The organism is Neobacillus niacini (genome assembly GCF_046591715.1).
Taxonomy (GTDB): domain Bacteria; phylum Bacillota; class Bacilli; order Bacillales; family Cytobacillaceae; genus Neobacillus; species Neobacillus niacini_L.
Genome location: NZ_JAWVNQ010000013.1, coordinates 1 through 87586 on the forward strand (window position 1 = coordinate 1; position 87586 = coordinate 87586).

The window sequence follows — 87586 nt, forward strand, 5'->3', positions numbered from 1 at the left end:
TTCTATCGAAAGCTCTGCTACATAACCATATCCCCCGACCCGCCACGCTGCCAAAGATAGTACCGAAACATCTAAATTTGAAACTCAGCTTTTTCCCTAATCTGCAAAAATTCAATTACCTCGTTATCAGGGCCTTCAAAGAAAACAGTTTCCCAGCCGTTATTAAGCTTATATGGACCTTCTAATGCTGAAATACCATTTTCGGTAAAACTCCCGATTATCTCCTGCACATTGTCAACCTGTAAACAGATGTGTACACCTTGTGAAACAGCCTCGTGCCCGCCTGAAATGAGTTCAATTCTGAAATCATCTTTTACCAAAAAAGCAATTGTTTCTTTGTTGAATTGCAATCGCTCTTCTACATTGAGCCCCAGATACTTTTGATAGAAAGCGGTTGAAGCCTCCAAGTCTTTTACTTCAACCGCGAAATGGTGAAAGCGCATTGTTATTTCCCCTTTATAAAATTAAATTCATATCCCCAAATTCGTGCCACAAGTATTGCTGATCAATCGCTTCTTCATAGGCACTCCATAATAAATCCTGTGGAACGAATGCCGTCAGCATATCCAGATGACTTGCTTTAGGTTCGTGGAAACCTGTAATAATTCCATCAACCATCCTCAGCGGGAAGTTTTGATCTATATAAAGATTGGTCACACCATGTAACTCGCCAGTGACTCCTGCACTCTCTAGTGCCCTCACCACTGTTGTCCCAACTGCAATAACCCTGCCGCCAGCTGCCTTTGTATTGTGTATCTTTTCAATCGTTTTTTCTGATAGATGATATTCTTCGAAATTATCAGCTGGAGATGGTTCATAATCATCATCTAATAGATAGCTTAGTCCGGTATGAAGCTGAATAAAATCAAGCTCTATTCCCTTCTTCTGCAGGTTGAATAACAGCTCCCAGCTAAAGGCTCTTCCGGCAGAGGGCATTTCAACAGAGCCGGGATGGCTGGCAAACACAGTTTGATAATAATCCAGCCCCCATTCGTTCTCGATATATTCATATCGGACCGGTTCCCCGATTGCATAAATGCTATTAAAAAGGTCGGTTCCTTTTTTAGAGAAAAGGATTGTTTTTAATGGCGACTTTTCTTTCATATCGATAACAACAGCTGTGAGGTCTTGTGTAAAATGGAGGATGTCGCCTACATGCACCTCATCAGTCACAATTAACACATCCCAAATCTCTTCATCACGGCGTCTTGCCAGGCGAATTTCAACTTCTGAATGAATCATTACTGTATTTCTAAACAATCCCGCTTTTAGAATAGCGGGTACCGTTCTACTGTTGTTCATCACCACCAGGTCACCCGGCTTAAGATAATCAGCGAGCCTGAAAAATCGGTCATGGCTGACATGGCCCGTTTTCTTATCCAGCACCATCATTTTCACATGATCTCTTCTCAACCCTCGTCTTTCAGGTGGATGAGAAGCATTTAACTCTGAAGGTAAATAGAAATCAAAGGCTGTTGCTGCCATTATAATCCCTCCCCTGTAAACTCTTGTGCCTCAAACCGCTGTCCTGTAGTTCCCACTGACTTATCGGAAGCTAAATACACGAACACATTGACGACGTCTTCAGGCTTCGCTAATGGATAATCACAGTCTGGAACAGCTAATTGGTGCATTTCTGTATCCATTTCCCCTGGGTCGACCATGTTTACCCGGACGTTTGTTTCGCTAAGCTCATCTGCCCAGGTTTCCGTTAACCCTTCAACTGCAAATTTAGAAATTCCATATGCCCCCCAGCCAGCATATCCAACATGGCCCGCTTCAGAAGTAACATTGATGATCGAGCCTTGATTGCGCTGCAGCATTCCTGGTATAACCCTTCTCGTTACGAGGAATGGCGAAATGGAGTTTACCCGGAGGACTTCTGCAAAATCTTCTTCTGGATAGTCAAGCAACAGCGGCATTGGACTTGGTCCGAGAATCGAAGCGTTGTTTATGAGAACATCAATTTGACCAAATGCTTCCTCTGTCATCGCGACAAACCGCTCTACATCTCGAGTTAGTGAAATATCTGCTGTCACTGCGAGAACCTCAGCTCCCAATGCTTCAGCTTCACTTTTCACTTTTTCTAACCCTTTTGATGACCTGGCACAAATAGCAAGTCGTGCCCCTTCCTTCGCAAAGCGAAGTGTTAATGCTCTTCCTAAACCTTTTGATGCACCTGTAATCATAACCACTTTATTTTTCATTATTTATCGCTCCTTTAAGTGTTTAACTTGATGTCTTTAGCTTAAAGGATTTTGGAAATTCCTCCCTCAGAAAAAAGCTTGAACTTTATCTACAACTTTAGGATGAGAAAATTAGTTTCATGGAGCCCGAATTCTTCTTGGGCATACAAAAATGAGCCTCATGAAGCATTCATGAAGCCCAATTTCTTTCTGGACATATGAAAATGAGCCTCATGAGGCATTCATGAAGCCCATTTTCTTTCTGGGCATACGAAAATGAGCCTCATGAGGCATTCATGAAGCCCAATTTCTTTCTGGACATGCAAAAATGAGCCTTATGAGGCATTCATGAAGCCCAATTTCTTTCTGCACATACGAAAATGAGCCTCATAAGGCATTCATGAAGCCCAATTTCTTTCTGGACATGCAAAAATGAGCCTCATGAGGCATTCATGAAGCCCAATTTCTTGCTGGACATGCGAAACTGAGCCTCATGAAGCTCCTATGAAGCCCAAATTCTTTCCGGGCATACGAAAATGAGCCTCATGAGGCACCCATGAAGCCCAAATCCTTTCAAAAAATACAAAAATGGACCACATGATTCCTTCATGAGGTCCAAAATATCTTAGGTAACACGAAAATGGTCTTCATGACCACTCGCGCATTCAGTCATATCAACTATTCTTGCTTCGAATAAGGTTTAAAGGTCTCTAATACCTCTACATACCGGTCTTTTGTTTTAATCGGAATTCCTTGAATAAGCTCTTCTTGTTTTCTGCTCTCAAGTTTTTTGATATCTATCTGAAAAAAGGATTGAATGATTCGTGATCGGTCTGGACGGCCATTAAAAATCGTTAACACACCATCATCGGTAATACCAAAATAACCATTTGCTTTTAGCAGTGGTGAAATATCATCCATTTGCTTACGAAAAACCATGGTGGTTTCATCCATCTCCACTAACTGCCATTGGTCATATTTGGCCCAAAAGTTTTCTATGGACCAGTAGGAATCAAGGATTACTTCCTCACTTATTTCTCCATCAAGATAGACTCTTTCCAGAATAATGGTCAATGCTTGAGGTTCCGATATTTCCTGATCTTGATGGTTTGTCATTTTCACGGCAGAGCCAGTTAACATCATTCCTGGCAGCTTTCCGATGGACATGAAGAGCACAACCGCAACAAAGGCTAAACCAAGCCGATACTGTGTAATCCAATTGAACCTCATGCATAATCACCTCTTATTAGTAGAGATCTAATTCTTTTTCACTACTAGTTTAGCCTTTTTTTGCCTTTTTATCCTTTTTCCAAAAAATCAAAAAGAGACAAAGCCATTTTTTGGCTTTGCCTCAAGTAATTATTTACGGCTATTAGGTTCTAACCGCTGAGAATCATTGTTTCTGTTCCCATCACGACCAAGTGCGCCATCATCAATAATAACTTGAACTGGTCTGCCGTTGGCCATAGGCTTAACAGCATCTCGGATAGCTCTTTTTGTTTCTTCAGCTCGCTTGTTATTATTTAATTTAACGGAAACCATTACAGAATTACCATAAAGAACGGAGCGGATTTCCCTAACATTTTCAATGTCAGAAACCTTGCTTTTAATTCTTTCTGTTATACGGTCCTGATTTTCGGGTTTCGTTGTCTTCATTCCCGTATTTCCAGCTCTCTGATTCAAATGACCATGATAATTCACATCACTGGTACTAAATTGATTATCTCGTTGGAAGAAATTATGGTCATGGTTTGCGAGCGGTTTTGTCGGGTTAGGCGGATTTCCGTTTTCATCAGTATTTCGTAACTGCTTTCTCTTCTCTTCATTATTTGCTTGGTTTTCAATTCCAAGATTATGATCCATGAATTCAGTGAAAGGACCATCATTATCCCCAGGCATTCCATTGGAACCATTTTTATGATTTTCATCTGAATAGTATCCTACTGGCTGCCCCATATTTTTGTTGTCTTTATCCATTGCAGCACGGTCATCATTTGCACAGCCTGACAGCCCAACAGCTAGCAGGGCGGACAGAGGAATCATCCACTGTTTCACGTTCAAACGAAAAACCCCCTCTACGATGCGTGAGCATAGAGAATATGCTCATGGTTAGCTTGTGAATTTAGAGGGGGTTTCATTCTGCCATAATCGACCATAACTCTATTTTGCCAGCTTTTTTAAAGTATCAATAAATTTTTTACGTGAGTAGTACTGACCAACACTTAAATTCATCATTTGATTATACTTATGCTGGTCTCGATAAGAGCCTTCCCTGATGAGCCGATTCCATTCACGGAAAATATCTGCAGGGAAAGCAAGTGCGTACAGAAATGCTTTCTCGTTCAACAAGCTTTGAAATTGCGGATAAAGAGAAAGCCGTTCAAAAGACCAATCCAGGCTGGGCAGAATTCGGTTCGCGTATTGTAAATAATCAAGTAAAGCCGGGCCAATACTAATTAAATCAAAATCAATAAGGTGTAAAGAACCTTTTGAATCACGTAAGAAATTATGGTGGGCTACATCTCCATGAAGAATACAAAAAGGTTCATTGATAAACAGGCTGCGGTCCTTTTCCATCCCGCTTAGTGACCAATTTGCCCAATCAAGCATATCAGCTAAAATCTGTTCATTAATAAAGTATTTTATTGTGGATAGATTGGAAGCAAAAGCTGCGCCCCGATCTTTCCATTTTTCAATAATAATTCCTTTAGGGATTATCGTTCGATAACGTGATTCGAAGGATGATGTCACCTTATGGAATTGCTCTAGTAGTTCAAGCCCCTCCTGCCGGTTTTTTTGAGATTGAAATGAAAACGGCGTTTTATTGGGTGAAATGTATTCCATACACCCAAAGTAAGTTCCCTCAAAAAATAAGGGATCCTTGATTTCGGGATGGACGAACAAATAAGTTTTTTCAAAACCTTCGCTTCTTAGCGTCGAGGTAAAAGCCTCTTGGAGCCGTAGGCGTTTATTTGTATGAAAACCTTTTAACATATAGGTATTTTTTTCTGTTTTTATTAAAATTACACTTTTTCGATATGGCACCATTTCTATGATTGACTCTTTAAATTGGGAGCGTAAATAAGAGAGGAGACGAATGAAATAATCATCGTCTCCTTTTTGTTTAAAAGTCATACTCATTGCTTTCATCTTCGTATCGCATCATTCCATCCATAGGTCCCATTCCATAAGGATTCATGTACGGAGGCTGCGCTACATTTGTCGGTCCAGTATATGGTGCACTGTATATTGGAGGTGTCGGCGGAACAAATTGCTGCTGCGGCATTGGAAGTGGTTTTGGTCCACCACATCCGCAATCACCGCCTGCCCCCATCGGTAATCCCCCTTGAGCGGGAAATTGCTGCTGCATTGCTGGCATTTGACCGCCGGCAAAAGGCATGCCCATATCTGGTGATTCAAAATCTTGAGCTCCCATTACTTGTGGTGCCGGCCCCATTTGCGGGTAACCGTAAGGCATTTGTCCATATGGTGCTCCCATTCCTGGCTGGCCGAAATCTGGTCCCATTGGGCCTCCCATTCCTGGCTGGCCGAAGCCTTGACCCATCGGTCCTCCCATTCCTGGCTGGCCGAAGCCTTGACCCATCGGTCCTCCCATTCCTGGCTGGCCGAATCCTGGTCCCATCGGTCCTCCCATTCCTGGCTGGCCGAAACCTGGTCCCATCGGTCCTCCCATTCCTGGCTGGCCGAAGCCTTGACCCATCGGTCCTCCCATTCCTGGCTGGCCGAAGCCTTGACCCATCGGTCCTCCCATTCCTGGCATCCCTTGTGTTTGAGGGTCAAACCAGCCTTGACCTGCAGCTGCTTGTGAACCTACTGGGATATCGGAACTTTCATCAAATGAAGGCATTTGATCATCTGCTGGGAATTGATCGAATCCTCCCATCATTTGATCACCCATCGGCATTTGGTCCATTCCAGGCATCTGGCTTCCCATCGGCATTTGACCGCCCATTGGCATCTGGCCGCCCATTGGCATTTGGCCGCCCATCGGCATCTGGCCGCCCATTGGCATTTGACCGCCCATCGGCATCTGGCCGCCCATCGGCATTTGACCGCCCATTGGCATTTGACCGCCCATCGGCATTTGGCCGCCCATCGGCATTTGGCCGCCCATTGGCATTTGACCGCCCATCGGCATTTGACCGCCCATCGGCATTTGACCGCCCATTGGGTTTGTCATTGGTAATTGCGGCATAAAGGATGAAGATTCATCATCATATCCATGCGGCATAAATTGTGCACCCATAACACCTGGCATTGGTCCTGCTTGATGAGGCATCATATGATGCATATGGTGCATTGCTGCTCCTTGAACTTGCGGAAATGGTATGAATCCTGCTGGCGGACAAGGCGGCGGCGGGCACCATTTTGGCGGCGGCGGACAATATCCAGACCCAGGCAGAATTGGTGTCATTGGTTCACAGAAATCTTGCGGCATTTGCTGCTGCACAGGAAGCTGATTTTCCATTGGAGCTTCTTGTACAGGCATAACTGGCATTTCTTTTGCCGGTTCTTTTATTTCAGGGAGTATGTTCGCTGGTTTTGGCGGTAATACAGGCTGTTTTACCTCCATATTGGTCATGTTATTCATATAATAGTTGTTAATATCGATTTCTGGGATGATTTGCAGGGGCATTTTTGGAGTATATGGTGTTTTTGGTGTTTCGATAATTGGCGTTTTGACTGGTGTTTTAACTGGTGTTTTCACTGGTGTTTTAACTGGTGCTTCTTTAATTGGAATTTCTTTTACAGGTTTTTCTTTAGCTGGTACTGGAACAGGTACTGGCACTGGTACTACTTTCATTGGAGCTTCTTTTTTCGGAGCCTCTTTAATAGGTGCTTCCTTTATTGGAACCTCCTTTTTTGGAGCGGTTTTAATCGGCATTTCTTTTGGTTTCTCTTTGGTAATCGGTTGCTCAGCAATCGGCATTTCTTTTTTGGCGCCTAAGTTGATTGTGGCCCCCGGCTTTGTTCCCATAGGCGCTTCTTTTTTAATATTTCCACCTGTTGTTGGGACTTTTATTTTCATACCGGGCATAATCATATCAGGGTTGCTGAGCTGTGAATTCATCTTTTTCAGCTCTTCAAAATTCACGCCGTACTTCTTGGCGATTTTCCAAAGAGTATCCCCTTTCTGTACGATATGGATCTTCACTCTGATTTCCCTCCTATGCATAAGTCCATATATTCTATGTGATGATAGGCAAAGTGCTAACATTCTTCAGAAAAACTTATGCTTTTTTTCGCAAGAATATGAATCAACCTCTCAAAAATAAAAATAGATGCAATTTGCGAAAATTGCATCTACCTTATCATTATGCGTTTTGTAACATCCGTTCAAGTGCTAGTTTCGCATTTTCCGCGATTTCAGAACTAACCTTAATAATATTATTTGTATCTTCTAATGTATCCAAACTCCAAACTAAATGGTGCAGATCAATTCGGTTCATCGTTAGGCAAGGACACATCTGCGGGTTTAATGACATAATCTTTTTATCTGGGTGATTTTTTATTAACCGATTAACGAGATTCATCTCGGTCCCAATTGCCCACTCAGAACCCGGCTCTGCTTTTTCAATCGCATTGATAATATAGCTTGTGGAGCCTGCCAGGTCAGAAATTTCAACGACCTCACGGCGGCACTCAGGATGCACAATGATCTTCATGTCAGGGTATTTGCTGCGTGTATCATGGACATTCCCAACCGTAAAATTCTCATGAACAGAGCAGTGACCTTTCCAAAGGATGACTTTTATTTTAGAAGTATCACCTTCATATTCAAGTGAATGCGTAATCGGATTCCAAACAGCCATCTCATCTAAGCCAACACCTAAATCTGCAGCTGTATTCCGGCCCAAATGCTGATCTGGTAAAAATAAAATTCGTTCCTTTTGGGTGAACGCCCACTTCACCATTGTCTCTGCATTTGAAGAGGTAACGCACGCACCGCCATTGGCACCCACAAATGATTTAATGGCAGCGGTAGAATTAACATATGTTAATGGAAGAATAGTATCACCAAAGAGCCCCTGGAGGATTTCCCAAGCTTTTTCGGTCTGATCAAAGTCTGCCATATCTGCCATCGAGCAGCCTGCCCGCATATCTGGGAGAATCACCTTTTGATTATCATTTGTTAGAATATCTGCCGTTTCTGCCATAAAATGCACGCCGCAGAAAACTATATATTCAGCGTCTTTATTGTCAGCTGATAACTGAGCAAGCTGCAGGGAATCACCTGTTGCATCCGCAAACTGAACCACTTCATCCTTCTGATAATGATGTCCAGGAATAAACAGTTTAGAGCCTAATTTGTTTTTTACTTCAATTACTCTAGCTTCTAACTCTTCCTTCGACATCTGCTTATATTTTTCAGGAATCATTTTATTCTTTTGCATGGCCGCTAAAATACTCATCTTTGTTCCTCCCCTTTGCTCCAAAGAACTTTAACGCTGATATCAAGTGCTTTATATGAATGTGTTAAGAATCCAAGTGAAATATAGTCAACCCCTGTATCACGATAGCCAGCTAAATTGGACAATTGAATGCCCCCTGATGCTTCCGTTACGAATCCTGATGGAACTAATTTAATCAGTTCTTTAATTTCCTCAGGAGTCCGATTATCAAACATAATCACATCGGCACCAGCACTGACCGCTTCTTTCACTTGTTCTTCTGTTTCAACTTCGACTTCTACCTTCACCATGTGTCCTGCCTTTGCACGCACTGTTTCAACTGCATGTGTAATGGATCCCGCAAATGAAATATGGTTATCCTTAATCATAATTCCGTCGTAGAGGCCGAAGCGGTGGTTGTAGCCTCCTCCTTTGGTGACGGCATACTTTTCCAGCATCCTTAAACCTGGTGTCGTTTTACGGGTGTCACAAATTTTGGTATGGCCACTGTCAAGTGTTGAAACAGCTTCCCGGGTGAGCGTGGCAATTCCACTCATTCTTTGGATTAAGTTAAGAACCACTCTTTCCCCTTTCAGCAGATCAGATATTTTTCCGGAGGCTGTTGCAAGCTTTTGCCCGTATTCAATGTTCTGGCCATCCTTTACAAAAACCTTAGTTTTAATATCGTTATTTAAAAGTTTAAATCCTGTTTTGATAATTTCTTCTCCGCAGAATACTCCATTATCCTTTGAAAGAAAAACAATTTCCCCTTCAGTTTCATCAGCAAAAATTAAATCAGATGTAATATCCTGTTCCCCAATATCTTCAATAAAAAATTGCTCAAGTAGCGAGCGCAGTTTCAATGTATTCATGGTTACTCTCCATTTCATGGGTATTTTTATGAGTAATGGTCTTGTTTAACCAAAAATGATTATCTTCCGCCGGGAAATCGCTTCGATAATGACCGCCACGGCTCTCTGAGCGCTCCAAAGCAGCATCTGTGATTAACTTTGCGGTAATCAGCATGAAGATCTTTGTCAACTCTTCAGCAGAATAAGCATCAAGATTCCGAATTTGCTTGACATTAAAACTATCTAACCAAGCTTTTTGTTTTTGAAGAGTAACAGCATCCCGGACGATGCCGACACGCTCCATCATATAATCCTGTATTTGCTGGAAGTCTGGCAGGATTTCCTTTACTTTTGGAATAAAAGGAGCAGTGTGTACATTCCCATGGATTTCTATATTTGCTGCCTCATTTAGCCATTTGGAAAGCTTTTCTCCCATATATAAACCTTCTAATAAAGAATTACTTGCAAGTCGATTAGCTCCGTGCAAACCTGTGCATGCGGCTTCGCCAATCGCATACAATCCATTTATTGAAGTTCGTCCAACTAAATCTGTTTTAACGCCGCCCATTAAAAAATGACTGCCGGGTGCCACTGGAATTCTTCCCTCAGATACCTGAAGTCCATTTTCCTCGCAAATCGATGTAATCGAAGGAAAACGTTCCGTAAAGTTTTCTATATTACTAATATCTAAATATACCTTGAAGCCATTTTTAAGATATTCATAGATTTTCTGCGATACAATATGCCTCGGTGCAAGGTCTTTTAGGTGATGCACACCTTCCATAATCGGCGTACCATCATCGGTAACGAGGATGGCTCCTTCACCGCGAACGGCTTCTGAAATTAACCCCTTTGTTTCGCCATTTAGGTATAAAAGGGTCGGATGGAATTGAATGAATTCCATATCAGCAACCTCAGCTCCAGCGCGATAGGCCATCGCGATTCCGTCTCCTGTAACGGTTGGGGCATTTGATGTATAGGTGAACAATTGGCCGCAGCCGCCTGTTGCGAGAATTGTATGCGAGCTAGAGTAATGCTTAATTTTTCCGTCTGGATCCTTGGCTTTAACACCAATGCAGGTTTGATTTGAATCCAGAAGTAATTCATAAGCAAACACGTTTTCCTCAATGGTGACATTTCCTTTCAGAGTGCTGTTAAGGAACTCAACCATATTTTTACCTGTCGCGTCACCGCCGCCATGAACAATGCGCTTTTCGCTGTGCGCTCCCTCCATTCCTAAAAGCAATTCCCCATTTTGATTCTTATCAAAAACAGAACCTTGCTCAGAAATGAACTTAATCAACCCAGGTGCAGCATGAATAATTTGTTCGACAGCTTCTTGATTATTGTGGTATCTTCCCGCTTCAAGTGTATCAGCAATATGCTTATCAGGATGGTCACCGTCACCAATCGCCGCAGCAATACCGCCTTGAGCCAGATAAGAATTAGCACTTCTAACTTTTCCCTTTGTGAGTATCCTCACATTTAATTCCTTATTTAAAAGCGAGGCTAACTGCAGCGCAGCAATCCCACTTCCTAAAATTAAAACATCATCATTTGTCATCACAATGCCTCCTGGATTAACAGGGTCTTGACATCTATATTTACATAGAATTAAACTAAATACAAGAAATATTTTTATAGAGTGTTCTGCTATAGTGCTCTTATAGTGCGCTTGGTGGTTGGAAAATAAGCGGAGTTTTTCCGGCTATTTTGGGAAATACCCTTATTTCCCTGAAAACAAGCGGAGTTTTTCCGCTTATTGTATCCAAATCCTTTGATTTTGGCTTATTTTAAGCAGTTAACCGGAATTTCTCCGCTTATATCTGCTTCGTAAGCTTACTCTAGATACAATAGCCGGAAAATCTCCGCCTATTAATTCTCAAGGCTAAACGAAAATCAACAACAGAGCCTAAAAGCGCCTGCCTATCGGCAACAGACACAGCAAGGTGGCACATGAAGCTAGACAGTTATCTAAAATAAAATACTAGTATAGGAGATTACTATGATATATTTTGATTTCGCCGCTACCACTCCGTTAGATCCTGAAGCTGCAGAGGTGTTTGTACAGGCTTCAACTGAGTTTTTTGGAAATTCCAGCTCTCTCCATGATATCGGCGGGCAGTCGCAGGACCTACTAGAGAATTGCCGTGAAGAGCTTGCAAATCTTTTAGGCATTAATAAAAATGGACTGTACTTTACAAGTGGCGGGTCAGAGGGGAACTTTTTAGGGATTGAAGCGCTTCTATCATCACCGAAGAAGCCTGGAAATCATATCATTGCCGGGCTGGCTGAGCACTCTTCTATCCATGGTGTTCTCAACCGGTTAGATGGATACAGAATTACCTTTCTACCCCTTAATTCTTCTGGTCTCATTGATGTAAAGGAATTAGAGGAGAGCATTACTCCTGAAACTGTGTTGGTAACCATACAGCATGTTAATTCGGAGATTGGTACCATTCAACACATCGAAGATATCACACGAATTTGCCGGCACAATGACATCCATTTTCACAGCGATTTTGTTCAATCTTTTGGTAAAATACATTTGAGAAATATTGCTCAGCTTGTCAGCAGTTTTTCATTTTCTGGTCATAAAATTTATGGTCCCAAAGGGGTTGGCGGTGTTTATGTAGACCCTTCCATTTCCTGGAGACCGTTTTTCCCTGGTGGATCCCATGAAAGAGGCTTTAGACCAGGAACCTTGAATGTCCCGGGGATTGCCGCGATGACGGCAGCTGCTCAAAAAATACAAGGGGAATTGGATAAAAATCATGCTAGATATTCAGAGCTTCGCGCTGCTTTTTTTAAGTCGGTCGAGCCTATTAAGGAATTTGTCCAAATCCATCAGGCAGATTCTAGTTCCCAGTTACCTTCAATCATTGGTTTACGGATTTCCGGGATTGAGGGACAATGGATGATGTTAGAGTGTAATCGTTATGGTTTCGCCATTTCAACAGGAAGTGCCTGTCAAATTGGCATGCAGTCCCCAGCAAAAGTGACACAAGCTTTAGGATTGAACCCACAAGAGGCAAAGGAATTTATCCGAATTTCTTTCGGAAATTCAACCAAGAGGGAAAATGTCGTAAAGCTTGGGGAAACTATTGTAGATATCGTTACGAAATTTAAGTTATAGAAATTATGCTAGAATAGAGAAGCAGGATTTTCGAGGAGGTTATTATGGCTGAGCAAAAGAAAATATTAGGCGATGAAAGGAGAGCTTTCATTTTACAGCTGCTTAAGGACAGCCCCGTGCCGCTGACAGGAAGTGAGTTAGCTACGCGGACAAATGTAAGCAGACAGGTAATTGTCGGGGATATCACGCTTTTAAAAGCAAAGGACGAGCCGATTATCGCAACAAGCCAAGGCTATCTGTATTTTAAGCAAAACACAGGCGTCCCAACATTCGAACGGACCATCGCCTGCAGACATTTACCAGAAGACACAATGACAGAACTAAATTTGCTTGTTGACCATGGAGTCTTAGTGAAGGATGTCAAAATTGAACATGCTGTCTACGGAGATTTAACAGCATCAATTATGGTATCTAATCGCCAAGAGGTTAAACAGTTTATGGAGAATATACAAACAACTAAGGCATCATTGTTATCAGAGTTAACTGGAGGCATCCATCTCCATACCATCGCTGCGTCCAATGTGCAGACACTGGACAAAGCGGAAGCTGCTTTGAAGGATGCTGGCTTTTTAATTGAATATTAATTGAGTATCCCTCCTGTGCAGAAAATTTGCATAGGGGGGCTTTTTTGATTACCAATCTTGGGTGGGCTATTGTTACCGAAGAGCTTGGATACTCGGGATTTCGGGCACGGTCATGGCTCCATTGTGACCGAAAAGCTTGGACACCCGGGATTTCGGGCACAATCATGGCTCCATTGTGACCAAAAGGCTCGGGCACCCGGGATTTCGGGCACAATCATGGCTCCTTTGTGACCAATCAGCTAGGGCACCCGGGATTTCGGGTACAATCATGGCTCCATTGTGACCGAGGAGCTAGGGCACCCGGGATTTCGGGTACAATCATGGCTCCTTTGTGACCGAGGAGCTAGGGCACCCGGGATTTCGGGTACAATCATGGCTCCATTGTGACCGAAATGCCCGGGCACCCGGGATTTCGGGCACAATTACAGCTCCATTGTGACCGAGGAGCTCCGACACCCGGGATTTCGGGCACAATTACAGCTCCATTGTGACCGAGGAGCTCCGACACCCGGGAGTTCGGGCACAATCATGGTTCCATTGTGACCGAGGAGCTTGTGCACCCGGGAGTTCGGGCACAATCACGGCTCCATTGTGACCAATAAGCTCGGACACCCGGGATTTCGGGCACAATCACCTCCCCATTCTGCCCCAAACTATAAAACACCCAAGATTTCGGTAACAATTAATCCCCCCCATCGCAGGCGAATCCCTACCAACTAGCACACACGAAAAAAAAGTACCGGATCGCCCCCGGTACTTTTTCGCTTATTTTACCATTTTAGAAGGATAACTCCCCAGCAATGTAACGCCGCACCCCAACGCTTCGAGCTCGGCCATTGCGCCTGGAATCAGGACCTCATCCAGCTTCATTTCCAAATCAATAATGAAAAAATAATTGCCGATTCCTGTTTTCATCGGTCTTGATTCAATTTTTGACAAGTTTATTTTCCGCCAAGCGAAGGCAGAAAGGACCATATGCAGTGTTCCAGCTTTGTCGGTTGGCAGTGTAACCATCAAGGTTGTTTTATAATGTGATGAGCCGCTCAGACCCTCAAAATCCAGCCCCTTTTCTGATAAAACGAAAAAGCGGGTATGGTTATGATCAAAATCGTGAATATCATGTTGGACTATGGTTAAGCCGTATTCTTCAGCAGCCAATTCATTGGCAATAGCGGCCACATTCATTTCAGGATGGTCCATGATCATCTTAGCTGCTGCGGCAGTGGAACTGACACTTTCAAATGGAATCCCATGTAACTTCGTATGTAAAAATTTATGGCATTGGGCAATCGCATGAGAGTGACTGTACACCTTCTGAACATTCTGCCAATTTTCGGCATTATTAGGGTGAACCATCAAATACTGCTTAATCGGAATCGTAATTTCACCAACAATTGGTAAATGAACCACGTGGGTAAGGTAATCTAATGTGATATTTACTGTTCCTTCAAGAGTATTTTCAACGGGAACAACCGCCAGTTCTACCTTTTCACTGACAACCGCATCCATAGATTCTGGAATCGTCCGATACGGTTCAAGTTCAAATCCAGGAAACACTTTTTTCACTGCTAATTCAGTGAATGTTGCTTTTGGTCCTAAAAAACCAATTTTCATGATTTCACACACTCCCTAACAAAAAATCTCTCTCTGCTGTAAAATGAGCCATTAGGCGCCTGTTCCAAGGACTTCTACTTTTTCAACAAATTCCAGCTTTCGTAATTCAGAGAGCAGCTCGTCAATATCTGTAGAAATATCGGTGGTATTCAACGAAAGTGTAACGTTTGCTCTTCCTTGCAGCGGGATCGTTTGATGAATCGTCAACACATTGCAGCCAGAAGCAGCCACTACACCAAGAAGCTTGGACAATGTTCCTGATCGATCTTCGAGATGGAAAAAGAGTGTTACTAAACGTTCCTTTACCACTGTTGAAAATGGAAATACAGTATCCCTGTATTTATAATAGGCACTTCTGCTTAAGTCTACTTGCTGAACAGCATCCCATATCGATTCTGCCTTCCCTCTCTCAAGCATTTCTTTTACATCAAGTGTTTTTTTCATAGCTTCAGGCAAGACGTCTTCTCTTATTAAATAAAATTTCTTATCAAATTTTTCATTTTTCATCTCTATACCCCACCTGACCGAAAAGCGTAAGCGCCCATACCAGGGCGCTTCAGCTAAAAATCCCCCAAAAACATTAATTACCTATTCGATAAATTCAAATTCAAATTCTAATAATTTAACTGTATCCCCATCTTTGGCGCCTTTTTTCCTTAAAGCTTCGTCTACCCCTAGACCACGAAGCTGTCTTGCAAAACGGCGAATCGATTCTTCTGTTTGGAAATTGGTCATCTTGAACAGTTTTTCAACCTTTTCCCCTGAGATCACAAATGATCCATCTGGTTCTCTCGTTATATAGAAGGCATCTGGGTCCGCCTCATGCTTATAAAGAACTCGATTAATACCTGTTTCTTCTTCTTCATGATCAAGAGGAAATTCAGGTGTTTGTTCGACTTTGTCTGCAATCGCAAATAACAGCTCTCTCAAGCCTTTTCTTGAAAGTGCAGAAATCGGGAAAATTGGGAAGTCCTCTTCAAGCCGCTCTTTAAACTTTTGCAAATTTTCTTCCGCTTCCGGCATGTCCATTTTATTGGCTACAATAATCTGAGGACGCTCTGTTAAGCGAAGATTGTATTCTTCTAGTTCCTTATTGATGGTTAGATAATCCTCATAAGGATCACGGCCTTCCATCGCTGACATATCAATAACATGAACAATTACTCGAGTTCGTTCAATATGACGTAAAAATTGATGGCCAAGTCCGACACCTTCACTCGCACCTTCAATCAGACCTGGAAGATCTGCCATAACAAAACTTCTATTATCCTCAGTTTCAACCATCCCTAGGTTAGGAACAATCGTTGTAAAATGATACGCAGCAATCTTTGGTTTGGCTGATGAAACAACAGAAAGTAAAGTTGATTTCCCTACACTTGGGAAGCCGACTAATCCAACGTCTGCAAGCAGCTTTAATTCAAGAACGACATCTCGCTCCTGCCCTGGTTCACCATTCTCAGCAAGCTCTGGTGCAGGATTTGTAGGAGTCGCGAAACGAGAATTTCCTCTGCCGCCACGTCCGCCTTTAGCAATCACGGCACGCTGGCCATTTTCTACAAGGTCGGCAATGACTTCTTTTGTTTCTGCATCCATAACAACTGTTCCTGGCGGTACCTTAACAATCATATCTTTAGCATTTTTTCCATGCTGATTTTTAGACATGCCATGCTCACCACGAGGGGCTTTCCAATGGCGTTGATAACGGAAATCCATTAGTGTACGCAAGCCTTCATTTACTTCAAAAACGACGTCGGCACCTTTACCGCCGTCTCCACCGGCAGGTCCTCCGTTTGGAACATATTTTTCACGGCGAAACGCGACCATTCCATTACCGCCGTCTCCGCCTTTTACGTATATCTTCGTTTGATCAACAAACATGTGAATCCTCCTGATTTGACTGATGGCGAACTTAAAATGCCGTTATACCTTTGGCATAAAGAACTCTAACTCAAGTTCGCTTTCTGATAATTCCTTTACCATCACATCCAGTTCAGATGTTGATAGGAATTGTTCAATCAGTTCTTTTTTTATTATTATTCCGCTAAAATCAAAAAAGAAACGAACTCCATCTGATTGCGGTTGAATTGTTATTGATAAATGATTTTCTTGAAAGGCTTCAATTGCCTGATCTAAGCAAATAAAAAAGGATTTTGTCCAATTTGAAAGAAGGTCATCATTAATCTCTACTGCTTCTAAATCGTTTAGAACCTCATATTCGAGCAGAAATACATGCTTTTCCCAATTTGATTTCAAAAGCAAGGAGGCAAATTTCGGCAAACGAAAATTCGACAGCTTCGATTCATGCTGTGCTTCAATTACAATTTCATTTATATATGCTTTTGCCCGGTCAATTCTATTTAAGTCCAAGTTGCCTTTGATTAACTGCAGCCTATTCAGCCAATCATGCCGTGAGTGCCGAAGCACTTCAACAATATCCCATTCTTTGTCCATAATCGCACTCCTAGCAGGGTCTCTAAAAACTATTTGATGTTAGTATATCAAAAAAGTTCACATGAGTAAGCACTTTTCGAGTGAATGTTTTCCATTTGAGGTATTATGAGGCGATTCATAGGAGGTCAAATTGGAGTTTGTTACTGGATATTATTTCCTAATGAATGAAAAAAGAAAACTCTAACCAATCAGGTTAGAGTTTTCATAGAAAGCTTACGCTTCTTGAGCTGTTGGATATACGCTCACTTTTTTACGGTCACGACCTAAACGTTCGAATTTCACAACGCCGTCGATTTTCGCAAATAGAGTGTCGTCACCGCCACGGCCTACGTTTTCACCTGGGTAAATCTTTGTACCGCGTTGACGGTAAAGGATTGAACCACCAGTTACGAATTGACCATCTGCACGCTTAGCACCAAGGCGCTTCGCGATAGAGTCACGTCCGTTCTTTGTAGAACCTACTCCCTTTTTAGATGCAAACAACTGAAGATCTAATTTTAATAACATGTATTCCACCTCCTACTTTTTGAAGGTAATTTTTATGTGCTTTCCGTATTCTTCTTCAATACTTTGTAATGATATAATCATACCTTCTAGAAGAAGCTGCACTTTCTCATTTATGTCTTCCGGAAGTTTATCTGGAACAACACAGCGGAGAAAGCCGTCTCCCTGTTCAATCTCAGGTGTGACACCCGTTAAGGCGTGCACAGCGTTGATTGCGCCGATGGCAACTGCGGATGCGCCTGCACAGACGATATCCTGTCCCCGATCAGCGAAAAATGCATGACCACTTATTATAAAAGAATGAATGAATTCGGATTCAATACGATTAATCGTAATATTAATCATCGATTGCTCAACACCTTACGCGTTGATTGCTTCAATCACAACTTTAGTGTATGGCTGACGATGACCTTGCTTTTTACGGTTGTTTTTCTTCGCTTTGTATTTGAAAACGATGATCTTCTTAGCGCGACCTTGTTTTTCAACTTTAGCTGTAACAGTAGCTCCAGCAACGACTGGGCTTCCTACTTTTACATTTTCACCGCCAACGAAAAGAACCTTATCAAATGTAACTGTTTCGCCTGCTTCTGCGTTAAGCTTCTCGATGTAGATAGCTTGACCAGCTTCTACTTTGATTTGCTTACCACCAGTTTCGATAATTGCGTACATAACTGCACCTCCTTATAAACTCAGACTCGCCATATACAGGCGCAAATGCAAAAGCATCCAACTTAATACCTGTCATGTGCGGTTGTAGCACGGGTGCTACAAACATAACATCGATAATTCTAACATGGTATAGGCAAAAGTGTCAATAAGGTTCTCCAGCTTTTTGCGCTATTTCGTCATGATTCCCAAAATGTTTGATCATATAGTAATGAGCTGCAATTGATTGAATCGAAAAATATACTTTAAATTTCAGCCATTCTTCCAACATTTCCAGATGCGGAGCAATTTCATCTTTTACTGCTTGTGTGGTTTCAACTAATACGGCTTCATAATCTGAATTCCGGTGTTCCAGTAATTCCCGTTCTAAGCGGAATGCTATCGTCTCTGCACTTAATATTCTGCCTGTCCCCTCGCATACCGGACATTTTTCCTGAAGGGCTTCTGAAAGTGAGACCTTTGTTTTCTTCCTTGTTAGCTGAAGGACTCCAAGTGCTGTGAAACCGATGATTTTGGTTCTTGTTTTGTCCTTTTTGAATTCTTTTTCTATTGTATCCTGGATATAACGCCTGTCCTTTTCATTTTTCATGTCGATGAAGTCAATAAGGACAATCCCGCCAATATCACGGAGCTTAAGCTGGCGAGCAATTTCAACAGCTGCTAAGGTATTGGTTTTTACCACCGTATCCTGATAATCATGCTTGCCAGAGAACTTTCCTGTATTAACATCGATGATCGTTAGTGCTTCTGTTTCATCAAAGATCAAATAGGCTCCGTTGTCGAGCCAAACCTCTCGTTTAAGGGCCTTGTCAATTTCATGATCGATTCGATGGTGTGAGAATATGTTTTCTTTCCCATTATAATAGGTAACTGTTAAGTTTGGATTTTTTGATTGAATTACTTTCTTTAAGGAAAGATCATCAATAATTATTTCACCAGAGGTCATTTCATTCACTGAATCAAAAACCATTTGTGTAAATGTATCCTTTTGAAAAAGTATTCCAGGTTTTTTAAGCGATGAAACTTTGTCCAGCAGCTCAGTATACTGTCTTCGTAAGCTGCTAAGTTCATTCTCCATTTCCTCTTTAGAAGCTCTGGCACTTGATGTTCGAAAAATGACTCCTTCATCTTCACTTTTTAGTTTCATGCCTAATTTACGAAGGTTTTCCTTTTCATCCATTATTTTTTTGGAAACTGCGACATAGCGGCCTTGGGGCATGTAAGTAAGGTTGTCCCCCATTATTTCGATAATCCCGGTCACTCTTGCCCCTTTTGTACCGGCTGCATCCTTATCGACTTGAACAATTAACCTTTGCCCTTGGTGAACAAAAGAGGTTACACTTTTCTTCTCCTTATCGATACTTCGCTCTGGCGATAGTATATAAGAAGCGAGGACATCTCTATGTAAATAAGCATTTTTCTCTTCTCCGATATCAATAAAAGCAGCATTCATTCCCGGAAGGACTTTGGTTACAGTCCCATAATAAATATTACCGACCAAAGATCGCTGCTCTGGCCGGTCAAATATAATCTCTTCAACTGTATTCTCGCGGACAATAGCAAATCTCTTTTCTCTTGAAACTGCGTTAACAATTAATTTTTCCAATCAGACTTCCTCACTTTTTTTACTAATTGTTTTTATTATACCCTTTTAGTAAGAAAAGAGAAGGTCGCTGATTTTATCCGTTAATCGTTTTTCCGTAAAATAAGCATGCAGCAGTTCGTTTTCATCCAACATGCCTTTTTCTTTGCCATCACTTTCAACAATGATCGGGTGCTTGCAGCCCCGCTGGAATTTTTCCAATACGTCGATCAGCAGGTCCTGTTCGTTTGCCTGGATGGGTTTTAAAGCTTGCAGATCACTCTTTTTACCATAATAGCGCTCGAGTAAAAACCTCATAAAAATGTAACGGCGCTGTTTCCACTCGTGATAGAGCGAGAATAATAAAAAGCCTACAATAATCCAGACATTAATTTGCTGTGGTGCAGCGAGGAACGTTATAACCGAAAAGATTCCTACACTGAAAAAAGAAATGATTAATGTTAACCGGTGGGCTATGGGAAATGATTTTTTTAAGGAAAGGAGCATGAATATCAGTTTCCCGCCATCGAGCGGCCAAACCGGAAACATATTGAAGATAAAAATCATGATATTGAAATTTAAGAATAGTAGAAACATTTCCTGCGAAACCAAATCAAAGGAAAAAAGTCCGTACGCCAGCGCTACCATCCAAATGTGCTGAATAGGGCCGGCAAGGACAACAATTGCTTCTTCCTTTAAAGGCCGGTTCCCGTGTTCCTCCATTTCAGCCACCCCTCCAAAGGGGAGGAGGGTGATTTTTTTGATTCTCCATGAAAAAAAAGAAGCTGCAGCAGCATGCCCCATTTCATGAACAAAAATGATGGCGATTAACAGGCAGAGCTCGCGGAAATGTGCTGTAGCAATTGATATCGCGATGACAATCCATAACAAAGGATGGATATATACGTGTTGTAATAAATGTATGACTTTATTCAAAGCGAATCACCTGTATCGGATCGATGAAATCATCGCCCTTCTTGATGGAAAAATAATAGGTGCCCTTTGTTTTATCTTCTCCAGCTGATTCCGAGGCAGTACCAACAACAGTTTCTGTTTCAATAAATTCATATAAGCTGACCTTAATTTCATCGAGATTACCGTAGGTGGACTGTGTCTGATCTGCGTGCTGGATGATAACGGTTTTCCCCGTATCTTCCTTTACACCCGCAAACATAACATTCCCTTCTTTCATTGCTTCAACGGCAGCACCTTTTGATGTTTCAATCATGATGCCCTGTCCATTTTTTTCAAAGTTTTCGAGGACTTTTCCTGAGAAAACTGGTATATCCTGGTCTTTCTCCACTACGTTTTTCCCTTCTTCTTTTCCTTCCTCCGAAAAAGGCAATAGTGCTAATGGTTTACCAAATTGATCTTCATACCATTTTGATACTGTTGCAAATTTAAAATCCTGCTCCATTGTTTTCATTACAAATTCCTTTGCTGGAGCAAAGGTGGCACTGTTTTCACGGAACATAATCGCAATTACAAGAAATAATAGTGCAGATGCCAAGATTTTGAAGATGAATACTTCTTTTTTAAATAGTGGATGAATGACGTCATCCTTGCCTGGGTCGTAAGAAGAATAATTGTTAAAACCATATTTTTCATCGTCCCCTGGCCAGTTTATTTCTCTTTCAGTACCAATTCCCGATGACCCCTTCTCTTTTTTTCTCTTTGCGATTCGTCGCCGTATTTCTTCAGGAGTAGACCGCATTTTTCCCACCAACCTTTAGACAGCTTTTTGTACAAGTTTATGAGGTTGTCTCACAGAGTATGACTCTTGTTCGTTTTTTTAGGTTGGGGACTAAGAACCAAACTATCAAAATCCGCTTACACAAATGAATTTTCCTATTAAAACACCCAGTAACCTGAAAATGTGCATTTGCCATTATATGAAACTTCCATGTTATTAGTGGATAAGCCACACCTTTTTTGTCCTTCTCCATATAATGGCTGTAAGTTACTTAATTAATCGAGGTGAATTAGATTGTCTACAAGTCAAAACCATAACACCTTTCGTGGTGATGTTTACGATTTAATTGAGTTAGAGCAATTATTAAAGGGTCCTCACACTATTCTTTTTGAGGGGAAGAGTCCATATCAGGACGTGCTGTTGCTAGAAACGAAGAATATACGTTTATATTGGAATAATCAACTGGTTTGGAATAGCATGGACGAACGGATTTATTACGAGGCTCTTGTTCATCCGGCCATGTTCCTGTCAGATAATCATGAACGTGTATTGATTATCGGTGATGAATGCGGACTGGCATTGCGCGAAGTTCTCAAATATCGTGATGTCTGCCATGTTGGTGTAGTACCCCTGTCTGCTGAAACCCTTTTAGCTGCCCAGAAAACACCTGAAATTTCTAAACTTAACGGAGGGTCTCTATTAGATAACCGAGTTCAAATCATCCGAAGCAGCATACATGACTTCTATATAACAGAACAAGAATCATTTGATGTGATCATCGTTAATCTTCCACGACCAGACACAAAAGAAATAAGCAAAATGTATACGAAGGAACTTTATAGAAAATTATCCAAACTCCTGACACATGACGGTATATTAGTTTCACAGTCTGCTTCGCCTGAAGATACTCCGTCAGCCTTCTGGTGTATTGATAAAACAATGCAAAGCGCTTCGCTTCATACTCTTAACTATCATGCTAATGTTCCTTGGTTTGGAGATTGCGGATTTCATCTTGCCGGGAAAAATCAGCTAATTTGGGATGAAGGGAAAAAATGTGATGTCAAAAACCGTTCACTTCCGAAAAATCTAAAATCATGGTTTACTTTTTCGCAGCAGGTAAAGTCCTTCAGAAAACAAGCTGTTGTCAACTCATTGAGTTCCTTACGCCTATCTGCTCTCCTTCCAAATAAAGTCCAGGACCAGGAACTTCATCATCTCCTCTCCAATTCCCACACAGTCCTATACAAAGGCAGTACTAAGGGAGATTCTGTATTGGTGCTAGAGACCAAAGATGTGCGACTGTATTTAGACAAGCAGCTTCAGTTTAGTTCTTTAGATGAACAAATCTATCATGAGGCTCTGGTTCACCCGGCCCTTTCCATTGCTCCAAAAAGGGATCGTGTGCTAATTGCCGGCGGCGGGGATGGATTCGCCATTCGTGAAGTTCTTAAATACCCTGATGTAAAGCATATTGACCTAGTAGATCTCGATCCATTAATGATCCACATAGCCCGTAATATATCTAAAGTATCTTCCTTAAACGGAAGAGCACTGCATGATAAGAGAGTAGCTGTTCATCAAAAAGATATTCAGGTTTTTCAAAAAGAACAAAATGAACCTTATGATGTCATTATTGTGGACTTGCCAGATCCAGGAGATGAGATATTGAGCCGATTGTATACGGTAGAGTTTTTCAAGCAATTATCCAATCTGCTAACAGAAGATGGCATTCTAGTCTGTCAATCACATTCACCAGAGTATGCACCGTTTGTTTACTGGAGCATCGGATTATCCCTTAAAGGAACTGGCATGAATATCAGGAGTTACCATGCAGATGTTCCTTCGTTCGGGGATTGGGGATTTCATCTGGCATCAAAGAAAAAGCTGCATTTGCAAAACAAAAAAGTAAAGGTAGACCATCAAACTTTGCCAGAAGACCTATCCAGCTTATTTGCCTTTTCATCTAAGTATCGGTCAGTTCGGGAAAATTCACATATGAATACTTTGTCAAACCTTAAATTACACGAAATTTATAAACAGGAACTGCGCAGGTAAGGTCAAAAAAACTCTACTCTTATTGACCTGTTCAACGAGTAGAGCCCCTTTTCTTACGAATTCTAAAAAACATGGACAACCGTACAATTTATTATCCCATAAATCCCATACCATAAAAGAAAACGGAGGGGAATGATGAGACTTTGTCAAAAGAAGGAAAGCATATTATCATTGACGCTTTTGAGTGCAATTCTACTCATTTAAATGACATCAAATTCCTAGAAGAAATGTGTATCAAAGCCGCTCTTGATGCAGATATGGAGATTTTATACTCTTACTTCCACCAATTTCAGCCACAAGGCGTAACGGGGGTACTGGTTTTATCTACTTCTCATCTATCTATTCATACCTGGCCGGAAGAAAGGTATGTGTCATTAGATTTTTATACATGCGGCACTCTTGAACTGACACCTCAGGTAGAATTTCTAATAAAAGAATTGTCTTCAAAGCATGCAAAGGTCTACTCCATTTCTCGAGGTGTATCATATCCTCAAACCATTAACTGTGAAGAATTAGGCATTTGATATTGTCTATTTACCAAGGTGAAAAATATGAGAACCAAAAACGTGAAGCCATTTACCTATGGGTCTTTATATAAACAAGACACCCCTGATGATACAATTATTCCACTTCGGACTGGGAACCATATAGATTTTACCATAGCAGGGCCTTACCAAAATACTAGACCAGATATCGCAGCGAATTCCATTACCGTTTACAAGTCAGGTGTCTATCAAATTACAGCAGATGTTTCTGTTATTTTGGAAGAAGACCAATCGGCGGTGTTCAACATAAATCGTCTGCCTGATGGTTCCGACCCATTAATAGGTTCTGTCTTTGACGCAAAAGGGATCAGCACCGTCACGGGAATAAATATTCAAGCTTACTTGTATGCTGGAGATTCGATTGGAATATTTGTAGCTGATGTGTTTGCTCCAAGAGGAATACCCCGATATAATCGAGCTGCACTCACTGTTCAATTACTTGAAAATTAATTGCAGAAAATAAATAATAAGCCTGTCCACTTTGAAAGTGAACAGGCTAAATTTTTATCTTACACCAAAGAACTTCTTAATTTTTCCAAATACGCTTTTATTCGCTTCTTCTAGCGGCTGCAAAGGAATAGATTCCCCTAGAATACGTCTTGCGATATTTCGGTAAGCGATAGACGCTTTACTATTAGGATTCAAGGCAATTGGTTCGCCGTGGTTGGAGGCTTTGATGACTTCCTCATCATCTGCAACGATTCCGATTAGCTCGATGGATAAATGTGTAGTGATTTCATCTACATCGAGCATATCGCCGCTTTTCATCATATGATTGCGAATTCGGTTAATCACCAATTTCGGTGATTCCACGGTTTTTGACTTCTCAAGCAGACCAATAATTCTGTCGGCATCACGGACAGCTGATACTTCAGGAGTAGTGACAACGATTGCACGATCTGCCCCGGCAATCGCGTTTTGGAAGCCTTGTTCTATTCCGGCAGGACAATCGATAACAATATAGTCATAATCTTGCTTTAGTTCAGTAATTAATTTATGCATCTGTTCTGGCTTAACCGCCGATTTATCAACAGTTTGCGCTGCAGGCAGCAAATACAATAAATCTTCGAATCTCTTATCTTTAACGAGTGCCTGATGGATTTTACATCTACCTTCTACTACATCTACAAGATCATAGATAATTCGATTTTCGAGCCCCATTACGACATCTAAATTTCGAAGGCCAATATCTGTATCTACTAAACAAACTTTTTTTCCTTGAAGGGCCAAAGCTGTACCTATATTAGCAGAAGTCGTGGTTTTTCCAACGCCGCCCTTACCGGATGTAATTACTATTGCCTCTCCCACATTAATGTCCCCCTTCTAATCGCGTTAAATTAGGCCTTAAATTTATTAAAACTTGCAATCTATCTACGATGATTTGATGGTTATCGTCGATGTACGCACATTCCATTTCACGTTTTTCATTGTTTTGAGCTTTATCAGGTGCACGATTTAGACAATCACTAATCCTCAGCTGTGATGGCTGCATGCTAGAAGCGGCAATAACCGCTTGATGATTACCAAACACACCTGCGTGGGCGATCCCTTTTAATGAACCCATGATAAAAATATTGCCGCCTGCTATCACGGTTCCGCCAGGATTCACATCGCCAATCAGCAGCAGGTCCCCAGGAACCTCCAATACTTGTCCAGACCGAATAATACGAGCAACGGTAACGACTTCGTTTTCCGCTTTCAGCTTATCTACTTCTGCTCGGGTGACGACATTTGATTCAATTTTATCAACCACTAAATTCTTTTTCTGACGGATCAGCTCTTTTATTTCTTCTAGCTGAGTGTCAGTCAAATACCTGTTGCCGACATCGACTTTAACAGGTGTTAATTGACTCTCAGCCTGAGTTCTTTGATTTTCTGATAGTTTTTCATCGAGCTCTTTTTTCAGCTCATAATAGGAACAGCTATCATCAAGATGAAGGACAATTCCATCCTTCGTACCTTTTATCGTAACGTTTTGCCGCTTTTTCATGGAGAAAACTCACCTCAAATATTAAGAAACACATCGTGCCAGATAATTAGACACGTTTTCTAGTCAAAGACACACATCTATTATACAATTCGACACGCCTTCTGTATTCTCCTTTTTTTAAAAAGAAAGACAAAAATCATTCGTCTCGCAAGCTATCCGCGAAACGTTCAAAATGACGTTTTAGCGGGTAGGCGGCAATCAAGAGGAAGATTGCATTTAGAATGAGGGAAGGGTAAAAACGCATCTTAATAAAGCTCATAAATTCAAGAGTGGTGATATGGATTAAAAAGTCCATTTCATACACTCCTAATTCAAGCAAGGCAATCCCCACGATCGAAGCTAGGAACGCGACAAAAATATTGGTCTGCAGCACATGCATAATCTTTGAAATAAGGTACGTAATAAAAGGAAAAAGAAAGAAATAAATACCAACAATCTCAATCCAGACAATATCAAACAACAATCCAAATATGGCCGCATAAATGATTCCATATTTTCTACCTGCATAAATGGCCAAAAATAATATCCCTGCGAATAGAAAATGCGGAGCCAAAATGTAGTTATGTCCGAAGATCTCTGGCGGAATGTATTGGACAAAAATGCTCTCTAATAAAAAAAGGAAGAGAAACAAAAGAGGAAGTAGGAATTTCTTCACAGGTCCTCCTCCTTCCCTTCGCTTTCGCCCATATCTGCTTCATTAGGCTGAGCCATTGTCCGTGTAATCACGATAATATTTTCTAAATCATAAAAATCCGCGCCTGGTTCGACTAAGGCTGTTTGATTCAATCCATATTGGTCTGGCTTCACATCAATGACTTTCCCAATTTGTAAGCCCTGAGGAAAGACTCCGCCTAAACCGGAGGTGATGACATTCTGCCCTTTTTTAATTTCCACCCCTGAAGGGATCGCTTTGATTAACAATGCTTTTTTCTCTTTATCGTAGCCTTCAACCAATCCAAAGACATTTGTCTCGCCTTGAACGATTGCCGAAATCCGATTTTTTGGATCCATTGCACTGAGCAATTGGACGGTGGAACTAAATTGATTGACGGTTTTTACCTTCCCAATCAGACCATGGGAAGTGACAACGGCCATATTTTTCTTAATTCCATTTGTTTTACCTTTATTGATAATAATCATTTCATGCCAACGATCAGGGTTTCTACCGATTACGGTTGCCTGTAATGGTTTAAAATCTCTCAGGGTTTCTTCTTCACCGAGAATATCACGCAGCTCGTTATTGTCCTTTTCAAGCTCATGAACCTGTGCTTCAAGGCTAACAAGTTTCTCCAGCCGTGACTTTAATTCTTTATTCTCTTCATATGTATTTTGCAAGTCCTGGAGATTTTCAAAGAAACCTGCCACTAGATGAGCAGGCTTTGAAACCAGGGATTGAACAAGGCCGGCAGTATCCTTTAAGAACTGCTCCGGCCAGGATAGTTTACTTCTCTCCCTTAACGAAAACCCAATCAATGCCACGAGAACAATAATGCTTACCAGCAAAACGATCAGTCGTTTATTCAAAAAGAACTGTGGCATGATTATACACCTCTATTTTTATGTCTGTATTTAAAAACGTGTATGTTGGATTCCACTCCAGGCACTTCGCGGACCTTAGGGCGGTTCGGGGAGCCTCCTCGGCGCTTTAGCGCCTGTGGGGTCTCCCCTGTCCCGTCCTCCCGCAGGAGTCTTCGTGCCTTCCGTTCCACCAACAATAAGTTTTTAACACAATCTTTATTATTATTACCTTGATTCTTTTGCTTTGTTTTTGAATAGTTGAATATGGTCTAGTGCTTTTCCTGTACCGATAGCTACACAATCTAATGGATTTTCGGCAATAAGTACAGGCATGTTAGTTTCTTCACTAATTACCTTGTCCAGGTTTCTTAACAGTGCTCCTCCGCCTGTTAAGACAATGCCTCGGTCCATAATATCGGCAGCAAGTTCTGGCGGTGTTTTTTCTAAAGTATTTTTAACAGCCTCAACAATCGCATAAACTGTATCCTTTAAAGCAACACCAATTTCCTGTGCAGTGATCTCGATTGTTTTTGGTAATCCTGTTAATAAATCACGTCCGCGGATTTCCATATTTTCAATTCCCTCAGGATCGCCAGCAGAACCAACTTCCATCTTAATGGCTTCCGCCGTACGTTCCCCAATCATGAGGTTATAATGTTTACGGATATAAGTAACGATCGCATCGTCCATTTCATCCCCAGCCACACGAATTGATTGGCTCGTAACGATACCGCCTAATGAAATAATCGCAACTTCTGTTGTTCCTCCGCCAATATCGACGACCATACTTCCCGTTGGCTCCCATACAGGCAAGTTTGCACCAATTGCAGCAGCAAACGGCTCTTCAATGGTATAGGCGTCTTTTGCACCTGCTTGACGTGTTGCATCAATGACAGCACGTTCCTCAACCGCTGTGATCCCTGATGGTACACAAACCATGACATATGGCTTACCAGAGAGAATGCTCTTGCTTTTAATGGCTAGACGGATATGGTGTTTCATCATCGCTGCAGTTGTTTCAAAGTCTGCTATGACACCATCCTTCATCGGTCGCATTGCGACAACATTTCCTGGTGTACGGCCAATCATGTTCTTTGCATCATTACCAACCGCCACAATCGACTTCGTGTCTGTCTGCATCGCCACAACAGACGGCTCTCTTAATACAATTCCTTTACCTTTTACATAAACGAGGGTATTTGCGGTCCCCAAGTCAATCCCAAGGTCTCTTGTCCCAATTCCAAACATAGTTGTATCTCCCTTTCTGATACGAAAATAGCTAAAGGTAAGTGAAAATACCTTCTAATCATGTATTTTTCTAGTAAAATTTATATAGTTAACACGTAAGATGTCCTAAAAAATCATAAACATTATTATATCCCAACGACAAAAAAAATCATAGTATTATAAATATCCTTTTTCCTTGAGAGAGACAAATTTATTTTCGCCAATGATCAAATGATCCAAAAGCTCGATGCCTATGAGTTTCCCGCACTCCACCAGCCTTTTTGTCACATCTATATCTTCCCTGCTTGGGTCTGGAGATCCTGAAGGATGATTATGAATGGCTATTATCGAAGCAGCGGATCGCTTTAATGCTTCACGGTATACCTCACGTGGATGTACTATGGAGGCATTTAAGCTCCCAATAAATATAGTTTGCTTATGAAGCACTTGATTTTTTGTATTTAAGTAAAGGCAAACAAAGTGCTCTTGTGTGAGAAAGCGCATGTCATTCATCACATAGTTGGCACCATCTTCAGGTGAGCGTATCACATAGCGATCTGTATAATTTAAGTTGGCAATCCTTCTGCCAATTTCAACGGCAGCGAGGATTTGTATCGCTTTTGCTTGACCGATACCCTTAATTTCTGTCATTTCTTCTAAGGTTGCTGCTTTTAACAGCCGTAACCCTTCAAAGTTTGTAAGCAGTCTGTTGGATAACTGCAGGACACTTTCATCCTTTGTACCCGTTCTAAGCAAGATCGCAATGAGTTCATGGTTGGATAAACTTTCAGGACCATTCTGAATAAATCGTTCTCTCGGTCTTTCATCTTGAGGGAAATCACGGATCATTAATGAATTGGTTGACATTCTCTTTCCTCCCTTTAAGTAGGGAGTTAATGAACTACAGTGTTGTCACGACAACTGGTAGCCTAGCCTTTTTAATTCACGATAGGTCTTTGAGACAGGCAGGCCGACAACCGCATAATAGTCTCCATTAATTTTTTTGACAAGCATGCTTCCCAGTTGCTGAATACCATATGCACCTGCTTTATCAAGCGGTTCACCACTTTGTACATAGAAATTGATTTCCTCGTCAGTTAACTCCCAAAACCAAACTTCTGTTCTTTCATAAAAACGTACTGTTCCATTTGGAGACAAAATGGATACACCAGTGTAAACATCATGCCTTTTTCCAGAGAGCATTGTTAACATTTTTTTTGCTTCTCTTTCGTCAGTCGGCTTTCCTAACACCTGTCCGTCAAGAACGACAATCGTGTCGGAACCAATAACAAAAGCATTTGGATTTTCATTGAATATAACCTGTGCTTTTCGCTCGGCAAGATCCATTACTACATCCTCAGGAGAAAGCGTTGGATCAAAGCTTTCATCTACTTCACTGCTAGAGATTGTGAATGTTAATCGGAGGTTTTCTAGAAGTTCTTTTCGCCGTGGAGAAGAAGAGGCTAAAATGAGGTTCTGCATACAATCACCTTACCTTTTGCATCAATTAGGGAGATACATGTTAATCCTATCAGAGTTTATAGAAGCAAACAATTTTTATATTACTAAAGTTCGAAGAAATTTGTCAGATTATACAATTTATATCTATAAATCGTTGGGTTCAGAATATTTAGTTTTAAGCAGAAAAAGCCTGTCTGAATTAGACAGGCTTACTTTATAAGGATAATTTCCCGGAAAATATCAGCTTTTGTCGACTATAGTGAATAATAACTACTTAAAAAGTTTAATAAATGCTGCTGTGCCTCGATCAAACTGTCTACATTCTTTTTGTCTTGAAAGGCTTTGACTTTTTCAAGCGCACTGGATAATTCACTGTTTAGATTCTTTACCTTTTCATTTTTTAGGTCTGCTGATTGTTTCAATTGACCTTCTACACCACTGACTTCTTTACCAGCTTCTGCTGATATACTGCCAGAAACAATAGCATTTGAAGTGACTTTAGAGAGCTTTTGATAGATAGCTGGGGCAGATTCTAAAAAAACCTTTTCACTTTCACTAATGTCTGAAACTGTTTTTTCAGCAACTGGGATTTGTTTTGGAAGGACATCATCGAAGCCATTAGCTTCATAATGACTTTCCATTTGTTTGGCTGTTTCAATGGAGTCTGCGACACCCAAAAACATAAATTCTCTTTTATCCATGGTCAGTGTTTGAGCAGGAGCACCTTTACCTTTTGCCTCGTTTGCTGCTTGTGATGCTGCATCTTTGGATGAGAATGCACCGCCTTGAACAATAAATGCAGTTTGTGCACCTAGAACAATTGAGCTGCTCTTGCCTCCGGCTGCTTCTGCCCCTTTATTCGATCCATTATTTTGGACTATAGATTCCGTTACGGCTGGTTTACTATTTTCAGAAATAACTAGCTTAAGCATTAGGACCCCAAAGCTTGTCCCAATCAAGATAGCAAAAGCCGCAGTTACCAAAATGGATTTGAATACGCCGCCATTCTTCTTCATTGAAAAAGTTGAGAGAGAAAAAGACTTCTGTTTCCCACCTTTTTTCGGTTTCTGGCTGCTGATAACTTTATATTCCTTGATGTCTTGATCTGAGGATTCAGGGATAATCCAATCAAAGCTTTCATCAATCGATTCCTTGGCGGCGGCAGTTTCTAGGTATCCTTCCTGGCCGCTTTGATCCTCATTGATGGTTATCACTTTAGTAAAAGAATCTTTGCTAGATTCTTGTTCCTTCTTAATAGGTTCTTCTGAGAAAGTTTGGGTTTCTCCATTTAGTTTTATTTTGATGGTATTGCCAGTATTCGGCTTGTCCACGAACTTGTACTCCTTCCTCTACCAATAGCAATTTCTACCATCCTATCATAAAGACAAAAAAAAATAACAAGACTTTTGTCGTCTTGTTATACAATGCTTTCGCCAAATTTTTTATTCGGTTGGCTCTGGGTTTGGTTTGATCAAGTCTACTGAAAGTTCGTCAAACGGTATGGGATCCACCACTCCATCCTTGGTACAAAGGTTACGAGTCTCCCCATAAAAACAAACACCAGTTATTTTTTTATCAGTAATTCTGATATAAGTCTTATCATCTTCAGGAATAAAATTACCTGTATAAGGATCTCTGATTTTGTCTAGATAATTTAACTGAAGCAATTTCTCATAGGATATATCCGCATATGGGATACCTTGTATTTCTTCGTCCTTCAAAAGTAGGTGGGCTGCATTCTTTAAAGTAATCGCATTTCCGACAAAAGCTTGATCTTTTGTCATGGCTATTACTTTAGTCATTGAGATAATACCAACCGCAGAGATAATACCTAATATGACAATAACTGCAAGCAATTCTACCAGGCTATACCCTTGTTGATCTTTTTGCAGGGATTTCACTATCTTCATGATATCTAAGTTAATTTCCATCAGCAAAGGTACTCAATGGATTTTTCTTATTTGCTGGTGCAGGTGCATCAATTTTTGGCAGATCAGCAAGTAAGTCTTCAAGCGTCGGCAGGTAATAAGCAGACACTGAAAGACTATAGGTTAATTTCTGATTATCCGTACCTTGACTTAAGCTGGTTACCTCTTGGCCGCCAGAATAGCTGATGTTTTCAACAACTACAATCCTGTTTAACGATTCAAGCGTGCTGATAAACTTTTCCAAATGTTCATAGCTTGGGGATTCTACACTTAAACTCATGGTAATCTTTTTTACCCCACTTACAGCTGGAGCAGCAGGTTGTTGGTTGGCAGCTTCTGCGCTAGCTGTCTCTGTAGTTTCAGTTGTACCCTCTTGAGTTTCAGCAGCCCCCTCTTGTGGTGTTTCGGCACTAGCAGTTGCAACGTCAGCACCGACAGAAAAGCCTATTGAACTAATATTACTATTCGATACGTTTTCAGCTCGTTCTAAATCTAGGATGACCTGCTCTTGAAGCGGTGTGACAGGAACCCTTTTTTGGAGTTCTCTTGTATCCTCTACTACCTTGGCCGTATCATCCATTCTCTTTTGCGTAATGGTTTCTAATAATTGCTGCTCTGATTTAAGTGACTGCTCTTTAACTTCTAGGTCCGACTTTAAAGGTTTAAGCAATAGGAATTGAGCAATGACAAAAGTTAAGACAATTAAAAGAGTGCCAATCAACAAAGTAAGCTTTTCATTTTTTGAAAGTCGAAGCTTCATGATGGTGTCACTCCTTCCTCATTGCCTTTATCTTGACCTTTGTTCAAAATTTCCTTGATCACTTCTTTGTTAAAAGTAATTCCGAATTGTCCAATATATCTTGGTACATACTTATTAGTTGGTATGGTAACAGTACTTTTCGATTCGCTATTTGAGTCATTTGAATCGGGTTTAGTTGAAATGATAATATTATTAGGGTTGTTTGGATCCTGAGAAACAACTAGATTATTAGCTGTAGCAGTCTGTGAAGTTGTTTCATCGGTCCCCACATTCACCTGTTGAGTACTTAAAGAACTAAGACTCACTTCGTCAATCCATTCTGATTCATTTAAAGTATCTAAGAAGTAGGCTGCCTCCCTGCCACTATCAAATTGCACAGAAATTGAAACAGTACCTGCCTCAGTATAGCTAAAACTTTGAATAAAGCCTCGCTCAGGTAATAAGGATGTAAGATACTGCATCACCGGTACTGTTTGAATAGGATATGACTTGGCCCATTCCACCGCATTTTTCAGCACAGTAACAGACATGTTAGATTCACTCTGCTGTGCATTAGTCTGTTCCGCTTCTACAATTTTTTTGGTTGTTTCAATTTGATTTTCGAGGTTTGCAATATCTGTCTTGGCTGACTGGATTTGCAAGAGGTAATAGCCTCCAACCATTAAAAAAATAGCCGAAAAAATTGATATGATAACAATAAGTCCCTTTTTTCCACGTTCCTTTTGGGGCAGCAGGTTAATATCTACTAACATTATTGCACCTCTTTTAAAGCAAGACCTAAGGATAGTAATAAATTTGATGGTAAGTTTTCTGTTTTACCTTTTATTTCAGTCTCAAGTGTAATTCTTTCGACAGGAACTTCCATTCTATCAATCATTTCTGCATGAATGGCACTTACCATTGGGTGGTCACCGTCTAATAAATACTTGGTAATATCTCTTTTTTCATTACTAAGTGTATAGCGGTAAAAATCGTGCAGTTTATTAATCTCTTTAAAAATTTCTTCAAACTGGATAACCAGTTCTTCCGAATCGCCTTTATATTTGCAATCGATCATGCCAAAATCCTGTCTAATTTCCCAATCCTCGATATTAAACGGCAAGGAGAAATGTCGCATGACAAGTGGTACAGTATCTTCAAAAATGCATAAATTGACACCGGTTAAATCAAATTGAACTGTAAATACGACCTCACTATCACTAGCGCGTTCTAACTGCTCATATAGACGGTACAATGATAACGGTGAAATATCAGCTGCAATCGGATTGAGTTTTAGGCTTGAAAATAATTCAGCATACTCCATCACAACCGGTTCTGGAGCTGCAAATAATAATAGGTCTTTTGTTTTACCATTACTTCCAAGTTGATAATAATCAAATACCGGTTCCTCAAATGGTAAATGTATACTAGATCCAAGTTCCAGATAGAGATATCCTTTGATTTCGTCTTCCTGAATATCTGCTGGAATGGAGACTTTTCGAATAATCACAAGTGAGTCTGGGACGATGAAGCGGATTGAACGTCTTTTAATTTTCCACTCCTCGATGCATTCCTCAAGAATGTTAGAGAGTGCCTCAAAATCAACAATTTTACCGTCCACAATAATGCCTGGAAGTAAAAAGCGTTCGCTCCATCTTTGTGCAGCAGGGGGATTCGATTGTTTTAATTCAATAAAACGAATCGAGTGGTCATTAATGACGAAATTTATTATTCTGTTTTTTGAAGAAAAAAGGGAAAATGCCATGTCTAAAACCCCTTACTTAAAATCCTTGATTAAGAAACTGTAAGTATAAATCAATCAAATCCGATCCCCAATAATAAGCCGTCAATGTCCCGGCTGCAATGAATGGACCGAACGGTATCGGCTGCTTTCTTTTGACAATTTTGAAAATAAGAGCAAACCCGCCGATCACGGCTCCAAATAATGTTGATAAGAAAAAAGATAGCAAGACTAGTTTAAAGCCAAGTACAAATCCTAATAAGGCATAAAGTTTTACGTCGCCCATGCCCATGCCGCCCTTACTAATGAGGGCAATGACCAAAAGGAGAGTGAAACCTGTAACAGCACCCAGCAGGCTGTCCCACCAAGGGGATAAGGGCCAAAAAATCCGTTCCAATAAAAAAATCCCTGCAAACCAGATTAAAATCTTATCAGGGATGATCATATAGTGAATATCTGAAACGATGATTATCATAAACATCGAAATGAGCGATAGTGCAACTACTAATTCTCCGGACCATCCGATAACAAGTGGTGCTGTTGCAAACAGGATACCTGTCAGCAACTCAAAAATAGGATATATAGGAGAAATCCGCGACTGACAGCCGCGGCATTTCCCTTTTTGTATCAAATATGAAAATAGTGGTATTAGTTCATATGGTTTTAATTGGTGCCCACATTTAGGACATGCTGATCGTGGAGCAACAATGGACCTTTTTAATGGAACTCTAAGTCCTACTACATTAAAGAAAGACCCAAAAACTAACCCTAAAGTGATTAAGTAAGTAGAAATCATTCTATCTTACATTATCACGGTTCAATAAATCCTCACCAACAGGACCACCGCCGGAAGCCCTTACTCCCCTAGAAGACTTAGTACTATATAGTTCGACTTCATAAGAAAGAGTATTATTTGTATTCGTAATTATTACATACGAATCGGTATTTGTAGTTGGGGCCGCACTAGCTGTTGCCGCAGATGCAGATGCCCTTTTATAGGTGTTACGAGCTCCATCAGGATCTTTAATTTCTTCTAGATATCCCTTTTCTTCTAGGTATTCCAAATTAATAACAATTTTTTGACTAGGAAGTGGTTGTAGAGACCTATCAGCTGTAATAGCCATTTTTGCAGAATTAATCATTTGTTGGGCATTTGCAACGTGTGCATCTTTCTTTGAATTGTCAATTAACCCCATAATCGATGGAATAGCAATTGCAGCAATAATCGCTAAGATAACAATTACAGCTAATAATTCAATCAAAGTTAAACCGCGTTGATCTTTCATTTTGTTTTTTAACTTTTGAAACATGTTTCCCTCTCCTTTATGGTTCTATGAACCTAGTAATATTGTCTCTTGTATTATACATTAATTTACAAACATGTAAAAGAGAAATTAATGGTATTTTGTCACATAAACGCAAAAAAACTAATATTTTTGTAATCTACTGGTTAATTTGTTGGAATTGCTCGAACATGCTGAACTGAGGCACCATTATTGACGCTACAATAGTCCCGACTAATGCAGCTAAAAAGACAATCATCAAAGGTTCGATTAATGATTTTAATTGATCTGTACCTGTATCAACTTCTTTTTCATAGAACTCAGCAATTTTCGACAACATTGAATCTAATGCTCCAGTATCTTCCCCAATACTAATCATTTGTGTGACTAGTGGAGGAAATGCCCAATGGTCTTTCATTGGTTCTGCCATGGATCGGCCTTTTTCAAGATTTGATCTAGATTCTTTAATTACTTTTGCAAGTACTTCATTTTCTACTACTTTCTCAACAATGGCCATCGCTTGAAGAATAGGTACTGAACTAGAAAATAATGAACTCAGTGTCCTCATCATTCGGGCTAGAGCAGCCTTTTTAAGAAGATTACCAAATACCGGCATTTTTAATAAAAAATAATCCATATAGTATTTAGTTTTTTTATTCTTATTTAAGAATGAAATTAGTGCTACTAAACCAATTATTAAAATCATTATTAACCACCAGGATGATTGAACAAACTCACTTGCAGCTAAAACAACCTTAGTGATGGTTGGCAACTCCCCTCCAAGGTCATCAAACATAGTCACAAAAGTGGGAACAACAGCGATAAGTAAGAAAATTACCACAGCTATCGCTAAGATCCCAACAACAATTGGATAGGTTAGAGCTGATTTTATTTTTTGAATTGTATAGTGCTGTTTTTCAAAATGTTCTGCTAAGCGTTCAAGCGTCTCGTCCATATTCCCGCTGACTTCTCCGGCCTTGACCATATTAATAAACATTGGATTAAAGATCTTCTTATGCTTTGACACAGCTTCAGAATAGGGAATACCTTCACGTAAATCTTGCTCGGCTAACAACAATGCCTTTTTTAATGCCTTACTCTCAGTTTGTGCCGCCAGTATACCCGTTGCATCAACAATGGTAACACCAGCTTTGAGTAAGGTGGCAAATTGTCTTAGATATATAACAAAATCCTGTAGCTTAACAGGGTTACCTAAGGAAATCTCCATTGTCATTAACGTCTCCGGAACTTCCGTTATATCAACAACCCTTACTCCGTCTTCCTTTAGTTTAACCATTGCTTCCCGTCTTGTTGCTGCAGTAATCGTCCCTTGACGCTTCCCTCGTCGATCTCGACCTGAATATTTATACCTAGTCATCACTCATCATCTTTTCTTGTAGGTATTTTATAGCAGATTCTTTTTGGATAAGATTTCGATCAATTAAATCCCTAATACTCATTTCAAGCGTGTGCATTCCATGGGCACGGGATGTTTGCATAGTACTTTGGATTTGATGTATTTTTTCACTTCTAATCAAGTTTGCGATAGCTGGTGTGTTCACCATTATCTCCGTTGCTGCTTTACGCCCCTTTTTATCTGAAGTTGGGAATAAACGTTGTGAAATTACCCCAACTAAAACGGAAGCCAACTGAACCCGTATTTGCGGCTGCTGGGCAGGCGGAAATACGTCAATAATCCTGTTTATCGTTGCCGGTGCACTAGAGGTATGAAGCGTTCCGAGAACAAGGTGACCTGTTTCTGCAGCGGTTATCGCAATACCAATTGTTTCTAGGTCTCGCATCTCACCCACCAAGATAATGTCCGGGTCCTGACGAAGTGCTCCCTTTAAGCCGTTCGCATAGGACTTCGTATCAAATCCAACTTCCCGCTGATCAATGATTGAATTTCCATGCTTATGAAGGTATTCAATTGGATCTTCAAGAGTTACGATATGTTTCCGCATCGTTCTATTGACATAGTCTATCATGGAAGCCAGCGTAGTAGATTTACCACTTCCTGTTGGACCTGTTACTAGAATAAGTCCCTGCGGTTTTTCAACAAGTTTCGCAACGATATCAGGTAAATCCAAATCTTCAATCGTCGGTGTTTTCGAAGCTACTACCCTCAAGGCCAGTGAAACACTTTTCCGCTGATGATACGCATTGACACGGAAACGGGAAACACCTGGAATCCCATATGAATAATCCAGTTCTCCCTTTTCCTTAAAGGTATCCCACATTTCCTCTGGGATTGTTAACCTCGCCATTTCTTCTGTATCATCAGGAAGTAATATTTCCTTACCGTAACGTCTTAGGTCGCCATTAATACGCAAAATGGGAGGTACCCCAACCGTTAAATGAATATCGGACGCTTTAAATTCGAGAGCCGCCCTTAGTATATTATCAATTTTCTCTCTCATATTTTTACTCCTACTCCAAAATAGCTACACGTAATACTTCTTCAGTTGTAGTAAGACCTTGCTTTACTTTTAAAAGACCGTCGTCTATCAAAAAGATCGTTTTATTTTTATTTGCATGATCCTTTAACTTATGGAAAGAATCATCATTCATAATTACCCTGCGCATATCATCATTGAGCACCAGCACTTCGTGGAGTGCAATTCTTCCTTTATAGCCGGTCATATTACATGAGGAACAGCCTTTTCCACGAGAAATTTTATCAATCTTCATTCCCCGTCTTGCAAAAATCTCAACTTCCCGTTTCGTTGGTTCCTGCACTTCAACACAGTCACGACAAACCTTCCGAACTAGACGCTGCGCTACGATACCACTTAATGAGGAGGCCAGCAAAAATGGTTCAACCCCCATGTCGATTAGTCTAGTAATTGTTCCTAGGGAATCATTTGTGTGTAATGTGCTTAAAACTAAATGCCCAGTCAACGATGCACGGACTGCAATTTCAGCCGTTTCTTTATCCCGTATTTCTCCGACCATAATGATGTTAGGATCTTGTCGAAGAATGGAACGAAGTCCGGCGGCAAACGTCATTCCAACATTGGTGTTTACCTGTATTTGATTGATTCCTTCCATCTGATACTCTACAGGATCCTCAATCGTTATAATGTTGACTTGTTCACTGTTAAGCTTATTTAAGGCTGCATACAGTGTTGAGGATTTACCTGAACCAGTCGGACCAGTAATAAGAACAATTCCGGTTGGCTGTTCAATCATCTCGGAAAAACGTTTGAGGTTTAGTGCATTAAAGCCAATTTTATTCAAATCATTTAAGGCTGCACCCATATCTAATATCCGCATTACGATTTTTTCACCGTATACAGTAGGCAGAGTTGAAATTCTTAGGTCGATAGGATGAAACTCAAGATTTAATTTAATCCTTCCATCCTGAGGAATTCGATGCTCTGTAATATCAAGATTCGCCATTATTTTAATTCTAGCTGTAAGTACACTTAGCATATGGCGTGGTAAAACACGGTCTACCCTTAAGACACCATCCACACGATAGCGGACCACTACCTTAGTTTCCTGTGGGTCGATATGAATATCACTAGCCTTTTGAACAACTGCATTCGTAAGAATTTGATTAACAAGTCTTACAATCGGTGAATCCTGGTTCGTGACATCATTATCTTCTCCACGGTCACCTGGTGTTAGCTCATCAAACAGTTCTTCTAAATCATCATCTGAGTTGTAATATTTGTTAATCGCCCTGATGATATCATCTTTTGTACCAATAACTGTTTCAATATGGAAACCCGTAGAAAGCCGCAGGTCATCAATCACAATAAAGTCCATCGGGTCTACCATGGCTACATAAAGCTTATTACCTTCTTTTTTCAATGGTACTATCAAATTTCTTCGAGCCGTTTCCTTTGATATTAACGAAAAAAGATTGGCGTCAAAAGGATAGTTATATAAATTAACATGCGGTATACCCAGTTGAAACTCTAATACCTCCGCTAACTGCTGGTCTGTAATATAGCCTCTTTGTAAAAGCACGTCACCAATTTTCTGATTAGGTGCTTTTTCTTCTAAGGCAGTTTGTAATTGTGCAGCGGTAATTAAGCCCTCTTCTATTAATAAGTCACCAAGACGTTTTCGAGTTTGTTTCATTCTATATCACATCTTACATTATTTTTCTGCTTCATTCTTTTTCCCCCAAAGGTCATCATTTTTGGAATCCTGTTTGTCTGTGTCTGATGCTGACGGCGTTTGAGTTCCATTTGAATCTGTAGTTCCATTACTAGTTGTCCCTCCAGTTGTGTTTGTGCCTTGTTGTGTACCAGAGAGTCCGATAATTTCAACACGATATACAGGAGGATAATAGTCTTCCGATATTAATTCACTAGTTAACAGCTGGCTGCCTTGGTAAATATTGCGATAAACTTTAACAATCTTCCCATCTGCTCCCACTGATTCTACCTTTGTTTGTCCTGGAAGAACGAGCGGACTGTATTGGACAATTGTTTTCGGTTTTAATACTTGTTCATCTTTTTTGCTAATCTCATATTTGTAAAGAAACTTGTCACCCTTCAAAATAACTTTAAGATCACCATTTGCTAATTCAAGTTGCAGGGTATACGGTACTTTATTTGGATTTTCTATCACCAAATCAATACCTTTAGCAGCGTTAACCATTGCTTCGAATCCTAATACAGCATATTGTGGTAAAGCCTTACTGATATTTCTTTCACTTATTTTAAGGTTTGTAGGCAGAACTGCTTGGTAAATACCTGTTGCAACGATATTTAGTGCAGATGATGTTTCAATCTTCTGTTGTTTCGCAAATTCAAGGAATGAGAAGGTAGATTCTTCTGCAATAGTAATCTGAGGATTATTATTTATCACATTGGCTAGTTCTGCAGAAACATTTTCTAAATCCACAATGACCTCGCTAATTACATTTTCACTGCCTTTAACAAGTAAGTAATCTTTATTTAGATGAAATGAGAATGTGCCGTCTTCAAATTGAGCTATTGTATTTGTTAAATTCTCGGTCAGCTTCGTCAGCTCAAGTTGTTTACTATCGATTTCAGGAAAAAGAGTATTAATTTGTTCCTCAACCTGTAACAGGTCGATGCTTATGCTCGCCGTATTTTTCTGACCATCCTTTATGTTTAATACTGTTTGTGTAGCATCAAAATAAAATAAATTCATGTCAAATGGTACAATTTTCTCACTGTATTGAAGTTCAATTTTCGCGTTTTTCACCCATTCAACTTGTCTTTCTTCTAGAAGTGCAATGGCCTCGTTTTCTGTCTTCCCTGAAAGGTTTACTGAACCAACAGCAGTACCTTCAGAGAACAACCCATCATTATTTCCTATTTTTCCAAATGCTTGTGTACCAAAGTGGGAAAAACTAAAAATAAATGCTGTACTCAAGAAAAGAACTGTAAATAATTTTATTAATGGTTGATACTTACTCATATATACCCACCCTTTTGCACTTGGTCTATTTCTGCAATTCTAATATTTTTTCTTTAGGTTCCTTTATTTCTTCTAGATCTGCTGCGACTTCTTTTTCAGCCATTAACAATTCCAACTCTAGTTCGTCAAAAGCAGGAATGTCATTATCTTGTTTTTCATTGAACTCTAATGGTTCAAGTTCCTCGAGTTCATCGAGCCAGCCATCTTTCTCAGACTCTAGATCTTTATCCGAATCTTCTAGAAGCATATTTTCAATTTCAGAAAGATATCCATCACCAACAAGTTGATCATTTTCAACTTCTTCAATTGGATCCAAGCTATCATCTCGAAATTGTAGAAAGTCTATTTCTTCATTGGAATCTTCATGGTTATTATCTTTTGAGAGTGTTAAAGAAGGTTTAACAGGTAAGCTATCCTCAAGATAAGTTGGGTCTACTCTATTCGCTAAAGAGTTAGGATGAGGAGCCAATTCAATTTCTGATATATCTAGCATTTCTAATTCAACACTATTCTCTTTATGATTATTTGTGGAGAACAAATCTTGTTCATCCAAATCGTCCAATGGTAATGCTACTTCTCTATTAATAACTGTTCCTAAACGGGAGTTCATAAAGTATGCAGCAAAAAGGGAAAGTACTAACAAAAGCAAAAAGGTTACTTCCAACGGGACAATTGACCTTGTCATAAGTCCCCCTAGTGCCAGAATAAACCCTGTAACTGTTACAAGTGCCTTCCCTTTAAAGGTATAACCCAATGGCAGAAACGAAATCACTAACATAGAAACTAACATAGCCCCAAAGGCCCATAATATAAACTGCATCACTTCATTCCCCTTCTAAATTAGGTAACTGCTATAAAATTACAATTTAGTCCAAAAACTATACTTTTTTGTTGATTTTTTCTATAATTAGACAAAAATCGTCTACTAAATATTGTATAATACTTTTAAATAGATTAAAAGACGCTGGAAAACATTTATAGGTCATAAATACTGAAATTTGTTATTTTTTGTCTAATGTATCTGTTAAAATGTAACTAGTAAACTAGTAAATCATATTAAATTTCTTTATAGGTGGAATTGACTAAATGAAATTAATTAATAATGAAAAAGGGGTAACTCTTATTGAGGTTATCATCTCAATCGCTATACTATCCATTTTACTTATATCTTTTATGAATTTTTTTCCTCAAATGGGGTTAATGAACAGGCAAAACGAAGATAAGACCCAAGCCATAAATACTGCAAAGAATTTACTTGTTGATTGGCAGGAATCTATTAAAGTAAAGGGCTTTCTTACTAAAAATAACCAAGGATCAGGTTTTACTCCAAATAATATTGGAGACAAGGAATATTACACGCATTTCGATCCTAATCCAAGTGGTTCTGATTATATTTTTAAAACTACTAAGGATAACTATGATGTAAACATTACCATCAGTAAAAATCCAAGAAAAAATTCGAATGCATATAGTGTTCATTTAATTATTGTTCAATTATTGAATGATAAAGGAAATACCGTATCAGAAACTTATGGATATATCAGAAGATAGGAGATGATGATTTGAAATTTGATGAACGCGGTTTAACACTTGTGGAAGTTTTAGTTACCCTTGTCATCCTCTCCTTTATCGGTGTTACCATCTGGAGTGTCTTTTTCCAAGGTTATAACTTTTCACAAAAAGCAATCTCGAAAAATTCATTAATTCAAGAAGCGAATATTGTTATTAGCCAACTGACAAAGATTCATCAAACTGCTAAAGAATACGAGTTAGTAAACTCAAGTGATCAATGTAAAATAACAGCTAAAGTTACGAAACAAGATGATTCAGAGTATACAGAGGAGTATAGCAGCAATCCTAATGTTTGCATTTATTATAATTTAACAAATGGTATTGGTAATCCAATAGATCCACATTTAAATGATGCACTCTTAGAAATAACTGCTTATGATAAAAATGATTCTACAAATAAAGTAACAATCGAAACAAAACTCTATCGATATAAAGGGGATGCCAATTATGGTGGTTAAGAATGAACAGGGGTACGCATTAATTACTGTTTTACTAATCATTACAATTTTTACAGTTGTATCTCTTTCCTACATTGGTCTTGCATCTGGCAGTATAAAACAAAATGAAGTGGTGGAGAAGAAATCACAGTCTGTATCTATAGCGGAAATGGGAGTAACCTATTATCAAACTGCGATTCAGGGTATTTTTGAAACTATATTAGCGGATAGGGGTTTAACACCAACAAGTAATTTTACACCTGCTAATATTACAACCATTGCATCCCAAATTGAAACTAGATTTCTCTCTGAATTTCCTAAGGAATCAGAATTTCCTGACACCTCAGCATTTAATCCAATTGCCGGAGATTTTTCAACATCTCCGATTTCAATTACTAATCTAGACTTTTCTACTACACCCAATGTTGTTGAGGAAAAGATAACAATTAATTTTAAGCTTAAGGGTACGGAAAGTGGAAAAGATACCGTCTTAGAGGGGGAAATGGGTATTGACCTTAACCCTCTTTCACCTTCATTTAATAGTATTACACCGAATTGCAGTTCTCTTCCACCGGGAATAACCCATTGTGAGGAAGTTCAAAATGGTGGAACTCCAACTTCGTATAACAATATGTCAAATGTTAAAATTATTTCAAAAGGTCCTCTTGTATTTCCTAATACAAGTAATAATATGACGAATATACAAATACTCGGCAGTGAAGTTCATTTCCAAAGTAATGTGCAAATGATAACTAATTCAACAATAGAATCATTAGGTGATATGACTGTTGACGGTCAATTGACAGGTCCAAACGGTGGAAATCCTTATATTAACCTTGATTTATTTGTTGGAGGAAATCTGTATATTGATGGAAAGTTTGAATTACAAAGTACTAAGGCACAAAAAGTATATGTTAGAGATGGTGTAACTGTCACGAATAAAATGTCAATTGGCTCAAATTATTCTGTTTGTATAAAGGGAGATTTAGATGTTTCTAACAGTTTAGAAAATTTCGGTAATCTATATATTCAAGGCAATTTAAGAGTTCCAAAATCAAATGCTTTCACGAATACAGGAGTTCGATATATTACAGGCTCAGTAATTTATGATGATGGAACTAGAGCTAATTTAAATCATACATTACCTGCTAATAGTGATACAATATGTGGTAATACCTTTGACGAGCCAACTATTGAAACAGTAGTAGATAATGTAAACTACAAATAAGAATCTATTTTACCATAACCTAATAATATCAAAAGGGGACCCAAGTTTTTTAGCTAACTTGGGTCCCCTTTAATTTGTCTTATTTAATGTATTTAATTTCTAACATGAGGAATACTCTGCAACCCTATTCCTTCCTGCTCTCTTAGCCCCAACATAAAGCGCTCTATCCGCATGCCGCACCAACGCCAACGGCTCTTCCGCATCCTCAGGTGCAGTAGCAACCCCAATAGAAGCTGTAATCTTCACTTGATGCTGCTTAAGGTCTAATGATTGCTGGATGGTAAATGGCCAGTTGGCAATTGCTTGTCGAATCATTTCGGCCATTTGAAAGGCTTCTTCCTTCTTGGCCTCAGGCAGGAGAACAACGAATTCCTCTCCGCCGTACCTTGCAACTGTTCCACGTGAACCTATAAGGTTACATAAGCGCGATGCCAGCTCGCAAAGAATTTCGTTCCCGCTTTGGTGTCCGTATGTGTCATTGACTGATTTAAAATGATCAATGTCAAGGATTATTAAGGATAAAACCTTACGTTCAAATTGAAATAATTTATTAAATTCCTCTGTTAATATTTTTTCAAAGTATCGATAATTATATAATTTTGTTAGTGCACAGCGTTCGCTTTGTGTCTTTGTTAATTCATAATGCTTGGCATTATCAATGGCTACGGCAAAGTAGGAACAAAGAATATCGACAATCATCAATTGGGATTTTTCGTATGCTCTTTTTTGCTTAGAAGCGAGTACTAATACCCCAATCACCTTTTTATTCCTTACAATTGGAACGGCTAATAAACTTTCAGCCTCCTCAGGAATATGCCCTTCCGTATACTTGATCCATTCTTTTTTGGAATGATATAAGCAGCTTTTTTGTTTTTTCCAAACATAACCGCTTATACCCACATTTTGCTTAATCCTAAACATTTCACTGTTTGCCCCTGAACCATCATTAATTCTACGGATTACTTGAAGCTCATCCTCGCTTACAACTTCAGAAATATAAGCATAGTCCACCGGGAGCATTTCACTCAACTTTTGGATAAAAAGGTCAATGACACCATTCACCTCAAGCCGTTCTGCCATTTGATGACCGATTTCAGCTGCATTTTGTAAATATTCGTTAATTTTTTCAGTGGTGTAATAAAGCTTGAAAATGATTGACAAACTTGCAAATGGAACGGCCACTAATAACAAGGCTAACAACCCTTGTTGGTTATAAAACATATATAGTACAAAGCCTAGTGGCAAGGTTAGAAATGTAGTAATGGTTTCAACCATGAAATCCTTTCCAAAGTAGGATTCCTTACTCTTATAAATAACATATAAATAAAAGGAAATAATAACCTGATTTAAAAGGTAATTCACTACTGCATATACAGCTGCTAGCCAGATAGAGTTAGGGTCATTGATTAAGCTGGGGCCTGTTTCTCCCCCTAGTGAATAGTAAACGACACCGCTTACTAAGGAAACTAGGAAAAACATGACCAAATTCAGTGGTATGCGGAAATATTGTTCCTTTTGAAGCCGCAGTCTTAGTAATAACACGATCACAGCAACCTGGGCAAATACCATTTCAACAAATAATCCAAAGCTTAAAAATGTTGCAAGGGAGACCCATTGAATTAAGAAGATTGGAGTATTATTGATCACCATTGGCATAAAGGCTACCACTGAAGTTAATATCAAAAATGCTAATAAATCAAACCATTGCCCTGTTATGTGAGGAGGGAAAGTTTGATAGGTAAACCACATTCCTGCTGGAACCAACAATAACCAAACAAGAAAGATTGCTTTTTTTGTCTTTGGTTGAACTGCCAATTAACTCCCCTCCCCACTCGCATTATTTTGAAATCAAGATGTCTTTAATTCTATCAAAAATACGTTTACTTGTCATAGTGATATTGTATTGTTTTTCAAAAATTCACATAAGTAAGGTTTAGCCTCAGAGATGAAATACAAAGAGCCTGTAACGACTAGCACGTTTTCTGGCTTCAAATTTTGGATACAATTGGCAAGATGCTTATCCCAATTCCCGCCGATCCTTTTATATTTCGAATGACTTAGTGAATATAAATCACTGGCTTCTGCCGCACGTGGAAAATCAAATGATACAAAAGAGATTTCATCTGCAACACTATCCAACTGAGCAATCATTTGGTCTAGCTTTTTATCCTTTAATGCTGCAAATACAATATGAATAGAATAGTTAGAATAGCGATTTGAAAGTTCATTAACAAGTGCAGAAATTCCCTCGTCATTATGTGCGCCGTCAATGATCACTAGTGGTTGATGTGATAAGATTTCAAACCTTCCTGGCCAATAGGCTTTTTTTAAGCCTGATCTTATGGCGTCCTCCGAGATTGTGAATTCTTCGTGTTCATTGATAGACTGAACAGCCATAACTGCTAATGTAGCATTTTCTGTTTGATGTTTGCCAATCATGCTGATTTCCAATTGTTCTATTAATTGATTGCCGGATTTTATTGAAAATAACTCACCACTTGCTTGTGGACTGTGCGAGGAAATAGAGAACTCCTGATTCAACTTGTAGAGTGCTGCATGATTTTTTCCAGCCTGTTCTTCTATTACTTTAAGAGCATTTTTGTTTTTCACAGCAGTGAAAACAGGAGTACCTTCTTTAATAATCCCTGCTTTTTCAAATGCAATTTCCTCATAGGAATGTCCTAAAATATTGGTATGATCCAGCCCAATGTTCGTTATGATTGAAGCGATTGGTTGAATAATATTCGTGGAATCAAACCTTCCACCCAAACCCACTTCATATAGGACAATATCTACCTGATTTACATTGGCAAAATAATAAAAAGACATCGCTGTGATGACTTCAAACTCGGTTGGACCGCCTAGCTCTGTGTTTTCTAGTTCATCCGCAAGCGGACGGATAACATTGGTTAACTCAAGGATTTCTTCGTCAGTGATTGGCTTTCCATTAACAGAAATCCGCTCATTGAATTGTTCGATATATGGTGAGGTAAACGTACCAACGGAATAGCCTGCAGCTTCGAGAATACAGCGCAGATATGTCACTGTTGATCCTTTACCATTTGTACCGCCTATATGGACAGTTTTCATTTTCCGTTCGGGATGGCCTAGTTTCTCCATCATCCATTCCATTCGCGAAAGACCTGGTTTGATCCCAAGCCTTAGTCTTCCGTGAATCCAGTCAAGGGCTTCGCTATAAGTTGTAAACATCCATGACACCCCTATTGAATATTCTAAAAGAAGACGAATCCTAAAACAGGACTCGTCTTAATGTACTTATTATAAACCTTTTAATTCATTTAAACGAGCCTCTATTAGCGCTCTCTTTTCACGATAATCTTTTTCTTTGGCACGTTCTTCGGCAACAACGCTTTCTGGTGCCTTTTTCATAAAGCCTTCATTGCTAAGTTTCTTTTCAACTCTTTCCACTTCTTTTGTAAACTTATCGTATTCCTTTTGAAGTCGGGCTATTTCCTCTTCAATATTAATCAATCCTTCTAGAGGAAGAATGATTTCCAACCCTGAAATCACAGCTGTCATTGCCTTTTCTGGAGTTTCAAGATTGATTCCCATTTGTAGTTCTTCTGGATTACAGAATTTTTCAATATAGGCAGAATTCTTTTCGATCGCTGCAAGAATGGAATCATCCTTCGCCTTTACAAGCATTTTTATCTTCTTACTCATTGGTGTATTAACTTCAGCACGAATGTTTCGTACAGAACGAATCATTTCCATTAGCATCTTCATTTCTTGAGACGCTTGCTCATCAGAATATGCTGGGTTTACCTCTGGCCACTTTGCGGTTGTAATCGATTCTCCGCTGTGTGGAAGGTTCTGCCAGATTTCCTCGGTAATGAATGGCATGAATGGATGTAACAAGCGCATTGTCTGGTCAAGAACATGTGCTAGAATCGAACGAGTCGTTTTCTTTGCCGCTTCATTCTCACCATATAATGGAAGCTTTGCCATTTCAATATACCAATCACAGAAATCATCCCAGATAAAGTTGTATAATGCACGGCCCGCTTCTCCGAATTCATAACGCTCAGAAAGCTTTGTTACGGTTTCAATGGTTTCGTTTAATTGAGTTAGAATCCATTTATCTGCAACAGATTTCTCACCGCTAAAATCAATTTCCTCATAAGTCATGCCATCCATATTCATTAATGCAAAACGAGAGGCATTCCAAATTTTATTAGCAAAGTTCCAAGTTGATTCAACTTTCTCAAAGCTGAAGCGTAAATCCTGGCCAGGAGAGCTTCCAGTTGAAAGGAAGTAACGTAAGGAATCGGCACCATATTTTGCGATAACATCCATTGGATCCACACCGTTTCCAAGGGATTTACTCATTTTTCGGCCTTGTTCATCGCGAACTAAACCGTGGATGAGAACATCTTTAAATGGTCGTTCTCCTGTAAATTCTAAGCTTTGGAATATCATCCGAGATACCCAGAAGAAGATAATGTCATAACCAGTTACAAGTACATCAGTTGGGAAGAATCGTTTGAAATCCTCTGCTTCAACATTTGGCCAACCCATTGTGGAGAAAGGCCATAATGCAGAACTGAACCAAGTATCCAATACGTCTTTATCCTGCTCCCAATTTTCAATGTCTGCTGGAGCTTCATGTCCAACAAATACTTCACCTGTTTCTTTATGGTACCAGGCAGGAATTCGGTGACCCCACCAAAGCTGTCTAGATATACACCAGTCACGGATATTTTCCATCCATCGCAGGTAAGTTTTTTCAAAGCGCTCTGGAACAAAGTTAACTTTGTTTTCTTTATTTTGCAGGGCGATGGCTTCATCTGCAAGTGGCTGCATTTTAACGAACCATTGTGTTGATAGATAAGGCTCAACTACTGCGCCGCTGCGCTCGGAATGACCAACAGAGTGTAAGTGCTCTTCAATTTTGAATAGAACGCCCTGCTCTTGAAGGTCTTTAACAATTTGCTTACGGCATTCAAAGCGGTCCATACCTTTGTATTTTCCAGCTTTGTCATTCATAGTGCCGTCTTCGTTCATAACAAGAATTCGTTCTAAGTTGTGACGATTTCCTAGTTCGAAGTCATTCGGATCGTGTGCTGGAGTAATTTTCACTGCCCCAGAACCAAATTCCATATCAACATAATCATCGCCAACAATCGGGATCTCACGGCCAACGATTGGAAGAATAACCGTTTTACCAATTAAGTGCTTATAACGCTCATCTTCTGGATGAACTGCTACTGCTGTATCTCCTAGCATCGTTTCTGGACGAGTAGTTGCTACCTCAATATGTCCAGAACCATCTGCTAAAGGATATTTCATATGATAGAAAGCACCCTGAACATCTTTATAAATAACTTCGATGTCTGATAATGCTGTCTTAGTTGAAGGATCCCAGTTTATGATGTACTCGCCTCTATAGATTAGGCCTTTTTTATAAAGAGTAACAAAAACCTCTTTTACAGCATCTGATAAACCTTCATCTAATGTGAAACGCTCACGGCTGTAATCTAATCCTAAACCTAATTTTGCCCACTGCTGACGGATATGAGAAGCGTATTCTTCCTTCCACTTCCATGTTTCCTCAACAAACTGTTCGCGTCCTAAATCATAACGGCTTTTCCCTTCGCTGCGAAGTTTTTCTTCAACTTTCGCTTGCGTTGCAATACCGGCATGATCCATTCCTGGGAGCCAAAGAACATCGTAGCCCTGCATCCGTTTCATACGTGTAACGATATCCTGTAAAGTTGTATCCCAAGCATGCCCTAGATGAAGCTTACCGGTTACGTTTGGCGGCGGGATAACGATGGTATATGGATTTTTCCCTTCATCGTTCTGTGCTTCAAAAAACTTTCCTTTTAACCACCACTCATAGCGTCCTTGCTCAATCGACTGTGGATCATACTTCGTCGGCATGGTAATTTCTTTTGTTTCCATTTGACCATCTCCTTATTTCTCTCTTTTTACAAACAAAAAACCCCATTCGTCATAAAAGGACGAATGGAGTTTGCTTCGCGGTACCACCTTTTTTCCAATCAAAAATAAACTGATTGGCGCTTAAATAGATAACGGATTTGATCCGTCTTCAACTAGTAGGATTTCTCCGTTCGCAGAAGAAGCTCAAGGGCGACCTTCTGATTGTCTGCATAGGAGCCTTTCAGCTAATGGCTTCCCTCTCTAAAAGCAAATTAAATCGTACTCTTCCCTGTCAATGCTTAGTTTTTAATTATGTTATTATACTACCCAAAAAGTGTTCTAGACGTCAATAATGATATCCAAATTTTTTTGTTTTTAAACATACTAAAGAATTAGGCAATTTGGTTATTATTCTCTAGTATATCGTCCGTCTGATTTTGCTGGAGTGATTTTTTTAGTACATTGCTTGATCGTGCCAATGTTATACCCAGGATCGCCCAGAAAAATGGAGCGACTGGAACGGTACTGATATTAAAGAATGCTTGTACCAGATATCCAATAATCGTTGAAAGTAACCCGTATAAGATGAGTTTCTCTGTTCCATCTGCATATTTAACTGCTTGAAAGGCTTTTCTGATAACAACAAACAATAAAAGTAAATACGTTAAAAGTGCTGGAACCCCTAATGTAACGGCAATCTGTAAATATTCATTATGCGCTTTATCTACTAAGATATGAGGATTTCCAAGGTACTTTTTCCTTTCCTCTTCTGTGCCCGGAAATACATACTCTAGCGTATCGGGTCCAGAGCCTACCCAGAAATAATCCTTCACAAGTGGTAATGTCTCTTTCCAAATATAGAACCTGCTGGAACCTTCTTTCCCCGTACTTTGATTGGATGCAATCTTATACGAATCAGAGAATAGCGATGTTAGTCTGCTCGTGATAGAGCCGCCCTCCAATGCATCGATTGCTACAAACAGAAGCCCAAGAGTAAGAAGTAAAGCTGTCCACTTTTTCCAAAGATATTTTCTTTTTGCTATGACAAAAACCGTTAAAAATACAATTCCACAGAAAACGCCAATCCAGCCGCTTCGTGTTTGTGAAAAAATTAAAGCAACAAAAGCGATACAGCTTGCGAAAAAATAACCAACTGTAATCAATTTACTTTCCTTCGATTTAACATAAAGCGTGATGGCCAGCATCATCATTAAAACTAAATAGGCCCCAAAGAAATTGGCATTGTCAAAAAATCCATAACTTCTAGTTGTATTGAAGGTTAAGGCATTCCGCGGGAAAAAGTCTAATAAATAATGTTGTAAGATTCCATAAAAGGATACAAACACAGAAATGATTACCATCCCTGGAATTACTTTATCAAGTTTCTTTCCATCCATTAACCGGTATGAAAAGAGGAAAACACTGCAATACGAAAAGAACGATACCAACCCTTCAAACCTTGTATCTGTTCCATAAAACGATGTTACTCTATTTACTGAGAACAATGTAGAAATACCGACCAAGCACATGAACGCTAGGACAATATACTCTACCTTCAAGGATGATTTTGGCAGACCAGTAGTCCAATATTTTTTCTTTAGGATAATATAGAGCCATGTACATAAGACAAATACATCCAAGTAGAATACCTTTGGAAAAGTATAGTATGTAAGCGGTCCCCAAGGATAAATCAAGAGTGGAAATAGTAGAATAAACCAATACATTAATTATTGACCCCTTTATGCAACCCGTTATGTAAAAATAATAATTTCCATAAAACTCTCAGTTTTCTATGACTTTTTAATTATTCCATTTATCCTAGGAATATTCAATAATATTTTTTATTGCAGGGGGATTTATAAAAAAGTGTTCAATTATTGGGGAGTTTAGGCTATGTGTAGAATATACATAAAAGAAATGGCTTTTTTGAGGAGGAAGGATGTTATGAAGCGGAGGAAGTTCATCACCAAATACTCCTATACTCCCTGGTATCGAACCACGAGGAGAGTATGCGAGCAATTGATCTTGCCGTTTACGATTTTTCAATTAATCCGGACGTTGTTTATTCCCACTGTCTTTGATGTCTTATTATTAAGTATTTTTATTGCCATTGCCGTATCCATTTATTTTGAAATTGTTTAAGAGCCCAATTAGCAATTCTTACTGCTGCTGGGCTCCTTCTTTTGCCTGCCTGTTTTGTTCATCAATTTCTGTCATTCTCATCACAACATATTCTGAGTTCTTTAGATGCCAGTACTTCCGCTGCAGCATCCGCACAAATTTCAGCTCATTTTTTGGCTGTTCTTTTTTATAATATCGTTCGGCCACCTGGATGATAGGAATGGGATATGCTAAATAACTAAAGAAAAGAAGCTTTTCATCGGTCTTAAACGGAAAGAACTTATAATAATGATATACCCAGTCAATCGCCTCATCATTCCGTGTTGGCTGCGTATTAAAAGTCCGTGACAGGTATGGCAAGAGATCATGAATCGGTGAGCCGTAACGGGCATTTTCAAAGTTAATAAAATATCCGTAACCCCTATCGTCATATAAGAAATGTTCGGATGATAATTTCCCATGGGTAATCACCATTCGTGCTTTTTCATCTTCCTTGGTCTTTTCATACCATTCTTCGAATTTTGTTTTTGAAAATCGAAGTGCCTGGCTTATTTCGTTATAGTACAAGCAGTACAATAATTCAAAGGGAGACATGTAGGTCTTTTTTTCACAATCATCAATAAACCCATCGAGAAACTCCTGATTTTTATCGAGGAGTGCAATGGTTTTATCATAATGTTCTTCACGTTCTTCCTTATTCACATTGATTTCCTTTGCCGATAAGGTGTGGAGTCTGGCTAATTCACGAAACAGCTGCTGGTGTTTATGATTCCGGTCTTCCTTTACTTCATTGGACATCCAAGGCATTAAATAATAAAGAGCTTTATTATAAAGGACTGCATATCTTCCGTCCATTGTCGGATAAATGGGTACAATCCGATTAAAGCCCTTTTGATAAAGAAGATGAACATGGCGAATAAAATCTGTCCCCGTCGTCGGAACGATTTTCTTCAACGCAAATGTCCCTTTATTGGAATAGACTTTCAATATATTCCCGTGTTCTTCAATGAAATGCGGCGTTACTTGATAGTTTCTTAAAATGGGTATAAGTGGCTCCAGGAGATTTGAATCACTCATCAAACTTCAACTGCCTTTCGCTCATGGAAAGTCCTTAAAAGGATGTGAGCAGGTTACAAAACCCGCTCACCTAATAATTGGAGAATTATTTTTTTGCAAAAGCTACTGGTACATATAATACTTGGCCCTCAAACACATCCTGATTGAGTTCAAGATTATTGTAGCGCAGCAGATTTGGTACAGACACATCATAACGGTCGGCAAGACTATCAAGCGTATCGCCCTTTTGAACAATACACACTTTTAATCTAGCTTGATCTGAAGAGTCTTCCTTACGGGCAAAGAACTCCGTCAGTGTCATCGTTTTCTTCTTGCTGTTCTTCTTCTTCGCCTGTTTTGGCGGTGCTTCTGGAGAGGATGAACTCTCTTCCATAACTGGTTCTTTTGGTTCTGCTGGAGCTTCAACTTCTTCTGGTACAGGTTCCGCAGGAGCTTCGTCAACGACTTCCTCTATCTCCTGAACTGGCTCACTTGCCTCACTTCTGGCATGCTCAAAAACTAAAGGACGCTGAGGCTCTACTTCAATCTCTTCTTCAAACAAGATTTCCTCAGGCTCTTCATACGTAAAGGTTGGGAACTTTGGAAAAGCTTCGACCTTTTCCTCTTCTTGCTGTTTTCTTGCTTCAGCCTCAAACAAGAACGTATCCTCAAATGTATTCTCTTCTTCTGGTTCCTCGTTTCTAGGAACTTCTACCTGATAACGATGAAGAACTTCATATTCTTCCTCTTTCTCCACTTCTTCTTCTTGCTGATTGGAATCATACAAGCCGCTGATGGTCAGTTCTGCGGATAGTTTTAGACAGCTGCGCTCCGGAATTGAATAGTCAAAAGACTCCACAATCACATCGATATCATAAATGCTTTGAATTCGATTGTTTGGAATGGTAATATCTACGGGAAAACGATGTGAAAATTCACAAATGCCTTCCTCCTGTGGATCTACTCTTTCAACATACTTTAAGTTAGGGGCATTATCTTCCTCATTTGCATTACTATCGTCATTTCTATATTCGCCTGTTAATTCCAGCGAACCACGTATGGTTACGTACTGATCGTTTTCCTGGATGGTAATATCTGGGTCTAGAGAAATCGACACAAGTTCAGCTACTTCCTGTCCCTTTCTAAACCACAAAGACTCCTCCAAGGAAAATCGCAGGCACGATTGATTCTCTTGAGACAAAGCGACTCCTCCTTTCGTTTCCTTTCCTCGAAAATCACTATGTCACTTACACAATATGAACCAAAGCTTTTAAATATGATAAAAAAGCCTAGGGATGGGAAAAAGTTTACGATATTGGGGGTTTTTTGATGATGAATCCGGTGGAGGTTTCGCTAACCGGGAAAGTGTAGAATAGGCGGAGATTTTCCGGTTAAATGCAAAAGAGAGCAAGTTTCGGGGTGAATAAGCGGAGGGTTTCCGCTTAAACAATGAAATATCTCACATTTACGTGTTTTTTTTGGTAATAGGCGGAATCCCTCCGCCTATATGGGCTATTTTTTATAGGAATTATCAATTAGTCGGAATTTCTCCGTCTATTTACCGCTTGGGTACTTAGTGCGAAATTTCATCTGCCAAATATTGCACAAATTCATAAAAAACACTCACCTATTAAAAAGGTGAGTGCCTGAAAAAAGGTATTATTTTAGTTTAGAAAAAGCAATTTCCACAGCTTTAATCGTCTTTTCGATGTCCTCATCGGTATGAGCTGTTGATAAGAACAATCCTTCGAATTGAGATGGCGGCAGGAATACTCCTTGGTCAGCCATTTCACGATAGTATTTAGCAAAGTACTCTAGGTTAGAAGTTTTTGCTGTTTCATAGTTAATGACCTTTTCATTCGTAAAGAAGAAACCAATCATAGAACCAGCACGGTTGAAGGTAACAGGTATATCATACTTTTCAGCCGCAGCGACAATTCCTTTTTCAAGTAAGTCGCCTTTACGTTTGAATTCTTCATAATGCTCTGGTGTTAATTGACTCAAAGTCTCGAACCCAGCAGTCATTGCAAGTGGGTTACCGGAAAGTGTTCCTGCTTGATAAATCGGTCCTGCAGGAGCGATTTGACGCATGATTTCAGCTTTCCCGCCGTATGCACCAACTGGCAGTCCTCCGCCGATAACTTTTCCAAGGCAGGTAATATCCGGAGTCACATTGAAATAGCCTTGTGCGCAATTGTAGCCAACTCGGAAGCCTGTCATAACTTCATCAAAAATCAGCAATGCTCCCTTTTCGGATGTAATCTCGCGCAGACCCTCTAAGAATCCTGGAAGCGGTGGTACAAGTCCCATATTGCCGGCAACCGGTTCAACGATAATACATGCAATATCATCACCGAACTGTTCAAAAGCGTATTTTACACCTTCTAGGTCATTGTAAGCAACGGTAATCGTGTTGCTGGCAACGCCTTCTGGTACGCCTGGGCTGTCTGGCAAGCCAAGTGTAGCCACACCAGAACCTGCTTTAATTAATAAGGAATCACCGTGTCCATGGTAGCAGCCTTCAAATTTCAAAATCTTGTTACGGCCTGTGTAGCCGCGAGCTAAACGAAGCGCACTCATCGTCGCTTCTGTTCCAGATGAAACCATCCTTACCACTTCAATCGATGGCACTCGTTCGATGACAAGCTTAGCCAGTTCATTTTCCATTAAAGTCGGTGCACCGTAGCTAGTACCAAGCTCTGCTACCTTTTTAATTCCCTCAACGACTCTGTCATTTGTATGGCCAAGGATAAGCGGTCCCCAGGATAAGACATAATCAATATACTCGTTGCCATCGATATCATAGATTTTAGAGCCTTTTCCTCTTTCCATGAAAATCGGATCCATATTGACCGATTTAAACGCACGTACCGGGCTGTTCACACCGCCAGGCATTAAATCTTGAGCTTCTTTAAATGCTTCTACTGATTTTGAATATGAGCGCATTTTTGAGTTCCTCTTTTCGAGTTGTAATTATTGGTCTTCTTTTAACCAGCGGCATGCATCTTTAGCAGCATAGGTAATAATGAGGTCTGCACCTGCACGTTTGAAGGCGATTAACATTTCCATAACTGTTTGTTTCTCGTCAATCCAGCCGTTTGCAGCAGCTGCTTTAATCATCGAATATTCACCGCTTACGTTATAAGCAACAACAGGAAGATTGTAGTTATTTTTAACATCACGAACGATATCAAGGTAAGGCATACCCGGTTTTACGATTAGGAAGTCTGCCCCTTCTGCTACATCGGATTCTGCTTCTCTGAATGCTTCCATTCGGTTCGCAGGGTCCATTTGATAGGTTTTGCGGTCTCCGAATTGTGGAGCGCCTTCAGCAGCCTCACGGAAAGGTCCGTAGAACGCAGAAGCATATTTAACCGCATATGACATAATTGGAATTTCCTTAAAGCCAGCTTCGTCTAATCCGGCACGAATGGCTGCCACAAAGCCGTCCATCATATTTGATGGAGCAATAATGTCAGCACCTGCTTCAGCTTGAGCGATCGCTGTTTTTACAAGAAGTTCTAAAGATGGGTCGTTTAAGATTTTATCGCCTTCGACCATTCCGCAGTGGCCATGGCTTGTATATTCGCATAAGCAGGTATCGGCTACTACAATCATTTCTGGGTAATGTTCTTTTATGTAACGCGTAGCCACTTGAATAATACCGTGGTCGTGGAATGCTTGGGTGCCGCATTCGTCTTTTGTCGCTGGAATTCCGAATAATAAAACGGATTTAATTCCATGTGCAACGATATCATCCATTTCCGCTTTTAGGTTGTCCATAGATACTTGGAATACACCTGGCATAGAAGACACTTCTCTGCGGATGTTTTCGCCTTCGTAAATGAATAGCGGATAGATGAAGTCTTCTGGTCGTAGGTGGTTTTCTCTTACTAGTGCGCGCATGTTTTTGCTTGAACGTAATCGGCGATGACGTGAAAATTGTAGTTCCATTTCTTTTTTACCCCCAAATGTTTTTTAGGTTGCTGTGTAATCATAGTCTGTTGATTGAAACGAAGGCACTTCGCTTTCCGCAGGCGTTGCGGCGAGCCTCCTCGGCGCCAAAGCGCCTGCGGGGTCTCACCAGCGCCGTACTCCTGCAGGAGTCTTCGTGCCTTCCGTTCCAATCACCGAGTTTTCTTGCACAGACTTTTCTCCACTTAGAAAAAAATTACTTTTCCAAGTATTCTATCGTACTCTTTACCATTTCTTTTACGGTGTATTCTTTCGGTGAGACGTGGACTGGTAATCCTTGTTCCCGGAGTCTTTTCTCGGTTACTGGTCCTATACAGCTTATCACACATTTTTCTATATGTTTCTCTAGTTGATGTTCTTTCACGACGCTCACGAAATGATTGACTGTGGAGGGGCTTGTGAACATCAGGATATCAATTTCTCCCTCAGTTAGTACTTTTGCTAATTTCTCTTTACTATCCTCTGGCATGTATGTTTCGTAAATTACGATTTCATCGACAATGACACCATGACTGCTGAGAGAATTTGAGATATATTCACGGGCAAGGTTGCCTTTAGGAATCAGCACTTTTGATCCCCTAGGAACCATTGGTAAAAATTCTTCTGTAAATATCTCGGTCACGTAGGCAGAGGGTACGAACTCTGCTGTAAAGCCTTTTTCCTGCAGGACTTCTTCTGTTTTTTTGCCAATCACAGCAATTTTCGGAAAGTGTTTTGCGTCATTTTTTTTATAAAAGGAGAAGAAAGTTTCCACAGTGACATTGCTTGTAAACACAACCCAATCGTATGTATCGATCTCATTTATTGCAGTTTGAAGCTGGTCTGTGGGCTCAGTCGGACGAAATGCAATAAGAGGGATTTCAATTGAAATCCCTCCATACTTTTCGACAAGTTGTGAAAAGGATTTTGCCTGGCCTGCTCCGCGGGGAACAAGGACCTTTTTGTCTAACAAACCTAAGGGTTTTATCATTGACCTTCGAGCTCCCGTTTCACCCGATCAATCAGGTCCTTAGCTCCCTTTTGTATTAATAGATCCGCTGCTTGAATTCCAAGCTCTTCTGGATTACTTCCTCTTAGTTGCTCTTTAAAGATTTCTTGACCTTCTGGAGAACCTACTAAAACAGTCAGGACGATTTCATCATTATCATCAGCAGTGGCGAATCCTGCGATTGGAACCTGACAGCCGCCTTCCATTTTATGAAGGAAAGCACGCTCTGCGATAACGGCTCTTTCTGTATTTTTACAAGTGAATTTTTCAAACAGTTCAAGCAGTTCTTTATCATCTTCACGGCATTCAATCGATAATGCACCTTGACCAACAGCAGGTACACAAATGTCTGCATCGATAAATTCCGTTACCGTGTCTGATGTCCAGCCTAGACGAGATAGTCCCGCTGCAGCAAGGATAATAGCATCATATTCTTCATCTTGGAGCTTTTGTAATCTCGTATCAACATTTCCGCGAATCCATTTAATTTCTAAATCCGGGCGCTCTGCTAAAATCTGAGCGCTTCGGCGAAGACTGCTCGTCCCGATAATCGCTCCTGGCTTTAAATCCTTTAATTTAACATGGCCTCTAGAAATCAACGCATCACGGTGGTCCTCACGGAAAGGAATACAGCCGATTGTAAGTCCCTCTGGGAGAATCGCTGGCATGTCCTTCATACTATGTACGGCCATATCAATCTCTTTATCCAGCATGGCTTGCTCAATTTCCTTCACAAACAAACCTTTTCCGCCGACCTTTGAAAGGGTAACATCTTGAATCTTATCCCCTTTTGTCACGATTTCTTTTACTTCAAATTCAAAAGGTCCTCCGAGCTTCTTAAGCTGTTCAATCACCCAGTTTGTTTGTGTTAGTGCCAATTTGCTGCGTCTAGAACCTACGATAATTTTTCTCATGACTGCCTCCTATTATGAGTACCAAAAATGAAATGATGATAATTGCCCAAAGAAGAAAAAGTTAACTAATACGACTAAGAAAGACCCGGTGTTCCAAAGGGCTAATTGTCTGCCGGACATGTTCCTGACAATACGCAGGTACAAATAGATACTGTACCCGGTTAACAAAAGAAAAGAACCAATTATTTTCATATCGTACCAAGGCATTCCAGGTACCTTTAAAAAGGCCCATTGCAAGCCAAGGATTAAACTTAATAACAGCATTGGAACTCCGATTACTACTAAGATATAAGAGAATCGTTCCAGTTTGCTTAAATCTGCTATTCTTAAAAGTCTTGTGCCCCACTTCTTCCTTTTCAATAAATCATATTGTATGAGGTATAGAAGTGATAAGACAAACGACAAGGAGAATGCCCCGTAAGAGAGAATGGCCATTGTAATATGTATAAGCAAAAGTTCAGACATAAGCTGATTGCTTATGACATGCGAATCATATTTAATTGGTGCAAACGTATGAATCGCGATAACAATAAAACCAAGTATATTTGTAAAAAAGACGATGAAATCAACCTTAAGCAGCCGGTTGATTCCAAGCGACAGTGTGACCAATACCCAGGCATAAAAATATAAGCCCTCAAAGATTGTTAACACTGGAAACCTCCCTGTTTTGAACATATAGGAGGTTAAGAAAATCGTTTGCAGGACCCATACAAACGCAAGTAACCAGAAGGCGATACGGTTTGCCTTCCGGTTATGGTGTAGAAAATCAAAAAAATATAACAACACACTGAAGGCATATAGGACTACTGTCAATTCATGCAGCCGCGTCATATGGAAGTCAAACATAATCAGTACCTCTTATGACTGAAAGGAAGCCTGCGGTACATGAACCATGACATCTTTGGTTTCGGCTGCTTTCGTTTGTTTTTCAACGAGCTCTTCAATCCTAAATATTTTCATAAATAACTCCAATGCCTCATCAGCATCTGGACGAGCAGCCAATTCTTTTGCTTGTAAGATAGGATCTTTTAATAGCTGGTTGATAATACTCTTTGTATGTTTATTTAAGACTTTTCTATCACGGTCTGATAAATGTGGCAGCTTGCGTTCGATACTTTCCATTGTTTCAGCTTGAATCGCAATCGCCTTATCTCTTAGAGCAGAGATAACAGGAACCACACCTAATAGTCCAAGCCACTGTTTAAAATCAACAATTTCCTTTTCAATCATAAGCATGATAACTTGAGCAGCTTTCTTCCGCTCCTGAAGGTTCGCCTCAACAATGCCCTCTAAGTCATCGATATCATATAAAAATACACTATCAAGCTCAGCAATTCTTGGATCTAAGTCACGAGGAACAGCAATATCAACCATAAACAATGGCTTACCTTTGCGCTTTTTCTCAACTTTTTCCATCATTGATTTCGTAATGACAAAGTCCTTTGCACCTGTAGAGCTGATTAGGATATCTGCATCAACCAATGAGTTTTGCAGGTTTTCAAGCGTTTTTGCCTCGCCGGCAAATCGGTTTGCAAGAACCTTCGCTTTTTCATACGTTCGATTAATCACGGTAACTTTTCTAACACCATTACCATGAAGATTCTGGGCCGCAAGCTCACCCATTTTGCCTGCACCAAAAATAAGAACATGCTTATTCTCAAGTGAACCAAAGATTTTCTTTGCTAGTTCAACGGCTGCATAGCTGACAGAGACTGCATTCGCCCCAATATCGGTTTCAGCATGTCCACGCTTTGCAAGCGTAATCGCCTGTTTAAATAGATGATTGAAAACTGTCCCCGTTGTTCCTTGCTCCTGAGCCAACATAAAGCTCGTACGAACCTGCCCTAAAATTTGAGTTTCCCCTAAAACCATTGAATGAAGACCGCATGCCACCTTGAATAAATGTTCAATCGCACCATCTTCCTCATAAACAAATAGAAAAGGTGAAAACTCAGATTGTTCAATTCCGAACCATTCAGATAAAAATTCTTTAATATAATAGCGGCCAGTATGCAACTGATCCACAACCGCATAGATTTCAGTACGATTGCAAGTGGATACGATTATATTTTCTAGGATGCTCTTCTTGGTATTTAATTTTTTGATCGCATCCCCAAGGTCGGATTCGTTAAATGTCAACCGCTCACGGATTTCGACAGGGGCAGTTTTATAGTTTAAACCGATCACTACAATATGCATTTGTTACAACACCCCCAATAAGTAATACAAGAACTACTTTTACATTATTAACTAGTCTGATTATAACACGGGTTTTTTCAACATTTACCCGAAAAATGTGAACAGAAAACGACAGTATATGTTAATATAAAAGCGAATTAATATATAGAAAAATTAAGTAATAAATAAAAATGTCATCTTATGTACAGTAACAAAAAAAAGAAAGTTATTCAAGTATACCTTACTGGAAGTGGTGTTAAAATGAAGAATCAGCGCATTTTCCCTGGAATCATCCTCATAGGCTTTGGTGCCTATCTATTCTTGCAGCAGTCTGGATTTACGGCTCTACAAACATTGTATTCATGGCCAACACTTCTTATTATTGTTGGTGTTGCTTTTTTAGGTCAGGGATATTCTGCAAAGGACTATGAAGCGATATTACCAGGAGTGATCATCGCAGGCTTTGGTCTGCATTATCATTTTGCCGGAAAAATTCTATTTTGGCCTAATAACACCATCGGCATGCTTGTATTGTTTATATCCATTGGATTCTTTCTTCGTTTCCAAAAAACAAGTAATGGCTTATTTCAAGCCTTCCTCTTTTTAGTATTGGCATTATTGCTATTATTTTACGACAAAGTTGCAGAATATCTTGGATTACTTCAAAATGGCCTGAGTTTTGTATGGAAATTCTGGCCTGCAATTATTATATTGGTAGGAATTTACTTTCTTTTTCGGAAGAAAAAATAAATATCAGGCAGCTGTTGTGAAGGGTTCTGCTGGAATTGGGTTAAGCACCCGAGAGGACAAATAGACGGAAGATTTCCACTTAAATTGAAAATTATGATTAAAATAGCTTAAATAAACGGAGGTATTCCGCCTATTTGCTCGAAAAATTCGAAATAGGTAGATTTTGCGCTGCATAACCGGAAATTCTCCTCTTATATACCCCTGAAACGAGCTCCATTCAGCAAATAGAGGAAAATCTCCGCTTATTTTTCTCTTGCTGGTTACCGATTAATGGAAGACATCGGTTATATGATCCAAATAAAAAAACTCGCCAAATAGGCGAGTTTTTCTCTTTTAACGGTCACTTCTTACATATAACTCTGTAAAATAGACCAAGCCTTATCTTTACCTTCACCCGTTTCAGATGAGAACAGAACAATCTGGTCATTCTCATCTAAATCGAGCGTTTCTTTCGTGACTTTTAAGTACTTCTGCCACTTTCCTCTTGGAATCTTATCTGCCTTTGTCGCAATGACAATACAAGGGATACCATAATGTTTTAGGAAACCATACATCATAATATCATCCTGTGTCGGCGGGTGCCGCAGGTCAACAATCAAAACGACCGCTCTTAATTGCTCACGAGTTGTAAAATACGTTTCAATCATTTTTCCCCAGGCAGCCCGCTCTGACTTGGAAACCTTGGCATATCCATAACCAGGGACATCGACAAAATGAAGAATTTCATTAATCAGGTAAAAGTTCAGTGTTTGTGTTTTACCCGGCTTGGAAGAAATTCTCGCCAAGCCTTTTCGGTTAAGCATTTTATTGATAAACGAAGACTTCCCCACATTCGAGCGTCCTGCTAATGCAAATTCTGGCAAGTCTGTTTCCGGGTACTGCGCTGGCCTTACGGCACTGATGACGATATCGGAACTAACTACTTTCATTGCAATCCACCTTCTACTAGAGCATGCCGCAGAACTTCGTCGACATGCGAAACAAGCACAAACTCTATTTCATTTCTTACACTTTCCGGAATGTCATCGATATCCATTTCATTATCTTTAGGAAGGATAACCTTTGTTAATCCAGCTCGATGAGCACTGAGTGTTTTTTCTTTTAATCCGCCAATTGGAAGCACTCGGCCTCGAAGGGTAATTTCTCCTGTCATCCCGACCTCACGGCGTATCGCTCTGCCCGTCAGTGCGGAAACAAGAGCGGTTGCCATCGTGATTCCGGCAGACGGGCCATCCTTCGGTACAGCTCCTTCAGGAACATGGATGTGAACATCATATTTTTCATGGAAATCTTCTTCGATTCCTAGCTCACCGGCTTTAGAGCGGATATAACTAAAGGCCGCCTGCGCCGATTCCTTCATAACGTCCCCGAGTTTTCCTGTTAACACAAGTCTGCCTTTACCCGGAGATAGTGATACTTCGATTTGCAGTGTATCTCCGCCGACAGTTGTATACGCCAGACCGGTCGCAACCCCGACTTGATCCTCGGTCTCCGCTTGGCCATAACGGAACTTTGGCTTCCCTAGGAATTCCTCTACATTCTTTTCCGTTACGATTACGCGCTTTTTCTCACCTGAGACCACGATTTTAGCGGTCTTACGGCAGATTGTCGCCATTTGCCGTTCCAGGCTCCGGACTCCTGCTTCACGGGTATAATATCTGACTACCTTAAGAATTGCATCATCGCGAACTTGAAGGATACCTTTTGTCAGTCCATTTTCTTTAATTTGCTTCGGCAGCAAATGATCTCTTGTGATATGAACTTTTTCGATTTCCGTGTAACCAGCAATCGTGATAATTTCCATTCGATCTAACAGCGGTCCTGGAATCGTTGACAGGTTATTCGCGGTTGCAATAAACATGACTTTGGATAGATCATATGTCTCTTCAATGTAATGATCGCTGAAATTATGGTTTTGCTCAGGATCTAATACCTCAAGCATGGCAGAAGATGGATCTCCGCGGAAGTCGCTGGACATTTTATCAATCTCATCTAATAAAAAGACAGGATTGATGGTGCCCGCTTTTTTCATTCCTTGAATAATCCGGCCAGGCATCGCACCGACATATGTTCTCCGGTGGCCGCGGATTTCTGACTCATCCCGCACCCCGCCTAGAGAGACACGGACAAAATTACGATTTAACGAGTTAGCAATCGAGCGGGCTAAGCTTGTTTTCCCTACTCCTGGAGGGCCGGCAAGACATAAAATAGGTCCTTTTAAGGAATTGGTCAATTTCTGAACGGATAAAAACTCCAAGACACGTTCCTTTACTTTTTCAAGTCCAAAGTGGTCCTGATTAAGAATTTTTTCCGCACGATGAATATCAATATCATCATTAGTCGTCTTCGACCATGGAATCGTAATTAACCATTCGATATAGTTTCGTATTACTGCACTTTCTGCAGAGCTTGATGGCACTTTTTCATAGCGGTCAAGTTCTTTGAATGCCGTCTGCTCTACATGTTCAGGCATGCCTGCATTTTTTATTTTCTCCGTTAGTTCAGCGATTTCTCCGGTTTTACCTTCTTTATCGCCTAATTCCTTCTGGATGGCCTTCATTTGCTCACGCAGGTAATATTCCTTTTGCGTTCTTTCCATGGAACGTTTGACACGCTGCCCAATCTTTTTCTCTAGATTCAGTACCTCTTTTTCATTTTGAATCGTATGAATCACCATGTTCATACGTTCTTTTACATCAATCGTTTCAAGGATTTCTTGCTTTTCCTTCAGCTTGATTGGCAAATGGGACGCAATGATGTCTGCCATTCTTCCAGGTTCCTCGATATCTACTACTGAGGCATACGTTTCAGCTGAGATTTTTTTAGATAACTTTATGTATTGCTCGAAATACTCAAGCATTGTTCTCATTAATGCCTGGTCTTCAACATCCTTTGTTGTAGACTCGTCATATGTCACAATGCTGACAGCATAATATTCTTCCTCATCATGAAAGGATTCAATTCTTGCTCTGTTCAGCCCCTCAACCAATACCCTGATCGTGCCATTTGGGAGCTTTAACATTTGTTTAACCTTCGTTAATGTCCCTATTTGGTATAAATCCTCCTCAGAGGGATCATCTATTGCAATATCCTTTTGGGTGGTTAAAAAAATTAAGTGGTCATCTACCATCGCTTTTTCGAGAGCTTCCACCGATCTTTCACGGCCAACATCTAAATGAAGGACCATAGTCGGATATACAAGCAACCCTCGAAGCGGCAGGAGGGGGACGATCAATTCTCTATCTTTCGCCATTAAAGTGCACCTCCACATGCATAAATCATTCTATTCCCGCTAAATAAGCGTAAAAAGAGTCTTTGTACAATTCTATCTCATTTGCAAATATGTGTCTAATAATACGAAAGTAATAAAAATATGTTTGTCAATATGTTATTAATTTTCCCCAACTAAGATGATTTCTTTCATAAAAAACACTTCGGTCATGACAACCGAAGTGTTATCGTTAAATTGATTCCTTTTTCGAAAGCTCAATGGAAGCAGGGATAACCTGACTAATTGGCTGGTTATTGACCAGTGCGATGTCAAAAACTTCACTTAAATGGGTAACAGGAACAATCCGAATGCCTTTGATTTCATTTAAAATCGATTGCATATTTTCTTCTGGGATAATAACGGTGGTTGCTCCCGCTTTTTGAGCGGCCTTTACCTTAGGATATACACCGCCAATTGGCTTCACATTTCCATGAATGCTTATTTCCCCTGTCATCGCCACTTTGTTATCAATCGGGGTTTTGTAGATGGCAGAATAAATGCCCGTTGCCATCGCAATTCCCGCTGACGGCCCGTCAATCGGAACTCCGCCTGGGAAATTAACATGGATATCATAATCACCAGCGGGAACACCCATTGACCGCAGGACGGTAATCACATTTTCGATGGATCCGCGAGCCATACTCTTACGGCGGATGGATTTCCCCTGCCCGCCAATGCTTTCCTCATCAACGATTCCGGTAATGTTTATAGTTCCTTTGTCCTTCGCCGGGATTACTGTAACTTCGATTTCTAGGAGTGCCCCTGTATTCGGACCATACACTGCTAGTCCATTTACAAGTCCGACCCTGGAATCGTCATTAATTTTTCTTTCCATTCTAGGTGACAGCTGACTAGAATGAGCAACCCATTCCAAATCTTCTTCTTTGATAAAATTACGATCATCGGTTATCGCAAGTCCTGCTGAAATTTGAATCATATTAACGGCTTCACGGCCATTTCTTGCGTATGTAGATAATATCTCTAATCCTGTTTCACTAATATCCAATTTCACTTTTTCAGCTGCTTTTTTTCCAACTTGAACGATTTCTTCTTGTGTTAAATCTCTGAAAAACACTTCCATACAGCGTGAGCGAATCGCAGGCGGTATTTCACTAGGCGTCCTTGTTGTGGCACCAATTAAGCGGAAGTCGGCCGGCAGTCCATTTTTAAAAATATCATGAATATGTGTAGGAATTTGTGTATTTTCTTCATGATAATAAGCACTTTCAAGAAAAACCTTCCGATCCTCTAGCACTTTTAATAACTTGTTCATCTGTATCGGATGCAGTTCGCCAATTTCATCAATAAACAATACCCCGCCATGTGCGTTTGTTACCGCGCCTTGCTTCGGCTGGGGAATTCCCGCCTGGCCCATCGCACCTGCACCTTGATAAATCGGATCATGAACAGACCCAATCAAAGGATCGGCAATACCTCTTTCATCAAACCGAGCTGTTGTCGCGTCTAATTCAATGAAAACTGAGTTTTGTTTGAATGGTGATTTTTGAACTTTTTTCGCTTCTTCTAAAACTAATCGAGCAGCAGCTGTTTTCCCTACCCCTGGCGGTCCGTATATAATAACATGCTGCGGATTTGGGCCACATAATGCTGCTTTTAGTGACTTTATGCCATCTTCTTGTCCAACAATATCTTCAAAGCTTGTAGGGCGTACTTTTTCAGCTAATGGTTCTGTTAATGAAATTGATCTCATCTTTCGAAGCTGTTCCATTTCCTTACGGGATTCCCGATCAATGGAAACCTTTTGTGTCCGCTGGTTCCTTAGCAAATTCCAGAAATACAGCCCGATTATAATCCCAAAAAACAGCTGTATAAATAAGGCAATCCCCGTCCAACTCATACTTTTCCCTCCTGCTACAAGTATACTCAATAGATATTAATAAGTATTTCCTGCATATAGTTGGAATAAACCACTAATTGTAAGAAACTGTTTACAATGGAAGGTATATTTTTCATAAAAATGACTATGCAATTTGAGGGACTGGAAATTCTAATTGGAAATTAAGGAAAAAGCATCTATTATTTGTAAGAAAATTCTATATAATAGACATATGTGGAGCACTTCCTTATCTGTGCTCCATTTTTATGAGAAAAAAGAAGTTGGGGGCGAATAATTTATGTCTAATGAAAATGAGGTTTTATTAGATAAAGGCAAACAAAATGAACCAAGAAAAATGAAAGTAGAAAGAAAAGAGGGTGAACCTACTCCCGCTTTCATAGGGGCTTCCTGGGCAGCACTTTTAGTAGGTGTTACGGCGTATTTCATCGGCTTGTTTAATGCCGCAATGCAATTGAACGAAAAAGGTTATTATTTTGCTGTTTTAGTATTCGGACTTTATGCAGCTGTTTCTTTACAAAAAGCTGTAAGAGATAAAGATGAGGGCATACCGGTTACAAATATTTATTATGGCATCAGTTGGTTTGCACTTATTGTCTCTATTGCCTTAATGGGAATTGGATTATATAACGCTGGCAGTATCGACTTAAGTGAAAAAGGGTTTTATGGTATGTCATTTGTTCTAAGTTTATTTGCAGCGATTACCGTGCAAAAGAATATTCGAGATACACAGAGGGCTAGAGAAAGAAGCTAAGTATTTTTCCTTTTGAAAACGACAGTAATCTGTCGTTTTTTTTTGGCGCAGAAAAAAAAGCAGAGATAACTCATTTTTGAATTATCTCCGCTTTTGTTTCAATTATTTAAGCAGATTTCTCTTCTGCTACAACGGTTCCGTCCTCTAATACAAGCTTTGGAAGGCTGTTGTCGATTACCGTTTCCTTTGTAATGATACACTTTTGAATATCATCACGAGAAGGTAAATCAAACATCACATCCAGCATGATTCCTTCAATAATAGAACGTAATCCGCGGGCACCTGTCTTACGTTCAATTGCTTTCTTCGCAATCTCGTTAAGCGCGCCTTCCTCGAATTCCAATTCTACTTCATCGATTTCAAGCATTTTTTGATATTGCTTAACTAGCGCATTTTTTGGCTTTGTTAAGATTTCAATTAATGCTGACTCATCTAACTGCTCAAGACTTGCAATAACAGGAAGACGGCCGATGAATTCAGGAATTAATCCAAAGCGTAGTAAATCTTCAGGTAATACTTTAGAAAGAAGTTCTTTCTGAGTAATGTCCTGCTGCTGCTTCACATCAGAACCAAATCCAATTACCTTTTGACCTAAACGGCGCTTAATAATCGGTTCGATTCCATCAAATGCTCCACCGCAAATAAATAAAATATTAGTGGTATCGATTTGGATAAATTCTTGGTGTGGATGTTTACGTCCGCCTTGAGGAGGAACGCTTGCAACTGTACCTTCAAGAATTTTTAATAATGCCTGCTGTACACCTTCACCAGACACATCTCTTGTAATAGAAGGGTTTTCTGATTTACGGGCAATTTTATCAATTTCATCGATATAAATGATACCCTTTTCAGCCTTTTCCACATCATAATCAGCAGCTTGAATCAATTTTAAAAGAATATTTTCAACGTCTTCCCCAACATAACCAGCTTCCGTTAGAGACGTTGCATCCGCAATCGCGAACGGTACATTCAGAATACGTGCCAATGTTTGCGCTAATAGTGTTTTACCACTGCCAGTTGGTCCAATCATACAGATGTTACTCTTAGAAAGCTCAACATCATCAATCTTACTGTTAGAATTGATACGCTTGTAATGATTGTAAACTGCAACCGAAAGCGATTTCTTTGCTTGATCCTGCCCAATGACATACTCATCAAGGATCTCACAAATTTCTTTTGGCTTAGGAACGTCTTTAAATTCTACTTCCTCTTCAGTTCCAAGCTCTTCTTCCACGATTTCTGTGCAAAGCTCGATACACTCGTCACATATATAGACACCTGGTCCGGCGACCAATTTACGAACTTGGTCTTGTGTTTTCCCACAGAATGAACACTTTAATTGGCCTTTTTCATCATTAAATTTAAACAATTCTTTCACCCCTTGAGAACGTGTTATAACAATATTTAAAGTTGCGTAACACAAACAAAAATCCGTTTTTTTCGAAACTATTCAGTGGTATGTATTGCATTGTAACACATGGACCTGAAGGACAGGTAATAAAAAGCTTTTCAACTATGTTTTTTATAGAGCCGAATTTTTGTTTGGACACCCTTTAAATAATTCCTATGTACCCATTAAGCATAACCACATTTTAATAAATTAAATCTCTATATGGCTGGTTTTAATTAATTCGATATGTAATTCTGTTTTTCCTGCTGCTTGTTAAAAAGGTTTCCCTGTCCTTATTATAATATGTAATTGAAAAAATGTATAAAAACAGGCACGATAAAATCGTGCCATGTTTTGACAATTGGATTATTTTTTGTTTTCGATTAAGAATTCAACAGCTTTTTGCTTTTGAAGATCGCCTTTGATTCCATCAACGCCGCCAAGTGCTGCCTTAATGTTCTCAACAGTCATGTTGTACATGCCAGCCATTTTTTCAAGCTCAGCATTTACATCTTCATCAGTAGCTTCAATGTTTTCTGCTTTTGCAATTGCTTCAAGAGTTAAAGCAACACGAACGCGAGTTACTGCTTCTTCTTTCATTTGCTCACGTAAAGCATTTTCATCTTGACCTGAGAATTGGAAGTAAAGCTCAAGGTTCATGCCTTGCATTTGCAGACGTTGTTCAAATTCTTGAAGCATACGGTTTACTTCGTTTGTAACCATTACTTCTGGAATCTCAACTTGTGCATTTTCAGCCGCTTTTTCAACTAAAGAATCACGCAGGTTGTGCTCAGCTTCGTGCTTCTTGCTGTCTTCTAAACGAGTTCTGATTTTTTCTTTTAATGCGTCTAATGTTTCAACTTCATCATCGACATCTTTCGCAAACTCGTCATCTAATGCTGGAAGTTCTTTACCTTTGATTTCGTGAACAGTAACTTTGAATACTGCTGGCTTACCTGCAAGTTCAGCTGCATGGTACTCTTCAGGGAAAGTTACTTCAACGTCTTTAGATTCGCCAGCAGCTACTCCTACTAACTGCTCTTCAAATCCTGGGATGAATGAGCCAGAACCTAATTCAAGTGAATGATTTTCAGCTTTTCCGCCTTCGAATGCTTCGCCATCAACGAATCCTTCAAAATCAAGAACAACTGTATCACCAAGTTCAGCAGTTCCTTCTTCTTTCACTACAAGCTCAGCTTGACGGTTTTGAAGAGTTTCTAATTCTTTTGTTACATCTTCGTCTGTTACAGTTGTGTCTAACTCTTCTACTTCTAACCCTTTGTACTCGCCTAATGTTACTTCAGGCTTTACTTGTACAGTCGCTTTGAAGATAAGCTCTTTACCTTTTTCCATTTGCTCGATATCGATATCAGGACGGTCGATTGGCTCGATACCTGCTTCGTCAATTGCATTTCCGTAAGCTTCTGGAAGAAGAATATCTAATGCATCTTGATATAGAGATTCTACACCGAAACGCTTTTCAAACATTGGACGAGGCATTTTTCCTTTACGGAAGCCAGGTACGTTTACTTGCTTTACAACTTTATTAAAAGCTGCTGTTAAGCCTTCGTTTACTTTTTCTGCGCTTACTTCAACAGTAAGGACGCCAGTATTGCCTTCTAACTTTTCCCATTTTACTGTCATACTATTTTTCCCTCCAACAATCTATTATCATTTCATTCGTAACAAAATTAACAGGATAAAGATTTCATCCTCTTTTTTTATGTAAAAGATAGTTTTTACACAATGCAACCCTTACATTATAACACAGGATTTTTTTCTTTCAACAGAGTTATCTATATATTGGGATAAGAAATTTCTTCTAATTCTCTGATTTTCATAAGTGCCTGCTCTATCATTTCTGTTGTAATCTCGTATTCATCTGATATATCACTTAAATCAGCATCCATGCCTAGATAATTTAGCACTAATAAGTGGAAAGCAGCGGCCCATGCTGAAGTCTCTTGTGGTGTGAACTCAAATGGATAGCTGATGAAGAAAATCCGTTCTACCATTCCTTTAATATTTTCCAAAAGATAGGGATCACTATGTTCTAATCTTTTTTCTAGCAAAGCTTCTATTTCCTTCACTCTTGGCTGCGATTGGACGTCCGGAAGTTCAGTAGGTACCACACTTATATCCTCACTAAACTTTTTAACCATAATTTTCTTATCATATTCCTGTTCTTTTAATAGGTTTAATAGCATGGTTTTGAGAAAAGGGTGTCCAGTGTCTGCGTTAAGATATTCTGTTATTTCGTCCATATAGGGGCGAATATTCTTTTCTGCCAGATTGGAAATTGTGAGCATTTGCTCATTTAGGCTTTGTGATGACAGATTGAGCTCTTTTGGTCTTTTTGGTTCCGGTTCTTCTATCGGCTCCTGTTGATTGTCGTGATCAGCCATTCTTTTGCTAAATTGGAGGATGGTCAAGAAATGATCATGCCTGTCTGGCGGAATCTCTTTTTCATCAAATAAGGCTTCAATCGTCGAGACAATTTCCTGGTACTCGTGGAGCTGAATTAAGACGGTTAGGTAAAGGTCTACCATATGAAAGTAGTCGCCGATTCCTTTTAGCAGCATTTCGTTTGCGAGTTCTTTGGCTTTTATATAAGCTCCTGCTTCAAAATATGCCAGCACCAGGCCTATTAAAATATCACTATTCTCTGGGTCATGCTCTCTCGCCTCTTCGAGCAGCGTGATGGCTTCTTGATACCTTTTATTCTGCAGGCTCTCAAGGCCCTTATCCGTTAATCTCTTTTCGAGTCCGGGAAGGAATATAATATTGTCTCTTCGTTTCGCTCGTTCCCGTTTTTTCATATGTATCCGTCCCTTACTTCTATATGGAAAATAGTGTAACATGAATCATTTAAAAACCAAAATAGTTGTTTTTGGGTGGGGGTATTGTGGGGGATTGTTACTGAATTTTTGGTGGTGGCTGTTTTTGGGCACAATCAGGGGTGGATTGTTACCGAATTTTTGGTGTTGGCATGTTTTCGGGCATAATCACGGGCGGATTGTTACCGAACTATTGCTGTTAGCCTGGGTTTGGGCACTATCATGGAGGGATTGTTACCGAACTTTTGCCGCCGACCTGGTTTCGGGCACTATCATGGGCGGATTGTTACCGAAGTTTTGCCGCTGGCCTGGTTTCGGGTACAATCACGGGCGGATTGTTACCGAATTATTACCGCTGGCCTGGTTTCGGGCACAATCATGAAGGGATTGTTACCGAATTTTTGCCGCTGGCCTGGTTTCGGGCACAATCATGGAGGGATTGTTACCGAATTTTTGCCGCTGGCCTGGTTTCGGGCACAATCACGGGCGAATTGTTACCGTATTTTTGCCGCCGGACTGGTTTCGGGCACAATACTATTTCTAATCCAATATAAAAACAAAAAAACTCACCTTCTAAAGGTGAGTAATAAGTTTTGGTATGTAGTTAAATGGCGTCCCAGGAGAGATTCGAACTCCCGACCGTACGCTTAGAAGGCGTATGCTCTATCCGGCTGAGCTACTGGGACGTATTTGTATTTCAAAGACAAGATTTATTATATAAAGGATATATCTAAAAGTCAACACTATTTGAAGAAAATTTTATAATTGTTTTTTAAAAAGCTTTTTCATGCAGAAAATTACCTTTTTTCATTAGCCTAGATTGACCCAAAGGCTATCGGAAAATGTATTTAGGGTATTTCAGCTTTCCTGGAGTGACCTTAGAGCTCTCGGATTACCCATTTGGGACATTCCAGCTTGCCTGGAGTGACCGTAGTCCTCTTAGAATACGCTTTTGGGGCATTCCAGCTTGCCCGGAGTGACCGTAGTCCTCTCAAAATTCGTATTTAGGGCATTCCAGCTTGCCTGGAGTGACCGAAGCCACCTCAGAATACACATTTGGGTTACTCCAGCTTGCTCGGAATGACCGAAAACCTCCCAGAATACACATTTAGGGCATTCCAGCTTGCCTGGAGTGACCGAAACACTACCAAAAAACGCATTCAGGTAACTCCAGGTAAGCTGTACCTCATAAGAGGGGAAAAACTCCCCACTATTTCCTCGGTAAATTAAACTCAAACGCCAAATCCTTAAGTTCCTGTCCACTAATATCAAAAACGGACATTTTGATTTTTTCATCCAGCAAATTCAAGATCACATATGTTTTTTCAAACCGCTCCCTAGGCATGCGAATGCTCCCAGGGTTCAAAAACAGGGTGCTGCCAATAACTTCTGCTCCCAATACATGAGAGTGGCCGAAACAGACAATATCTGCACCACTTTCTTCTGCCTTGTATTTTAAGTTCATTAACGATGTCTTTACTGAATATTTGTGACCATGGGTAATAAAAAACTTCCTGCCAGCTATCTGTGTTGTGGTTTCTAATGGATAGCCGCCAAAGTCACAATTTCCCATAACAGTTAAATACCCGCTTATCGCTTTATTGTCAGACATCAATTGAGAGTCCCCGCAATGAATCATCAAATCTACTTCATGTACATGGCGTTCCCTTAAGATCTCGAGCTCCCTCGTTAAACCATGGCTGTCACTAACAACAAGAACTTTGCTCATAGATTATTCTGCTCTTTCCACGATAGAATCTAAGATACTCTCGAGCTTTCTCAGTGCATTGGCCCGATGACTTATTTTATTCTTTTCGTCCGAGGATAGTTCTGCCATCGCTCGGCTTTTGTCTGGCACATAAAAGACAGGGTCATAGCCAAAGCCATTTATACCTCTTTGTTCCTCGAGAATCCGCCCTTCACAGGTCCCAGACACTGTGATGGTTTCTTTACCAGGCACAGCCACAGCAAGAGCACAATAAAATCTTGCGGTACGGTCCTCTTCAGATACTCCCTTTAATTCATCAAGTACTTTTTCTAGATTCTTCTGATCATCCTTTGGCTCACCAGCATACCGTGCTGAATAAATACCTGGTCTTCCTTCTAACGCGTCTACGATTAAACCGGAATCATCGCCAATCACCATTTTATTAAAAATTTTCGAAACACCTTCTGCTTTTAACTTGGCGTTTTCTTCGAAACTGTTCCCGGTTTCTTCTATATCCTCGATTTCAGGGTAATCGAGGAGTGTCTTGACTGCAATCCCTCTTGGAGCAAAAATATGTTCAAATTCTTTTGCCTTGCCTGGATTTTTGGTGGCAATAATAACTTCCTTCATCTTCAATTCCCCTTATTTTTTTCGTCTTGCTTCAATTTTTGCCGTAATTTCTTCTCCTAATGCTGCTTTTTGTTGTTCAAACAGCTCCATCAGCCCTTCTTGCGCCGCACCCAGCAGATCTTGAAGCTGCTGATAGGAGAAGGTGGATTCTTCACCCGTTCCCTGTAATTCTACGAATTCTCCATTTCCTGTCATTACGATATTCATATCAACTAGTGCTTTGGAATCCTCTGCATAATTCAAATCCAAAACCGTTTCGTTATTTTTTAAAATCCCAACACTTGTAGCGGCCAAGTAATCTGTAATCGGGAACTTCATATTCTTTTTTTCACCCAGCCGATGAAGGGCAATAGCCATTGCGACAAAGGCTCCAGTAATGGAAGCGGTTCTTGTTCCGCCATCTGCTTGAATGACATCACAATCGATCCAAACAGTTCTTTCGCCCAATGAAGATAAGTCCACGACCGCTCTTAGGGCTCGTCCGATTAAACGCTGGATTTCCATTGTTCTTCCGGTCACTTTTCCTTTTGAAGATTCGCGAATATTTCTTGTTTCCGTTGCCCGCGGCAGCATAGAATATTCAGCGGTAATCCAGCCTTTGCCCTCACCTCTCATAAAAGGCGGTACTCTCTCCTCAATGCTCGCCGTGCAAATGACCTTGGTATTCCCTACAGAAATAAGGACGGAGCCTTCAGGATGCATTAAATAACCTGTTTCAATATGTATGGGTCTTAATTGAAGTCGTTCTCTACCATCAACACGCACAACTATTTCCTCCTTGTTGGTGAGATTAATTCTCCCACCTATTTCAGGCATTCTTTAAAAATCAAATAAAGAAGAGGAAGCCTAAAGGCAACCTCTTGCGATTATCACTATATAGTATATCAAAAATTATTTTTTAGAAACTACCTGTGTTGACTTTTTCTGGACGTGTAACAGGCTCGGATAATTTTTCACCTTTATCATTTACCAATTCAGCCTTGCCATCTACTGTAACAGCAACACTTTCAATACCCTTTTGCTCTGTCAAAGATAGTACAAGAGCGTTTAGCAAATGCTGTGAAACAATTTTTTCTTCAAAGCTTCCATATATGGACTCATTAAAGTTCAACGTAACTTTTCCATCTTCTACCTTTGGCGCCTCTAAAAGCTCCACATCAGGCATAAACTCAGAAGCAAGATTAGACTTTGCATTTGGTCCTTTTACCAATTCATTTACGATCGCAACAATATTATTTTTCTCGCTATTATTTACCCTCTTGGTAACAGGTACATAATAGTATGAATCTTCTTCACCGCCAATATAATAAACGGTTACCGGCTTGGTGTTTGTAATATCAATGACACCGGCAGTATCAATGTTAATTCCAGTTGCTCTGGATAAATTTTCGCTGATTGGTGTGCCATTAACAGGCATCTCCGTTAATTCATGTCCATTCATCTGAAGCTTAACTTTCTCAATTGTGTCAAATTGCGTTAGTGTCCATGTGATGGATTCGAGGATTTTCCTTTCATCCTCTGGCTGGTAGTTCTTGAACTCTTTCGAGAAGTCAACTACCGCGACGCCATCTTTAATGTTCACAGATACTTGTGTTTCTTCAGGTATAACCGCACGGAAATCATTTGGAAGCATGTCTGTAACTGGGCCATTCGCAACTAAGTATTCTAAAGCTTGCTTAGCGACAGAGGTTGTTTTAGGCAGTGTTAATGTTTGCGGCACCACGAGCCCATCTTTGTTAATTAAGTATAACTCTGTTTTCATGGCACCTTCGACTTCTTCGCTCTTTCCAGTGGTTTCCTTAGTTGGGTTTGGTTCGTTTACTGTTACCTGCTTTGGCGGATCAACTTTTTTCTGCACTTCTTTCCCGAACAAACCGCACCCCGATAATAGAAGCGTCGAAGCAAAAACAGCTGTAACTAGGGGTTTCACTTTATTTTTTGACATATTTTTTCCCTCCTAAGACAGTTTGTACTATCATGTATACGAGCCTATTAAACTAATTAGACCGTCTTTGGAAAAGAAAATTAGGACATTCTCTGATTTTTTAAAAAAAAAATTAAGCTCCCTGAAAAAGGAGCTTAATTATAATTTAATCTTTTTAACATTCTCAATCGGTACTCCCAGCCACTGAGAGGCTATTTTTGAAAAAATATACTTTGAACCTGTTGTGTAAAATTCGTGTTCCGGCATACTCTCATCTGTTTCGAGGAATCCATTATATTGAAGAATCGCACTAATTTCCCGTGCCGTTTCATCGCCAGAACTAATAACCCTTACACTTTCGCCCATTACTTTTTGAATTAGTGGTTCAAGTAACGGGTAATGGGTGCAGCCAAGGATCAGGGTATCTAAATTTTGATTTTGAAGCGGCTTTAGTGCTTCGACGACGATTCTCTCGGCAATATCCCCGTCATATTCTCCGCTTTCAACAAGTGGAACAAATTTTGGGCATGCTTGTCCTGTTACATATAAACGGCTGTTGAGTGCTTTTAAAGCTTTCTCATATGCACCGCTTTTAATGGTGCCTTCTGTCCCTATAATCCCTACTCGATAGTTCTTTGTCTTCTTGATCGCAGCTCGTGCTCCAGGATAGATGACTCCGAGTACTGGAATTCTTAATTCATTTCTAATTTCATCAAGAACCGCAGCGGTTGCGGTGTTGCAGGCAATGACGAGCATTTTTATATTTTTTTCTAACAAAAACGTTGTCAGTTCCCAGGTAAATCTTTTGACTTCCTTTAGGGGTCTAGGGCCGTAGGGGCACCTCGCAGTATCTCCCAAGTAAATAATCTTTTCATTCGGAAGCTGTCTCATGATCTCTTTCGCAACCGTTAATCCGCCAACTCCGGAATCTATGACACCAATTGGTTGTTTCACCATTTTCGCCTCTTTTTTTAACGCATATCTTGATGCAGTTTCATTAAATTGTTTTGAAGCTGTAGAATTTCCTCTGAGGAGAAATTGGCTAGAACTTCATCTAAATAAGCCTGTCGTTTCTTTATTACTTCATCTATTATTCTTTCGCCCTCTTCAAGCAGGTGAATTCGAACAACACGGCGATCCTTAGGATCCTTTACACGGACAACCAGTTGATTCTTTTCCATGCGGTCCACAAGGTCTGTAGTCGTACTGAAAGCCAAATACATTTTAGTAGACAGCTCTCCTATGGTCATGTCGCCATCTTCAAAAAGCCACTGCAGTGCTACAAATTGCGGCGGGGTTATTTTATAATGACTTAACATTTCTCTGCCTTTTTGCTTAATAATTCCTGAAATATAACGCAATTCCTTTTCGATCCTTGCAACAATTTCATCGCTAACCTTTTGTGAATTTTCGACCGTCATCTATAACACTCCTATACGAGGCGTACCTTTTCCATGTTTCAAAAAGAATCAGCACTATTAATCTGCTCTTATTTTCTACTTTTTTCGTCAAAATTTCAAGCAAGAACTGGCTCTTCTGCAAAAGAGGTTGATTTATATGTAAACCTAAGTAGGTTTTTTCCAATAAAAAACATGAACCGGCCTCCCGCAGGAGTCCGGTCATGATTAAAGTTCTAGCTCTCCCATACGAAGGAGCTCTACAACTGCTTGTGAACGCCCCTTAACACCAAGCTTTTGCATAGCATTGGAAATATGATTTCGAACCGTCTTCTCGCTTATAAATAATTCACCAGCGATTTCCTTAGTAGTTTTATCCTGTACTAAGAGTTCGAATACTTCTCTTTCACGTTTGGTGAGTAACGGCTTGTGAGTATATTCATTCTCCTTCAAGTATTGTGACCCTCCTTGCCTTCGCCAGTTATGAACCGTGGGGTGGGTATATATTTAGTCACGATATCTTATGTGAGGGACACATTTAGAGTGACTATAAATACTTTAAGGAGAATAATTTTGTGAAAAAATCTTTATAAAAAAAAGTCCCTGTGGAAAAGGACTTATATTGGTTTGGCATAAATGATATACCGCTCGGGCGCATTTCCGACAAAACGGAACGGATAACAGGTAATAACAATTAATTCTTCCTGTGTGTTTTGCAGAGTAATAATCGTTCGGTCATCTGCATCAACAATCTTGGTGCTGGTTAATTCATATTTAAATTTACCATTTGGCATATGTACCTCAAAAACATCTCCAGGCTCCAATTCGCCTAATCGCCTGAACACCGTATCACGATGGCCCGATAAAACAATCTGACCGTTCTCACCTGGAAAATAGGAACCTTTATAATGCCCGACTCCCTTTTTTAAATCATTGGGGTCTGTTCCTTCCACAATCGCCAATTCGGCATTAATCCTAGGTATTGTTAATAATCCTGCTGTGTCACCAAATTTTGGGGGATCGATTTTTTGTGGGTTTTTAAAAGGTTCTTCCTCATCATAGGTTGATTCGGCCTTTGCTACAATTCTTTTCGCTTCTTTTAACGACGCATCAGTCTGAAATTTCGTCTCCAGTATTTGCCAGACTCCAACTCCAATGACAATTAATCCTGCCAAAATCATTATTAACGGAAGCTTCTTCACCCTCATATACCATCCTTTTTCCGTACTTTACAGATTCTTACTATTAGTATACCAAAAGGGTGTTCAAAAGTCCTATGCAGGAATAGAAAAACCTTCTTTTCCTTAATAGAAAAGAAGGTTTTAAGAATCAGTAATTAGATCGGGCTAGATATACCTTACACCTGGTCGCTTCCGAAGAAGTTTCTGAATGCTTGAATGGTTGTATCACGGTTTAGAGCCGCAATAGAAGTTGTTAATGGAATTCCTTTTGGACATGACTGAACACAGTTCTGTGAGTTACCACAGTTAGCAAGTCCGCCATCACCCATTATTGCTTCTAAGCGTTCCGCTCTATTCATTTCACCGGTTGGATGTGCATTGAATAGACGTACCTGTGAAAGCGGCTGAGGTCCGATAAAGCTTGAATTGCTGTTTACATTTGGACAAGCCTCAAGACAAACACCGCAAGTCATACATTTTGAAAGCTCATACGCCCATTGACGCTTTTTCTCTGGCATACGAGGACCAGGTCCTAAATCGTAAGTTCCATCGATTGGAATCCAAGCTTTTACTTTCTTCAACGCATCGAACATTCTGCTGCGGTCAACCTGAAGGTCACGGACAACTGGGAATGTTCTCATTGGCTCTAGGTGGATTGGCTGCTCTAATTGGTCAACAAGCGCCGAACAAGATTGACGGGGCTTTCCGTTAATCACCATTGAACAGGCGCCGCATACTTCTTCAAGGCAGTTACTATCCCAAGTAATTGGGGTAGTAGCTTGTCCTTTTGTATTAACAGGGTTTCTGCGAATTTCCATTAAAGCAGAAATGACGTTCATATTTGGACGATACGCTAATTCAAACTCCTCTTGGTAAGGAGCAGAATCAGGGCTATCTTGGCGTGTAACAATAAATTTTACTGTTTTATTTTCAGACATGTGTTCCTACTCCCCTTTCTTTTTTGCATAGTTGCGTTCACGAGGCTTGATTAAAGAAACGTCAATTTCCTCGTAGTGGAAAGCTGGTGCAGATGAGCCATCAACAAATTTTGCCATGGTAGTCTTTAAGAAGTTTTCATCATCACGGTTCGGGAACTCAGGCTTGTAATGCGCGCCGCGGCTTTCATTACGATTGTAAGCACCGATTGTGATTACGCGTGCCAACTGAAGCATGTTTTGTAATTGACGCGTAAAGGTCGCTCCCTGATTGCTCCATTTGCTTGTATCTTGAATGTTGATATTTTTATAACGTTCTAATAACTCTTGAATCTTTTCATCTGTCTTTAATAGTCTGTCATTGTGACGTACAACTGTCACATTATCCGTCATCCACTCGCCAAGCTCTTTATGAAGAACGTACGCATTTTCCGTACCATTTAGAGACATAATGGACGCCCACTTCTCTTCTTGTTCTTTCACATGACGATCAAACAATGTAGATGAGATGGCATCTGAACTCTTTTCAAGTCCATTGATATATCTAACAGCATTTGGTCCAACGACCATTCCGCCGTAAATAGCAGAAAGTAATGAATTCGCACCTAATCGGTTAGCACCGTGTTGTGAATAATCACACTCACCAGCAGCGAAAAGACCAGGAATATTTGTCATTTGGTCATAATCAACCCATAATCCGCCCATTGAATAGTGCACGGCAGGGAAAATTTTCATTGGAACTTTACGAGGATCATCACCCATGAATTTTTCATAGATTTCAATGATTCCGCCAAGTTTAATGTCTAATTCTTTTGGATCCTTATGTGAAAGATCCAGGTAAACCATGTTTTCACCGTTAATTCCCAGCTTCTGATCGACACAGACTGAGAAAATTTCACGTGTTGCAATATCACGCGGTACTAGATTTCCGTATGCAGGATATTTTTCCTCAAGGAAGTACCATGGTTTTCCATCCTTATATGTCCAAACACGTCCGCCTTCACCACGAGCTGATTCACTCATTAAACGAAGCTTATCGTCACCAGGGATTGCAGTTGGGTGAATTTGAATCATTTCACCATTTGCGTAATAAGCACCCTGCTGGTAAACGATTGATGCAGCAGAACCTGTATTAATAACAGAGTTCGTTGTTTTACCGAAGATGATTCCAGGGCCTCCGGTTGCCATGATCACTGCATCCCCGCTAAAGGATTTAATTTCCATAGATGTGAGGTTTTGAGCAACAATTCCTCGGCAGACTCCATCGTCATCTACTACCGCGCCTAAGAATTCCCATCCTTCGTACTTTGTAACTAATCCTGCTACTTCATGACGGCGAACCTGCTCGTCTAGTGCATATAGCAGCTGCTGTCCTGTAGTCGCACCAGCAAATGCAGTTCTTGAATGCTGAGTACCTCCGAAACGGCGGAAGTCTAAAAGTCCTTCTGGTGTACGGTTAAACATAACACCCATCCGGTCCATTAAGTGGATAATTCCAGGTGCTGCTTCACACATCGCCTTAACGGGCGGCTGGTTAGCTAAGAAGTCACCGCCATAAACGGTATCATCAAAGTGAATCCATGGAGAATCGCCTTCTCCTTTTGTATTTACTGCTCCGTTCATACCGCCCTGGGCACAAACAGAGTGGGAACGTTTAACCGGAACAAGTGAAAATAATTCTACTGGTGTTCCTGTTTCTGCAACTTTGATGGTTGCCATTAAGCCGGCAAGTCCGCCGCCGACTATGATCACCTTACCCTTACTCATTGTGACTCACTCCCTTAATCCAAAAATCCGATATTTTTCAACACAGTGTATGAAGTTAATTTTTTAAACAAAAGCTAAAATCGTTCTAATTCCTACAATGGATAAAACGACAAAAACGCCGATTGTAAAATATGTAGAAATTACTTGAGAACGAGGTGAAACTGTAATACCCCAGCTAACCAAGAATGACCACAAACCGTTCGCAAAGTGGAAAATAGTTGAAATCACACCAACAAAATAGAATACAAGCATGAATGGTGAAGAGAAGATATCAGCCATCATGTCAAAGTTAACATGAGCACCAAATGCTGCTGCAACGCGTGTTTGCCATACGTGCCATGTAATAAAGATTAACGTAATGACACCAGATACACGCTGCAAAACGAACATCCAGTTTCTGAAAAATCCATATTTTCCAGCATTGTTTTTTGCAGTAAATGCAATATAAAGCCCATAGATTGCATGAAATAAAATTGGTAAATAAATAATTACAGTTTCTAGGACAATTCTAAAAGGAAGGTTCCCCATAAAATCCGCAGCCTTGTTAAAGGACTCAGCCCCTCCTGTAGCAAAATGATTGACTACTAGATGCTGCATTAGGAATACTCCGATTGGAATTACTCCCAGTAATGAATGCAATCTTCGATTCAAAAACTCTCGATTCCCCGCCATAATTAACCCCCCTTGAATTTTTAACATGATGTTAAGCCTTTTTTTAACTATTTCATTTAAATAGATTTTAACTTAGCATCACTGTGACAAATATGTGACATGTCCATTTTACTCCCATCAGGTATTAGCGTCAAGAAAACGTATACACAAAAGTGGGATAAAAATAAAATTTTTAAAATATATTGATATTATAATAAATTATAAGTTTATATCCTTGTAAATGGAATGATCTACTATTAAATCCAAAAGAATTACAATAAATAGTTAAATTTTATTTGCAGTTCAGCTTGATAATTGGGAACCATAAATTATGATGAAAGATAGGCTATTATATTGCAAAATAACAATCCTTCACCACTCTAACGCTTCACACCATATTCTATAAAAAGTGTTCTTACTTAAAGAGTGTTTTGTATATAATAGAATGGTAGAAAGAGGGGATCCTATTATGAATGAAAGTACTGCGGTTGAACTTACTTTACAATCGGATGAATCAAGAAATATCTCACTATTTGGTTATGAGCTGATCAGAGAGGTCATCTTGCCCGAAATTTTAGGCAAAGACACTCCTGAGATTCTTTATTGGGCCGGGAAAAGCTTGGCGCGTAAGCACCCTTTAAACACTCTTGATGATATCATTGAATTTTTTTCAAGAGCCTCATGGGGACATCTCGAGGTTAAAAAAGAGCGAAAAGATGAGATTGAATTTGAACTTGTCAGCCCGCTCATCGTCTCCCGAGTTAAATCAAAAGCAGAACACTACTTCCAAATCGAAGCAGGCTTCCTTGCAGAGCAAATCCAACACCAAAAACAAGTTATCGCTGAAACCTTCGAACACCCAGTAAAAAAAGCAAACAAAGTCCAATTCACCGTCAAATGGGATCGAAAAGACACACTTTAGTATTTAGCAAAAAGCATTCATCGACTGCCCGATGAATGCTTTTTCATATTATTCGTTCTCTGTAGAGAGACCAAATGCTTGGTGCAGGACTTCTACTGCTTTCAGCATATTTGTTTCTTCTACTACGGCTGATACTTTTATTTCTGAGGTGCTGACCATTTTAATTTGAATCTGATTGGCAGCCAGTACTTCAAACATTTTCGCTGCGACACCCGGGTTTGAAATCATCCCCGAACCCACGATTGAAACTTTGGCCAGTTTATTTTCAGCATCGAGCTGCTCATAATTCAAGACATCCTTGTTATTTTCAAGAACATTTAATGTTTCCATTAGGTCATCCGTTTTAATCGAGAATGCAAGATTTGCTGTTTTTGCTTCTGTTGTACTTTGAACGATTATATCAACGTTTAAATGATTCTCCGCTAATGTTGTAAAGATCGTTGATAAGCTGGTTAACGAATTGGCAAGTCCCAGCACGCTCACCTTTGTTATTTCATCTTCAAACGCCACTCCACGGACTACAAGGTTTTGTTCCATTGATGCTTCCTCCTCAATCAGTGTTCCTTCTACTCTCTCCAAACTTGAACGCACTTCAAGTGTTACCTGATAGTTTTTCGCAAACTCTACTGCTCTTGGGTGCAGGACACCTGCTCCTAAATTGGCAAGCTCCAGCATTTCATCATAAGATACTGATTTCAATTTACGTGCACTCTTTACATATCTAGGGTCCGTCGTATAAACTCCGGTTACATCTGTATAAATATCACACTTATCTGCTTTTAAGGCTGCTGCAAGTGCCACCGCAGTCGTATCTGACCCGCCTCTTCCAAGAGTGGTAATTTCCCCATTTCCGGTAATCCCCTGGAATCCCGCAACAATAACTACTTTCCCTTCGTTTAGCTGGTTCTTTACAGCTTCTGTGTTAATTGTTGTAATACGGGCATTTCCATGAACAGGCTCCGTAACAATTCCAGCCTGCCATCCTGTAAACGATACAGCCGGCAGCTTCTGCTCATTCAGCGCCATTGATAATAGGGCTATCGTCACCTGTTCTCCAGTGCTTAACAGCATATCCATATCCCGTTTATTAGGCTGACCTGAGATTTCTTTTGCTAAATTCACCAGCTGATCGGTTGATTTTCCCATTGCAGAAACCACCACTACAACTTGATTTCCCTGAGCACATTCGGCTTTTATCCGTTCTGCTACATTTAGTATTCTTTCTACACTTCCTACTGAAGTACCGCCAAACTTTTGAACAATTAAACCCATCGTTTCCCCTGCTTTCAGTTATAGGTTTAGCTATCATTATAGTTTCCCCGCAAAAAATAAAAAAAGCAATGAGAGGGCATCTCATTGCTTAACATACACAAAAAAATTCTGCGTCTACAATGTAAGATAGCTCTCCAAGACATGACATCTTGACAATCCGGCATTTATTCAATACAGGACCAGCAAAGAAAGAAATGAGACTTTCTTCACTTCGGCGAACATCCCCTTTCATGATTCTTCACTGAAGCTCATCCTCCTCAGAATCATTACTCTTGAAGCTCGCACCTCTACCTTCACTTTAGTATTAAAAAGTGATAGTAATATAATTTTCACTCATTATAGCATAGTGCCATTATTCTGACAATCACTAGGATTGAAGTTTTTTCATTAATTCCTCCACGACAGGAGCAGGAATCCCAAGCGCTCTAAACTCTTCAAAGCTTGCTTCTTTCATTTTCTTAACGGAACCAAATTCCTTTAACAATTGCTTTTTCCGTTTTTCACCGACACCTGGAATGTCATCGAGCATCGATTGAAATGCGCTCTTACCGCGGGTTTGACGATGGAAAGTAATCGCAAATCGGTGAACCTCATCTTGAATTCGTTGTAATAAATAAAATTCCTGGCTGTTCCTGCCGAGCGGGATGACTTCAAGCGGATTACCATATAACAAATTGGAGGTTTTGTGCTTATCATCCTTCACTAGACCAGCCAGCGGAATATCTAAGCCAAGCTCATTCTCCAGCACGTCTCTGACTGCTTCCACATGTCCTTTTCCGCCATCAATAATAATCAAGTCCGGAAGCGGCAGCTCTTCTTTTAGAGCTCTTGAATATCTCCTTCTAGTTACTTCACGCATTGATTCATAATCATCAGGGCCTTTAACGGACTTAATCTTATATTTTCGATATTCACGCTTATTCGGCTTCCCGTCGATAAAAACAACCATGGCCGAAACCGGGTCCGTCCCTTGAATATTCGAATTATCGAAAGACTCAATTCTATGCGGGGTATAAATGCCCATAAGTTCCCCGAGATTCTCCACCGCTTTGATGGTTCTTTCCTCATCCTTTTCAATCAGTGAAAATTTCTCATTCAACGCTATTTTTGCATTTTTGATTGCCATTTTAATAAGGTCTTTTTTCTGGCCACGCTGCGGCTTTAGCACTTTTACTTGAAGAAGCTGTTCCGCAATGTTTAGGTCAATTTCATCTTGAATTAGAATTTCCTTTGGCTTAAAGTGATTTGATTTTTCGTAAAATTGACCGAGGAAAGTGAGAATCTCTTCTTCTGGCTCATTGTAAATCGGAAACATGGAAACATCACGTTCAATTAATTTTCCTTGGCGTACGAAGAAAACCTGCACGCACATCCAGCCTTTATCAACGGCATAGCCAAACACATCACGATCGGTAAAATCGGTCATCGTGATTTTCTGCTTTTCCATGATTGTTTCGATATGAATGATCTTGTCACGGAATTCCTTAGCCCGCTCAAAATCCAATTCCTCAGATGCTGAGGTCATTTTTTCTGTTAAATCTTTTTTAATTTCTTTATATCCACCATTAAGGAAACGAGTAATTTCATCAGTCATTTGCTTGTATTGCTCTTCATGCACCTCATTTACACATGGTGCCAGGCACTGCCCTAAGTGATAGTACAAGCAAACCCTGTCAGGCAGAGTTGAGCATTTTCGCAATGGGTAAATTCGGTCTAGCAGTTTTTTGGTTTCATTGGCGGCCATGACGTTCGGATAAGGACCAAAGTACTTGCCTTTATCTTTTTTTACTTTCCTCGTAATGATTAGTTTCGGATGTCTTTCTGCTGTTAGTTTAATAAACGGATAGGTTTTATCATCCTTCAGCATGACGTTATATTTCGGGTCATATTTCTTAATTAAATTTAATTCAAGCAGCAATGCTTCTATATTGGATGAGGTGACAATGTATTCAAAATCCTCAATCTCATTAACAAGCCGGAATGTTTTTCCGTCATGTGAACCGGTAAAATAAGACCGAACTCGATTCTTCAGGATCTTTGCTTTTCCTACGTAAATGATCGTTCCCTGACGGTCCTTCATTAAGTAGCAGCCAGGCTGATCAGGCAGCAGTGTTAATTTTTGTTTGATAGTCTCATTCATATTCAAGCTGCTCCTCTCCGTCTATTTTTTTATCTATCCTAAAATTTTAAATCAAAGCAGTGATAAAGAAAAGCCTGATTCTATTTCCAGCGGCTATTTAGGGGATGATGATTTCTTCGTTGTTGGCTTTCGTACGGGTTAAGAGTATTCAATAGGCGGAAGATTTCCGTCTATTGAATCTAGATTAAGCTTTGAGGCAGATATAAGCGGAGAAATTGCGGTTAACTGCTTAAAATAAGACAAAATTCAAGGATTT

Annotated in this window: 82 protein-coding genes, 1 tRNA gene, 2 pseudogenes, 1 riboswitch and 2 other annotated features; of the genes and pseudogenes, 14 read left to right on the forward strand and 71 right to left on the reverse strand. The window is 40.0% G+C overall.

Annotated features, from left to right (window positions below):
- Positions 1-71: 71 nt before the first annotated feature.
- The 6 genes from SFC47_RS21510 to SFC47_RS21535 all read right to left on the reverse strand — a co-directional run bounded on the left by SFC47_RS21510 (position 72) and on the right by SFC47_RS21535 (position 5321).
- On the reverse strand, positions 72-443 hold the full coding sequence (locus SFC47_RS21510) for a VOC family protein (RefSeq protein ID WP_411256574.1): 372 nt from the start codon (positions 441-443) through the stop codon (positions 72-74).
- A 13-nt stretch (positions 444-456) separates the two neighbouring features.
- Entirely contained in the window at positions 457-1485 is a 1029-nt protein-coding gene (locus SFC47_RS21515) for an S-adenosylmethionine:tRNA ribosyltransferase-isomerase (protein ID WP_411256575.1), read from the reverse strand.
- Positions 1485-2207 (reverse strand): SDR family NAD(P)-dependent oxidoreductase, encoded by a 723-nt coding sequence (locus SFC47_RS21520; protein WP_411256576.1) that lies wholly within the window; start codon positions 2205-2207, stop codon positions 1485-1487. Before SFC47_RS21520 ends, SFC47_RS21515 begins: the two co-directional genes overlap by 1 nt.
- 657 nt (positions 2208-2864) lie before the next feature.
- Positions 2865-3416 carry a BofC C-terminal domain-containing protein gene (locus tag SFC47_RS21525; RefSeq protein WP_411256577.1) on the reverse strand — a complete coding sequence of 184 codons (552 nt, stop codon included), beginning with the start codon at positions 3414-3416 and terminating at the stop codon, positions 2865-2867.
- A gap of 129 nt (positions 3417-3545) precedes the next feature.
- Positions 3546-4241 carry a YhcN/YlaJ family sporulation lipoprotein gene (locus SFC47_RS21530; protein WP_411256660.1) on the reverse strand — a complete coding sequence of 232 codons (696 nt, stop codon included), beginning with the start codon at positions 4239-4241 and terminating at the stop codon, positions 3546-3548.
- Positions 4242-4346: 105 nt separating this feature from the next.
- Positions 4347-5321 carry a phosphotransferase gene (locus SFC47_RS21535; protein WP_411256578.1) on the reverse strand — a complete coding sequence of 325 codons (975 nt, stop codon included), beginning with the start codon at positions 5319-5321 and terminating at the stop codon, positions 4347-4349.
- 1505 nt (positions 5322-6826) lie between these two features.
- Between SFC47_RS21535 and SFC47_RS21540 the strand changes: the two are divergent.
- A pseudogene (locus tag SFC47_RS21540) lies at positions 6827-7048 on the forward strand (hypothetical protein); the annotation flags it as partial.
- A 179-nt stretch (positions 7049-7227) separates the two neighbouring features.
- Here the strand turns inward: SFC47_RS21540 and safA are convergent.
- The 4 genes and pseudogenes from safA to nadB form a co-directional block, all read right to left on the reverse strand.
- A pseudogene (gene safA / locus SFC47_RS21545) lies at positions 7228-7425 on the reverse strand (SafA/ExsA family spore coat assembly protein); the annotation flags it as partial.
- A gap of 97 nt (positions 7426-7522) precedes the next feature.
- Positions 7523-8620 (reverse strand): quinolinate synthase NadA, encoded by a 1098-nt coding sequence (nadA, locus tag SFC47_RS21550; protein WP_411256580.1) that lies wholly within the window; start codon positions 8618-8620, stop codon positions 7523-7525.
- Positions 8617-9471 carry a carboxylating nicotinate-nucleotide diphosphorylase gene (gene nadC / locus SFC47_RS21555; protein WP_411256581.1) on the reverse strand — a complete coding sequence of 285 codons (855 nt, stop codon included), beginning with the start codon at positions 9469-9471 and terminating at the stop codon, positions 8617-8619. The genes nadA and nadC overlap by 4 nt, the downstream gene beginning before the upstream one ends.
- Positions 9440-11014 carry an L-aspartate oxidase gene (gene nadB / locus SFC47_RS21560; protein ID WP_411256582.1) on the reverse strand — a complete coding sequence of 525 codons (1575 nt, stop codon included), beginning with the start codon at positions 11012-11014 and terminating at the stop codon, positions 9440-9442. Before nadB ends, nadC begins: the two co-directional genes overlap by 32 nt.
- A 441-nt stretch (positions 11015-11455) precedes the next feature.
- On the opposite strand from nadB, the gene SFC47_RS21565 reads away from it, so the two are divergent.
- From SFC47_RS21565 to SFC47_RS21575, 3 genes are read left to right on the forward strand one after another with little or no spacing between them, the layout of a single operon-like run.
- Positions 11456-12586: an IscS subfamily cysteine desulfurase gene (locus tag SFC47_RS21565; protein WP_411256583.1), complete on the forward strand. Its 1131-nt coding sequence runs from the start codon at positions 11456-11458 to the stop codon at positions 12584-12586.
- Positions 12587-12630: 44 nt separating this feature from the next.
- Complete coding sequence (locus SFC47_RS21570) at positions 12631-13170, forward strand: transcription repressor NadR (protein ID WP_411256584.1); 540 nt, start codon at positions 12631-12633, stop codon at positions 13168-13170.
- Positions 13171-13214: 44 nt separating this feature from the next.
- The gene (locus tag SFC47_RS21575) at positions 13215-13349 is read left to right on the forward strand and encodes a hypothetical protein (RefSeq protein WP_411256585.1); all 135 of its coding nucleotides are present in this window, start codon (positions 13215-13217) and stop codon (positions 13347-13349) included.
- A gap of 586 nt (positions 13350-13935) precedes the next feature.
- On the opposite strand, the gene pheA is transcribed toward SFC47_RS21575, so the two are convergent.
- The 10 genes from pheA to SFC47_RS21625 all read right to left on the reverse strand — a co-directional run bounded on the left by pheA (position 13936) and on the right by SFC47_RS21625 (position 21701).
- Positions 13936-14784, reverse strand: a complete 849-nt coding sequence (pheA, locus tag SFC47_RS21580) for a prephenate dehydratase (protein ID WP_411256586.1) — start codon at positions 14782-14784, stop codon at positions 13936-13938.
- A gap of 51 nt (positions 14785-14835) precedes the next feature.
- Positions 14836-15291, reverse strand: coding sequence for an ACT domain-containing protein (locus SFC47_RS21585; protein ID WP_411256587.1), 456 nt, complete (start codon positions 15289-15291; stop codon positions 14836-14838).
- Between the two features lie 81 nt (positions 15292-15372).
- The gene (gene obgE, locus SFC47_RS21590) at positions 15373-16662 is read right to left on the reverse strand and encodes a GTPase ObgE (RefSeq protein ID WP_411256588.1); all 1290 of its coding nucleotides are present in this window, start codon (positions 16660-16662) and stop codon (positions 15373-15375) included.
- A 42-nt stretch (positions 16663-16704) separates the two neighbouring features.
- A complete protein-coding gene (locus SFC47_RS21595) occupies positions 16705-17235 on the reverse strand; it encodes a Spo0B C-terminal domain-containing protein (protein ID WP_411256589.1) in 531 nt (176 codons plus the stop codon).
- 213 nt (positions 17236-17448) lie between these two features.
- Positions 17449-17742 carry a 50S ribosomal protein L27 gene (gene rpmA, locus SFC47_RS21600; RefSeq protein WP_034674968.1) on the reverse strand — a complete coding sequence of 98 codons (294 nt, stop codon included), beginning with the start codon at positions 17740-17742 and terminating at the stop codon, positions 17449-17451.
- 12 nt (positions 17743-17754) lie between these two features.
- Entirely contained in the window at positions 17755-18084 is a 330-nt protein-coding gene (locus SFC47_RS21605) for a ribosomal-processing cysteine protease Prp (RefSeq protein ID WP_411256590.1), read from the reverse strand.
- A 15-nt stretch (positions 18085-18099) separates the two neighbouring features.
- The gene (gene rplU / locus SFC47_RS21610; RefSeq protein ID WP_411256591.1) at positions 18100-18408 is read right to left on the reverse strand and encodes a 50S ribosomal protein L21; all 309 of its coding nucleotides are present in this window, start codon (positions 18406-18408) and stop codon (positions 18100-18102) included.
- A gap of 12 nt (positions 18409-18420) precedes the next feature.
- Positions 18421-18502, reverse strand: a sequence feature (ribosomal protein L21 leader region).
- Between the two features lie 48 nt (positions 18503-18550).
- Positions 18551-20011, reverse strand: coding sequence for an Rne/Rng family ribonuclease (locus SFC47_RS21615; protein WP_411256592.1), 1461 nt, complete (start codon positions 20009-20011; stop codon positions 18551-18553).
- Positions 20012-20056: 45 nt separating this feature from the next.
- Entirely contained in the window at positions 20057-20923 is an 867-nt protein-coding gene (locus SFC47_RS21620) for a M50 family metallopeptidase (protein ID WP_411256594.1), read from the reverse strand.
- Positions 20916-21701, reverse strand: a complete 786-nt coding sequence (locus SFC47_RS21625; protein WP_411256596.1) for a peptidoglycan DD-metalloendopeptidase family protein — start codon at positions 21699-21701, stop codon at positions 20916-20918. Before SFC47_RS21625 ends, SFC47_RS21620 begins: the two co-directional genes overlap by 8 nt.
- Positions 21702-21974: 273 nt before the next feature.
- Between SFC47_RS21625 and SFC47_RS21630 the strand changes: the two genes are divergently transcribed.
- The 3 genes from SFC47_RS21630 to SFC47_RS21640 all read left to right on the forward strand — a co-directional run bounded on the left by SFC47_RS21630 (position 21975) and on the right by SFC47_RS21640 (position 24730).
- Positions 21975-23735, forward strand: a complete 1761-nt coding sequence (locus tag SFC47_RS21630; protein WP_411256597.1) for a spermine/spermidine synthase domain-containing protein — start codon at positions 21975-21977, stop codon at positions 23733-23735.
- Positions 23736-23878: 143 nt separating this feature from the next.
- Entirely contained in the window at positions 23879-24259 is a 381-nt protein-coding gene (gene speD, locus SFC47_RS21635; RefSeq protein WP_411256598.1) for an adenosylmethionine decarboxylase, read from the forward strand.
- Positions 24260-24286: 27 nt separating this feature from the next.
- Positions 24287-24730, forward strand: a complete 444-nt coding sequence (locus tag SFC47_RS21640; RefSeq protein ID WP_411256599.1) for a hypothetical protein — start codon at positions 24287-24289, stop codon at positions 24728-24730.
- Positions 24731-24784: 54 nt separating this feature from the next.
- Here the strand turns inward: SFC47_RS21640 and minD are convergent, their stop codons facing one another.
- From minD to SFC47_RS21735, 19 genes are all read right to left on the reverse strand, one after another.
- Positions 24785-25588: a septum site-determining protein MinD gene (minD, locus tag SFC47_RS21645; protein ID WP_411256600.1), complete on the reverse strand. Its 804-nt coding sequence runs from the start codon at positions 25586-25588 to the stop codon at positions 24785-24787.
- 1 nt (position 25589) lies between these two features.
- Entirely contained in the window at positions 25590-26270 is a 681-nt protein-coding gene (gene minC, locus SFC47_RS21650; RefSeq protein ID WP_411256601.1) for a septum site-determining protein MinC, read from the reverse strand.
- Between the two features lie 136 nt (positions 26271-26406).
- Entirely contained in the window at positions 26407-26925 is a 519-nt protein-coding gene (gene mreD / locus SFC47_RS21655) for a rod shape-determining protein MreD (protein WP_411256602.1), read from the reverse strand.
- Entirely contained in the window at positions 26922-27809 is an 888-nt protein-coding gene (mreC, locus tag SFC47_RS21660; protein WP_411256603.1) for a rod shape-determining protein MreC, read from the reverse strand. Before mreC ends, mreD begins: the two co-directional genes overlap by 4 nt.
- Before the next feature lie 204 nt (positions 27810-28013).
- A complete protein-coding gene (locus SFC47_RS21665; protein ID WP_411256604.1) occupies positions 28014-29036 on the reverse strand; it encodes a rod shape-determining protein in 1023 nt (340 codons plus the stop codon).
- A 156-nt stretch (positions 29037-29192) separates the two neighbouring features.
- A complete protein-coding gene (gene radC / locus SFC47_RS21670; RefSeq protein ID WP_411256605.1) occupies positions 29193-29882 on the reverse strand; it encodes a RadC family protein in 690 nt (229 codons plus the stop codon).
- Positions 29883-29927: 45 nt separating this feature from the next.
- Positions 29928-30497 (reverse strand): Maf family protein, encoded by a 570-nt coding sequence (locus SFC47_RS21675; RefSeq protein WP_411256606.1) that lies wholly within the window; start codon positions 30495-30497, stop codon positions 29928-29930.
- Positions 30498-30730: 233 nt separating this feature from the next.
- Positions 30731-31807, reverse strand: a complete 1077-nt coding sequence (locus SFC47_RS21680; RefSeq protein WP_411256607.1) for a hypothetical protein — start codon at positions 31805-31807, stop codon at positions 30731-30733.
- A 111-nt stretch (positions 31808-31918) separates the two neighbouring features.
- Positions 31919-32386 (reverse strand): type II secretion system protein, encoded by a 468-nt coding sequence (locus SFC47_RS21685; RefSeq protein WP_411256608.1) that lies wholly within the window; start codon positions 32384-32386, stop codon positions 31919-31921.
- 10 nt (positions 32387-32396) lie between these two features.
- Positions 32397-33164, reverse strand: a complete 768-nt coding sequence (locus tag SFC47_RS21690) for a GspMb/PilO family protein (RefSeq protein WP_411256610.1) — start codon at positions 33162-33164, stop codon at positions 32397-32399.
- A complete protein-coding gene (locus tag SFC47_RS21695) occupies positions 33161-33916 on the reverse strand; it encodes a PilN domain-containing protein (RefSeq protein WP_411256611.1) in 756 nt (251 codons plus the stop codon). The genes SFC47_RS21690 and SFC47_RS21695 overlap by 4 nt, the downstream gene beginning before the upstream one ends.
- The gene (gene pilM / locus SFC47_RS21700; RefSeq protein ID WP_411256612.1) at positions 33916-34908 is read right to left on the reverse strand and encodes a type IV pilus biogenesis protein PilM; all 993 of its coding nucleotides are present in this window, start codon (positions 34906-34908) and stop codon (positions 33916-33918) included. The genes SFC47_RS21695 and pilM overlap by 1 nt, the downstream gene beginning before the upstream one ends.
- A 16-nt stretch (positions 34909-34924) precedes the next feature.
- Complete coding sequence (locus SFC47_RS21705; protein ID WP_411256613.1) at positions 34925-35680, reverse strand: prepilin peptidase; 756 nt, start codon at positions 35678-35680, stop codon at positions 34925-34927.
- Between the two features lies 1 nt (position 35681).
- The gene (locus SFC47_RS21710; protein WP_411256614.1) at positions 35682-36194 is read right to left on the reverse strand and encodes a prepilin-type N-terminal cleavage/methylation domain-containing protein; all 513 of its coding nucleotides are present in this window, start codon (positions 36192-36194) and stop codon (positions 35682-35684) included.
- 133 nt (positions 36195-36327) lie between these two features.
- A complete protein-coding gene (locus SFC47_RS21715) occupies positions 36328-37545 on the reverse strand; it encodes a type II secretion system F family protein (protein ID WP_411256615.1) in 1218 nt (405 codons plus the stop codon).
- On the reverse strand, positions 37538-38587 hold the full coding sequence (locus SFC47_RS21720) for a type IV pilus twitching motility protein PilT (RefSeq protein ID WP_411256617.1): 1050 nt from the start codon (positions 38585-38587) through the stop codon (positions 37538-37540). Before SFC47_RS21720 ends, SFC47_RS21715 begins: the two co-directional genes overlap by 8 nt.
- A 10-nt stretch (positions 38588-38597) precedes the next feature.
- Entirely contained in the window at positions 38598-40259 is a 1662-nt protein-coding gene (locus tag SFC47_RS21725; protein ID WP_411256618.1) for a GspE/PulE family protein, read from the reverse strand.
- Positions 40260-40277: 18 nt separating this feature from the next.
- A complete protein-coding gene (locus tag SFC47_RS21730) occupies positions 40278-41573 on the reverse strand; it encodes a VanW family protein (RefSeq protein WP_411256619.1) in 1296 nt (431 codons plus the stop codon).
- A gap of 25 nt (positions 41574-41598) precedes the next feature.
- Positions 41599-42393, reverse strand: coding sequence for a hypothetical protein (locus tag SFC47_RS21735; protein WP_411256621.1), 795 nt, complete (start codon positions 42391-42393; stop codon positions 41599-41601).
- A gap of 266 nt (positions 42394-42659) precedes the next feature.
- On the opposite strand from SFC47_RS21735, the gene SFC47_RS21740 reads away from it, so the two are divergent.
- Genes SFC47_RS21740 through SFC47_RS21750 form a run of 3 tightly spaced genes read left to right on the forward strand, consistent with a single transcriptional unit; the run spans position 42660 to position 44810 of the window.
- Positions 42660-43124: a prepilin-type N-terminal cleavage/methylation domain-containing protein gene (locus tag SFC47_RS21740; RefSeq protein ID WP_411256622.1), complete on the forward strand. Its 465-nt coding sequence runs from the start codon at positions 42660-42662 to the stop codon at positions 43122-43124.
- Between the two features lie 11 nt (positions 43125-43135).
- Positions 43136-43603: a prepilin-type N-terminal cleavage/methylation domain-containing protein gene (locus tag SFC47_RS21745; RefSeq protein ID WP_411256623.1), complete on the forward strand. Its 468-nt coding sequence runs from the start codon at positions 43136-43138 to the stop codon at positions 43601-43603.
- A complete protein-coding gene (locus SFC47_RS21750; RefSeq protein ID WP_411256624.1) occupies positions 43593-44810 on the forward strand; it encodes a hypothetical protein in 1218 nt (405 codons plus the stop codon). The genes SFC47_RS21745 and SFC47_RS21750 overlap by 11 nt, the downstream gene beginning before the upstream one ends.
- 99 nt (positions 44811-44909) lie before the next feature.
- Here the strand turns inward: SFC47_RS21750 and SFC47_RS21755 are convergent, their stop codons facing one another.
- The 4 genes from SFC47_RS21755 to SFC47_RS21770 all read right to left on the reverse strand — a co-directional run bounded on the left by SFC47_RS21755 (position 44910) and on the right by SFC47_RS21770 (position 52438).
- Positions 44910-46625 (reverse strand): sensor domain-containing diguanylate cyclase, encoded by a 1716-nt coding sequence (locus SFC47_RS21755; RefSeq protein ID WP_411256625.1) that lies wholly within the window; start codon positions 46623-46625, stop codon positions 44910-44912.
- A 72-nt stretch (positions 46626-46697) separates the two neighbouring features.
- Positions 46698-48020, reverse strand: a complete 1323-nt coding sequence (locus SFC47_RS21760) for a bifunctional folylpolyglutamate synthase/dihydrofolate synthase (RefSeq protein ID WP_411256626.1) — start codon at positions 48018-48020, stop codon at positions 46698-46700.
- 69 nt (positions 48021-48089) lie between these two features.
- A complete protein-coding gene (locus tag SFC47_RS21765) occupies positions 48090-50735 on the reverse strand; it encodes a valine--tRNA ligase (RefSeq protein WP_411256627.1) in 2646 nt (881 codons plus the stop codon).
- Positions 50736-50787: 52 nt separating this feature from the next.
- Positions 50788-51019, reverse strand: a binding site (T-box leader).
- A gap of 87 nt (positions 51020-51106) precedes the next feature.
- On the reverse strand, positions 51107-52438 hold the full coding sequence (locus SFC47_RS21770) for an O-antigen ligase family protein (RefSeq protein ID WP_411256628.1): 1332 nt from the start codon (positions 52436-52438) through the stop codon (positions 51107-51109).
- Positions 52439-52658: 220 nt separating this feature from the next.
- Between SFC47_RS21770 and SFC47_RS21775 the strand changes: the two genes are divergently transcribed.
- Positions 52659-52856, forward strand: coding sequence for a hypothetical protein (locus SFC47_RS21775; protein WP_081954668.1), 198 nt, complete (start codon positions 52659-52661; stop codon positions 52854-52856).
- Between the two features lie 18 nt (positions 52857-52874).
- On the opposite strand, the gene ysxE is transcribed toward SFC47_RS21775, so the two are convergent.
- The 8 genes from ysxE to hemA all read right to left on the reverse strand — a co-directional run bounded on the left by ysxE (position 52875) and on the right by hemA (position 61967).
- Positions 52875-53912, reverse strand: a complete 1038-nt coding sequence (ysxE, locus tag SFC47_RS21780; RefSeq protein WP_411256629.1) for a spore coat protein YsxE — start codon at positions 53910-53912, stop codon at positions 52875-52877.
- A gap of 85 nt (positions 53913-53997) precedes the next feature.
- Positions 53998-55044, reverse strand: coding sequence for a stage VI sporulation protein D (gene spoVID, locus SFC47_RS21785; protein ID WP_411256630.1), 1047 nt, complete (start codon positions 55042-55044; stop codon positions 53998-54000).
- A gap of 506 nt (positions 55045-55550) precedes the next feature.
- Positions 55551-56837, reverse strand: coding sequence for a glutamate-1-semialdehyde 2,1-aminomutase (gene hemL / locus SFC47_RS21790; RefSeq protein ID WP_411256631.1), 1287 nt, complete (start codon positions 56835-56837; stop codon positions 55551-55553).
- Positions 56838-56864: 27 nt separating this feature from the next.
- Entirely contained in the window at positions 56865-57845 is a 981-nt protein-coding gene (hemB, locus tag SFC47_RS21795; RefSeq protein ID WP_411256632.1) for a porphobilinogen synthase, read from the reverse strand.
- A gap of 217 nt (positions 57846-58062) precedes the next feature.
- Entirely contained in the window at positions 58063-58836 is a 774-nt protein-coding gene (locus SFC47_RS21800; RefSeq protein WP_411256634.1) for a uroporphyrinogen-III synthase, read from the reverse strand.
- Positions 58833-59768, reverse strand: a complete 936-nt coding sequence (gene hemC, locus SFC47_RS21805) for a hydroxymethylbilane synthase (RefSeq protein WP_411256635.1) — start codon at positions 59766-59768, stop codon at positions 58833-58835. Before hemC ends, SFC47_RS21800 begins: the two co-directional genes overlap by 4 nt.
- A 12-nt stretch (positions 59769-59780) precedes the next feature.
- The gene (locus tag SFC47_RS21810; protein ID WP_411256636.1) at positions 59781-60614 is read right to left on the reverse strand and encodes a cytochrome C assembly family protein; all 834 of its coding nucleotides are present in this window, start codon (positions 60612-60614) and stop codon (positions 59781-59783) included.
- Positions 60615-60626: 12 nt separating this feature from the next.
- Entirely contained in the window at positions 60627-61967 is a 1341-nt protein-coding gene (gene hemA / locus SFC47_RS21815) for a glutamyl-tRNA reductase (RefSeq protein ID WP_411256637.1), read from the reverse strand.
- 240 nt (positions 61968-62207) lie between these two features.
- On the opposite strand from hemA, the gene SFC47_RS21820 reads away from it, so the two are divergent.
- Positions 62208-62696 (forward strand): LiaI-LiaF-like domain-containing protein, encoded by a 489-nt coding sequence (locus tag SFC47_RS21820; protein WP_411256638.1) that lies wholly within the window; start codon positions 62208-62210, stop codon positions 62694-62696.
- Between the two features lie 347 nt (positions 62697-63043).
- Here the strand turns inward: SFC47_RS21820 and yihA are convergent, their stop codons facing one another.
- From yihA to lonB, 3 genes are all read right to left on the reverse strand, one after another.
- Positions 63044-63625 (reverse strand): ribosome biogenesis GTP-binding protein YihA/YsxC, encoded by a 582-nt coding sequence (gene yihA / locus SFC47_RS21825; protein ID WP_411256639.1) that lies wholly within the window; start codon positions 63623-63625, stop codon positions 63044-63046.
- Positions 63622-65949, reverse strand: a complete 2328-nt coding sequence (gene lon, locus SFC47_RS21830; protein WP_411256640.1) for an endopeptidase La — start codon at positions 65947-65949, stop codon at positions 63622-63624. Before lon ends, yihA begins: the two co-directional genes overlap by 4 nt.
- Positions 65950-66157: 208 nt before the next feature.
- Positions 66158-67825, reverse strand: a complete 1668-nt coding sequence (lonB, locus tag SFC47_RS21835) for an ATP-dependent protease LonB (protein WP_411256641.1) — start codon at positions 67823-67825, stop codon at positions 66158-66160.
- 277 nt (positions 67826-68102) lie between these two features.
- Between lonB and yiaA the strand changes: the two genes are divergently transcribed.
- Complete coding sequence (yiaA, locus tag SFC47_RS21840) at positions 68103-68576, forward strand: inner membrane protein YiaA (RefSeq protein WP_411256642.1); 474 nt, start codon at positions 68103-68105, stop codon at positions 68574-68576.
- Between the two features lie 106 nt (positions 68577-68682).
- Here yiaA and clpX read toward each other — a convergent pair whose 3' ends face one another.
- The 15 genes from clpX to SFC47_RS21915 form a co-directional block, all read right to left on the reverse strand.
- On the reverse strand, positions 68683-69945 hold the full coding sequence (gene clpX / locus SFC47_RS21845; RefSeq protein WP_411256643.1) for an ATP-dependent protease ATP-binding subunit ClpX: 1263 nt from the start codon (positions 69943-69945) through the stop codon (positions 68683-68685).
- 387 nt (positions 69946-70332) lie between these two features.
- Positions 70333-71610 carry a trigger factor gene (gene tig / locus SFC47_RS21850; RefSeq protein ID WP_411256644.1) on the reverse strand — a complete coding sequence of 426 codons (1278 nt, stop codon included), beginning with the start codon at positions 71608-71610 and terminating at the stop codon, positions 70333-70335.
- A 152-nt stretch (positions 71611-71762) separates the two neighbouring features.
- On the reverse strand, positions 71763-72785 hold the full coding sequence (locus SFC47_RS21855; RefSeq protein WP_411256645.1) for a tetratricopeptide repeat protein: 1023 nt from the start codon (positions 72783-72785) through the stop codon (positions 71763-71765).
- A gap of 627 nt (positions 72786-73412) precedes the next feature.
- Positions 73413-73489, reverse strand: a tRNA-Arg gene (locus tag SFC47_RS21860).
- A gap of 524 nt (positions 73490-74013) precedes the next feature.
- On the reverse strand, positions 74014-74532 hold the full coding sequence (locus SFC47_RS21865; RefSeq protein ID WP_411256647.1) for a metallophosphoesterase family protein: 519 nt from the start codon (positions 74530-74532) through the stop codon (positions 74014-74016).
- Positions 74533-74535: 3 nt separating this feature from the next.
- Complete coding sequence (locus SFC47_RS21870) at positions 74536-75141, reverse strand: XTP/dITP diphosphatase (RefSeq protein WP_411256648.1); 606 nt, start codon at positions 75139-75141, stop codon at positions 74536-74538.
- A 12-nt stretch (positions 75142-75153) separates the two neighbouring features.
- Positions 75154-75906 carry a ribonuclease PH gene (gene rph / locus SFC47_RS21875; protein ID WP_411256650.1) on the reverse strand — a complete coding sequence of 251 codons (753 nt, stop codon included), beginning with the start codon at positions 75904-75906 and terminating at the stop codon, positions 75154-75156.
- A gap of 133 nt (positions 75907-76039) precedes the next feature.
- Positions 76040-77086 carry a GerMN domain-containing protein gene (locus SFC47_RS21880; protein ID WP_411256651.1) on the reverse strand — a complete coding sequence of 349 codons (1047 nt, stop codon included), beginning with the start codon at positions 77084-77086 and terminating at the stop codon, positions 76040-76042.
- Positions 77087-77224: 138 nt separating this feature from the next.
- Positions 77225-78019: a glutamate racemase gene (gene racE / locus SFC47_RS21885; RefSeq protein ID WP_411256661.1), complete on the reverse strand. Its 795-nt coding sequence runs from the start codon at positions 78017-78019 to the stop codon at positions 77225-77227.
- 17 nt (positions 78020-78036) lie between these two features.
- Positions 78037-78486, reverse strand: coding sequence for a MarR family winged helix-turn-helix transcriptional regulator (locus tag SFC47_RS21890; RefSeq protein ID WP_411256652.1), 450 nt, complete (start codon positions 78484-78486; stop codon positions 78037-78039).
- A gap of 204 nt (positions 78487-78690) precedes the next feature.
- Positions 78691-78915, reverse strand: a complete 225-nt coding sequence (gene gerE / locus SFC47_RS21895) for a spore germination transcription factor GerE (RefSeq protein WP_009796032.1) — start codon at positions 78913-78915, stop codon at positions 78691-78693.
- 164 nt (positions 78916-79079) lie between these two features.
- Positions 79080-79670 (reverse strand): class D sortase, encoded by a 591-nt coding sequence (locus SFC47_RS21900; protein ID WP_411256653.1) that lies wholly within the window; start codon positions 79668-79670, stop codon positions 79080-79082.
- A 149-nt stretch (positions 79671-79819) separates the two neighbouring features.
- A complete protein-coding gene (gene sdhB, locus SFC47_RS21905) occupies positions 79820-80581 on the reverse strand; it encodes a succinate dehydrogenase iron-sulfur subunit (RefSeq protein WP_411256654.1) in 762 nt (253 codons plus the stop codon).
- Positions 80582-80587: 6 nt separating this feature from the next.
- Positions 80588-82345 (reverse strand): succinate dehydrogenase flavoprotein subunit, encoded by a 1758-nt coding sequence (gene sdhA, locus SFC47_RS21910; RefSeq protein WP_411256655.1) that lies wholly within the window; start codon positions 82343-82345, stop codon positions 80588-80590.
- Between the two features lie 63 nt (positions 82346-82408).
- Positions 82409-83017 (reverse strand): succinate dehydrogenase cytochrome b558 subunit, encoded by a 609-nt coding sequence (locus tag SFC47_RS21915; protein WP_411256656.1) that lies wholly within the window; start codon positions 83015-83017, stop codon positions 82409-82411.
- Between the two features lie 448 nt (positions 83018-83465).
- Between SFC47_RS21915 and SFC47_RS21920 the strand changes: the two genes are divergently transcribed.
- Complete coding sequence (locus SFC47_RS21920; protein WP_411256657.1) at positions 83466-83918, forward strand: YslB family protein; 453 nt, start codon at positions 83466-83468, stop codon at positions 83916-83918.
- A 48-nt stretch (positions 83919-83966) separates the two neighbouring features.
- On the opposite strand, the gene SFC47_RS21925 is transcribed toward SFC47_RS21920, so the two are convergent.
- Entirely contained in the window at positions 83967-85190 is a 1224-nt protein-coding gene (locus tag SFC47_RS21925; protein ID WP_411256658.1) for an aspartate kinase, read from the reverse strand.
- A gap of 119 nt (positions 85191-85309) precedes the next feature.
- Positions 85310-85488: riboswitch (Lysine riboswitch) on the reverse strand.
- Between the two features lie 69 nt (positions 85489-85557).
- A complete protein-coding gene (gene uvrC, locus SFC47_RS21930; protein WP_411256659.1) occupies positions 85558-87330 on the reverse strand; it encodes an excinuclease ABC subunit UvrC in 1773 nt (590 codons plus the stop codon).
- Positions 87331-87586: the final 256 nt, after the last annotated feature.

Coding starts and splice junctions, on each gene's coding strand:
- SFC47_RS21510 (WP_411256574.1), bottom strand. CDS start 443: ATGCGCTTTCACCATTTCGCGGTTGAAGTAAAAGACTTGGAGGCTTCA.
- SFC47_RS21515 (WP_411256575.1), bottom strand. CDS start 1,485: ATGGCAGCAACAGCCTTTGATTTCTATTTACCTTCAGAGTTAAATGCT.
- SFC47_RS21520 (WP_411256576.1), bottom strand. CDS start 2,207: ATGAAAAATAAAGTGGTTATGATTACAGGTGCATCAAAAGGTTTAGGA.
- SFC47_RS21525 (WP_411256577.1), bottom strand. CDS start 3,416: ATGAGGTTCAATTGGATTACACAGTATCGGCTTGGTTTAGCCTTTGTT.
- SFC47_RS21535 (WP_411256578.1), bottom strand. CDS start 5,321: ATGACTTTTAAACAAAAAGGAGACGATGATTATTTCATTCGTCTCCTC.
- nadA (WP_411256580.1), bottom strand. CDS start 8,620: ATGAGTATTTTAGCGGCCATGCAAAAGAATAAAATGATTCCTGAAAAA.
- nadC (WP_411256581.1), bottom strand. CDS start 9,471: ATGAATACATTGAAACTGCGCTCGCTACTTGAGCAATTTTTTATTGAA.
- nadB (WP_411256582.1), bottom strand. CDS start 11,014: ATGACAAATGATGATGTTTTAATTTTAGGAAGTGGGATTGCTGCGCTG.
- SFC47_RS21565 (WP_411256583.1), top strand. CDS start 11,456: ATGATATATTTTGATTTCGCCGCTACCACTCCGTTAGATCCTGAAGCT.
- SFC47_RS21570 (WP_411256584.1), top strand. CDS start 12,631: ATGGCTGAGCAAAAGAAAATATTAGGCGATGAAAGGAGAGCTTTCATT.
- pheA (WP_411256586.1), bottom strand. CDS start 14,784: ATGAAAATTGGTTTTTTAGGACCAAAAGCAACATTCACTGAATTAGCA.
- SFC47_RS21585 (WP_411256587.1), bottom strand. CDS start 15,291: ATGAAAAATGAAAAATTTGATAAGAAATTTTATTTAATAAGAGAAGAC.
- obgE (WP_411256588.1), bottom strand. CDS start 16,662: ATGTTTGTTGATCAAACGAAGATATACGTAAAAGGCGGAGACGGCGGT.
- SFC47_RS21595 (WP_411256589.1), bottom strand. CDS start 17,235: ATGGACAAAGAATGGGATATTGTTGAAGTGCTTCGGCACTCACGGCAT.
- rpmA (WP_034674968.1), bottom strand. CDS start 17,742: ATGTTATTAAAATTAGATCTTCAGTTGTTTGCATCTAAAAAGGGAGTA.
- SFC47_RS21605 (WP_411256590.1), bottom strand. CDS start 18,084: ATGATTAATATTACGATTAATCGTATTGAATCCGAATTCATTCATTCT.
- rplU (WP_411256591.1), bottom strand. CDS start 18,408: ATGTACGCAATTATCGAAACTGGTGGTAAGCAAATCAAAGTAGAAGCT.
- SFC47_RS21625 (WP_411256596.1), bottom strand. CDS start 21,701: ATGCGGTCTACTCCTGAAGAAATACGGCGACGAATCGCAAAGAGAAAA.
- SFC47_RS21640 (WP_411256599.1), top strand. CDS start 24,287: ATGAGAACCAAAAACGTGAAGCCATTTACCTATGGGTCTTTATATAAA.
- minC (WP_411256601.1), bottom strand. CDS start 26,270: ATGAAAAAGCGGCAAAACGTTACGATAAAAGGTACGAAGGATGGAATT.
- mreC (WP_411256603.1), bottom strand. CDS start 27,809: ATGCCACAGTTCTTTTTGAATAAACGACTGATCGTTTTGCTGGTAAGC.
- SFC47_RS21665 (WP_411256604.1), bottom strand. CDS start 29,036: ATGTTTGGAATTGGGACAAGAGACCTTGGGATTGACTTGGGGACCGCA.
- radC (WP_411256605.1), bottom strand. CDS start 29,882: ATGTCAACCAATTCATTAATGATCCGTGATTTCCCTCAAGATGAAAGA.
- SFC47_RS21675 (WP_411256606.1), bottom strand. CDS start 30,497: ATGCAGAACCTCATTTTAGCCTCTTCTTCTCCACGGCGAAAAGAACTT.
- SFC47_RS21685 (WP_411256608.1), bottom strand. CDS start 32,386: ATGAAGATAGTGAAATCCCTGCAAAAAGATCAACAAGGGTATAGCCTG.
- SFC47_RS21690 (WP_411256610.1), bottom strand. CDS start 33,164: ATGAAGCTTCGACTTTCAAAAAATGAAAAGCTTACTTTGTTGATTGGC.
- SFC47_RS21695 (WP_411256611.1), bottom strand. CDS start 33,916: ATGTTAGTAGATATTAACCTGCTGCCCCAAAAGGAACGTGGAAAAAAG.
- pilM (WP_411256612.1), bottom strand. CDS start 34,908: ATGGCATTTTCCCTTTTTTCTTCAAAAAACAGAATAATAAATTTCGTC.
- SFC47_RS21705 (WP_411256613.1), bottom strand. CDS start 35,680: ATGATTTCTACTTACTTAATCACTTTAGGGTTAGTTTTTGGGTCTTTC.
- SFC47_RS21710 (WP_411256614.1), bottom strand. CDS start 36,194: ATGTTTCAAAAGTTAAAAAACAAAATGAAAGATCAACGCGGTTTAACT.
- SFC47_RS21715 (WP_411256615.1), bottom strand. CDS start 37,545: ATGACTAGGTATAAATATTCAGGTCGAGATCGACGAGGGAAGCGTCAA.
- SFC47_RS21720 (WP_411256617.1), bottom strand. CDS start 38,587: ATGAGAGAGAAAATTGATAATATACTAAGGGCGGCTCTCGAATTTAAA.
- SFC47_RS21725 (WP_411256618.1), bottom strand. CDS start 40,259: ATGAAACAAACTCGAAAACGTCTTGGTGACTTATTAATAGAAGAGGGC.
- SFC47_RS21730 (WP_411256619.1), bottom strand. CDS start 41,573: ATGAGTAAGTATCAACCATTAATAAAATTATTTACAGTTCTTTTCTTG.
- SFC47_RS21735 (WP_411256621.1), bottom strand. CDS start 42,393: ATGCAGTTTATATTATGGGCCTTTGGGGCTATGTTAGTTTCTATGTTA.
- SFC47_RS21740 (WP_411256622.1), top strand. CDS start 42,660: ATGAAATTAATTAATAATGAAAAAGGGGTAACTCTTATTGAGGTTATC.
- SFC47_RS21750 (WP_411256624.1), top strand. CDS start 43,593: ATGGTGGTTAAGAATGAACAGGGGTACGCATTAATTACTGTTTTACTA.
- SFC47_RS21760 (WP_411256626.1), bottom strand. CDS start 48,020: ATGTTTACAACTTATAGCGAAGCCCTTGACTGGATTCACGGAAGACTA.
- SFC47_RS21765 (WP_411256627.1), bottom strand. CDS start 50,735: ATGGAAACAAAAGAAATTACCATGCCGACGAAGTATGATCCACAGTCG.
- SFC47_RS21770 (WP_411256628.1), bottom strand. CDS start 52,438: ATGTATTGGTTTATTCTACTATTTCCACTCTTGATTTATCCTTGGGGA.
- SFC47_RS21775 (WP_081954668.1), top strand. CDS start 52,659: ATGAAGCGGAGGAAGTTCATCACCAAATACTCCTATACTCCCTGGTAT.
- ysxE (WP_411256629.1), bottom strand. CDS start 53,912: ATGAGTGATTCAAATCTCCTGGAGCCACTTATACCCATTTTAAGAAAC.
- hemL (WP_411256631.1), bottom strand. CDS start 56,837: ATGCGCTCATATTCAAAATCAGTAGAAGCATTTAAAGAAGCTCAAGAT.
- hemB (WP_411256632.1), bottom strand. CDS start 57,845: ATGGAACTACAATTTTCACGTCATCGCCGATTACGTTCAAGCAAAAAC.
- SFC47_RS21800 (WP_411256634.1), bottom strand. CDS start 58,836: ATGATAAAACCCTTAGGTTTGTTAGACAAAAAGGTCCTTGTTCCCCGC.
- hemC (WP_411256635.1), bottom strand. CDS start 59,768: ATGAGAAAAATTATCGTAGGTTCTAGACGCAGCAAATTGGCACTAACA.
- SFC47_RS21810 (WP_411256636.1), bottom strand. CDS start 60,614: ATGTTTGACTTCCATATGACGCGGCTGCATGAATTGACAGTAGTCCTA.
- hemA (WP_411256637.1), bottom strand. CDS start 61,967: ATGCATATTGTAGTGATCGGTTTAAACTATAAAACTGCCCCTGTCGAA.
- SFC47_RS21820 (WP_411256638.1), top strand. CDS start 62,208: ATGAAGAATCAGCGCATTTTCCCTGGAATCATCCTCATAGGCTTTGGT.
- yihA (WP_411256639.1), bottom strand. CDS start 63,625: ATGAAAGTAGTTAGTTCCGATATCGTCATCAGTGCCGTAAGGCCAGCG.
- lon (WP_411256640.1), bottom strand. CDS start 65,949: ATGGCGAAAGATAGAGAATTGATCGTCCCCCTCCTGCCGCTTCGAGGG.
- lonB (WP_411256641.1), bottom strand. CDS start 67,825: ATGAGTTGGACGGGGATTGCCTTATTTATACAGCTGTTTTTTGGGATT.
- yiaA (WP_411256642.1), top strand. CDS start 68,103: ATGTCTAATGAAAATGAGGTTTTATTAGATAAAGGCAAACAAAATGAA.
- tig (WP_411256644.1), bottom strand. CDS start 71,610: ATGACAGTAAAATGGGAAAAGTTAGAAGGCAATACTGGCGTCCTTACT.
- SFC47_RS21855 (WP_411256645.1), bottom strand. CDS start 72,785: ATGAAAAAACGGGAACGAGCGAAACGAAGAGACAATATTATATTCCTT.
- SFC47_RS21865 (WP_411256647.1), bottom strand. CDS start 74,532: ATGAGCAAAGTTCTTGTTGTTAGTGACAGCCATGGTTTAACGAGGGAG.
- SFC47_RS21870 (WP_411256648.1), bottom strand. CDS start 75,141: ATGAAGGAAGTTATTATTGCCACCAAAAATCCAGGCAAGGCAAAAGAA.
- SFC47_RS21880 (WP_411256651.1), bottom strand. CDS start 77,086: ATGTCAAAAAATAAAGTGAAACCCCTAGTTACAGCTGTTTTTGCTTCG.
- SFC47_RS21890 (WP_411256652.1), bottom strand. CDS start 78,486: ATGACGGTCGAAAATTCACAAAAGGTTAGCGATGAAATTGTTGCAAGG.
- SFC47_RS21900 (WP_411256653.1), bottom strand. CDS start 79,670: ATGAGGGTGAAGAAGCTTCCGTTAATAATGATTTTGGCAGGATTAATT.
- sdhB (WP_411256654.1), bottom strand. CDS start 80,581: ATGTCTGAAAATAAAACAGTAAAATTTATTGTTACACGCCAAGATAGC.
- sdhA (WP_411256655.1), bottom strand. CDS start 82,345: ATGAGTAAGGGTAAGGTGATCATAGTCGGCGGCGGACTTGCCGGCTTA.
- SFC47_RS21915 (WP_411256656.1), bottom strand. CDS start 83,017: ATGGCGGGGAATCGAGAGTTTTTGAATCGAAGATTGCATTCATTACTG.
- SFC47_RS21920 (WP_411256657.1), top strand. CDS start 83,466: ATGAATGAAAGTACTGCGGTTGAACTTACTTTACAATCGGATGAATCA.
- SFC47_RS21925 (WP_411256658.1), bottom strand. CDS start 85,190: ATGGGTTTAATTGTTCAAAAGTTTGGCGGTACTTCAGTAGGAAGTGTA.
- uvrC (WP_411256659.1), bottom strand. CDS start 87,330: ATGAATGAGACTATCAAACAAAAATTAACACTGCTGCCTGATCAGCCT.